Origin of the sequence: Subdoligranulum variabile, from assembly GCF_025152575.1 — a bacterium.
In the GTDB taxonomy this organism is placed as follows: Bacteria; Bacillota; Clostridia; order Oscillospirales; family Ruminococcaceae; genus Gemmiger; species Gemmiger variabilis.
In genome coordinates this window covers 1,534,070-1,649,412 of record NZ_CP102293.1, presented here as the reverse complement: position 1 = coordinate 1,649,412, position 115,343 = coordinate 1,534,070, and the positions used below count along the sequence as shown (strand labels likewise).

Below are 115,343 nucleotides of genomic sequence, written 5' to 3'. Positions count from 1 at the left end.
CTCATCCTCGTCATGATGGTGGTGGCAGCATTCGTGCTCCTCGTCCTCGTCATGATGATGGTGGTGGCAGCACTCGTGCTCCTCGTCCTCGTCATGATGATGGTGGCAGCACTCGTGCTCCTCGTCCTCGTCATGATGATGGTGGCAGCACTCATGCTCCTCGCCGTCCTCATGGTGGTGATGGTGGTGATGCTCCTCCTCGCCGGCATGGGCCTCGTTGGCGGCCCGGGCCTGGTCCAGCAGCTCGGCCACCAGGTCGCGCTTGCCGTCCATGACCGAGACGATCTGGGCGCCGGACAGGGCGGTCCAGTCGGTGGTGACGATGGTGGCGGTGGGGTTCTTCTCGGTGAGCAGGGCCACGGCGTCGGCGATCTTCTTTTCGCTGGCGTTGCCGGTGCGGCTGAGGATGATGCAGGAAGCATGGCTGACCTGGTCATCGTAGAACTCGCCGAAGTTCTTCATATACATCTTGACCTTGTTCACATCGGCCACGGTGACAAAGCTGTTGAGGATGACGGGCAGGGTCTCGGCCACGCCTTCCACGGCGCGGGTCACGTCGGACAGCTTGCCCACGCCGGAGGGCTCGATGAGGATGCGGTCGGGGTGGTAGGTCTCGACGACCTTTTTCAGGGCCTCCCGGAAGTCGCCCACCAGGGAGCAGCAGATGCAGCCGGAGTTCAGTTCGTTGACCTGGATGCCGGCCTCCCGCATGAAGCCGCCGTCAATGCCGATCTCGCCGAATTCGTTTTCGATCAGGACGATGCGCTCCCCGGCGAAGCACTCCTGGATCAGTTTCTTGATGAGCGTGGTCTTGCCTGCGCCCAGAAAGCCGGAAAAAATATCAATTTTGGTCTTATTCTCTGCCATGATGGCACCTCTGTTTCGCTGAATTGGTTGGTTCTGGCAGTCGTAAACACTAACTGCTAATACCATTATACCAAACGCGTCAAGAGGTTTCGGGGCATTTTGGTCCCGGTTTTTTGAACTTTTTGCAAATATTATGGTCTGCTTGACCTTTTTATAAAACGTGGTATGATGAAGGCAAGCATTTTACGAGGGAGTGTTGAACGTTGACGACGAATGAAAAGATCGCCGCGCTGCGTGCCGCCGCGAAGGCTGCGGGCGCAGACGCCGTATTGTTGATGACCAGCGACCCGCACTGCAGCGAGTATCTGCCGGACTATTACAATGCCCTGCCCTGGTTTTCGGGGTTCACGGGGGAGAATTCCACCCTGGTGGTGACCCAGGAGGGTTCGGCCCTGTGGTGTGACGGCCGCTTTTATGTGCAGGCGGACAAGCAGCTGGCGGGCACCGAGATTGCGTGCATGCACGCCGGTTCGGCGGGGGTGCCCACGGTGGCGGAGTATCTGGCGGACCACGTAAAGGCGGGCCAGACGCTGCTGCTGGACGGCAGCTGTGTGCCGGCGAACCTGGCCCACGAGTACACCGAAGTGCTGGCGAAGAACGGTGCGGTTCTGAAGAGCCAGGACGTAGCCAGTGCCATCTGGGATGCCTCCGGCGAGCGTCCGGCGCTGCCGGACACCCCCTGTGAGCTGCTGACTCCGGCCCAGACCGGCGCCACGGCGGGCGAGCGCATCGCCATGGTGCGCGCCGAGCTGGCCAAGGCCGGTGCCACGGCGCTGGCCGTGACGGGTCTGGACTGTGTGGGCTGGCTGCTGAACCTGCGGGCGCGGGATCTGCCCTGCACGCCGCTGGCGGTGGCCTACGCCCTGGTGACCTCCCAGGACTGCACGCTGTTTGTGGCGCCGGGCCGGCTGTCTGACGCCGACGCCGCCACCCTGGCCCAGAGTGGTGTGGCCATCCGGGGTTACGGCGATCTGCTGGACGCGGTGAGCAAGGTGGATGCCGGCGAGGTCTTCCTGGTGGACGAGAAGGCCACCAACTACGACCTGTACACGGCGCTGTCCGCCTACAAGACGGTGGCGGGCGCCGACCCCATCTTTGCGCTGAAGGGCGTGAAGAACGAGGTGGAGCTGAAGAACATCCGGGAATGCCACATCCGGGACGGCGTGGCGGTGGTCCGGTTTGAGATGGACCTGGAGAAAGCCCTGGCCGAGGGCCGGGAGCTCTACGAGACCGACATTGAGAAGATGCTGCAGAAGCGCCGTGCGGAGCAGCCGGGCTATCTGGAGGACAGCTTCTCCACCATTGCAGCCTGGGGTCCCAACGCGGCGATGATGCACTACCATGCCGAGGGCGAGGTCAACAGCAAGATCCAGCGGCGGGGCTTCCTGCTGGTGGACAACGGCGGCCAGTACGACTGCGGCACCACCGACATCACCCGGACCTATCCGGTGGGCCCGCTGACCGAGGACGAGCGCAAGTATTACACCTGGGTGCTGCAGAGCCACATCGACATGGCCCGGGCGGTGTTCCTGGATTACTGCACGGGGTTTGCCCTGGACACCTTTGCCCGGGGTCCGGTCTGGGCGCACAAGGTGAACTACCGCTGCGGCACCGGCCACGGCGTGGGCTTTATTTCCGGTGTGCATGAGGGCCCCCAGAGCCTGCGGCCCAACAATCCGGTGGTCTTCAAGCCGGGCATGACCATCACCGACGAGCCGGGCATCTATGAGACCGACGAGGTGGGCATCCGCATCGAGAATGAGCTGGAGTGCATCGACCTGGGCGACAACCAGTACGGACACTGGTTGGGATTCACGCCGCTGACGGTGGTGCCCATCGACACCACGCCGGTATTGGTGGATGAGCTGTCCCGGGTGCAGATCGACTGGCTGAACGCCTTCCACAAGCATGTCTATGAGACGCTGGCCCCCCGCCTGAACGACGAGGAAAAGACTTGGCTGGCCAACAAGTGCGCGCCCATCGGGCGGTAAGCGCTTTCTGTTCTTTTCTTGCAAGAAAAGAACCAAAAGAACTCTAATCAAAAATCCCCCGCAGGGAAATTCCCTGCGGGGGATTTTTAGTGGGAGTTTCTTCGGTTCCTTCTTTGCAAAGAAGGAACAAAAACACTTATACCCGCTTGTACAGGATGGGCTCGTCGTAGCCGAAGGTGCGTTTGCCGTTGACTTCCATGCTCTCGGAAACTTCCAGCACCTCGGGGCTGAACCGCTCAAACAGGGTGAACTTCAGCACCGGGCTGAACATCGACACGCTGCCGCCCTCCCAGACGCCGTCCTTCTCCTTGTACAGCGCCGGGGTGAACTTCGCCGACGGCTTCAGGTCGGCGTAGGCCACCGGCTTCATATTCTCGTAGGTGAAGCTGTCCTTGTCGTAGCCTGCCGGCAGATCGTAGCTGGTCAGCAGCACGCCGTCCGCCTGCTCGGTGAACAGGAACAGATGGGGCGCCGCGTGGGTGGAGCCATTGGCCGTGAAATAGCTCTCCTCCACCATGAACACCCCCGCAAAATCCGCCGGCAATCCGGTGATCTTGTCGTTGCAGGCGGTGTTCACATGCTCCGCATAGGGGAAGTTCTCCGCCTTCTTGGCCTCGTACTGGTCCTTGTTGTTGAAATGTCCGGTCAGGATCTCCATAAATGCATTCAGCTTGCTCATCGCTTATACCCCTTTCTGAGGTGGGCCCGCCGCAGCGGGCGTGGATTCTTGCTGCTGTCTCGCGGCCTCTCCGCTTGACAATGTCAAGTATAGCCCAATCAGTTGACTAAGTCAAGTACCAAAATTCCAAACTTTCTGTGAACAAAAAAGGCAGGACCGCAAGGTCCTGCCGGGATTCAGTGGCTGGAAAGTTTCAGCGTACCGTTTTCGTATTCTTCCTGGGTACAGGGCATGCAGCGGTCCACCTGCCAGATGCCGTCCCGCCAGATGGCCTGGATGGTCATGTAGTCGGTGCCGGACTCGGTCTGGCCGCTGGTGCGGTTGGTGCCGGTCCACTGGCCGGCGGCGTTCAGGGTGACCTTGTGGTCCCCGTAGGCCAGCCCCGCGGTGGTAAAGGTCATGTCGGACTGGTCCAGATTGTAGGCCACGGCGTCGTAGGCGCCCATGGTGATGGACCCTTCCCAGCTCTGGTCGTTGAGGTCGGTGGAGAAGCGCAGGTCCTCCACCTGGCGGGAGTTGAAGGCCTGCAGCTGGGAGCGGTAGTACACCGACAGCATGGCGTCCAGGTAGGCCTGGTCGGGGTCGTTGTAGCCCTCCTCGTCGCAGACCGAGAGGGTGCCGAAGGAGGCCGAGGGATTGCTGGGTTTGGAGACCAGGGCCAGGGAGGTCTGCCAGCCGTCGCCGCTGGGCAGGATGGCCCGCAGCAGGATGTCGGTCCGGGTGAGGGCGGCACGGTCGATGTAGACCCGGCCGTCGGCGCCCACACCGTACGGGATGGACTTGCCGTCAAGGGTGAGGGTCATATCCTTCACCGCCGTGAGATTTTCCAGATACAGCCGGTCGTCTTCCTCCAGATTCAGCGTTCCCTGGGAGGTCTCCGCCGTGACGGGCAGGTTCTGCACCGGGGCATCGGCGGGCTGGGCGGGGCGGCCGAACATCCCGAAAGCCGCCACCCAGAGCACCGCCGCCAGCACCACCAGCATGAGGACCACCACCACGATGGTCGCGGTACGCTTGCGCCGGACAAAGGATTCCGGCGGCCAGCCGGCAGAGGCCTGGGGCGGCGTGTCAGAGAGGGGCGCACCGCACCTCGAACAGAATTTTTCGCCGGGCCGCAGGCTGACGGCCCCGCACTTGGGACAGCGTTTCATGGCAGATGCTCCTTTCTTTGCCCGGGGCCTCAGCTCTCGGCCACAGCCACCAGGTATTTGTAGATCTGGGGTTTGTATTCCTCATACAGGCCCAGATGTTCGTACAGGTCCTTGTAGTAGTTGAACAGCGCCGCCCGGGTGGTGACGATATTCACCGGGTTCAGCACGGTATGCACGGCGCTGCCGGGAGTGTTGTAGTAGTTGTAGATGGGGGTGGAGAGGGCGTAGAACTTCTCGGCATAGCGGATGTAGCTGAGGTTGAAATAGAGGTCCTCCGACCAGTCCAGCTCCTCGGCGCAGAGGATGTCGTCGTGGGCGCGGACGATGTCCGCCCGGTAGAGTTTGTTCCACATGACGCCGTAGTAGAAGCTGGCCGGCTCCTGCATAAGGCCCGCCGCGAACTGTTCCTTGTTCATGGGACCTTCCAGCAGGAAGCCGAAGGTCTGCACCTTGTCGGGGCGGGGCGGCCGGGGACGGCGGGCTTCCGCCTCCTCGCTGCGGGGGCGGGGCGGCGTGATGCGGTTGTAGTGGGCAATGACCAGGTCGGCGTCGAACCGGGTGGCCCGGTCCACCAGCAGTTCGGTGGCGTTGGGCAGGATGGTGTCGTCGGCGTCCACGAACTGGAGATACGCCCCTTTGGCGAACTGCAGCCCCAGGTTGCGGGTGGCGGCCACCCCGCTGTTGGCCTTGTCGATGAGGACGATGCGTTTGTCCACCCCGGCGTACATCTGGCAGACCTGCAGACTCACGTCCTGGCTGCCGTCGTTGAGCAGCAGGATCTCGAGATTTTCATAGGTCTGGCGGCGGATACTCTCGACACAGCGCGCAATATGGTTCTGGGCGTTGTAGATCGGCACGATGATGCTGACCAGCGGCTGATGCTCCGGCACGGCTGCATTCCCCCTTCACTCTGTCTAGTATCACAATACCATAAATTCACGCCGCTGACAATGGAAAATGCTGCCGCACTGTGGTAAAATAACAGACAGTGATTGAATTTTACAAAACACGAGGTACGACCCATGAAAGAATCCATTGTGCGCCTGCGGGCGCTGGAAAAGCAGCTGTATGCCTACCGGTATGCGCTGAACGCCATTGACTTTGACGCCGAGACGGTGGCCCCGGAGGGGGGCGCCGACGGCCGGGCGGAGGCCTGCGAGGTGCTGAGCCGGGCCAGTTTTGACCTGCTGGTGAACGAGGACACCGCGGCGCTGCTGCGCCAGGCGGCGGCGGACGCGGAGGACGAGCAGCAGGCCGCCGAGGTGCGGGAACTGCAGCGGCAGTACGACGAGATCGCCAAGATCCCCGCCGCGGAGTATGCGGCCTTCACCAAGCTGGTGCAGCAGAGCATCCCGGTGTGGACCAAGGCCAAGCGGACCAACGACTTTGCGCTGTTCGCCCCCTATCTGGAAAAAATCGTGGAAGCCCGCCGGGCCCAGGCGAAGTATTTTGCCCCCGACCGGGACCCCTACGAGGTATGGCTGGACCGGTACGAGCGGGGGCTGACCATCGCCCAGTGCGATGAATTTTTCGCCACGCTGCGGGCCACCATCGTGCCGCTGCTGGCGGCCATCCGGGACCACGGCGCGGCCATCCGCACGGATTTTCTCGACCAGGACTGGCCGCTGGACGCCCAGAAGCTGGTCTCCCAAAAGATCATGGAACTGTGGGGGCTGGAGCCGGAGCACTGCCTGCTGGCGGAGAGCGAGCATCCCTTCACCACGGAATTCTGGCGGGGGGATGTGCGCATCACCACCCATTACATGCCCCGGGACATGTTCTCCAACCTGTACAGCGTGGCCCACGAGGGCGGCCATGCCCTGTATGAGCGGCACATCGCGCCGGAACTGGACTACACGGCCATCACGGGCGGCGCCACCATGGGCCTGCACGAGAGCCAGAGCCGCCTGTTTGAGAACTACGTAGGCCGGAGCCGGGCCTTTGTGCACTGCCTCTACCCCACCCTGCGGGAACTGTTCCCCACCCAGCTGGCGGACGTCACCGAGGAGGAGATCTGGCGGGCGGTGAACCGGGCGGAGCCGGGGCTGATCCGCACCGAGGCGGACGAGCTGACCTACGCGCTGCACATCATGGTGCGGTACGAGCTGGAGAAGGCGATGATCCAGGGCACCCTGGCGGTGCGGGATCTGCCGGCGGCGTGGAATGCCAAGTACAAGGAGTACCTGGGCCTGGACGTGCCGGACGACGGCCACGGCTGCCTGCAGGACATCCACTGGGCCATGGGCGACATGGGCTACTTCCCCAGCTACGCCCTGGGCAGCGCCTACGGGGCCCAGGCCATCGCCGACCTGAGCAAGACCATGGACCTGGACGCCCAGTGGGCCGAAGGCAACCTGCAGCCGCTGAAGGACGCTTTGTGCGACCGGCTGTGGCAGTACGGCAACCTGAAGGAACCGGCCTGGCTGGTGAAGAGCCTGTGCGGCGGCGACTTTGATCCCCACTATTTCACCGACTATCTCAAAGCCAAGTACACCGCGCTGTACCAGCTGTAAAGGAAAAGTTTACACTTTCTTCACAGCCGGGGCCTTGCAATTGGGGCAAGGCATAGTATACTATTATTATAGGAATTTGAAATTTTCGGGAGGTGTCCCATGGAACGTGCAGAGATTGCGATCATCGGCAGCGGGCCGGCGGGGGTATCGGCGGCCATCACGGCGAGCCTGCGGGGCAAGCCGGTGCTGCTCTTCGGCAGCAAGGACCTGAGCGACAAGATCGGCAAGGCCCATACCATCCGGAATTATCCGGGGCTGCCGGACATCAGCGGCGAGGCGCTGCGGGCGGCCTTTCAGCGGCATCTGGATGCCATGGGGGTGACGGTGACCGAAGCCCGGGTGAACGCCGTCTATGCCATGGGGGACTATTTTGCCATCCAGACGGCGAACGAGACCTACGAAGCCACGACGGTGATCCTGGCCACGGGGGTGGTGCAGGGCAAGCCGCTGCCCGGCGAGGAGGAGTTCCTGGGCCGGGGCGTGAGTTACTGTGCCACCTGTGACGCGCCGCTCTACCGGGGCAAGCGGGTGGCGGTGATCGGGTCCAGCCCGGCGGCCGAGCCGGAGGCCGCCTATATGGCGGAGGTCGCGGGGTCGGTGCTCTACCTGCCCCTCTACGACGGGGACCCGGACCTGCCCGCCTCGGTACAGGTGCTCCGGGAGAAGCCCACGGCGGTGACCGGCGAGGCCGTGGTGACGGCACTGCACACCGAAGCCGGGGAGTATCCGGTGGACGGGGTGTTCCTGCTGCGGGACGCCATGGCGCCCACCCAGCTGGTGCCGGGGCTGGAGGGATCCGGCGGGCACGTGGCGGTAAACGCGAAGATGCAGACCAATCTGCCGGGCTGTTTTGCCTGCGGCGACGCGGTGGGACTGCCCTATCAGTATGTGAAGGCGGCGGGAGAAGGCAACGTGGCGGCGCTGTCCGCCGTGGAGTACCTGGCCGCCCAGAAGCGCAACACAAAGGAGTAATGCAACATGGTACACGAAGTACACAAGAATGATCTGACCCAGGCCCAGGCCGCCGATGTGGCGGTGCTGGATTTCAACGCCACCTGGTGCAATCCCTGCCGGATGCTGGCTCCCGTATTGGAGGAAGCCAGCAACGACCTGGAGGGCAAGGCGCTGTTCTACGGCATCGACGTGGATGAGAACCTGGCCCTGGCCCAGCAGTTCGGCATTTCCAGCATTCCGGCGCTGGTGGTGCTGAAGAACGGCCAGCCGGTGGCCCGCCAGGTGGGCTTCATGCCCAAAGCCACCCTCATGCAGTGGCTGAGCACGGTGCTTTGATGCCTGTTTGTTCCTTCTTTGCAAAGAAGGAACCGAAGAAACTCTCACAAAAAATATCCCGCAGGGTGATCCCCTGCGGGATATTTTTATGGGGTTCCGGTCCCCCCTTGCAAACAGGAAACAGACAAACCAAAACAGGATGCGCCGGGGTGCGGTGGGAAATTTCCCGTTCCCGGTCGTGGCCCGCCCGCGAAGGCGGACGGGGTTTCAGAACGCGGAGACCGGATGAGCTTGCACCGCAGCCACGGGCGGGCCGGGTCGGTGAGCTTGCACCGCCGTGATAAATCAAATCGTCTCGGGCGACATCCCCAGACCTCCGGGGTTTCTTAAGGGGCCCGCAGGCCCCTTGAGCCGTGCCCCGCGCCTCGGAATGCGGCGCTTTTTGCCTGCGGGGCTATGCCCCGCAAGCGCGCCCGCAGAAAAAAGCGCGCTGCAAAAACCAACGCAACGCGTTGGTTCCCATATACACGGCCCCGGAACCGGGGCCATTGGGCGGGCTGCGCAACTTGCTGCTATTGCAGGTCGCTCAAAAAGGAACACAGAAAGGAAGCGCAAACCTTCCCGCCCCAACAAAAAAAAGGTCCCCTTGCGGGGACCTCCGTTTTACTTTCCGTAACTGGCCAGGAACTGTCTCGTCCGTTCCTCCTTGGGATGGTCGATGACCTCCTTGGCGGGGCCCTGTTCCACCACCACGCCGCCGTCCATGAAGAGGATGTGGTCCGCCACATCCCGGGCGAACTTCATCTCATGGGTGACGATGATCATGGTGGTCTTATGGGCCGCCAGGTCGCGGAGCACCCGCAGCACCTCGCCGGTGAGTTCCGGGTCGAGGGCCGAGGTCGGCTCGTCGAAGCAGAGAATATCGGGTTTCAGGGCCAGGGCGCGGGCGATGGCCACCCGCTGCTGCTGCCCGCCCGAGAGCTGGTGGGGATAATGCCCCGCCCTGTCGGACAGGCCCATGTCATCCAGCAGCTGCCGGGCGTGGGCCTCGATCTCGGCCAGAATTTCCTTCTTGTGCTGCTTGTAGTCGGGGCGTTCCTTGGCCAGCAACTGGCCCGCCAGCATGACGTTCTGCAGCGCCGTGTACTGGGGGAACAGGTTGAAGTTCTGGAACACCAGCCCGAAATGCAGCCGCTTCTTGCGGATGGCCGCCTCGCTCTGGGTGCGGGCGTCGGCGGCGCTCCACAGCGTCTCGCCCCCCACCGTGATGGACCCGGTGTCCGCCGTTTCCAGGAAATTCAGGCAGCGCAAAAGGGTGGTCTTGCCGGAACCCGACGACCCGATGATGGCGATGGCCTCGCCCTGGTCCAGCGTAAAGGAGATATCCCGCAGCACGGCGGTACTGCCGAAGCTCTTGCCGATGCCGGCCACTTCCAATAATGCCATAGCAGTCCCCTCCTCAGCGGAAATAGGCCAGCCGCTTTTCCAGCCAGCCGAAGAGCAGCGTCAGGGCGCCCACGAAGACCAGGAAGAAGATCGCCGTGGAGAAAAGCGGCCAGATCAGGCCCTTGGCGCTGTACTCCTTGGCCATCATGATGATGTCCTTGTTGGCGATGACGTTGGCCAGGGAGGTATCCTTGACCAGCGTGATGATCTCGTTGCCCATGGGGGGCAGGATGCGCTTGATGACCTGGAGCAGCGTGACCTTGAAGAAGATCTGGCTGCGGGTCATGCCCAGCACCTGCCCGGCCTCGGTCTGGCCCTTGGGGACCGCCTCGATGCCGCCGCGGTAGATCTCGGAAAAATAGCAGGCATAGTTGATGGCAAAGGCCACCACCGCCGCCACCAGACGGCCGCTGGACCCGGAAGGCCAGGGGCTGGTGAAGCCCAGCAGGCCGGGGCCCAGATAGATGACCAGGATCTGCAGCATCAGCGGGGTGCCGCGGATGATCCACACAAAGGTCTTGACCGCCCCGCGCAGGGGGGCGAACCGGTTCATCGAGCCGAAGGCCACCACCAGGCCCAGCGGCACCGCAAAGAGCAGCGTCAGCCCGAAGAGCTGGCAGTTGAGCCAGAACGCTTCGGTGAGGCGCCCCCAGATGACACCCGCCTCGCCCATCACTCGGCCAGGGTCAGGCCGTACTTGTCGGCCAGGGCCTGCATGGTGCCGTCGGCGCGCAGGGCGGCGAAGGCATCGTTCACAGCGGCAGCAGCGTCGCTGCCCTTGCGGAAGGCCACGCCGTACTCCTCGGCGTTGAGCTCATCCACGATCTCCAGGTCGGCGTAGTCGGTGCCCTCACCGATCATGGCGGAAGCCAGGGTCAGGTCCAGCACGGCGGCGTCGGCGGTGCCGGCGGCCACTTCCATCAGGCAGTCGGTCTGGACGCCCTTGCTGACGTAGTCGGCCTGGGAGAGGTTCTCGTCCTCCTGGATGGTGGTCTCACCGGCGGAACCGGCCTCGGCCACCACGGTCTTGCCCACCAGGTCGGCGGTGGAGGTGTAGCCGCTGCCCGTCTTCATGACGACCACCTGGGCGTTCTTGGCGTAGGCTTCGGTGCAGGAAGTGTTGGCCATGATGTCATCGGTGAGGGTCATGCCGTTCCAGATGCAGTCGATGCTCTTGGCGTCCAGCTCCACCACCTTGGTGTCCCAGTTGATCTCCACGAACTCCGGCTCCACGCCCAGCTGTTCGCAGACGGCGGTGGCCAGCTCGGTGTCAAAGCCCACGAACTCGCCGTTGTCGTCGGTGTAGTTCATGGGGGCGTAGACGGTGTAGCCGATGGTCATCTTGCCCTTGTCCTTGATGTACTGCAGGTCGCTCTCGCCGGTGGTTTCGGCCTCGGCGGCTTCCGAAGTGGAAGCGGCCTCGCTGGTGGAATCCGCCGTGGCAGCGGATTCGCTGGTGGCGGCGCTGGAGCCGCAGGCGGCCAGGCTGGCGGCCATACCGGCGGCCAGCAGTAAGCTGATGAGTTTTTTCATGATACTTCTCCTCCCTTGATTGGGTCCCGTTTTTCCGCACAGAATCTTCACTGTCCTAAAGCAGTAAAGTAACGGTATTGTTTAATACTACCGCAAAACCGTCGTTTGTGCAAGGGAAAACCGCAAAAAAAGGCAGAAACGGGCCGCTTTGCCCATTTCTGCCGGAAATTACAGCACTTTGCTGAGGAAATCGATGGTGCGGGGCTGCTGGGGATGGTTGATGACCTCGTCGGGGGTACCTTCCTCCACGATGTAGCCGCCCTCCATGAAGATGACCCGGCTGGCCACTTCCCGGGCGAAGCCGATCTCGTGGGTGACGACCACCATCGTCATGCCCTCGCTGGCCAGCTGCTTCATGACCTGGAGCACCTCGCCCACCATTTCAGGGTCGAGGGCCGAGGTAGGCTCGTCGAAGAGCATGATGTCGGGGTTCATGGCCAGGGCGCGGGCGATGGCCACCCGCTGTTTCTGGCCGCCGGACAGCTGGGCCGGATAGGCTTCGGCCTTGTCGGCCAGGCCCACCCGGGTGAGCAGCCGGAGGGCGTTTTCCTTGGCCTGGGCCTTGGTGGCCTTTTTCAGCTCGGTGGGGGCCAGCATCATGTTGCCCAGCACGTTCAGGTTGTTGAAGAGGTTGAAATGCTGGAACACCATGCCCACATTTTCGCGGACCTTGTTGATGTTGGTCTTTTTGTCGGTGAGGTCGTGCCCGTCCACGATGACCTCACCGCCGGTGATGTCCTCCAGACGGTTGAGGCAGCGCAGGAAGGTGGATTTGCCGGAGCCGGAGGGGCCCAGGATGACCACCACTTCCCCCTCGCAGATGTCGGCGGAGACGTCCTTGAGGACTTCCAGGTTGCCGAAGTTCTTCTTGAGGTGGGAGACATGGATCTTCACATTGTTTTTATTCACGGCCACGGTTGAGCCTCCTTTCCATCTGCTTGGCCAGCACCGACAGGATGGTGATGACGATGAGATACATAACGGCGACGATGGCCCAGACCTGGAAGGACATGAAGGAATTGGCCACCACGTTCTTGGCGGTGTTGACCAGCTCGGGGAAGCCGATGACCGACAGGATGGAGGTATCCTTCAGGGTGATGATGAACTGGTTGATGATGCTGGGGATCATGGTGCGGATGGCCTGGGGCAGCACCACGCGGACCATGGCCCGCCAGTAGGGCAGGCCGAGGCTGCGGGCGGCTTCCATCTGACCCTTGTCCACGCTCTCGATACCGGCGCGGATGATCTCGGCCATGTAGGCGCCGCAGTTCAGTGCCAGACAGACGGTGCCGGCCTGCAGAGCGGTGAGGGTCACCCCGCCGAAGCCCAGAATGGTGTTGAGCAGGTAGGGGATGCCGAAGTAGATGAAGTAGGCCAGCACGATCATGGGCACGCCGCGGATGGCGTCCACGAAGATGATGGAGACAATGTTGCACGCGCGGTTCTTGACCACACTGAGCAGGCCGAAGATCAGGCCCAGAATGCAGGCGAAGAACAGCCCGCAGAGCGCCAGCAGCAGCGTCTGGCCCATGGCGGTGAGCAGAAGACCGCCGTAGGTGGTGATGATCTGGATCAAGGGGCAGATCTCTCCTTTCGGGAAATGTAAAAGGGTGGGAACACAAAAAACGGGGGACGCCCGCAACAGTCAGGCGTCCCCGCGGGCGATTGAATTTGTAAGGGATCTTTTTAAATCCGTCGCCGGGGGCGGACATGTGCCGACACCGGCGACACCTCCTCTAAGTGAGGCTTAGCCCAGGTACTTGGCCAGGATCTCGTCGTACTTGCCGTTGGCCTTGATGTCGGCCAGACCGGCGTTGAACATATCCAGCAGTTCCTGGTTGTCGGCGTTGAAGATGGCGAAGCCGTAGTCGCCGCCCTCATTGGCGGTATCTTCCAGGACCTTCAGGGCCAGGCCGCCGTCCTTGATGGACGCCTGCATGATGGGGGTATCCTCGAAGCAGGCCACGCACTGGCCGCCCAGGACTGCCTGGTACATCGTGGGGGAATCCTCGAAGTAGGTGATGTTGAAGCCGTACTGATCCTTCAGGCTCTCGGCATAGGCAGCGCCCTGGGTGCCGGTCTTGACGGCAACGGTCTTGCCCTGCAGGCCGTCGAAGCCGGTGATGTCGGAGTTGGCAGCCACGGTCATGGTCTGGGTGGCGGTGTAGTAGCCGTCAGAGAACATCCAGCCGGAAGCCTTGCGCTCGTCGGTGATGGAGGCGCCGGCGATCATGCCGTCCGCCTGGCCGGCCTGGCAGGCCGCGATGGCGCTGTCCCAGCCCAGGCTCTTCAGCTCGTACTTAAAGCCCTGATCCTCAGCGATGGCAGCCACGATGTCCACGTCGATGCCCACGAAGTCGCCGTTGGCATCGGTGTATTCAAAGGGCTTGAAAACGGTATCGGTGGCGATGACCCAGGTCTTGTCGGAACCGGCGGTCTCGGCGGTGGAAGCGGCCCCGGAGGAAGCGGCTTCGCTGGAGGCAGCCTCGCTGGAAGCGGCTTCACTGGAAGAAGCAGCGCCGCCGCAGGCAGCCAGAGACAGTGCCATCATGGCAGCCATACCAAAAGCAAGCAATTTTTTCATAATGTTCTCGTCCTCTCTCTATAATATCTGCGGCCCGCGGCCGCATCCGATGCGGCAGGAACAGAAAAAGGGCAACAGCAATCCATACGGATGCTATCGCCCTTGATAGTTCCCATACATCGTACTTTCCTATTATATCATTTTTCTATGGAAAGTCAAGCTGCAGGGCCGTTTTCGGTTTCTTTTTTTAAGTTTCGGCAGGATTTCGCTTTACAGGTTCCGGGCGGCACAGAGCAGAATTTCCAGCGCCTTGTCAAGGCCCAGTTTGCTGGTGCACAGCGTCAGGTCGTAGTTGCGGCTGTCGCCGTAGATCTGGCCGGTGTGCTTGGCGCAGTAGTTCCGCCGGGCGTGGTCGGCGGAATCCATATCCGCCTCCAGCTGGTCGAAGGGGGTATCGGGCATCAGTTCCCGCATATGCATGAGCCGCCAGTTGCGGTCGGCGTGGACGAAGACCCGCAGGCAGTGGTCGAATTCCCGCAGGATGTAGTCGGCGTTGCGGCCCACGATGACACAGCTTTCCTTGTCGGCCAGTTCCCGGATGGCCTTCACCTGGGCGTTCCACAGTTCCTCGCTTAAGGGGCGGTCGTAGAAGTTGAACAGGCTCTGGGTGAAGCCGAATTCGTGGGGGACCCGCTCGTCCCAGCGGCGGACCTGCTCGGGGCTCAGGTGAGCGCTGGCCTTGGCCGTGCGCAGGATGATGTCCCGGTCATAGTAGGCGATGCCCAGTTCCCGCGCCAGGCGCCGGCCCAGTTCGCCGCCGCCGGCACCGAATTCCCGGCCGATGGTGATGATTCGTTTCATGAGGCAACCTCCTTGGGTGCAGGGCGCCGCGGCCCGAAGCCCGGCGCCGGTCTTGTGTTGCCCTTATGATACCATGCCCCCGCCTCCCCCGCAAGTCCTACTTTCTTTGCAAAGAAAGTAGGCAAAGAAATTCCAACATTTTGACCCGTAAAGTTGCGGCTGTGGAAACCGCCCTGCCTCGCCTTTGCAGGGAAAACAAGCAAAGAAATTCCAACCATATAAACCGGGAAACTGCAGTCGTGGAAACTGCCGAGCCTCGCCTTTGCAGGGAAACCAGGCAAAGAAATTCCAAACTTTCAAACCGTAAAACTGCGGCTGTGGAATTTTAAAACCATCGCCCTCGGCGGACATGTGCCGACGAGGGCGATACTTTGAGAGCGTCCGGGCCCGTTCGAGTCGCCGCCCGCGGCATGAGAACGGGTTCGGGCGCGACGGTGGGAATCCAAAGGGGAGGTGCAGGAGACGCGGCGCAGCCGCTGAATCCGAACCTCCTCTTTGAGGCGCCGGGGCGGCGTCATCGCACCTGCCGCCGCACATAAGCCACCCCCGCCGCCGGCATCATCACCGCCAGCCACAGCGGCTGGGCGGCCAGCTGGGCCAGGGGCGACCAGAGGCGCAGCGGCCCGATGTGGTAGAGGTTCTGGCGGAAGAGGTCGTAGAAATCCACCGCCGTGGGCAGCAGCGCCGCCAGCTGCTGCCACCGGTCGGGGAGCAGCCCGGCGAACATGGGCTGGAGCACCAGCAGGCCGAAGACGGCGATCATCGCCGCGAAGTTGGAGGGCAGCAGCCCCGACAGGCCCGCCGTGATGCCGGCGGTGCCCAGGCAGCAGGCCAGCCCGAAGACCAGGGCAAAACCCTCGCAGTCCCCGAAGGTCAGGGGCGCGGTGGCCAGGGGGCGGAGCAGCTGGATGGGGCAGTCCAGCCCCCGGGTGCCGAAGAAGACCAGCTGTCCCGCCACCAGCAGAAGGGCCACCACGACCCACACCCCTGCGGCCACCGTGAGGGCGGCGGCCAGCTTGGCCAGGGTCAGGGGGCGGCGGCCGCGGCGGGCACAGTGGCTGACGGCCAGCACGCCGGTCTGGATCTCGTCGCTGAAGAGGGGCGCCAGGGCGATGCCCAGCAAGAGACAGGTCCCGATGAGGATGTCCCGGAAGGTCTCCAGCACGGTGAACTGGCCGCTGTACCAGTCAAAGACAAAGGGGGTCTTCACGGCGGCCTCCTGAGCCTCAAAAACGGCCCGGTCGTCGGGGTCGTCGAACTGGCTTTCCAGCCAGCGGGTCACGGCGGCGGCCCGGTCGTCGTAGTAGGTCAGCAGCCGGTCCGGCTCCAGTTCGCTGGCCTCGCTGTAGGGGTAGTCGTACACCTCGGCGGCGATGTTGGACAGCGCATCCCCCATGCCGCCCATGGGCCGGATGACCTCCACCCAGGCGTCAAAATCCACATTGCCGTCGGGGGTGCGGAGGGCGGGGTCCTGGTAGAAGTCATAGATGACGCTCTGGGCGGCGGCCAGCTTTTCCCCCGTGAGGGGCCCCCGCCAGGGCTCGGCCCAGGCCAGCTGGTGGGCGATCTCGGCGGGGCCGGAGACCCGGGGCCGGTCATTGGAGATGGTGTAGCCGTTGTTCACAAAGACGTTGACCAGGATGCCCGCCGCCGTCCAGAGGAGAAGCAGCAGCAGGGCCACCCGGGCGGAGCGGCGGCGGAGGAGCTTTTTCAGTTCCCAGCAGTACAGGCGCATGGGGGACCTCCTTTCAGGGATGCGGGCGGCGGACGTACGCCCGCCCGGCCAGGGGCAGCAGCACCACCAGCCAGAGGGGCTGCACGGCCATCTGGTACAAAAGGGCAGGCAGGACCCGGCCGCCGGGCAGGGTGAGCAGGGCGTTGCCGGTGAGGTCGGACAGGCCGGCCAGGAAGGGCACGGCCCGGAGGAGGAAGTCCAGCGGCCCGGCCAGGAAGCCGGAGGCGATGAGTCCCCGCAGGAAGACCAGGATGCCCGCCAGGGCGGCCAGGGCGGGGAATTCCCCGTCGAAGGCGGCGGAGAGGGCAGCAGCCAGAGCGGTGGCCGCCAGGCAGGAGAGCAGCCCCGCCCCCAGCAGGAGGGCTTCGGCCTGGCCCAGGGTCAGGGGGAAGAGGCAGCGGAAGTCGGCAATCTGTAGGGAGGCGGAGAGGGCCCGGCTGCCGAACATGGCCAGCTGGACCGCCACAAAGACCCCCATACACACCGCGAAGGCGCCCCCGGCAAAGAGGAGGGCGGCGGCCAGCTTGGCGGCGGCCAGGGCGCCCCGGCCGCGGCGGGCGCAGTGGCTGACGGTGTACACCCGGGTGCGCACCTCCCCGCAGAAGAGGGGCAGCACCGCGGCGCTGAGGAGCAGCCCCACCAGGAACATGATGTTGCCCAGCATGGCCAGGACGCTCTCGTGGCCGGCGGTCCAGTCGTAGGTAAAGGGCTGGGCCACCCGGTCTTTCAGGGCCCGCAGGGTGTCCTGCCAGGCGGCGGGGGCGGCGGCGATCTGCCGGTCCGCCGCCTGCTGCCACAGGGCGTCGCAGGCGGTGAGGGTGTCGTCGTCCAGGGCGGTCATGCCGGCGGCCCAGTCCTGCCACGGCAGGATCCCGGCGTCCACCATCACCTCCGCCGCGGTGTAGAGGATGTCCCCCTGCACAAAGGCGGTCTGGCCGTCCACCCTTCCCCCGCTTTCCAGCACGGTGCGGCAGTCCTGCCGGGCGGCCCGCAGCACCGCCGGGGTCAGGGGGCCGTGCCAGGCGGCGGCGTCGGCGGTGGCCTGCACCACCCGGGCCCGGGACTCCCAGGTGGGGGACGCCACCTCGGTGCCGAAGCCCAGGTTGGCAAAGCCCAGCGCCAGGGGTTCCGCCGTCACCAGCACCAGACAGAGCCCCAGCAGCACCCGGGTCAGCCGGTGTTTCAGCAGTTTTTTCAGTTCCCAGGCCAGCAGCGTCATGGTTGTTCCTCCTCCGCAAAGTGCCAGAGGTAGACATCCTCCAGGGTGGGTTCGGCGGCCACCGCCCCCGCGGGCGGGTCGGCGGTGATGAGCCGCAGCTCCACCCCCTCCCCCTCGTGGCGGAGGTTGGCCACATTGTAGACCGATTCCAGCCGGGCGGCGGTCTGCCCATCGGTGCGCAGCGTCCAGACCTTGCCCCGGGCGTTCTGCGCCAGTTCCGCCACGGTGCCCTCGTCGGCGATGGCGCCGTTTTTCATCAGGAGGATGCGGTCGGCGATGGCTTCCACGTCGGAGACGATGTGGGTGGAGAGCAGCACCGTGCGCCCCTTGGCGTAGTCGGCGATGAGGTTGCGGAACCGCACCCGTTCCCGGGGGTCCAGGCCCGCGGTGGGTTCGTCCAGGATGAGGATCTCGGGGTCGTTGAGCATGGCCTGGGCAATGCCCAGCCGCTGCCGCATGCCGCCCGAGTAGGCCCGAAGCTTTTTGCGCCCGGCGTCGGCCAGCCCCACCTGCTCCAGCAATTGGGCGGTGCGGCGCCTGGTCTCCGCCCGGGTCAGCCCCTTGAGGGCCGCGATGTACCGCAGGAATTCCGCTCCGGTGAAGTCGGGGTAACAGCCGAAGTCCTGGGGCAGATAGCCCAGCAGGGCCCGGTAGTCCTCCCCCAGACGGGTGATCTCCGCCCCGTCGCAGCGGACGGTGCCCTCGGTGGGGTCCAGGATGCCGCAGAGCATCCGCATCAGGGTGGTTTTGCCGGCGCCGTTGGCGCCCAGCAGTCCGTAGACGCCGCTGCCCAGGGTGAGGGACACATCCCGGACGGCGGCAAAGCTGCCGTAGCGTTTGGTCAGATGTTCGGTCTGCAAGGTGCGCATGGTGGTTTCCTTTCTTTAAAGAGAGAGCAGCGTCCGGCCGCCCTCCCGGGCAAGACGGCGGGTCTGGCGGGCCAGGGCCAGCACCGAGAGCACCAGCACCGCGGCCCAGACCGGGCGGGCGCCGGGGGCATAGAGGCGGCCCTGGAGCCGGGGAGCGGGCAGCACCAGCACAAAGATGACGGCGGCGGTGACGGCCAGGGCGGCGCGGGTGAAGGCGGCGGGGCGCAGGCGGCGCAGCAGGGCCATGCAGAGGGCGCTGACGGCGCAGAAGGGGGTCAGGCAGTAGAGCAGCACCACCCCCAGGTCGGCGCGGCTGAGGGCGGCCCCCACGGCGGCGAAGATGCCCAGCAGCACGGCGTCGCAGACGCCGAAGACCAGCAGCCGGGCCGCCGTGACCCGGGGCAGGCTGTAGCGGGTGGCCAGTTCCAGTTCCAGCATGCCCTGGTGGTAGACCCGGGCCAGGTCCTGGACGTTGGCGATGAGGAGCAGCGGCGCCGCCGCGGCGCAGAGGGCGTACTGCCGCAGGGCGTAGGCGCCGGTGCGGCCGTGGGCCCAGACCAGCAGCAGCACGGCGGCCAGCACGGCGAACTGCAGCGCCCACATCCGTTTGCGGATGAACCCCGCCTGGCACCACACAAAGCCCAGGCCGGTGGGCCGGGGCGGCGGCAGGGTGCGCAGCAGCGCCGCCGTGCGGGTCTTGTCCGCCGGGTCGGGGGCGGGCGGGGAGTCCCGGCGCAGCAGGGCGGCCCAGTCAGGTTCGCGGGTCATGGCAGTTCCTCCTTCAGCAGTTCCTGTAAACGGCGTTTGGCCCGGTGCAGCCGGTAGCGCACGGCGGGCACCGTGGTGTGGGTGATGGCGGCGATCTCGGCGGCGGTGAACCCCTGCTCGTAATACAGCAGCAGGGCGTTGCGCTGCGCAAAGGGCAGCGCGGCCAGGGCGGCCCGCACGGTGAGGGCGGTGTCCTGGTCGGGGGACGGCGCCCCGGGGTCCCGCCGGCTTTCCGGCAGGTCCTCCAGGGCCACCGGCTTTTTCCGCTTGCACCAGTCCTTGCAGAGGTTCCCCGCGATGGTGTACAGGTAGTTCAGCGCCCGGCCGTCGTGGCGGTAGCGGTCCCGGTGCTGCCAGAACCGCAGAAAGGTGGTCTGGGTCAGGTCCCGGGCCAGCTCCTGCTGCCCCACATGCCGCCAGCAATAGGCATAGATCGTATCATACTGCGCCAGCATCAGCGCTTCCAGTTCCGCCTGGTCCATCCTTTCACCACCGTTCACAGGGTATAACGACCGGCGCCCCCAAAAAGGAGCACCTTCCGGATATTTTTTTAGTATACGCCTTTCCGGGCCGGCCGGGAACCCCGCGGGCCTTGTGCGGCCCGTCCCGGTGTGGTATAGTAAAAAAAGTTTACAGGGGAAAGGACGGGAAGATCATGCGCAGAAAGGACCGGGAGGTCACGGAATTCGGGGCCATGGTGAACATCGTGAAGGCCTGCGGGGTCTGCCGGCTGGGGCTGACCGACGGGGAGGGCGCCTACATCGTGCCGCTGAATTTCGGCTATGAGGCCGGGGACGGAGCGCTGGTGCTCTATTTTCACGGGGCGGACGCCGGCAAAAAGCTGGCACTGCTGCGGGCGAACCCTGCCGCCAGCTTTGAGATGGATACCGGCCACCGGCTGGTGCCGGGGGATCAGGCGGAGGAGTACACCTACGCCTACCGCAGCGTCATGGGCCGGGGCACGGTGGAGTTTCTGGAAGGCCGGGAAGCCCGGCTGGCGGGGCTGAACCGGATCATGGCCCACTATTCCGGCCGGGAGGACTGGCCGGTGTCGGAGGCCATGCTGGACCGCACGGCGGTCTACCGGCTGCGGGTCACTGCCTGGACCGCCAAGGAACATAAGGTATGACAACACCCCCGCCCTGCGGCATGGACCGCAGGGCGGGGGTGTCTGGTTTTGCGGGGCAGCGGTCAGGGCTGCGGCCGGGCGAAGATGCGGATGACGACTCCCTTTTCCCGGGAAGTCAGGGTGCCTTCCAGCCGGGCGGATTCCAGCCAGGCCAGCACGGGGCTGTCGGTGAGGATGGCGGGCTGGGTCTTGCGGAATTTGCCGTCGGCGTCGGTGACGGCGTTGTTTTCCACAAAAATACGGCAGGCGGCGCCGCTGCTGTCGGTGCCCTCCAGCATGTACCGGGCGGACAGATGCAGGCATCCCCCGGGGGCCCGGCGCTGGGTGTCCACCCCGCCGGGCAGGATCACGCCGGTGAAGTCCGGCCCCTCGGCCCGGCCGGTGAAGGGCAGCAGCCGGGCCATGCCGGACGCCCCCTGCACCTCATAGGTATCCGCCAGATCCACCCAAATCGTCAATACTTCCTGCACAGAAAGTGCCTCCTTTGTCTGTTGCTGTGGGAAAACGGCGGAATCCCCGCCGCTTTGGTTTTGTACAGTTTCAGTGTACCGCCGCCGGGCCCTCCGCCGCAATTGGCAGAGTGCACAGCTGCTTATGGCAGAATTTGTGCAACCTGCGCAGCGTTCCGGGGATGAGATTCAGGGAAAAAAACCGGCGGAATCCGCGATTTTCCGCCGGAAAAGGGCTTTTTCGGATACCCATTTCCCGCCGGGTATGGTATAATAGGCCCATTCTTCCGGTTGCTGCACAGCCGGGGGTGGGAATGTTGAAGTAAGAGGAGTGTTGTACATGACGACAGCGCAAGCCCTGATCCTGCTGGCCATTGCGGTCTACCTGCTGTTCATGCTGTGGATCGGCTGGATCTGTGCCAAGAAAAACGAGTCGGTGGACGATTTCTATCTGGGGGGCCGCAAGCTGGGGCCTTTCGTCACCGCCATGAGTGCCGAGGCCAGCGATATGTCCTCCTGGCTGCTCATGGGCCTGCCCGGCGTGGCCTACCTCACCGGTCTGGCCGAGGCCAGCTGGACGGCTCTGGGCCTCATCGTGGGCACCTACCTGAACTGGCTCATCGTGGCCAAGCGGATCCGCCGCTACTCCCACCGGCTCAACGCCATCACGGTGCCCCAGTTCTTCTCCAAGCGGTGGGGCGATTCCCGCTGCCTGCTGTCGGCGGTGGCGGCCCTGGTCATCATCGTCTTCTTTATCCCCTACACGGCGTCGGGCTTTTCCGCCTGCGGCAAGCTGTTCTCCACCCTCTTCGGCATGGACTACCTCACGGCCATGCTGATCTCGGCGGCGGTCATCGTGCTGTATACCGTCATGGGCGGTTTCCTGGCGGCCTCCTTCACCGACCTCATCCAGTCCATCATCATGACGGTGGCCCTGGTGGTGGTGCTGGGCTTCGGCGTCACCCAGGCGGGGGGCGTGCAGGCCGTGCTGGACAACGCCCGCTCCATGACCGATTACCTGTCGGTGCTGCGCATCCATGACCCCGCCACCGGCGGCTCTCACCCCTACAGCCTGCTGACCGTCTGCTCCCTGCTGGCCTGGGGCCTGGGCTATTTCGGCATGCCCCACATCCTCGTCCGCTTCATGGCCATCGAGGACGAAAAGAAACTCAAGCTCTCCCGCCGGGTGGCCTCCTCCTGGGTGGTCATCTCCATGGGGGTGGCCATCGTCATCGGCGTGGTGGGCAACGCCATGACCGCCAGCGGCGCCCTGGAACAGCTGGCCGATTCCGAGACCATCATCGTCCGCATCGCCAGCCTCATCAGCCAGTACGGGGCGGTGCCCGCCCTGCTGGCCGGCGTCATCCTGGCGGGCATCCTGGCCGCCACCATGTCCACCGCCGACAGCCAGCTGCTGGCCGCCTCCTCCTCGGTCTCCCAGGACCTGGGCAACGATTTCCTCAAACGGGATTTCAGCGGCAAGCGCGGCATGGTGGTGGCCCGCGGCGTCATGCTGGCCATCGCCCTCATCGCCGCCTTCCTGGCCCGGGACCCCGACAGCTCGGTCTTCCGGGTGGTCTCCTTCGCCTGGGCGGGCTTCGGCGCCGCCTTCGGCCCGGTGATGCTGGCCGCCCTGTTCTGGAAGCGCTCCAACCGATGGGGCGCCCTGGCCGGCATGCTCACCGGCGGCATCATGGTCTTCCTGTGGAAGTTCCTCATCGCCCCGCTGGGCGGCGTCTTCGCCATCTACGAGCTGCTGCCCGCCTTCCTCTGCGCTGCGGCGGCCATCGTGGTGGTGTCGCTGCTCACCCCCGCCCCCGAACAGTCCATCCTGGACACCTTCGAGGCGGTGAAACAGAAGTAATTCCCGGGATTTCCCCGGCCCAGGGACACGGCTCCGGCCGTGTCCCTTTTTGGTTGGGGTAACCGTTTGTGCGTTCGGGCCGGCTGCCCTCAGGATGACGGGGATTCCGCCACAAAGGCCACCATCCGGTCCTCCTCCGCGTTATGGACAAACAGATACTCCGGGTGCTTCTCGGAGCGGTAAATCCTGCCATTCACAAGTTCCGGACAGCCGCAGGATTGCAGATTCTCGGTGGGCAGTTGACTGGAAGGAAGATCCCCGGCCAGGGTAGCCGCATAGGAGAGGTTTTCCCGCTCTACCTCCCCGAACGGCGGCTGGCTGATGTACAGATACAGTTCATCCTCATAGCGTATGGCCGGACGGTAATGGATTTCGGCGGGTTCCGGCGCGCCCCTGTGGGGGTGCGCGGCGGCATTTCCCGCCAGGAGCAGCGCCAGAAGCGCCACGACCGCAAGGGGAATCATAATGGTGCCGGATGATTTCATGGCGTCGCCTCCCTTTGTACCACCGGTTCGGTCCGGATCCTGTTTTCAGTATACATGCCGCGGCCCGCGCCCTGCAAGCCGCCGCCCGGCATTGTCACGCTTTTGGCATTTTCCACACCGCCGCAGCGGTTTTCGTCCCCGATGGTGCACAGACTGCCGCTGCATCCCGGATTTCCGCAGCCCGTAGGGCGGGTTCTTGACCCCGCCGCTCTTTCCTCCACGCCCAACCCCCGCCACGCTCTGCTATCCTTAGGTGCCTCTTCCTCCGAGCGTGCAACCAAAAAAAGGCCCCCACGGCGGGACACGCCGATCTCCACCCCCGCCACATACTGCTCATTTCCGCATTCCTCGGGGACTCTCCCGCGGGCTAACCAACAGTCCACTGGACTGTTGGTTCCGGCGCTGCGGCGCCGTCTTACAGGTTGCGGTGCCCGCATCGGCTGGCGCCCCTTGGAGCGGCCCGCCGCCTCTGCGACCGCGGCCCCTGCTCCGGCTCCCTGTTTCCGCCGCAGGCGGCAGTCGCCTTCGCAGCTGTTCTCGTCCCCGATGGTGCATCAGCTCTACGTTCCGGATTACAGCAATAAAAAACAGCCCTACACACTGTGTAAGGCTGTCCTCCATAACCGTAAAAGCTCCACCCCCAGCACGTCGGGGGCCCTTTCCCATTCCCGGGGACTCTCCCGCGGGCTAACCAACAGTCCACCGGACTGTTGGTTCCGGCGCGGCGGCGCCGTCGCCCTGTTAGAGTCCTCCGAGCGTGCAACCAAAAGCAAAGCCCCCACGGCGGGATACGCCGTAGGGGCTTTCTTTTGGTGCAGCTTGGCAATCCAAATCCGAACTTATTTTTTCCTCTGCCAGAGCGGTCTTGAGGTCATCGAAGGTGATGGTCTTGGTGCCTTCCTTATAGTTGAAGGTGAGCACCACCTTGTCGTCATACAGGAAAATGGCGTTGATGAAGGTATCAATGAGCATTTTCCTGTGGAACTCCTGCCGTACATCCAGTTTGCGGAACCGCTGCAGCCAGAAGGTGATGAACTCGGCGCTGATCCGGGGCTTGGCCAGCTTCTCACAGGCGATCCTGGTCTCCAGATCCTCCTTGTTGGCTTCCAGTTCTTCCAGCCGTGCTTTGGTGGACTTGATGAGGATTCCCTGCTGGATGGCGTTCAGCAGATTCTCGATGGCCCGGTCTACCTCCCGCAGCTGCTGTTCGTACAGGGGAAGATTCACATTCTCCCGGTCCTGCAGATCCATGAGCATGGACACGATGGCTTCAATGACCTGATCGTCCGTGACCATCTTCATGGTCTCGCTGACCACCAGGTCTTCGATCCAGTCCTTCCGCACCGATTTCTTGTGGCACTCCGTTCGCTTCTTTTTCACCGATACGCACTTGTAGTACCGATGCACCTTTCCCGTGTGGCTGACACCGCTCTCCCCGCAGAGGTACGCTCCGCAGTAGCCGCAGAACAGCTTGGTGGTCAGCAAATATTCTTCCTCGGCCTTATAACGGGCCGGGGCTTTTCTGTTTTTGGCCATCCTTTCCTGCACCCGGTCAAAGAGTTCCCGTGTCACAAGGGCCGGGATGCCCTCCGGCGCTACGGTTCCCCGGAAGGTGTATTCTCCAATATACCGGCGATTGTTCAAAATCCGCTGGATGCTACCGTAGTTCATCTTCTGGCCCCTGGTGTTTCTTACCCCTTGCTCATTGAGCCAGTCCCGAATCTCGGTCATGGTAGCTCCTTCGGCATACCGCTGGAATACCTCTCGGATAAATGGCGCAGTCAAGGGGTCCGGCTGGAAATGCCGGTCACTGTCAATGACATATCCCATGGTGCGGTTGCCCCCATTGCACTTGGACTTGAGGACATTCTCGGTCATTCCCCGGGAGACCTTTTCTGCCAGATCGGCGGAGTAATACTCCGCATAGCCCTCCAGCAGACTTTCCAGAAGGATTCCTTCGGACCCGTTGGAGATAATCTCGGTGGCAGACACCACCTTCACCCCGTTCTTTTTCAGTGTGGTTTTGTAACGGGCGCTATCGTAGCGGTTGCGGGCAAACCGGTCCAGCTTCCAGACAATGACCATATCAAACAGGCGTTTGCCGCTGTCCTTGATCATGTTCTGAAACTCCGGGCGGTTGTCGGTCTTGGCGGACAAGGCCCGGTCAATGTAGTGTCTCAGAATGGTAATGCCGTTTTTCTCAGCGTAGGCAGTGCATTCCCGGATCTGGCCCTCGATGCTCTCTTCCCGCTGGTTGTCCGAGGAGTACCGGGCATAGATCACAGCATTCATGATTCACCCTCCATCATGCGGAACAGGGTTTCCTTCAGCTTTTCGTTCATGGGAGATTGCGGATCAAAGCACATCTCAATGAACCGCCGCAGCTCCTCCCGCTCCGGGGCTGCCTTGGGCTTGAAGTGATAGGTTTCCCCTTGTGGCTTATCCGTCCGGGCAAAGATATAATCCAGAGACACATCAAAGTAATCTGCATACCGTCGGAACAGTTCCACCGATGGAGAGGACTGTCCGTTTTCATATCGGTTGATGCTGGACTGGGTGGTGCCCAATGCCTGGGCCATCTTCACCTGGGAGAATCCGATGCTCTCCCGCAGGGCTTTCAATCGCCTACCCACTTCTATCATACTCTCGCCTCCTTTTCCGGGTCAATTTCATTATAACCCGGTTTTTGTAAAATTGCAACCCGAAATCAGATTCTCCGAGATTTACGGATGGGCAAAAGAAAAAGCGCAGGGCAGCCACGGGGTACGCTGTCCTGCGCTGGTTCTATGCGGTTTACGAAACAGAGGTGGACGGGATCAACTCGGCGCACACCAGCAGCACGAGGGGGTCCAGGGGGTGTCCCCCTGGCACACTACCTTGCTTGCAAGGTATAGTGTGTTATACCTGCTGGCGCGGCTGACGGGGGAAGCGGGGTGCGGTGCGGTATGCACCCCGCTTCCCTCGGCAGGAAAACGGGCGGGAGTGTTGTGACCGGGAGGGAACAAAAAGCCTGTCCGTTTTCAGAGAGCGGCGGCAGGTATATAAGCCCCCGTCCCTCGTCTTTCGTCCCCCGCAGGGCTGGGACAAAGTGTCCCAAAGGAGGCGGCTCCCGTTCTCCCAAAATCCAAAAGGGCGGGCAAGCACCCTTGGGGCTTGCCCGCCTTGATAACCGCAGAGCAAGGCCGGGCGGGGCGGTCAATGGCGGCGCACTTGTGCGCCGTTCATCTTGACCATTGACGGCCCCGGCTGGGGTTGCTACCCCGCCGTCAATCCTCGCCGCCCTCTAAAATCGCTCTCGCTTTGGCATACTTCTCCCGCCGCCTCGCAAGCTGTTCCGCCGATCTGTCCCCGCACCCGGCAAACCGGGTTTCATCGGAATTGTGGGCGAGATCGGCCAGCTTGACTTTCACCGCCACGGGGTTTTTCTTGATGGCCCGCACATAGTCAAAATAGTCCGTCCCCTTTTCGTGGGTCAGCAGACGCAAAGCGTCCGTGACCTCCGGCGGGAACTCCCGTTCCAAATCCGCAAAGGTCAGATCGGTGTCCTCCACCACATCGTGAAGCAGGGCCACGCAGATGCTCACCTCGTCCGTCATCTGCTCCGCCAGATGATAGGGGTGGAAGATATACGGCTGGCCGCTCTTGTCCGTCTGCCCGTGGTGGGCGGCGTAGGCCAGCCGCAGGGCTTTGTTGGTCAGGGTTGTGTAAATCACGCCTTGTCCTCCCACTCGCTCTTGTGGGCCTCCCACCAAGCGGGGAACTCCGGGTCTTTCGGGGAGAGGGTGGGGGTGACGATGGGTTCAGTCATGGCTCGATTACTCTGTTTTACAAACGGGGCCATACAATCTGCAGTTTTCGCTAAGTGATAAAGCTGCATGATAGTGACCGTTTCGGTTGTCCACTTTTTCCCGTCATATCTGTATATAGACTCTTTGGCCGTAATCGCACGACTTCCTTGATGGACAGAATTTAACTGTCCCATCAGATACAGGACATTCTTCTTGTTTTGTTCGACAGTAGATTTTCGAAAGGCCATGGGCTTGCTGTCCTCGTCATATCCCATGACTTTTTCGAACAGAATAGTCAACTGCACATCGGCGTTGGGCGTGTCTTTCGTCGCCAAACACCGATTGAAGATAGCCTGGACATTGCCCTCGTTGAGTTCCAGAGGAGTAAACGACTTCAAAATTTCTTCTTTTGCCGCCTTTGCCTTATTCAGATTAAAGCCCATGACACAATCCCCCTTCCGCACCAAACAGGTGCAGTTCGATTTGTTTTCATTGTAAAGGGATAAAGTGGAAAGTGCAAGTCATAAACAGAAAAACTTCCTTTCTTCGCCTAAAAGGCATTCTGTCCCCCCTATTGCTACGGTGAATTATTCCCCTGCTTTTCAAATTTCTTTGAAAAGCAGGAACAAAAGGTATATACTTGTGCCGTTAATAATTAGAGACACAACCGTCTCTCACGAAAGGAGGTCGAACCTATATGCCCGTTATCTACCAGTTTTCCTATGACAGCCCCGTCCGTTACCTGCCTCTGGCGTATATGCTGTCCTACGATGTGATTTCCCGTTATCCTACCCTGAGTAAACTCCCCCGCAGCATGGGAGCACTGAACGCCACCCCCGGATGGGGCAAGGTCATTTTGAGCCAGCAGTTCTTGAACGAGATCATGGATGCCGTGGCTTCCCTTGCTTTCCCTCATTTTGGCTTTGGCGGCTGGAAGGAACATTACTCCGGCTATTCCCCGGTATGGCGCTTGTCCTATGCCTTGCCCCTATGGGCCAAAGGAGTGGAAAAAGTGCGGGGCTGGGGCGTGCAGGCACTCTTTGCCTTGCCCCCTGACTATGAGATTCCCTTCTGCGACCCGGAAGATGTGCGCCAGGTCATGAAACAAGTGGTGGAACAGACCATCGAGGAACAGGGCTGGGGTCCCATGTTGGAAGTAATACGGGACATGCCCTGCGAGGAAGATTTTGAGCGGTGGGACACCTATGTCCGAAAAGACTTCCTCCGCAAGTGGTATCACACCCGCTCCAAACGGGTGCAGACCGTTTCCCTGGAAGAATGCATGGAAGATGAGGACAGCAGGATCCATTCTCTCCCCGACCCGAAGGGTGACTTCACGGAACAGGTGGAGAGCGAGGACTTCTGCCGGCGGTTTAAGGCCACCCTACAAAGAGCTTCTGATCCGCAACTACTAACGCAATTCGTTATACTCTATCAAAAACGGGACACGCCCCAGCTGGCTCTATTAAAATGGTCGGCGGGGCGATCAGATGATCAAAAATCATCTGTCTCGTTTGCTTGGGGAAAAGCGTTGGTCGCAAGCACGCCTTGCGCGTGAAACAGGTATTCGGCCGTCTACGATCTGCGCTTACTATAACGAATTCGCGGATAGGATCAGTCTGGAACACCTGGATCGAATCTGTGAGGCGCTGGACTGCCAAGTTGAGGATGTGCTGGAGTACATCCCGAACAAGCAGAAGCGGACCGGGAATTGCTTGATTCTCGAAGAACACGGAAACCCAAGAGACAATGAGACAGGAAAAGGGCGTTTAAGGAGGCTTTAAAAACCTCTTAAACGCCCTTTTCTTTTTTCATTTTATCAGCAAAATGTTCTCATTTTTTTTGCAAAGCGACACTGGTCCAGCCGAAGAGGTTCAGATTTTTGGTGTTTTTCAGGGGCAGCAGACCGTCGTTTTTCAAAAGTACAGTGCCTTCCTCTGCAATCTGGTTGGCCACGGCAATGGCCTCCTGGGTGGTTTCGTCACTGACGGTTCCCTCCCCGGAGGAAAGGTCCAGCAACGCGGACATGGGACCCAGGCAGATCAGATTGGCCACTACCGCCAGGGACAGCACCATACTCAGGGCCGCGTAGCCGCGGGCCATCTTCCGTTTCGGTGCCTGCAAAGTATGTACAGCTACCATGACGATGACAGCAGCAGCCCACAGAATCCCCAACGCGATCAGATACGGGGCACAGGTCTGTAAAACACCGATCACATCTTCCCATTGAATGGCAATCACGTTTTTTCCTCCTTTTTTGCAGAACCTTTCGCATACCATACACGCCGGCGATTTGTTGACATGCACAAAAGTTCTTGACATATTGTCTATAATTAATATAAGATGGTAGTAAGAAAATTTCAATCTACAGTTTCGCGGAATATCGTCGTTTCTTGACAGATTTTTCTTTTTGTCAAGGAGTTTGGAAAGGAGGCCCCATTATGGATGAGCAGAACAAACCGATTCGCAAAACAGATCGCCGTACCCTGTATACCCGTCAGGTAATCAAGGACGCGTTACTGGAAGCTATGCACAAAAAGCCCTTTGAACGCATCACGGTGACCGAGATCTGCCGCCTGGCAGAGATCACCCGTGCCACCTACTATCTTCACTATCAGTCCCTGACCGATGTACTGGATGATGCGCTGGATGACGCACTGCACATTGCAGAAAGCGAAACCGCGGCCGGGGCAGAAAATCTTCTGGCCTTGAGCCACCGTCTGGCCAGCATTCCGGCCGATCATCTGCAGGAAAGTGACAGCCTGATGCCTGTGTGCCAGCGGGCCGCTTCCCTGCCCAAATACAAGGTACTGTTTCTGGATGAAACGATTTCCGGGTATGTGGTCAATCGTATTTACCAATCTCAAAAGCAGCGCTTTATCCACAGCTTTTCCCAGCAGTTTCACCTCAGCGAGAAGGAATCCCAACTGCTGGCCTTATTCATCATCAACGGCAGCTTCAGCGTGAACAAGGCTCTGCACTGGCAGAAGGATGACACCTGGTACCAGATTCAGGCTTTACTGCTTCGTTTTATTTCTTCCGGCTATGACGGCATTCTGCCTGCCGATGCCACTGCTCCATAATCCTGCCGGTGTTGGCTCAATGACCGTGTTCCATCAAGTCCTCCACAACAGGGTCCTGACAATGTACACCTTTGGCCTTGAGTTGCTGAATCTTGCCATGGAACTGGGGCAGGTATTTTTCATGGGCCACCAGAAGTTCATCCAACACCCGCTGGGTTTCCGCATTATTCTCCACCAGAGGATTCAGCACAAAGGCTTCCAGCGCCAGACCGTAGTCGCCGGTCAGGGCCGCCTGGATGGTGCATTCCTCCATTGCCTTCATCATCTGCAGCCAGCCCTTTTCGGCAGAAGGCATAGGGCCCCAGGCCAGCGGCTGTGCTCCCGTGGCAGAAATGAGGCTGGACACCTCCACGATGGAGTCGTCGTCCAAGCAGGAGATGGCACCGTTATTCCGTGTACTCACCACCATATGCGTCCTGCTGTTGCTGTAAATAGCCCGGATACACTCACAGGCCGCGTCGCTGTAATAGGCGCCACCCCGTTTGCTGAGCTGGACCGGTTTTTCGTGCAGCTGGGGATTCTTGTACAGCTCGAACAGTTCCTTTTCGGTCTGCTTCACCTGCTCAGCCCGTGTGCCGCCTTGCCGGAACTCTTCCAGAGCATGGTCCAACATGGCCTGCTTCTGGTAGTAGTAGCGATGATAGCCGCAGGGCAACAGATTCATGCTGTGCAACAGTTCCAGCGGGAAAGGCGCCTGATAGATGTTGACCGGCGTACCGCCTCCCGCCTCGTTAATGTGGTCGATGAGCTCGGGCGTCAGATCCTTGCCATCCCGGTCATACACCTTGTGCCAGTGGAAATGGTTGAGGCCGGCAAACCGATAGGTCAGCTCCGAAAGATCTTTTCCCAGCAGCCTGGGTTCCGCCATCATGGAGATGGTAGGTACGTTGCACAGGCCGATGCACCTTTCCCACCCGAAATGCTTGATGGCAGCCTCGGTCACCATACCGCTTGGGTTGGTGAAGTTGATGAGCCAGGCGTTGGGGCAGAGCTCTTTCATATCCTCGATAATCTGACCAATGACAGGGATGGTGCGGAACGCCTTGAAGATGCCCCCCGCGCCGTTGGTCTCCTGCCCCAGCATACCGTGAAGCAGCGGAATGCGCTCGTCCTTTATGCGGGCATCCAGCAGTCCTACCCGGAACTGGGTGGTAACAAAGTCCGCATCTTTCAATGCCTCGCGCCGGTCCAGAGTCAGGTGAACTTTCACATCGTAGGGAGACGCATCCCACATCCGCTGGGCCAATGCTCCCACGATCTCCAACTTTTCCTTCCCATCCTCGATGTCAACCAGCCAGATTTCCCGGATGGGGAGGTCCTGGTAGCGCTTGATAAATCCTTCCATCAACTCCGGTGTATAGCTGCTGCCACCGCCGATGGTCACGATTTTGACAGGTCCTTTCATAACGATGCCTCCTGTTGGGGTCTGTTTCTCACAAAATTCAGAAAATGCTGCCTCATCACATCCCGGGCTGTGATGTCTGCGCTTTCATTGGTTTCAGTATAGAGCCATGCATTTTTGCCAGCAATCACGATCCGCAAACCAGAGAGTTTTTTCCAAAAAAAGTGCCAGAGGCGGCATTGCCTCTGGCACTTTTTGAAACTTTTCAGGGTTCCGGCTCCCGATCATCCATAAAATCAATGGACTGCGTCAGGTAATCAATATTTTGTTGCCGTTCTATGTTGTAGATGCACCCGAACAGCACATCCATCATGTACTGCATAGCAATATGGGAAGAAAACTGAGAGATGCGATCCCGCAGATTTTCCTGGCCGCTGATACTCAGCGCGTGGGTAACATATTCCGGGAATCGGTTGCTGCCCGCTTTGCCGATGAGAATGACCGGGATCTTTTTTCGATGCAGCACCGGCAGAATTGGCCGGATAAAGCTGGCCCGCCCGGAATAGGAAAGAATCAGCGCCACCCGGTCCGGCGCGGCAGCCAGTACAGTGGCCCGCTGGTTATATTCCCCCTTGGGGCAGTTCACCAACCGACCGATAGCCAGCATTTTATCCTGAAAATTTTCCGCCACATTCATGTTGTGAGCATGGGTGTAAATATCAATTCCACGGGCACGGTTCATCAACCGCGCCGCCTGCTGAACCTGCACGAAATCCATGCACTTGTAGGTATCCCGAATGGCGGTTTCATACAGTTTGGCCAACTTCTGGGCCACCGGCTGGGGTCCATCATTTTCCTCGAAAGGATAATTCACATCGATCCATTCACTGTTGGCACGGGGTTCAGCCAGCTCTTTGGCTGCCGCCACTTTTACTTCGTTGAAACCGCCAAAGCCCAGCTTTTTGCAGAAACGATGAATGGCGGATTTGGAAATGTGGGTCCGCTCGGACAATTCCAGAATGGACAGTTCCGGGATCGTATCCAGATGGCGTATGAGATAGCTTCCCAGTTCACTTTCCGTCGGCGTAAGATGCTCAGTCATCCGAATGGTATTCTCCAGCGTCATCGTTTGCCCCCTTCCCCGCATTGGCGCTTTCATGGGCTCCGCTCATGGCCCCATTCAAATTGTGTTCCCATTCAAAAAAATCACCTGCAGCGTGATTCCGGTACTCTGTGGGAAGCATCTGCGCCACATCCTTGAAGGCTTTCGAGAATTTTCCCTGGGTCCTGTATCCCACACGCTCCGCAATTTCCTGGATGGACATGCGGGTTTCTCTCAACAGTTTCATGGCGTACTCCACACGGTACCCTTTCATATACGACCCAATAGGCTGGCCATAGACCGCCTTGAACACCTCCTTCAGGGTAGAGGTGTTGATCAGATACTTCCGGGCAAGATCCTCAATGGTAAGGCGCTGTTCCAAATGCGTGGTCAGCTCCCGATGGATTTCTTTGATCATTTCTGTCTGTTGGGATTCATATGGCGGGAGCATCTCCTTCTGGGGCCGCACACGGGAAAGATAGAGCAGCAGTTCCTGCATTTTCAGGTACAGATAAGCCTTTCGCTGAACAGAAGGTGCCGAATATATCGGTGAAAAGATCTCTTCCAGCCTCTGGCTGGCCGGAATGGCAACGGGCTTTTCCGCGCAGAAAGTCTGATGCAGGGCCTGAACATCCACCCCGGAATCCCGCAAAATAGGCGGGAAAGTTTCCTGCAGGACTGCCAGATCCATCGAAACGGACAGGCCCTCTGCATATCCCAAGGGAAACATCATGCAGGAATCCGCACAACAGCAGGCGCTGTGAACACTCAGGTCTCCCGCGCCCAAATATACCGATATGCCACCCCGCATATTCCAGCCTACCCGGCCACGGCGGCAATAAAACAGCTCCAGAATGGTGTCGGAAGCCTCATGGCATACCGTTACCTCTGTGCCGATCAGCCTGCTGTACGACGCCTCCACCCCAGGCAGAGGTTGATATACATCCAATTTCCCCTTTCCCTTTGTTCTGGCTGAAAACTGGCCGGTCAGAAGGACTTCTTCCTGACCGGGAAGAGTATGCCGAATTGTCGTCATGCTGCCATAGGGAACATCTTGAAGTTGCTGTTCCAAGTTTTCCCGTTCTTCTTGCCTCATGTTCCGCCCTCCTCACGTTTTTTCTTGGGAGGGGCAGGCGATTTTTACCAGTTCCTCAATCATCTGATGAAGCAGTCTGACCTGTTCCGTGTCCGCAGCCGTATAATATACCTCTTTGCCCTCCCTGCGATTGACAATCAGACCGGCTGACCGCAGCTGCTTCAGATGATGGGATACAGCCGGGCTGCTCATCCCAACCATAGACGACAGATTGACCACACACTCCTCACAATGGCACAGCACCCAAAAGATTCGCAGTCGGCTGCCATCGCCCAGCTGCTTGAAAATCTCCGCAATCGTTTGGAAATTTTCCACGCTGGGCATATTCTGCAACTTCCGCTCCATCATCTGCCCATGATCGTGAGGCAAATCCATCTTTCCCATCGAATCACCTTCCTGTTGGGCTTATCATATCACAAACAGGAACGGATGGGAACTCACTTCTGTTCCGGGCCTGCATCGTGCGTATAATCCAAAATTTGAACCTTGTCGCCGACTGCATTCTGTACAAGATCTTTCATCCGTTTGGCAAAAGGACAAGGATAGCCAATGGGGGTTCCTTTTTGGATGCACGAAGCAAACGCGATTGTATCTGCTCCCTGACTAACCAGAGAGTTTGCCCGCAGTACGACTTTCTTTCCAGGACATCCGCCACAGTTGATAAATCCTACCAACTCAATGTCATCCACTCCTGCAAAGGCTCCTTTTCTCTCCCGGATGGTTTTAAAGTCCCTGCTTCCGGGGCAGTAATCCTCTGTTTGCATACAACGAATAATTCCCAACTTCATATGTTTTTCTCCTTTGTCGTATAGCTTGTTTTTGTTTCTTAATTCTGGCTTGCCACGTCTGTCCTCCAACGCTATCGTTGGAATATCCTGTTCAACCTGTTTTCATTTTCAGCATAGATCTTGCTGTTCTATCCTTTCGCACGCTGATCGGAGAGCAGGCAGCAGCTCATCCAGCCGTCCATCCAATCCAAAGGACTTCTCTTTGATATTGTCCGCAATATAGATCTCACCCAGATTGATGGTCACATAATTCGCGTTTGGCTCGCGAGCCACCAGGCGCATCATTGGGGCCTTAATGAGCTGATTGCGCCAACCAATCCCCAGCTCCAAAACCACCAGCTTTTTCCCGTGATAGGTTTTCAGAAAGTTTTGAAATTGTGCCTGGGCAGCGGTATCCGGAATCATTCTCTGACCTGCCCCCATGTGGATGTCCATGGGACCGCCGCACTTGGGACACCGCGGCACCAACTCTGTAGGGACACGGCCCCCCTGCTCGGCAGCTGATATTTTTTGGGCCACTTCCAGACTTGGATAACGGGTATCGTGGCAAGGGCGGGCACATTGCATCGTGAGCCAGTTTCCCTCAATCTCATAGATTTTCGACGGATCGAAGCCACACAGTTCAAAGTGGCCTTCTCCGTTTGATGTGATGACAAAGTAGTCTTTCTCCCCCACAATGGCCTTCAAATCCTTCATCACCGGCGTAGGCTGGTACTGCCCGCAGTAATGATGGATCAACCGGGCCCAGAAGGCCCACTTTTCCTCTTCCGATGGCCAATGGGCTGCCATCCCCTGCAGCAGACACCCCAGGCCGTATTTCCGTTTGAAGTCCCCAAACAATTTATCAAATGCCGCATTGTCCGCAAACAAGTGCAGTCCTTCGGTGATGGACAGCCCGTTGCTGGCACCGATCAGAATGGCATCTGCTTCACGGATTTTTTCCGCGATGGGTTTGAGATCATGCATTGCTGTATTCTCCTTTCTGTATCTGTCGAAGGGCTGCCAGCGTTTCCGCCAGATCCCCCTGAATATACAGCCCCCGATCTTTCAGATGTTCTGGCACATCAGACTCTTTTTGGTTCATGCAGGCGTAAAAAACCATTTCATTTCTGGCCGTCAGTTGCCAGAAGGGCAGCTTGATGATGCTGGGCGTCATCTCCCCTACCCCCACTTCCAAAAGAAGGAGCCGTTTCCCCGGCTGCTCCAACAGCCAGTGCCGCAAAAAATCATGGTAGCGGGTCAGATTCTGCCGCCACACGCTGCCTTCCAGAAAGGTATCATCCCGCACCCAAGGCACAAGGACCCGGCCGCAATCCGGGCACCGGGGTACCGCATTTTCCGGCAACCGTACGCCCTGCAGGCGACAGGTCAGTCTTTCCACCAGATCCCGGTTTTCCCACAGCTTGTCCTGACAGGGCTGACTGCACTGACAATACCCAAAATCGCCCTGAAAGGCACATATCTTCTCTTGGGGAAACACCCGGAAAAACTGACCATCCGCATTGGTAGTCAAAACAAAAACCGGCTTGTTGCCTATGATTTCTTTCAGGTCAAGATAGGGCCGCCCCGTGGGAGCCTCCCACATGGCGCGAATGTACTGGCTGTAATAGCCCCATTGCTCTCCGTAACTGGAAAAGCAATGATAAAAGCCGGCAAAGGGAGAAGTGAATCCGTAATACTTCCGGAACTTTTCCAATGGGCCGGACAGTGCCGGGGACCAGTGGTAGTGGTCGTATCCGGCTGCGCTCGATAAGCCTGAACCGCCGCCAATGACGACGGCATCCGCCCGGGCGATTTGCTGGGCCAACCATTCCAATTTACTTTTCCGCTGTAGATCCATTCTTTCCTTCTTCCTTTTCCACGACCGTCACGGCATCTCGCAGCACCGCAGCGATGTCCTCTTGGATAGCCCATCCTTTCTGAGATAATTCTTGGGGCAGCAGGGCGTCTTTGGGATTGATGGTAATGTAATACGCCTGTGGGAGGGAATAAGTCAGATTCCAGAAGGGCTCTTGAATAAACATGGGCGTCATACGCCCCACCCCCAGTTCCAGGAAAAGGATTTTCCGTTCCTGATTGGCTGTCAGAAATTCCTGAATTTTTCGGTATTCGTCCCGATACTTTTCCCCTTCCAGGAACGTATACCCCCGTACCCAGGGTTCCATTTCTGCTCCGCATCGGGGACAACGGGGAATCAGTTCCGCCGGGATACACAGGTTTTCATCAATCGCCCGGTTCATTTCATACACCATTTCTTTATTCCAGTAAATTGCGTCATGGCATCGGCGGCTGCATTGATAATACCGGGAATCGCCCTGAATTGCGCTCAACTTTTCTTCCGGAACCACCCGGGTAAACTGGAAATCCTGATTCGTTGTCATGATATGAAAATTTTTCCCACTGAGCAGACGCATCAGATCATAATAAGGCTTTCCCGTGGGGCACTCGTATTCCATATAGCCCATACGGGCCAGAAATGCCCAGTGGGCTTCCGGAGATGGATAGTTGTAATAAAATCCGTTGAATGCACCCACAAATCCATATTTTCGGTGAAAATCTCCCAGATAACGCTCAAACATGGCGTCGTTGTGATAAAAGAAGTCAAATCCGCAGGACGCAGACATACCGGCCGCAGCTCCCACCAAAATAGCCTCTGCTCCATTGATTTTGTCCAGCAGGACCTCCACATTTTGACGATGGACGGAAGTATCCATAGGGCTTTTCCGATTCAGCAGCATAGTTGACAAAGCCTCCACGAGTTGTTATTATAAAAATTACATGTTGCAATTCTATCATGTTATTTTATAAATTACAAGTAGGCGGCCGAGTTTTTTGAGGTGATACCATGAAATATTCCACAAAACTGAGTGACGCACTCCACATTCTAGCTTTTCTGAGCATGGGTGCCAGCCAGCGGATCACAAGTGCAAAAATTGCCGAAAGCGTGAAAACCAACCCAGCCTACATCCGGCAGCTGATGTCCGCCCTAAAAAAAGCCGGACTCCTTACCAACACCCAAGGGCAAGCCAACGCTGAGCTGACCCGAAATCCCTGCGAGATCACCGTGCTCGATGTATACCGGGCCATCGAGGGCACCAAGCCGCTTCTTCATTGGGATATTGATACGAACCCGGATTGCGGCGTAGGCATCTATGTACAGCTGAGCATTGCCGATATGTACCAGGAAATTCAGCAGGCGGCCGAGCAGAAGATGCAGGTCATCACCTTGCAGGACATCCTGGACCTGTACCATAAAAAGCTGGAAGCCCTGCCCCCGGAACAATAAACGGACGTTATTTCTTAAGGAGATGTTGTATACGAAACCTCATAAAAGAATCGGACTTGTTGTGGAAGGCGGCGGCATGAAATGCGCCTACAACGCCGGTATTCTGGACGCTTTTCTGGATGAAAAGATCCAATTTGGCTATTGTATTGGCGTATCCGGCGGTTCCGGCAATCTGGCATCCTATCTGGCCGGGCAAAGGGGCCGAAATCTGCGTTTCTTCACTGACCATATCCATTCTCCCGATTATTTCGGACTGAAAAGCCTGTTAAAAACCGGCGATCTGTTTGGGCTGAAATATATCTATGGAGACCTGACCCGTGCCGAAGGGAAAGACCCGTTGGATTTCCCTGCCCTCAGAAACAATCCGGCCCAATACGAGATCGTTGTCACAAATGCTCTTACAGGTGAACCGGAATACCATGGCATGGAAATGATGAAACAGGATGATTATCGGTTGATCATGGCTTCCAGTGCTATACCGGTAGCCTGTCACCCGGTAGAACTGAATGGAGTTCCCTATTTTGACGGAGGCCTGACCGATGCCATTCCCGTTCGCCGCGCACTGGCTCAGGGATGCGAAAAGCTGGTCGTCATCCTCTCTAAAAATCGGGACTTTGTGCTGAAACCTCAAGGAATGCGCGGGCTGTACCGACAGGTATGCCGCCGCTATCCTCACATTGTGGATGCCATTGATCGACGGCACACGGTGTACAACCAAACCATGCGCCAGGTGTTTTCTCTTGAGCAGAGGGGGGTGGCGTTTGTCTTTGCCCCCAGCGAGCCGCTCCATGTGGGTACTTACTCTATGAAGGAAAAGGCCGAGCGGGAACTGTATGACCTTGGCCTGCGAGATTTCGCTGCGCAGAAAGAAGCGCTGGAAGCTTTTCTCTCCCATTGATGCGACTGAATCGGCCGCCGATGACAAAAAGCACCGGAGTGGTTACCAATGCGGCAACCACTCCGGTGTTTTACAGCTTCGTCCTGAAACGCTCGCTTGCCGGGACTCAGGGAATATACTTCATCCCCCACTGGGAGATGGCGTAGAAAACAGGCAGCAGATCCCGGCCTTTTTCCGTCAAAGAGTACTCCACTCTGGGCGGAATCTCATTGTACTGTTCCCGATGTACCAATCCGTCCCCTTCCAGCTCTTTGAGCGCATTGGTCAGCATGGTATTGGTAATGGGGGTCAGCATCTTTTTCAGTTCCCCAAATCGCATGGGAGACTGAATACACAGTTCATAAATAATTTGAAGTTTCCATTTTCCCTGGAGCATCTGGATCACCGGTGTGACGGGGCAGTTCCCATTTTCCGTTAAAATGACACTGCTCACCCGGCGCTGAAAATCCTCATAAGTCATGGTCTGATTCATAAAATCGCCTTTCCTCTATTGGTATGTTTTTTCGTACCAGGTACAAATTTTCTGCGTACTTGAACCTTATTTTATTCTTAGTATAATAATTATATCGGCTTCGCGCGGGCCTGTCAATTTGATATACTTTTGGAAGCGAGGTTCTATATTATGAAAGAATTGAACATCATGGAAGCCACCGTTCTTACCTCTCCCAATCCGCTCACCTTGATTTGCTCCCTGAACGAGGACGGCACGACCAATCTTGCCCCCATCTGCTTTGTATCTTATCTGTCTTTTAACCCGCCTATGGTCGGTTTCGCCGCTGGAAAGCAATCTCACACCGGCAAACGGGTACGTGAAACCGGCAAAGTGATTGTGACCGTTCCGGGCAAGGACCTGTCCCAAGCGATAATGGCCTGTGGCAGTTCCACGGGCGCCTCCTGCCACAAAGTGGAGGAAAATCATATTGAAATGACATCCGTTGAAGGCAGCGATATCCAGATTCCTACGGACACCCGTCTGGCCATGGTTGCGACCTTGCAGCAGTCTGTGGAAGTGGGCGACCATATCCTTCACATCTGCCAAGTGGATAAATTCCTCGGGGATGACAGCAAAGAAGGGCTCTATGCCTGGAACGGCTTTGGAAAAGTTGCTCCGGCCAAAGAGGACTGATAGTAAAAATTGTGGTGGTGGAAATTCCCATGTCTGTGTGTATCAAGTCCCAAATTCAGAACATGAATCTGGTCATCGGCTGTACCATCGGATGCAGCTACTGTTATGCCAGAAACAATGTGCGACGGTTCCATATGATCGAAGATTTTGAGAAACCGGAGTTTTTTCCCGGTAAGCTGCGGCTCATGGACAGACCCCGCCCGCAAATTTTTCTGCTCACCGGCATGAGCGATTTTTCCGGTTGGAAGCCGGAATGGCGGGCTCAGGTATTTGCCAAAATGGCGCAGAACCCACAGCACCAGTATCTGTTCCTGACCAAACGGCCAGAGGAGATCTGTTTTTCCACCCCGCTGGACAATGCCTGGTTCGGGGTAACTGTCACTTCCCGGAAAGAGAAACACCGGATCGACGATCTGCGGCAGAATATCCGCGGCGGACATTACCATGTCACCTTCGAGCCCATGTTTGACGACATCGGAACGGTGGACCTTTCGGGCATTGAGTGGATCGTCATCGGAACAGAAACCGGACATCGCAAGGGAAAATCCGTATCCAGGCCCGAATGGGTACGAAGCCTGACCGAACAGGCCCACACCCTGGGCATTCCGGTTTTTATGAAAGAAGATTTGCTCCCCATTATGGGGGAAGCACAGATGATCCAGGAATTGCCCCCGGCGTTCCGCAAGGTTCTGGAGGAACAGGAAAAATGGCAGAAATGACCCAAAACGGCATCCTGATCCGGGATGTCCAGACGAAAAATATCATGACCAAGTCCAGCCTGCCGGTGGGTGGATACTCGGTGAATCCCTATGTTGGCTGCACCCATGGCTGCAAGTACTGCTATGCCTCCTTCATGAAGCGCTTTACCGGCCACACCGAACCATGGGGCACTTTTCTGGATGTGAAACACTGGCCGGAGATCAAAAATTCCCGGAAATACCGGGGACAACGGGTGGTCATCGGCTCGGTGACCGACGGCTATCTGCCGCAGGAGGAGCAGTTCCAAAACACCCGCAAATTGCTGGAACAGCTGCGGGGCAGCGAGGCGGAGATCCTCATCTGCACCAAATCCGATCTGGTGGTGCGAGATCTCGACCTGCTGAAACAGCTGGGCAAGGTCACAGTGTCCTGGTCCATCAACACCCTGGACGAGGCCTTCCACCAGGATATGGACAAGGCCGTCAGCATCGAGCGGCGTCTGGCTGCCATGAAAACCGTCTACGAGGCGGGCATCCGCACCGTCTGCTTTATCTCTCCCGTGTTCCCCGGCATTACGGATTTTACGGCGATTTTTCACCGGGTTAAAAATCAGTGCGACCTGGTGTGGCTGGAAAACCTCAACCTGCGGGGCGGGTTCAAACAGGATATTCTGGACTATATTCAGGAAAAGCACCCCGATCTGGTTCCCCTGTATCGGGCCATTTATCAAAAAGGAGACCGGAGCTATTTTCAGCAGCTGGAAAAACAGGCCTCTCAGCTGGCAGCTGAAAATGAATGTCCCTTTGTGGACAACGAATTGCCTTACGGCCGGGCTGTCCCGGGCCATCCTGTGATCGTGGACTACTTTTATCACGAGGAGGTCCGGGGTTCAGAAAATACCGGAACACGAAAGAAAGCCTGAGCAAAAGGTCATTTCTCCTGCACCTCTCCCATCCTCCTATCTTCCAAAGTCTTGTGCGGACACCTTCCGCACAAGACTTTTTTCTGTAAGCGGTGCTTGTTTGCCCAAAAAGAAAAATCCTTAATCCAAACGGAAGGAACTTTCCTTTCTCCCTTGACTGCAGGATGCTGCGGGGGTATGATGAGTTCACAGTTAAACAGTTGCTTAACTGTTCATAAATAAAAACCACAAGAAGGAGTTTTCAAGATGAAAAAGAGCTATAAGATCGAAGTGGACTGCGCCAACTGTGCTAATCTAATGGAAGAGGCTGCTCGCAAAACCGCCGGTGTGCAGGCGGCCACCGTCAACTTCATGACCCAGAAGATGATCGTGGAATTCGAGGAAGGGCAGGCGCCCGCCGGGGTCATGCAGAATGTGGTCAAAGCCTGCAAAAAGGTAGAACCCGACTGCGAGATTTACCTGTAAGGGCATCGCACAGAGAACCGACAAAACATAGAGGAAAGGAAGAGGAACCATGCAGGAACTGATTGTGAATATTCTGCTGGTGGTTGTGGCATTGCTGGCAGCGGTGCTGCAGGGGATCGGCAGCAAGCCGGACAGCGGTATGACCAAAAAGCAGAAGGTCATGCTCTGGCGGATTCTGGGTGCCACGGTATTGCTGTTGGCACTCCAGTCGTTGGGAGCTCCCGCCTTTGAGGCACTGGGCGCCGCAGGCCGTTGGGTGCGGCTGGCGTTTTATCTGGTGGACTACTGGATCATCGGCCACGACATTCTGCGCAAAGCCTACAAGGGCATCCGCAACGGTCAGGTCTTTGACGAAAACTTTCTGATGGCCGTGGCAACGCTGGGCGCGCTGGCTCTGGCCATTTATGAAAACGGCGATTATCTGGAATCCATCGCCGTCATGCTGTTCTATCAGGTGGGCGAATGGTTTCAGAGCTACGCCGTGGGCAAGAGCCGCCGCAACATCAGCGACCTGATGGACATCCGCCCCGACTACGCCAATATCGAACGGGACGGCAAACTGGAGAAGGTGGACCCGGATGAGGTGCCCATCGGCTCTGTCATTGTGGTCCAGCCCGGCGAAAAGGTGCCCATCGACGGCGACGTGGTGGAGGGCAGCTCCACTCTGAATACGGCAGCTCTCACCGGTGAGTCCCTGCCCCGGGAGGTGGGTACCGGCGATGCCATCATCAGCGGCTGCATCAATATGACCGGCGTGCTGAAGATCCGGACCACCAAGGAGTTCGGCGAATCCACCGTTTCCAAGATTCTCGACCTGGTGGAAAACGCCTCCTCCCGCAAGTCCAAGTCGGAGGATTTCATCTCCCGTTTTGCCCGAATCTATACCCCGGCTGTCTGCTATGCGGCCCTGGCGCTGGCCATTCTGCCGCCGCTGGTGCTCTGGTTCGGTCTGGGCCAGACCCCTGCCTGGGAGATCTGGGGCTACCGGGCCCTGACCTTCCTGGTGGCCAGCTGCCCCTGCGCGCTGGTCATCAGCATCCCCCTGAGCTTCTTTGCCGGCATCGGCGGTGCCAGCAAGGCCGGTGTGTTGGTCAAGGGTTCCAACTATCTGGAAACCCTGTCCCAGACCCGCATTGTGGTATTTGACAAGACCGGCACCCTGACCCAGGGCGTCTTTGAGGTCAACGGCATCCACCACAGCGCCATAGAGAATGCCAAGCTGGTGGAGTACGCAGCGCTGGCCGAATCGGCTTCCAGCCATCCCATCAGCAAGAGTCTGCAGAAAGCCTACGGCAAGGAGATCGACCGCAGCCGGGTGTCCGATATTCAGGAGATCAGCGGCAACGGCGTGGTGGCCAAGGTGGACGGCCACACGGTGGCGGCCGGCAACGACAAGCTGATGAAGCGGCTGGGCGTTGACTACATCAACTGCCACAGCGTGGGCACCATCATCCACATGGCCATTGACGGCCAGTACGCCGGGCACATTGTCATCTCCGATGTGGTAAAGCCCACCTCCAAAGCGGCCATTCAGGCTTTGAAGAACGCCGGTGTGCGCAAGACGGTCATGCTCACCGGCGACGCCAAGCGAGTGGCCGATCAGGTAGCGTCCGAACTGGGCGTGGACCAGGTGTACAGTCAGCTGCTCCCCGCCGACAAGGTGGAGCAGGTGGAAAAACTGCTGGCCGGCAAACACGGCAAAGAAAAGTTGGCCTTTGTGGGCGACGGCATCAACGATGCGCCGGTGCTGGGCCGGGCGGACATCGGCATTGCCATGGGCGCCATGGGCTCGGATGCCGCCATCGAGGCCGCCGATGTGGTGCTGATGGACGACGATCCCCTGAAAATTTCCAAAGCCATCAAGATTTCCCGCAAATGTCTGGGCATCGTCTACCAGAACATTGTGGTGGCCATCGGCGTCAAGCTGCTCTGCCTGGTGCTGATCGCGCTGGGTTTTGCCAACATGTGGCTGGCCGTCTTTGCCGATGTGGGCGTGATGATTCTGGCTGTTCTGAATGCCATCCGGGCCTTGTTCGTCAAGAATCTGTGAGCGAGCTGCTCCTCCGATCAACCAGGCGTCGGTTACGGAAACATGGGTAAAGAAGCTTTAGGCACCGGATGTGATTCCTGTTCCATTTTGACGTATCTCCCAGTGAAGGTGACTACCGGTAGCCCTTCCCATATGCCCCACATAAGCAATCACCTGACCGGCATCTACCTGCTGCCCTGCAGTGACACAGATGCTGGAACAATGAGCATAGAGGGTGGTGAGTCCGCCGCTGTGGTCGATTTTGACATAGTACCCGTAGCTACCTCCCCAACTATCTGTGGCGTTGGCAATGGTCACGGTACCAGCTGCAGCAGCCAGAATTGGTGTACCCTCCGGGACAGCGATGTCGGTACCGCTATGGTAGCTGATCTCACCAGTAATGGGGTCTGTGCGGTAGCCTTGCGGCGAGGTGATCGTTCCCGCCACCGGCAGTGGCCATTGGAGGGCTCCGTCCGCGAAAACAGTATCCATACCGGGAGTCATGAGTTCCCCACTTCCCTGCACAAAACCGCCCAACAGTTCTCCCCAAAGGGGTGCGGTATCCTCACTGGAAAGCAGCGTCAGGTATTCGTTCTGCCGGTCTGTAAAGTGATAGGTCTCCCGCATTTCTTCCGGTGTATGGTGGGTCAGTTCAATGATCAGAACGGTTTCGGTGATGGTTGTGTTTTCTGCCTCGCCTTCCTCATTTGTTTGTTCCATCACCTGGGTTTGGCTTTCGGTGCGCCAGTCCAGTTCGTTCATATCCCAAAGGACGGTGCGCAGCCGATCCACGTTACGATACAGGCCCCACCACCCAACATGACCAGAGGCATCGCATGAAGGTCGAAGCCCGCTTCCATGACTGCGGAGAACAAACGCTCGGTATACAGCCGGCCCTGTTTGTTCACGATGCTGCGTACCTCATCCGCCAGGCTGCAGGGCTGGCCCGCCAGCATCTGTTCGATCTGGGCATCGGTGAGCGAAAGTCCGGTTTCCTGACGGACCCGCTCCCGGATTTCATCGATGCAGCGGATCATCCCCAGTTCCAGGCTATGAGCCGTTTCCGCTACCGGCAGGGCATTGTCGATCCGCATCAGATCCACCGTCCAACCGCCGATGTCCATGAGCAGCAGCGACGGTTCATCAGTCAGCAGATCCGGCTCAGCCATCAGGGCCGCAAAGCCCTGGGGAAACAGTTGCACATCCGCGATGGTGATGCTATATTCCACGCCTTCGTAGCAGAACTGGACCGGCTGGGAAGGCCGAAGCAGATAGCTGCGAAACTTCGGCTTGTCCCGGCCATAGCTGGTCAGCGGCAGCCCCGCCGCGATTCGAACCGTGCACTCGGTGGGCGCGCCCCGGCTGCGGATTTCTTGCGCCAATGCAGCCATCGTCAGCAGGTAGTAGTTGTCGTTGATGGTTTTGTCCCGCTGGATCGGCTGCCGTCCGGTTCCGCAAACAAAAAAACACCCGCCGAACTCAAGGAGTCCTTGGCGGGTGTAAGGTTCGTGTCTGCCGTAGGCTGTAAGACCGGCTGGGAAAGAACAATGCCGCGTCTTGATGGCATAATAGCCGTGATCGATGCCAATGTTCATGGGTTTTGCCTCACTTTCGTTTTTCGTTGAGATTTGCGGATCTATGTAAACGGCTGGTAGATAACTTTTCTTCCCAGCCGGTAAATTTATACTAGGGGGAGAGGTGTGGAGAGGGGGAAAAGCAAAAAGCCGCTCAGTTCCGGCACTACCAGAAACTGAGCGGCTAAAAATGGGCGCACTTGTCCCGTGAAATTTACCCTATTATCTTTTCAAAAAATTATTGATCTTCACTTTGCGTGTCTATTTTCTCTGGATCTTCCTCATACTTCTCAGTAATCGCAATATCTGTCTTAAATAGCAGCCACATCGTTACGCTTATCAATGGCTTTTGCATTAGCATTTTCCTTTCATCGGGTGTATTTTTTTCCTTCAAGCATTCTTGTAACGCTGCCAAAATTCCCTGGCGAAATATTTCTCCATAATTGGTAACATCATCCTTAAGGTCAAGCGTATCTAAAAAATCAAACCATGATGTCATACACTTTTCTCGGTATTCATCATCTTGAATTTCATCAAATCTGTCTGCAATGAACCCCAAATTTTGCCCTGATAGAATGTATTGAAACTTATATTTTGCCATTAGACACATTGCTGTCAAAATTCGATGCAATGGCAAATCGATTTGACACAAAAAATCAACAAGCCCGATGCATTGAAAGCCTAATATATCTTCTCTTGACATAACAATAATCGTTGGCTCAAACGCTACCAGAGTTACATCTTGATGATGTGCGATTGATATCGCATCGTAATCGCAAATTCCTAGAACTTCCTGCAGTTGAATTTCGCTCGCACCAGGAGCGTCAAAAGATTGCTTATTCTGAATGGGTTCCAATTTTTTACATTCATTTTTACGCTTTAGGGCTTCTTGAATGAGATACCTCCTAACTGAGCCATCTTCTTCACATAGGACCGGTTGTTCTCCCTCAAATCCCAACGACGCTACAATACTTCGTGATTTATCTTGTAACGTCTTGGTATATTCGTCCTCCAATGTCTGAATTGCCGATTGCGGTATATATACAGTTTGATTAACAAAATCATCTGCTCCAATTCCCGCTAGAACTAAAAACATCTCTGCCGAAAAGCTCAAAATATATTGAGTATTGTTAGTTTCCTTCATTGGAAAGCATGCAAACGACCTCACAATCACATCAGATGCTCGCATAATCGTACAAACAAAATCCCCGTAAGTTATATTTTTTGACTGATCAAGCACAAACAATGGGACCGGCTTTTGTTTCAGCTGCCTATATTCGTCAAGTAATTTGTCTTCCTTCGGTATATATTTTTTTACTTCACCAAAAAAAGCGTCTAAGTCCAACTTCCCATTTTCTGATTCTGGCAGCGATATTTTATAAATGACACTTTGCTTTTCACCATTTGCCAGTGCCTGCGAAAACAGGAAAGAATCTACAGGTTTTACACTTTTAACCGTATAGTTTTTCCCTTTGAATGTTACCTCTTCACCAATTTCTTGAAAGCACAATCCATTTTCTGCTGCCTCTTCGACAGTCATATGAAACGCATTCGCCCAACGATATGGCTTTACAGCCTGTAACTGATGTGGGACAACATCATCTGAATATATGCAAAATTCATACTCGTTATCTGTTCCCTCCTCTCGCAAGACTACGCAAGAATCCGCTTCTATTCGCTTTTGACACTGGAGTACCTTTTCGCCGCAAAACTGTGAATGCATCTTAAAATATGTAAAATAGGCATTACCCTCTGTGTCTTTTGCGCGCAGCAATGCTTTTGTAGCCGCCTGCATTGTTTGAGTTTTTTGGTTTTTTTCTGCATAATACTCCGCCAATAAACACCACAATCGCGATGTGTCAATTTTTTTCGCAAATTCTATAATTTGCGCATCAATTGGCCTTTTGTTTAGAAGGGAAAGGTAAAGGATATTTCCAATGACAAATTCAGATGACTGATATCCTGTCGCAATTTCTTTAAATTGCTCAAGTGCTTCTATCTGTTTGCCGCGTACAAGCATTATTCTAGCACACAACATTTTACACGAATCATCATCAACATCTTTTCCCCATTTATTATAAAGTTGCTCTGTCTCAGAAAGGTAACCCTGGTTTAAAAGGTAATGCCCAAATTTTATGACTGCATAAAAAGTGCCCTCTATTTTACCCGCATCCAGTTGATCCCATAAATTCTTAAAGTCAATTTCGCCACCGAGATGATAGTATAAGTTCCAGTAATCAATCAATTTTCCAAAAATTGTTGCATGCTCTTCGAGCAAAGTTCTTAATCCTTCAACTTGTTGCATTCTCATCCGTGCCAAAATATATTCCTCAAAGAGGAAATAGTTATCTGCGAAGAATCTCCCATTTTGCTCATAAAACGCTATTACAAATTCATCATCCTTTTTCGAGCAGTAAAATACTAATTCGGAAGGGTCTGCATGACTAATACAAAATCCCAATAACTCATGTTCATTTACTGTTCCGTCAAGAATCTGGGCAAAAAAACGGGACCTTTGTATATCCGCATTCATTTGAATTTGGCTTGGAACAACAGACCAATAGTTAAGGATCGTATCTTTATCTAAAGTCGCTCTACAAATTTGGAATAAGACTTTCCAATATAATTCTTTTAGCTGTGTCCCTAAAAATTTGACATCTTCCTGATGAGATAGCAATAGGCTCTTCTCGTACTCCAAGTCGTCAATTTTCTGTTGCAGCATGTGTAATCGAACTTTTTCCTGCCCCAATAAAAGTAGATCGTAAATAGTAATTGGCTCTTCCAGATCTTTTTCACTAACGTTTACCGGTGATCTGTCCTTTACTTCATTTAAATACCAAAAGAGAGATCTCCCGCCTAACCACTTCTCATTCGGATGACTTTTAGCAACTAACAAAGATAATTTTTTACTTTGCCCTTTTTCATCAGTATGTTCTAAAAGAATCTTTTCCCATCTTTTGTTGTATAAATCGTTGGAAATCTCTTTAAGTTCCAAATTATCAGTTTGTTCAGAAATTTTAACTACACTTTCTAACCATAAGAAACCATAAGCGATTATAAATCTAATAGTTTTCTCACGGATATCTTTATTTTGAATTAGCATAACATGTTCCGCCACATTGTCTGCATGAACATTATCCTTTGACACTAGATCAATCAATTCCGCCAATGCAACCTTAACTGAATCGCTTTTTCCTTCAAGTAATGGTAGCAATTCTCGAATTTCAAGAAATTTTCCTTTACAAAAAAATTCGTATAGAATGTCGAAAATTTTCTTTTCTTGGGCATCAGACAGTGAATATTGTCCTTGCAAAATATTATAGATGTCAGCAAGCCTACCGGATGCTTGTCCCACGCTATCACCAACATCTTTAAGCTGCGCTTGTATCGCTCGTTCACCGAAAGTACTACCATTTCTAATCTTTTTATATACTGTCTCTATCACAATCTCAAAGAACTTCTTAATCAAGTCCTTTTCCGGCGTAGGAATACTTTTTCCTTTTTCTCCAATTCTTACAGCACATTCTGATGGTAGTTTCTCTGCTAATTCGTGAACGCCACAAGGTTCAGATTCAGGTATACAAAACGCAGAGAAAATTTTCTCGATTGGTTTATCATATCTGAGATATTCACTAAACGCTTGAGATGTAAGTATCGTTCCATCGTTTTCGTTGATTAAAGTAGCAACCTTATTGTCGACTTCTTCTTTTAAATCCTTTAGCAACTTTTGTTTGCCAATTGCATTTAATCCTTCTTGTAATTGGTTTTCAATAATACTTAGGATAATATCACTAATTCCCGCTGCACACGCCTCGATCATAAGTACCCCTCCGCTGTGATCTGATAGAAATCGAATATATTTTTCTCATTATATCATATATTCTGACCAAAAGCGTTACTATTGCAGAACCTCTTCTCCAATTTAGTAATTCAATAATCAAAGCTCTCTGTTGTAATTATGTAAATTCCATATAATTAAAGCGTAGATATTTCTATGCTAATAGAGTATGATAGTTAATACATATATTTTCTCTACCTCATCTTCATTCAATAAAATTAAAGGAAAGAAAAGATGGATAAATTACTAGAACTTCTCGGTCGATATAAATGTCATTTAAGAAGAGATGATCAAAGTACCGCGGACTTGCTCGAAGAGAACTTTCAGCAGTATGTAAACGACTTAAGCACTTCGATAAATCCTTCAGATAACCCTCTTGTTGGTTCTAATATGTGTGAAATGATTTATGATAAGTTACCTGAGATTGAACAAAACGCAAAAGATTTAGTTCAAGTGCTAAGGTTTTACTGCAATGGAAATATCCGCGATGCGTCTAATTTGGCCTTTCTTGTTTTCTCTAAAATGAAGCCTCAATTAATGCAACGTTATTCTGGTGCGCCTATCACAGAGACCTACTTTCGAATTCGTAAGATTGGTGATATACCTTTTCCTCTTATACGAAAAGAGCTTTTTCATATACCAAAAAGTAAAAACCACCTAATCGGAGCAGAACGTTACAGTACCGCCGGGTACCCGTGCTTATACTTGGCTTCTCAACCAGAGCTTGCATGGTATGAATGTAATTGTCCTAAAAAATTTGCAATCGCAAAGTTTTTTATTCCGCAGGAACCAAACTACTTTCTGAAATTCATCGACTTTTCAGAGAAACTCGTTACTTTGTCGCATAGCTTTCATACGTGGTTTATCAACGAAACAGAAAAACTTGAAGTTCAGAAATATTTGTTAAAGCACATTTACTCGTATCCTTTAAGAGCTGCTTGCTCAGTTTCAACCAAGTATCCAAATGCACAGTTTCATGAGGAATATATTGTTCCTCAGCTTCTTTTAAATTGGGTACGCAATAATGCCGAATTTGACGGCATAAGATACGAGTCTAGCTCTAATAACGAAAATGTACGCTATGCTGGTGCGCACAACCTTGTGCTGGTAACAAAAACTTTCGACTCGGACGGATACGATGAGAAATTACGTGGATGCATAAAATTGACTTTGCCTAAGGCATATGATATTTCCAATTTCAGTGGAAATGATCCCTATTTATGGCCTCTATGCCCCGAGGAGAATGATTATAATTACATCTAATTACGATTTAAAAGCAAGATGCACTAATTAATGATCAGTTGCTTTCGCGGATGGGCCTATGTCATGGTTATTTTCCATTCGAAGTAATCCTCTTGAGTTATTGCTCCAGCCTCAAAGAGTGACTTTTCGGTGCTCCAGGCTGTAAGGAAATTTTGGACTGCTTCATCGTGTATTACAATGGCTACGCAGCCTTTTTGTGTCTGTTTGTAAGGTCTTGGACAGTTTTCTTTGTTTCGAAAAGACAATTCAATAAGGGTGGTATCGTCCTGATCTAACCAAAGCAGATTGTGGATCAATGCCTGCAACGTTTCCTCCGCTTCCAAGGAAAGCATTTCCTCCGGTACGTTCAAAGCATGAGCTATTTTATTGAGTTGGTCACGTTTGGGTGTTCGATACCCCATTTCATATTGGGCTATACGATTTGCCCCGTTCTTTCCCAATCCAATCTTCTCTCCTAACTCACGTTGCGTCATGTGCCGGTGTTGACGAATTTGGCGAATCTTTACCCCGATTTTCATGACGTGATGATCCCCCTTTCGTCGGTTAATGCGACTTGCAATATTCTCTCCGTCTGCTATTATAATATTAGTCTCAGTTCGTTGGCTGGTTTGCTTTCTCGAACCTACCATTTTGCTGTTTTCTCAGCAGTTTTATCCGCATAATTTTCTCATTTTTTACCGTTGTCTCCCATTTTTCGTCGCTTTAAAGATATTTTTTGTGTGGCATTAGCCTTTCACCCCGGCACACATGGTAGAGCACCTGACTGTTAATCAGGGTGTCGTCCGTTCAAGTCGGACTGGGGCAGCCAACAAGCGATAGAGGTTTTCCTCTATCGCTTTTTTGTTTTCTATCACGAAACAAGGTTTGATTTTAAACGCAGTATCAAACACCTGCCGAAGAGAATAGCATTTAACCAAAAAGAGGCCGCACGGTTCCTTAACGGTTCCGTGTGGCCTCTTGCTTTGTCGGTTTTAAATATTGTTTATTCTTTTCGTCGCAGAAGGGCAATGCCCAGCATCGCCGCAGCCGAAAGCACCATCAGCAGTGCCAGTACAGCCACCGGCAGCGTGTCACCGGTCTGGGGGATCGCACCAACGGTCCCGGTGGCAGCTGCTGCGGGTTCCGATGCCGCGGCGGCGGCCGGTTTGGATGTGCTGCTGACCGTAACCGTTTGCTGGTTTTGCACCGGGGTCGACGAGTTGTCTTCCTGGGGGGTATCGGGGGTGGGTTCCACCGCCTGGTCACCCAGTTTTCCCAGATAGAGATCGTCCACTGCGCCCCAGCCCCCGGGCTGGATGTCCAGCAGGATGCCCGGCGTAACGACGGTTTCTTCCGTCAGCGTAAAGGTCAGCGAGGGCTGCTGCCAGTCGCCCCACTGGGTACCAGCAAAATCCGCGGAGGCCAGCTCACTGCCATCCGCATCGGTCACGGAGATCCGGCCGGAAGCCCCCCTCCCCCTGCATGTAGAGGGTAAACGTGTACTGTCCGGGCTGCAGCGTCACCGGGTCATGCTGCACAGTGACAGTGCGTGCAGCCGCAGAATAGAAATGAAGATACCGTCTGCCGCTGTGCAGGTTACCGGGTTCCTTTTCCGTAACCCCGTTGCCCGGCCAGTTTTCTGAAAAGGTATATCCGGCACTCCCATTCTCAAAACCGGGATTTTCCAGCAGGTTGGGGTAAATGACAGTCAGCGTGCAATGAACTTCCACCGTCACAGGGGTATCGGCGGGTGTTACCGTTACAGTACCCTGCACAGTATAGCTGCCCGTCGGCAGAGTGTTCAGATCCAGCCCGGCAGTTTCCCATACCACGGAGGCTGTCTCGCTGGTACCGTCGCTGTAATACACAGTAGTGGCGTCCGGCAGGGTGACAGCAGCGGTGCCGTCGCTACCTGCCTCCACCGTAAGAACCGGGTTGTCGGCACTTTCCACCTTTTTAGGTGCCACCGAGCCGGTTTGCATCAACTTCCAGACATACAACGACGCCAACGGTTTTCCATCGAAGTCAAACATTGCCTGATTGTCCACCGCCGAGCCGCCGTACCATTTTCCGGCGTCGTCGGGGTCATATTCTCCCGCATAGGAGGATGCCCAGCCGGAGCCGTATTGTTCCCAGGCAAGGCGGTTGGCAGCCACCTGCGCATCGTAGGCTTCCCCTTCCAGGCCGGAAACATTGTGCACCGGCTGCCATGCCGGTTCCCAGTAGAACAGGCCGATGCCGTTCTCCCCTACCGCAGTGACGGCGCTGGCCACGTCGGCCACCTCCGATGCCTGGCCCTGGACCGAGAATGCCCAGTTTTTACCGCTCATATTGCTGTTATCGTTGGAACCGACCCGCACGGTGTTGTCATGGCCGTCGCCGTCCTACAGCGTAGTTGCCCAGGAAGTCTCGGCCACCATGACCTTCTTGCCGTAGGTATCGGCCACCTGCTGCAACACTGCGGTCAGGTTGTCCAACGAGCCATGCCAGTAGGGGTAGTAGGAGGAAGCAAACACGTCGTAGTTCACGTTATGGTCCGCCAGCTGCTTGGCGTATCCCGCATAGCGGCCTGCTGTTTCAGGATTGGTGAAATGGACAGCCGCCAGAATGGTGGTATTGTATTCAGCCGCCACCGCATGGGCAGCATCCACACCGGCCGCAAACAGCTTGGCGGCAGCGTCCCAGCCGTCGGTTCCATACATCACACCGGCAATGCCGTTATTGGTTTCGTTTCCGATCTGCACCATGCCCACGTTGACCCCTGCATCCAGCAGCGTGCGCAGACTTTCGGTGGTAAAAGTCGAAACCGCAGCAGCCTTTTCGTCCACCGTCATATCCTTCCACGCCTTGGGCGCCTGCTGTTTGCCCGGGTCGGCCCAGAAATCCGAATAGTGGAAATCAATAAGTACCTGCAGTCCTGCTTCGGTAGCCCACTGGCCCATCTGCCTGGCGGCGTTCAGATCGTTGTCGCCGCCGCCGTAGCCGTGCCCCAGAGCATCATAAGGTTCATTCCAGACCCGCAGGCGCACCCAGTTCACCCCCGCGTCGGCCAGCTGGGTCATAAAGGCCTTTCCCTGGGCTTCCACGGAGTCTCCCAGCGGGTTACCGTCCGCATCCCGGAACACTACCCCGCTGTTGAGCAGTGAGAGCAGTGAGGAAACGTCCACGCCGCGGATAAAATCACCGTCGGAACCGGCTACATAGGGCACGGTAATCTCGGCCTCCACCGGATCCGGGGCAGGCTCCTGGGGTTCCTCCACGGCCGCAGCTTCCACCGCCGCAAAAGCGATGGCCAGACGGTCCGTCTCGGTTTTCAGCTCCGCCGCCAGGTAATAGGTTCCCTCACCGGGCAGCGTGGCGTCGGCAGTTAGGCTGTGCCCGCTGTTTTCATCGTAATTGCTGAATACGGCATCCACCGGGGCGCCTTCATGCCCGGCCTGCCACTGGTCGGCCCAGAACCACAGGTACAGTCCCTCTGCCGCCAGGTCTGTGACCGGTTCCCCGTCCTTGCAGACCACCGCGCTCAGGTGGACGGTATCTCCTGCGGTCACACTGTTGGTATCCGCCGTCAGTGCCACGGTATACACCGGCGTCTCGGGCGCGGGCGGGGTCACTTCCTCCTGCCGGACCAGTTCCAGATCATCCAGGCACCCCCAACCATCCGGCGCACACGGCAGCGTCACACCCACGGTGTACTCCCCCGTCGTTTCCACAGCGAAAGTTTTTTCCAGCGTGTCCCAGCTGCCGTAGCCGGTCAACGAGGTCCGGGCGCCGGTCTGCGAACCGCAGAAAAGCAGCGCCTCACACTTTTCGCCCTGTACGGAGGCGCGCATCATATAGTTGCCTGCCTCCAGCGTAACGGTCTGACTGACCGTCACCGTCGCCTCATTGGGGCTCCACCAGTGAAGCATGGCGGCATCGCTGCCGTCAGGGTCCTTGCGATCGATGACGGTCTGGGATTCCGCTTCGCCACCCCAGTCAGAGGCCGTGCATGTCCAGGGGCTGTCCCCGCCCCAGATATCCTGGTCGAAGCTGCCATCCTGCAGCAGGTTAACGGCATTTTCCTGAGCCGCCGCAGCAGGGGCAAGGACCAGCAGCATGGCCAGGGCCAGCAGGGCGCTGAAAATACGCCGGACGCCATAACATTTTTTCACAGATTTCACCTCTTTATAAAAATGAGGGGACCGCTGCACGACAAAGAGTTCGCAGCGGTCCCCTTCCGGATTCATTCTGCGCAAAGCGCGGGGCTCCGGCCAACAATCAGCCCTTGTCCGCGCCGGAAGTAATGCCTTCCACGTAGAATTTCTGCATAATGACGAACAGGACCGAAATGGGAATGGATACCAGCACACCACCGGCACAGAACAGTGCAAAATAATTGTTGACCAGTGTGCGGGAAAGCATGTTGTACAAGCCGATAGCCACCGTCCAGTCCGAGCTGACACCCGAATTGAGGATCATCTTGGCCATAACGAAGTCGGTCCAGGGCATCATGAAGGAATTGATGATGGTATAGACCAGGATCGGACGGGACATGGGAATGACCACCTGCAAAAAGATGCGCGCTTCCGACGCACCATCCAGCTTGGCGGCCTCCCGCAGGGAAGCAGGTACCGTATCGAAGAATCCCTTGCAGATCAGGTAGCCCAGGCCAGAGGACCCGGCATACACCATGATCAGACCGGCGTAGGAGTTGGTCAGGTTCAGATACCGCAGCACGAAGTAGACGGCAATCATGGCCAGTACGCCGGGGAACAGGTTGACGGTGACCGAGAGATTCTGCAGCAGGCGGCGGCTCTTGAATCGGCAGCAGCTGAATGCGTAGGCAACCATCAGCACAAAGCAGGTAGAGATCACGCAATTGAAGCAAGCCACAACAAAGGTATTGGCAAACCACTGCGGGAACTGTGCCACACTGTCAGGATGGAACAACACGTCGATGTAATTGTCCAGGGTATAACTTTCCGGAAAAAAAGTGGTGATGTTGATACCGCGATAGCTGGAGAAGGAAGTGACCAGCAGCCAGACGATGGGCACCAGCCAGACCGCCGCCAGAATAGCCAGCACCAGATGGCGAAGGACGCTGCCCACACCGCGCCGGATTTTGCCCTGGCGCAGCTGCTTTTGGGTGGAAGCTGTCATAACCTGCGTCAAGAGAACGTCGCCTCCTTCTTATTGATAAAGCGGAAACATACCACCGTAAATACGGCGCAGATGATAAAGACCATAATGCCGATGACGGCGGCCATCTTGTAGTTGTACTGCTCCTGTGTCAGGCGGAACAGCCAAGTCACCAGCAGGTCCACTTCCTTGGCGCTGGAGGCAGCCATGGCCTGGTCGGTGGTTACATAGACATCCTGGGTGAGCAGATAGATGACGTTGAAATTGTTGATGTTCTTTACAAAGTCGGTGACCAGCGCCGGGCCCTGTACGCTGAGCAGGTACGGCAGCTTGATGGAGAAGAACATCTGCACGGGGTTGGCACCGTCAATGCGGGCGGCTTCCAGCATATCGCCGGGAATGTTCATCAGCACACCGGTGGCAATGAGCATCTGGTAGGGCACGCCTACCCAGATGTTGATAAGAATAATCATCACCTGTGCCCAGCCCGCATTGGTCAGGAAAGGAATGTACTCCATGTTGGCGCCGATCAGGCCGGCATTGCGCAGCAGTTCGGTGACACCGAGGTTGGCCATCATGGTGTTGAAGATGCCGTTGTCGCTGAAGAAGTTGCGCACCAGCAGCAGGGTGACGAACTGGGGCACCGCAATGGTGATGATAAAAAGCGTACGCCACAGCTTGGGCAGCTTGGTTTTTCGGTCATTGATGAACATGGCCAGAAAAACACCGCCGAAGAAGTTGGTGAAGGTGGCAAAGAACGCCCATACCAGCGTCCAGACCAGGATCTTGCCGAAGGCATACCCAAAGGTAAGGGAGAGCGCCTGCCCGCCGCCGAACAGGGTGAGGAAGTTGGTCATACCCACCCAGGTAAACAGCGAGTTGGGCGGCATATGCTGCTGGTCATAGTTGGTGAAGGCCACCGCAATGAGGATGAAAAGCGGTATGATGGTGAAGATCACCACGCCCAGTACCGGCAGCGTCAACAAGGTGACGTAGAACTTCTCGTTCAGGTAGACGCGGATATCCTGGCCGAAGCTGTTGGTCTTTTTGCCGGCCTGACGGATTCTTTGCAGTTGATAGTTGGAAGTTACCACCGCCATAGCCGATGCCAGCAGCGCCACGATAACCACCAGGGCAATAACGCTGAGCAGCAGAATGGCAAAGGAGTTATCATAATTGTTGACTTCGTTTTTCATGGTCGCCGGGTTGAAGACCATTTCCATCTGGACGGTGCCCAGCGTACCGAATTTCATCAGGTTGGGAATGCCTGCCACGCCCAGGTAGTAAAGGCCGAGCCCCTGCACCAGCGTGACCAGCACCGCCTTGATCAGCTGACCGTGGCCGATGTAGCCAAGCCCCCAGATGAGGAAGGACAGTTTGGTGAAGATGTCACCGTGAACCAACGCATGGCCGAATTTTTGCAGGAAGTTGGGTTCTTTGCCGTCTGTACGCAGCGGCGCTTCAAAAGCCATTTCTGCCACCGTGCCCACTCCTTTCAGTCAAATATTTTCTCACATGAAAGCCGGCACTGCCACAGGTAAGTGCCGGCCGGATGGTTTGCTGCCGCACAAGCGGCGAAGATTACTGAGCCACCGGAGCGGTAATGCCGGCTACGGCATCATCCACCAGCTGCTGAGTGGTCTTGCCCTGCGTGTCGCCGGAGACCAGGATCTGGCCCAGGCTGGCAGCGGGATCCCAATAGTTGGTGCCCACGCGCTGCAGATCCGCGTAATCACTCTGAGCGGCCAGGGCGGCGATGGCGGGAGCGGCCTGGACTGCCTCGGAAGCGTTTACATTGATGTTGGAGGGGCCCAGGTTGCGCACTTCAAAGCGCTTCTGCTGGTTGGCCTCATTGGTGATGTAGTCCGCCAGCATCATGGCTACGCCTACGTTGGCGCTGTGGGGGTTGACACCCACCAGCTTGTAGCCGGCGAAAGAACTCATCTGGACCTGCTCGCCGTTGAGGGTGTAGGTGGGCAGCTTGGCGGCGGCGTAGTTCTCGCCCCACTTTTCCTGGGCCACGTTGGCGTTCCAGGTACCGCTGACGGCAGCGCAGACAGTGCCGTTTTCAATGCCGGAAACGATGTCGGCATCGGAGGCACAGACAAAAGCGCTGTTGGACGCAATGTCCATGATGGCCTGGGCCACATCGGCGCCAGGTTCCTCGTTCCAGTTGCAGACGGTGTTAACGCCATCTTCGGCCAGGGTCGCCTGCAGGCCAGCACCGGCAAAGAAGCTGTAAATGTACCAGCCGTCGTTGATCGTCATATCAAAGGTACGACCGGCGGCGGCTGCGGCGGCCAGGATGCCGTCCACCGTCTGGGCATCCTCCGGGCTGATAACGCTGCTGTCGTAGTACAAGAAGTAGCCGTTGTCGGCGGTCATGGGGTAGGCATAGAGCTTGCCGTTGAGGGAGGCTGCCTCCACAGAGCCTTCCAGATTGCGGCTCTTCACATCGTCGGCGTTGAGGGAAACTTCCTGCAGGGCGCCGGCGGCCACCAGCTCGTTGAGCTGGTCATCGGCGAAGGCAAAAACATCCGCAGCGGCGGTGGGGTCGGTCAGAATATTGTCCTTGGTATCGGACTCAGAGCAAGCACCGATATTGATGGTGATGTTGCCCTTGTCTTTATTTTCTTCAATAAAAGCATCGGCCATCTCGCGCAGCATGGTCTGATCTTCCTCTGCGCCCCACATGGTCAGTGTTACATCACCCCAGCTGGCAGCCGCCTCAGTGGTGGCATCGCTGGTGGAGGCAGTTTCAGCGGCCGATCCGCTCTGGCTTGCGCCGCAAGCGGCCAGCGACAGCGCCATGGCAGCAGCCATGGCCAGGCTCAATTGCTTTTTCATGATATCTTCTCCTTTGGTAGCAAGCACGGCGCACCGCGCTTTGATTTGTTGTTGCGCCAATATAGCGCAATTCATTGCACTATCTATTATACAGAGGGCCGGATCTTTCTGCAATACATTATTTTTACAGTGTTTTTTTATGGTTTTTGTGCAACCTGCGTGAACATTGCGCGTTTTTTCGATGTAAGCGCGCAATGTTGCGCTTTGTGTTTTTTCTTTCCTTCCCCGGGGCAAAGAATTTTGCCTGTGTACGAAAAAAGCCGCCCGCCGTGGTGCGGCGGGCGGCTTGCAAAACTGCCTGGATGAATTTTAGTGAGTGGAATCCCGCAAAATGACCTGATACCCTTCCACCTGGCGAGTATTGATCTGTTTGCCGGCCAAGATGTCCAGCAGCATACGGCAGGCTGATGCCCCCAGTCGCTCGGCATCAAACTGCACCGCCGACACATTGGGAACCGTGTTCAGCAGGAGTTCACTGTCATACAGGCTGGCCACCTGCAGATCCTGCGGCACCCGGATATGCCGGGCGTGCAGCGCCTGCATCACATCAAAAGCCAGCCGGTCATCGCCGCACAACAGGCAGTCGGGATGCTGATCCAGCACCGCCTCCAGTGCGTCGGAACGCTGGGCTATGCTTTCCACACCGTCCTGTATCAGGCGGCGATCTTCCGGGACGCCGAACTCCGGCAGTGCCCGTAAATATCCCCGCATACGGTCGATGTTGACCGTATAGGTGTTGGTTCCCACGATCAGTGCAATGCGCCGGGCCCCCAGCCTCAACAGCAGCCGGGTCATCTCGTAGGATGCCCCCACCTGATCGTTGTCTACCTGAGGAATAGACGTATCCTCACACCGGCCAATGACCACATAGGGTACGCGGTATTGCTGCAGCAGGTCCAGGCAGGGATCGTCCTCCATGGCACGGGAAAGAATCACGCCATCGGTTTTACGATTGGAGAGCTGCCGTTCCAGCTGGCTGGTGTCGGAAGCGCTGGCATAGCACAGCAGCAGATCGTAGCCCCGCTGGGCTGCCATCATGCTGATACCGCCCATACATTTGCGAAGAAACGGCAGGTCCAAATGAACAAAATGCGGCGGGATGATCATAGTCAGGTTATGGGTAGCGGTTTTCTCGCTCCAGCGGGCGCGCACGGTAGGCGCCGCACCGGTACTGGCCACATAAGCCCGCACCCGGCTGCGGGTGGCTTCACTGATGCGGCCCTTGCCGGACAACGCACGGGATACAGTTGTTTTGGATACCCCCAATGCTTTGGCAATTTCCTCAATGGAGATAGAATCTCCCTGCATTTCTGCCACAGTGATGCCTCCCCTGTCAATTTGGCGCAACTCGTTGCGCTTATCTCAGGATACCAGCTTTTTTCCCGCTCTGTCAAGTTTCCAGCCCAAAATCCGTCATAACTGCCAGCTTTGTACAGTAAAAATCAGCATTTTGACAAAAACCGCGCCCCCACGGGGACGCGGCAGGATATTGGAAATCATAGCATTCGCCGGAGTTCCCCGGCATTGGTCTGCCAGACCGCCGTACCGTAAGCGGGCAGCTCCACTCCCAGCGCTTGCACCGGCGCAGGATTACAGTTCTGCACAAACAGCAGACCCTCCCGCCGGGTGGCCAGCACACCGTCGGGTAACGGCACCGGAGCCGCCGCTTCCAGCCCGGCTTCCTCGGTCAGGGCGTTATAGAATGCCTGGTAAAAATCCGGCGTGAAGCGGCTGGCCAGGTAGTAGGCCCGGCCCTGGCCGTAGGGGTGCACGGCAGCGGCGGGCGCGTCGGCAAAGTAGTCCTCCCCGTAGAGCAGCAGCGGTGTGGCGGGCGATGCTTCATCCAGCACCGCAACTTCACACAGTACGCTGGCCTGGGTGGCAGGCAGCGGCAGCGGTGCGTTTTCCACAGGCTGGCAACGACGGGTCTCCCCATCGTACAGGCCGTCGATCTCGGCACGGCGAAGCCCCAGCAGTTCGGTCAGACCGTACGGAGTGTCCCCCAGGCGGCAGAGATCGCTTTCGTCCACCACGCCGGTCCACTGGCTGACCACCACCGTACCGCCGGCACGGGCAAAGTCACAGAGCTTTGCGGCAAAATCCTCCCGCAGCAGATAGAGCATCGGCACCACCACCAGGCCGTAGCCGGTCAGGTCGGCATCCTGGCCGATCAGGTCCACCGTGATGCCGGCGCGAGCCAAAGCGTTGTAATGACAGGCCAGTTCCTTCCAATAACCCATGCCACAGTTGCGGGGGCCGCTGGACCCCTCCATGGCCCAGAGGTTGGGCCAGTCATGGACCAGGGCCGCCTGACGGGGCCGCTGGCGGCCCGCTGCACAGGCCAGTTCCTCCAGTGCGGCGCCTACCTGGCTGGTTTCGCGGAAGATCCGGGTATCGGAACGGCCATCATGCCCCACCACCGAACCGTGGAATTTTTCCTCTGCACCACGGCTGGCACGCCACTGGAAGTAACAGACGCTGTCCGACCCATGGGCCACTGCCTGCAGGGCACTGAGCATCGCCATGCCGGGCTTCTTCTGTTTGGTCACCGGCTGCCAGTTGGTAAAGCTGGGGCTGGACTCCATCATCAGGAAAGGCTTGCCTTTCAAGGAGTAGAACAGGTCATGCATCATGGCCGTATCCAGCGCGGTCTGTTCCACCGTCTCGGTGGCCTTGTGCCAGGTGGGATAGTTGTCCCAGCTGACTACATCCAGCTCTCTGGCCAGGTCATGGTAGTCGATATCGTGGAAGCGGTACATCAGGTTGGCGGTAAACCGAGCCTTGGGGGCCAGGGCTCGCACACAATCCCGCTCAAATTTGAAAAAGTCGATATGGCGGCTGCTGACAAACCGTTTCCAGTCCAGCAGCAACCCCTGCACCGCATCCTCCCCCTGGGGCGCAGGGCTTTCGATCTGTTCCCAGTCGGTGTAGTCATGGCTCCAGAAACGTGCGTTCCATGCCTTGTTCAGCGCTCCCAGGCTGCCGTACCGGCGCTGCAGCCAACGGCGGAACTCCGCCTGGCAGAGCGGGCAGTGACAGTCGCCGCCCATCTCATTGGAGATGTGCCACAAAATCACAGCCGGGTCTTCACCAAAACGGCGGGCCAGTTGTTCGTCGATGGCTCGCACCTTTTCCCGGTAGAGGGGTGAGGTATAGCAGTAATTCTGCCGACGGCGGAACAGTTCCCGCGTGCGGTCGCTGCGCACTCTGCGAACTTCGGGGTATTTTTGTGCCATCCAGGCAGGTCGCGCCGCACTGGGGGTGGCCAGAATGGTGAAGATACCGTTGGAATACAGATTGTGGATGATATCCGCCAGCCAGTCCAGATGGTATTCCCCTTCCCGAGGTTCCAGCAGCGACCAGGAAAACACCCCCAGGGTGACCACATTCACATGTGCCTGTTTCATCATGACAACATCCTGTGCCAGAATATCCGGCCGATCCAACCACTGTTCGGGATTATAATCTCCACCATGAAGAAGCTTTTCTCTCTGCATACCTTTGCCTCCGCAAGATTGCGCAATGTTGCGCATATTCACAAATGTATTTTAGCATCAGTATAGCAGGTTCAGCGCAGATACGCAATGGGATAGCGCAAGTTTTTCGGGACATTTTGCGCATTTCATGCGTCACACGTTGCGCTCATTAATAATGAACTCGTGAAATTTTACAGCAAGACGAATATCCAAGATAAATGGCTCTTTCCCTTGCCACTGCTCTACCTCTTTCTCTGCTTCAGGACGAAATACCAGTTGCTTTCCTTGTTCCACATCACATACGGTAAATCATCTAACTGTTCATCAGAATTCCACATCTTTTAGAGGTCACGTCTCCTCCTGCTAATCCCTAGAAGTACATTATACTAATGACATCCCGCTGAGGCGCCGCATTTATGTTATAATATTCTTAATTTATGTACACGCCCCGCCATAGCCGAGGGTTGTCTTACCGCTAAAGCAAACAAAACAGCCGCAATATTGATTGCGGCTGTTTCTGGTGCACCATCGGGGACTCGAACCCAGGACCCACTGATTAAGAGTCAGTTGCTCTACCAGCTGAGCTAATGGTGCATATAAAGCAAACTCCGGACCGGGCCCAAGGCTCGGCCCGGAGGCTGCTTTGTAGAGAAGCCGGCATCTACCTATTTTCACAGGCCGTCTCCAGCCAACTATCTTCGGCACAAGTGAGCTTAACTTCTGTGTTCGGAATGGGAACAGGTGGAACCTCACCGTCATCGACACCGGCCATGCATATGACCTTGTCATCTGCTTCTCTTTTGTTGAGGATGTACCCTCAAAACTGAATATCGAACCGCTTTGCAAACAGAGTATCTGATCAAGATGGGGTCAAGCCCTCGACCTATTAGTACACGCTTGCTGAATGGCTCACGCCACTTACACATTGTGCCTATCAACCTTGTAGTCTTCAAGGGGTCTTACCTGATTGACTCAGTGGGATATCTTATCTTAAGGCCGGCTTCACGCTTAGATGCTTTCAGCGTTTATCCGATCCGAACATAGCTGCCCAGCTGTGCCACTGGCGTGACAACTGGTGCACCAGAGGTTCGTCCATCCCGGTCCTCTCGTACTAGGGACAGCGCCTTTCAAATATCCTGCGCCCACGACAGATAGGGACCGAACTGTCTCACGACGTTCTGAACCCAGCTCGCGTACCGCTTTAATTGGCGAACAGCCAAACCCTTGGGACCGAATTCAGCCCCAGGATGCGATGAGCCGACATCGAGGTGCCAAACCTCCCCGTCGATGTGGACTCTTGGGGGAGATCAGCCTGTTATCCCCAGGGTAACTTTTATCCGTTGAGCGATGGCATTTCCACTCACATACCACCGGATCACTAACTCCGACTTTCGTCTCTGCTCGACCCGTCAGTCTCGCAGTCAGGCTCGTTTATGCGTTTGCACTCTTTCATCTGGTTTCCGTCCAGATCGAACGAACCTTTGAACGCCTCCGCTACATTTTAGGAGGCGACCGCCCCAGTCAAACTGCCCACCTGACAATGTCCCCCGCCCTGATTCAAGGGCGCAGGTTAGAATTCCAATGTCGCAAGGATGGTATCCCAACGTCCGCTCCACAAAGGCCAAAGCCTCTGCTTCCTAGCGTCCCATCTATCCTGTGCATGCAACACCGAAACCCAATATCAGGCTACAGTAAAGCTCCATGGGGTCTTTCCGTCTTGTCGCGGGAAACCGGCATCTTCACCGGTACTACAATTTCGCCGGGCGGGCTGTTGAGACAGTGCCCAGATCATTACGCCTTTCATGCGGGTCAGAACTTACCTGACAAGGAATTTCGCTACCTTAGGACCGTTATAGTTACGGCCGCCGTTCACTGGGGCTTCAATTCAATGCTTGCACATCTCCTTTTAACCTTCCAGCACCGGGCAGGCGTCAGCTCGTATACGTCATCTTTCGATTTAGCACAAACCTGTGTTTTTGGTAAACAGTTGCCTGGGCCTATTCTCTGCGGCTCACTCTCGTGAGCACCCCTTATTCCGAAGTTACGGGGTCAACTTGCCGAGTTCCTTAACAACCCTTCTCCCGTTGGCCTTAGAATCTTCTTCCTACCTACCTGTGTCGGTTTGCGGTACGGGCACCTTAGATATACACGCAGCTTTTCTCGCCTCTCATTCAGCCAGACTTCGGTACTAAATTTCCCTCGATCACTACCGGAACCAACACCCGGCTCTGACCTTCAAAAAGTGTCCCTGCGCTTAAATCTTTCGGTGGGGACGGAATCTCTACCGTCTGTGCATCGGCTACGCCTTTCGGCCTCACCTTAGCTCCCGCCTAACTTGGAGCGGACGAACCTTCCTCCAAAAACCTGAGGTTTCCGGCCATGCAGATTCTCACTGCATTCGCGCTACTCATTCCGGCATTCTCACTTCTGTAAACTCCACAGCCGCTTACGCTACTGTTTCTCCGCTTACACAACGCTCCCCTACCCCGCATCTTACGATGCAGCCTAAGCTTCGGTTTGTATCTTAGCCCCGTTAAATTTTCCGCGCAAAGACGCTCGACCAGTGAGCTATTACGCACTCTTTAAATGAGTGGCTGCTTCTGAGCCAACATCCTGGTTGTCTGTGTATTTTCACATCGTTTTCCACTTAGATACAATTTGGGACCTTAGCTGTAGATCTGGGCTGTTTCCCTTTTGACAATGAGATTTATCTCACACTGTCTGACTCCCATGCATCGATACTCCGGCATTCTTAGTTTGATAGGCTTCGCTACCCTCTCGGGCGCTAGGCCATTCAGTGCTTTACCTCCGGGTATCTAACATGAGGCTAGCCCTAAAGCTATTTCGGGGAGAACCAGCTATCTCCGAGTTCGATTGGAATTTCTCCGCTACCCACAATTCATCCGCCGCCTTTTCAACGGAGGTCGGTTCGGCCCTCCATGAAATTTTACTTTCACTTCAGCCTGATCATGGGTAGGTCACCCGGTTTCGGGCCCATTGCACGTTACTGAACGCCCTATTCAGACTCGCTCTCGCTACGCCTCCGCACCTGAAGTGCTTAAGCTCGCAACGTACAATCGCTCGCCGGACCGTTCTACAAAAAGTACCATATCACACGTTGATGTGCTCTATGTGCTTGTAGGCACAAGGTTTCAGGTTCTTTTTCACTCCCCTCCCGGGGTCCTTTTCACCTTTCCTTCACAGTACTATACGCTATCGGTCACTGGGTAGTATTTAGGGTTGGAGGGTGGTCCCCCCATCTTCCGACCAGGTTTCACGTGTCTGGCCGTACTCTGGAACTCGCGCAGCCCTCGCCGTTTTCGCCTACGTGTCTCTCACACTCTCCGGATGGCTTTCCCACACCATTCGGCTAACAGCTTGGGTCCTAAAAGCGGTCCGTACCCCGGAAGGATTTCTCCTTCCGGTTTGCCCTCTTCCGCGTTCGCTCGCCACTACTAACGGAATCTCGGTTGATGTCTCTTCCTCGCCCTACTTAGATGTTTCAGTTCAGGCGGTTCCCCTCCTGCACCTATGGATTCAGTGCAGGATACTGAAGTATGAGCTTCAGTGAGTTTCCTCATTCAGAAATCCCTGGATCAAAGGATGTTTGCTCCTCCCCAAGGCTTATCGCAGCTTACCACGTCTTTCATCGGCTCCCAGTGCCAAGGCATTCTCCTTGCGCCCTTTGTAGCTTGACCGTTGTTTATCTCTCGATAAACATATCTCTTTTCAGATTCTCCATTTGCCAACGAGATTTTACCGCTTGGTGAAATTATAGATTTTATTAAAAAATCAGGAATTTTACTAGCTTAAAATCTCATTTCGCAGTTCTATATTCAGTTTTCAAGGTACTTCCTTGCATAAGGATTTGGGTTACCCAGCACACTGGATAACCAGTGGTGGGCTGAAATGGACTCGAACCATCGACCTCTCGGTTATCAGCCGAGTGCTCTAACCAGCTGAGCTATCAGCCCAAATGGTGGAGATAAAGGGATTCGAACCCTTGACCCCCTGCTTGCAAAGCAGGTGCTCTCCCAACTGAGCTATACCCCCGCGCCTTTACAGCGTTTCGGGTTTCGCTGTCCCTTATGCTTTGAGGTTCGCTTTGCAGCGGCCCTCAAAATTGAACAATACTGAAACTTGTTTCCCTGTCCATTCACTCAAAGACCAGCTTTGACTGAATGTCTGACTCCCTAGAAAGGAGGTGATCCAGCCGCACCTTCCGATACGGCTACCTTGTTACGACTTCACCCCAATCACCAGTTTTACCTTCGGCGGCGTCCTCCTTGCGGTTAGACTACCGACTTCGGGTCCCCCCGGCTCTCATGGTGTGACGGGCGGTGTGTACAAGGCCCGGGAACGTATTCACCGCGGCATGCTGATCCGCGATTACTAGCAATTCCGACTTCATGCAGGCGAGTTGCAGCCTGCAATCTGAACTGAGACGTTGTTTTTGAGTTTTGCTCCACCTCGCGGTCTTGCTTCTCTTTGTTAAACGCCATTGTAGTACGTGTGTAGCCCAGGTCATAAAGGGCATGATGATTTGACGTCATCCCCACCTTCCTCCGTTTTGTCAACGGCAGTCTCGCCAGAGTCCTCTTGCGTAGTAACTGGCAATAAGGGTTGCGCTCGTTGCGGGACTTAACCCAACATCTCACGACACGAGCTGACGACAACCATGCACCACCTGTCTCGATGTCCCGAAGGACTTCATGCATCTCTGCACTATGCATCGGATGTCAAGACCTGGTAAGGTTCTTCGCGTTGCTTCGAATTAAACCACATACTCCACTGCTTGTGCGGGCCCCCGTCAATTCCTTTGAGTTTCAACCTTGCGGTCGTACTCCCCAGGTGGATTACTTATTGTGTTAACTGCGGCACTGAAGGGGTCAATCCTCCAACACCTAGTAATCATCGTTTACGGCATGGACTACCAGGGTATCTAATCCTGTTTGCTACCCATGCTTTCGAGCCTCAGCGTCAGTTGGTGCCCAGTAGGTCGCCTTCGCCACTGGTGTTCCTCCCGATATCTACGCATTCCACCGCTACACCGGGAATTCCACCTACCTCTGCACTACTCAAGGCCAGCAGTTTTGAAAGCAATTTATGGGTTGAGCCCATAGATTTCACTTCCAACTTGCCGGTCCGCCTGCGCTCCCTTTACACCCAGTAATTCCGGACAACGCTTGCACCCTACGTTTTACCGCGGCTGCTGGCACGTAGTTAGCCGGTGCTTTCTTGTTAGGTACCGTCAAGATTCGTCCCTAACGACAGGAGTTTACAATCCGAAAACCTTCTTCCTCCACGCGGCGTCGCTGCATCAGGGTTTCCCCCATTGTGCAATATCCCCCACTGCTGCCTCCCGTAGGAGTCTGGGCCGTGTCTCAGTCCCAATGTGGCCGTTCAACCTCTCAGTCCGGCTACCAATCGTCGCCTTGGTGGGCCGTTACCTCACCAACTAGCTAATTGGACGCGAGTCCATCCTGAAGCGAATAAATCCTTTTCCCTCAGCCCGATGCCGGGCCGTGGGCTTATGCGGTATTAGCAGTCGTTTCCAACTGTTGTCCCCCACTCCAGGGCAGGTTACTCACGCGTTACTCACCCGTTCGCCACTAAGTTAAACCAGTATCCATCCGAAAACTTCAACCGAAATAACTCCGTTCGACTTGCATGTGTTAGGCGCGCCGCCAGCGTTCGTCCTGAGCCAGGATCAAACTCTTTATAAAATGGTATTAAATCACTTTATAAGTGTTTAATCTTGTAAATCACTCAGACACAATCGCTTGCGTCCTGTTTGAATTACTTGTAATTTGGAATTGATTTACGTGGGTTTGGAAACCCACGATAAGGTTCCACAAGTTTCAGTTTTGTTCAATTTTCAAGGTCCTGCTCGCTGTTCGCATCTCGCGTGACAGCCTATTTATTATATCTCGCGAAGTTCCGTTTGTCAAGAACTTTTTTGAGATTTTTTTGAAGTTTTTTCAGGAACCGAAGCTTCCGAAAAGCCCTCAAAGGCTGTTGTTATGCGGTTTTTCAGCGGCTGTCGCGTTCGCTCTCGCGCCGGACAGCCTGACTATAATACCACCCAGAACCCACTTTGTCAACACCTTTTTTCAGTTTTTTTGACAAATTTCGAGGTCGTTTTTTGGTTATTCGGTACAGCGTCCTTTTTGGGGTTTTGCCCTCCCTCTTGCAATTTGCTTCCTATTATAATAGTATTAAAGCATCCTAGAGAAAAGAGGCACCGCCATGATCCTGGCTTTGAATATCGGAAACTCCAACATCACCTTCGGTTCCTATACAAGGGACGGCAAGCTGGTGTTTTCCTCCCGGCTGTTCGCCGACACGGCCCTGAGCAGCGACGAACTGTTATATAAAATGGTAAACATGCTGGCGCTGTACGGTGCCGAGCCCCGGGAAGTCACCGACGTGATCTTTTCCAGCGTGGTGCCGGCGCTGACCCCCCGGATGCGGGAAGCCCTGCACAAGATGTGCGAGGCCCCCGTGATGGAGGTAGGTCCCGGGCTGAAGAGCGGGGTGCGCATCCGGATGGACAACCCCGCCCAGCTGGGGGGCGAGCTGCTCTGCGCCGTGGTGGGGGCGTTGCAGCGGCACACCCCGCCCCTGGTGGTGGCGAACTTTGACACCGCCATCTCGATGCTGGCGGTGGACGCCGAGGGGGCGCTGATCGGCGGGGCGATTTTGCCGGGGCCCCAGATGTCGCTGGCGGCGCTGGTGAAGAACACCGCCCAGCTGCCCCAGGTAGAGCTGGACGCAAAACCCAAGCGGATGGTGGGGGCCAACACGGCGGACTGCCTGCACAGCGGCATGGTGCACGGCACGGCGGCCATGGTGGACGGCATGGTGGAGAACTTCCGCACCGCGCTGCACGCCCCCGGGGCGCCGCTGGTGGCCACGGGGACGCTGCCCCGCAGTGTGCGCAGCGCCTGCCGCACGGACATCGACTACCGGGACACCCTGGTGCTGGACGGGCTGTACACCATCTGGCAGCGCAACGCGCGGCGGTAAGAGGGACTCCTCCTGGAGATCCGGCAGGCTCCCCTTTGCTGCGGCCCCGAAAAGCAGGGGCTGTAGGTCTTCACCTGTTACCACAAGCCACAGTACAAGGCACTGCGGATCCAGGACCTCTACCTGCGCTATGCCCGCTACCTGCTCTACGCCAAGGCCCCCGAGGTGAAGCGGCTGTCGACACTGCTGGACGCTCTGAGGGAAATTAACTACTTATAATTTCCAACCGTCTTTGTCTCCATGTCCCTTTTGCAGCCTTGATTGCTGCCCTTTTCTCTGTTTACTCAACAAAAAAGCAGGAGCCCGGCAGGCTCCTGCTTTTTTTCGTTTCAACCTCCGTACATCAGGAGATTGTTTGGCTTTCTTTTTCTACATACAGTAACGCTGATTTCCCACAGTAAAGCTGCGTAACGGTATAGCCCTGTTCCTCCATTACCTGGCAGAAAGTCGTATAACTGCTTTGGTATCTGTCATACGGTCCCACAAAGTAAAGTGACGGCAGATCAAACACTCCCATCTGCTGAAAGCGTTCTTCCATCTCTTCCGCCGGGGCTTCTCTAACCCAGGAATCCAGGGCCAGAATCTTCTCTTGATAAGCCGGATCATATTTGTCATCGTGCATCAGGTAGAACTGGAAATTGGCATTGGACCAATCATGAACGAGGGTCGTTGTTTCATAACCCTTGTTTTCATACCAAAGTTGGGAAATAGAACGGACATCATCCTTCGTCCATCCGATTTCCAAATTAACAACACCCAGGCAGGAAAACACCAACAATCCCCCGCACAGAATCCCTGTCGCAGCCTTTTGAAGTACCGCCTTTTTCGTCAACGCCTGCTGCAGCGTGTACAATCCATACACAATAAAAACCGTTATCAGAGGGATGAGAAAAACACTGTACCGTTTTCCAAGATTCGCAGTACCCCTAAAGTCGTCCCAGTAATTATATCCATAAAACGAAAACAATACCGCAGCAAAATATACCGTGTACGAAAGGACAGAAACCGTTGCCAGATACTTTCCCATTCCATTTTTCCTGCCCAGTACATAGCCAAAGAAAGCAAGCACAATAGCAAGGCAGATCAAATATACCGGGACTTTACTCAAAACTGGTGCATCTGCGCTGGAAAAATACCAGAAATGGATGACCTTATAGAAAAACCCCTTCACATAGTCCACCAGCAGATTGCTTTCAAAAACCGGCATATGCGAAACTGTTGCAGACCCTTGATTTTTCATCTGTGGTGCAATAAACAGCACCATCAAAGGGATTGCCGCCACCACGGCCACAATAAGCGTTGCCAGCAGCATCTTTTTAAGGCTGGTTTTTCGGTTATGCAGCAGCAGTGCCAAGTAGAGAGGCAGTACAACAAACACCGCGCCATACTGGCTGTATACAGACAAAACCGCAAAGACAAAAAAGCCAACCAACATTTTGGTGGATGAGGCCCGAAGCTCTTTTACAAAAAAGTACAGCATCCAGTTTATGCAGCACAGCATAAGGACATACTCGCCGCATTCCAGTGTATAGTACATAACCTTATCGGTCAGCGCATAAAGCACAAGCCCCAGCATAGCCCAAACCGGCTCTGTCAGCTCTTTGAGGCATTTATAGAGGCCCAAACAGCCTAACAGCATGATTACAATGCCGGACAAGCGAAATGAAAAATCTCCAAAATCAAAAAGGAGGAGCCACACATACATCAAAATATTGTACAAGGGTGGCTGATAAGTAGAACATATACGTTGATACATCGTGGTGGTGCCGCCGCCTGCCGGCACTGCTCCCACCATTACCTTGGAATAAAAATATTCAATACCCTCGTCATACCAAAGAGGCGACCGTGTGGCGTTGGCAAGGAAAAGCAAAGCCAAACATGCCAGAATTCCCCCTAAAAGGACCTTTTCCTTTTTGGCAAAAACGTTTTTCCACTCTTTCAAGGCTTTTTCCTCTCAACTTTGACAGATTCATCCTTCAGCCAATCCGCTCTGAATGATTACATGCTGCGCTTAAACTTGTGAAAATCCCCCAGCGCATGCCAACCAATCTTGCAGATTTTCATAAGATCAATGGAATTGGTTCCTCCCTGCCGAGGCTTAAATGTAATTGTCAAGAATTCAATTTTTTGTTGATAATAGGCAAAAAAAGTTGTCAGCATAATATTCGGCAAATTGTATTCCGGCGAGAAACGCGGCATATACTTGGCAAGGACATCTACCCTCATCAAGCGATAGGGGGCGTTGGCATCAGGCACGTTGACGCCAAAATAGAGTTTGAGCAGGAAACAGACGACTTTTTCCACAAAAGCCCGTGCCTGACCATCTCCGCGCACTTTCCGCACACCCAGCACCGCGTCGCAGGTACTGCGTTTATCCCAGAACTGTTGAAACTCAGACGCAGTCGTCTGACCGTCAGAGTCCGTTTGAAATACCCAGTCCGCTTTCTGCCGGATTGCATAGTTATACATCGCAATCAGTTTGGGCCCATGAAATTTTCCGGTATCGCTCAAAATCTCCAGTCGAGGATGTGTTTCCTTGTATTTAAGCAAAATCGAATGAGTCTGATCAGTGCTCCCGCTGTCGGCAATAACTAGCTTCGACTCTCCGCCGATTTTATCTACCACTTGGTACCATTCTTCGGCTACGGATGCAATCGTGTCCTGTTCGTTATAAGCCGGCATAACAATATACAAACTGTCCATTGATTATCTCTCCTTATTTGTAGTTTTTTGTCCTCTTTTATCGAGTACAGACATTGTCTCCAGCACAATACAGACGTCTTCACTGCAGTAGATACCGAGCAAAACCATCGGGCTCCCAATCCACATACTGATATCGGATAAAATCGGCGCTATCAAAGTATTCTTCGATTCCGTCATATTTTATCAAATAATTTCTTTCACCCCAATTCGTCTGATCAAAACTTTTGTCAATTTCTTTCAATGGTCCTACCGAAGTAAATAGCAGGCACAGAACCAACCCCACCGTCAAATAGATTTTTTTCTCTCGCAGACTCCACAAAAGTTCTTTTGCTACTAAAATACAGAGGATTTCCAGCGCAGGAACACTTGCTCGCATGCAAAAGTCCCCCCACTTACCCATTGCCATAAATGGTATGAGAAACAGTGAGATCATACTGGCGTACAGCAGCCTATTTTTCCGTTCTCTCAGCCACAGAATATATACCCATATCAACCAGGCCAAGTGGAACAGGATAAACAGATCTGGATATTGCCTGTAGTCCACTATTTTGAAACCGAGATTTGCACTTTCCGGTTTGCTTTGCAGATAATTGCAAGCAATATAAGCCAAAAGAAGCAATGCTACAAAAAGTGCCGCAATATTTTCAAGGGAAAATAAAGATTTAAAGAACGTCAGTCTCTCTTTTTTTGCCTGTGCAAGCAAATCAAAAAGAAAGAGTAACAGCATCAGAAACGCCATTCCAACGAATGTAAAAGTGGAGTAGATTGCCAGTGGTGCCAGAATCAACCCCCAAATAGCCGGTTTTTTCCTATATTGAACCAGCAAGGCAACACAAAGGGCCGTTGGCACAAACTGTGGCGTAACCCAACGCATTAACATCAAATTAGATGTATACTGTATACGCAGTTCCGATGTAAACCAATGTATGCCGTCTCCCATCGCTTCCGGTTCCAGCACTTTGTAAATTCCTGACATCGGTGTAATGAAAGTTCCAAAGAGCATCAAAACCACAAAAACAACAAATATCGTATACCAATGCTTTTTTTCTTCTTCCAGTACATTACACAGAATGTGGCACACCAAAAAAATGCCACATGCAAACCAGAACATCATCGTGGTCTGCCCGACATCATAATTGGTAAATTTCCCTACCAAGGCCGGCACAAGGTAGCTGCCAATTTAATATGCCAGTACACCTTTGGATTCTCCAATTTCATAGCGGACCGGCCAGTTTAACTCAACCAAATTTTCAAACAGAAGGTTGTGCTTTATCCAGTCACCGGATTGCGATACAAAACCACCTACTCCTGCAGCACAGCACCAACCCAGGCAGAGCAAAAATAATACAATATACCCAATATTTTTTATCTTGAACGGGTTTTGGATTGATATGGAACAATCCGTTCGTACCATCTTCACAGCCGTCACCAACAAAAGAATCACCACCGGGATGGACCAGTACAAATGAATCCATGTCAGTAAAAACAGAACAACTGGGGCGTATAAATATAAGAAAGGCAGCGCTGATAGCGAGAAGGGGGTTTTCTTTTCCATAGTAGGCTCCTTACCTGTCAATTTTTCTGTGCTGAAGTTCCGTATTTCACAGAACGCAACACATTTTAGAGTATACTACGTTTTGTTTTACAGTTCAATTGATACTACAAAAAATGGCATCACACTACTGCGCTTTTATTGAAGGCAAACGTGTAACATCTCGCAGAAAATCCGCATACTTTCCAGCAGCACAGTAAGCGTAACTTCTTTACACGGCTTCCGCCGACAGTCGCCCGTGCGTTGGTGGTTGGTGTTTTCTCACAGGAAGACGTTCACTGCAGCAGGAAGGCGGAATGCCTCTTGCCACCGCTCCTTCCCGGACAAATGGTTAAAATTTCTTTGGTTACTTTCTTTATAAAGAAAGTAACACACTAGTCCCCGCTGCGCTCCTCGAAGCCGTACTCGTGTTCTTCCAGGGGGAGGTTTTTCACCGTCATGCCCTCGATGCGTCCCCAGCGGCAGGTGCGCTCGATGATGGGCACCAGCTTTTCCAGCTGGGCCGGTTCGCCCTGGGCCTCCAGGGTGACGCTGCCGTCCCAGTTGTTGGCCACCCAGCCCGTGAGACCCAGCTTCTGGGCCGCGCAGGTGGCAAAATACCGGAACCCTACCCCCTGCACCCGGCCCTCGAACCGCCAGCGGCGGCGTACCGCGCTCATCCGTCGATGCCCACCACGGTGTAGTCCTTGGCCTCCACCGCGGCTTTCAGGGCAGCGTCGTCCACTGCATGGGTCAGCGTCACCACCGCCGTGCCCGCCTCGTGGCTGACGGCGGCAGAGGCCACCCCGTCCAGGGCTTCCAGGGCCTTCTTCACGGTGGCTTCACAGTGGGCACACATCATGCCCTCAATATGGATGGTCTTTGTCATGGTTTTTACCTCCTGTACCGGGCAGGCCGCCGGACAGGCCGGGGCGGGAGCCGGGGCCTGACGGGGCGGTGCCTTGTGTTTGGGCGGGGCGTCGCGGTCGGCGCTGCGGGGATCCAGGGTATTGAGCCGCAGGGCGTTGCCCACCACGCAGATGCTGGAAAGGCTCATGGCTGCCGAGGCGATCATGGGGTTGAGGGTGATGCCCAGCCCCGTGAAGACCCCCGCCGCCAGGGGAATGCAGATGGCGTTATAGAAGAACGCCCAGAAAAGGTTCTCGTGGATGTTGCGTACCACCGCCCGGGACAACCGCACGGCCGCCGGCACATCCACCAGGTCGCTGCGCACCAGCACCACGTCGGCGGCGTCCAGGGCTACGTCGGCCCCGGCGCCGATGGCAATGCCGGTCTCGGCCCGGGTCAGGGCGGGGGCGTCGTTGATGCCGTCCCCCACCATGGCCACCCGGCCCTTCTTCTGCCAGCGGCGGACCTCCTGCTCCTTGCCCGCGGGGAGAACCCCCGCCACCACATGGCGGGCATCCAGCCCCACCATGGAGCCGATGTGCCGGGCGGTGGCTTCGTTGTCGCCGGTGAGGAGCACCACGTTGAGGCCCAGGGCCTTCATCTGGGCGATGGCCCCTGCCGAGGTCTTTTTCACCACGTCGGAGACGCCGATGACCCCCGCCGGGCTGCCCGCCAGGGAGAAATAGAGCGGCGTGATGCCGTTTTTGCTCATCTGCTGCCCGGCTTCCTCCAGATCGGGGGGCAGCACGCAGGTGGTGCGGATGAAGTCGGCGTTGCCGCCGGCGATGACCTTGCCGGCCACCTTGCCCCGCAGGCCCTGACCGGGGACGGCCTCAAAGGCGGCCACCGCCGTATACTTGATCTTGTCCTGTTCGGCCCGCTGGAGAATGGCCCGGGCCAGGGGATGTTCGCTGCGCAGTTCCAGCCCCGCCGCCATGCTGAGAAGGAACTTTTCCGGCACGCGGCGGGTGCCCACGATCTGCACCACGCTGGGCTCGCCGGTGGTGATGGTGCCGGTCTTGTCCAGCAGTACCGTGTCGGTGTAGCCGGTGGTCTCCAGGCTGGCGGCGGTTTTAAACAAGATGCCGTGCTTGGCGCCCACGCCGCTGCCCACCATGATGGCCACGGGGGTGGCAAGCCCCAGGGCGCAGGGGCAGCTGATGACCAGCACCGAGATGCCCCGGGCCAGCGCGTAAGCGAAGGTCTGGCCCAGCAGCAGCCAGACGAGGAAGGTCACCGCCGCGATGGCCATGACGGCGGGCACAAAGATGCCCGACACCTTGTCGGCGGTCTTGGCCAGGGGGGCCTTGGTGGCGGCGGCGTCCCGCACCAGGCGGATGACCTGGGAGAGGGTCGTATCCTGCCCGACGCGCTCAGCGCGGCAGGTCAGGGCGCCGTTCTGGTTGATGGTGGCGGCGCTCACCGGGGAGCCGGGGAACTTGTCCACCGGCATGCTCTCGCCGGTGAGGGCGGCCTCGTTGACGCTGGACACGCCCTCCGCCACCGTGCCGTCCACCGGGATGGCCTCGCCGGGTTTCACCAGGAAGATGTCCCCCACCGCCACCTCACTCACCGGCACCGTGACGGGCTGACCCTCCCGCAGCACCGTGGCGGTCTGGGGGGCCAGCTGCATAAGACTTTTCAGGGCGTCGGTGGTGCGGCCCTTGCTGTAGGCTTCCAGCGTCTTGCCCACCGTGATGAGGGTCAGGATCATGGCCGCCGACTCAAAATAGAGGTCGTGGCGGTACTGGAGCACCAGGGCCTCGTCGCCGGAGGCCAGCCCGGCGCCCATCATGGCCAGGGCAAAGACCCCGTAGACCAGGGCCGCCCCGGCGCCGAGCGATACCAGGGTATCCATGCCGGGGGCTTTGGTGCGCAGACCGTTCCAGCCGCTGACAAAGAACGCCCGGTTGATCCAGCAGACCGGCAAAGTCAGCGCCAGCTGCAAAAGACCGTAGACCAGCGCGCCGGGGCCGCCCCCTTCCAAAAAGGGCGGCAGGGGCAGGCCGATCATATGCCCCATGGAAAGGTACATCAGCGGCACCAGGAAACAGAGGCTCTGCACCAGCCGTTTTTTCAGGCGGGGGGTCTCGGTGTCGTCCAGAGCGCCGTCCATCGAATCGTCGGCGGGCGCGGCGCCGTAGCCGGCGGCCTCCACCGCCCGGCAGATGCGTTTCTGTAAGGTGATTTCGTCGGCATCGGGGACGGTTTCGACCTGCATCGAGTGGGTCAGCAGACTGACCGACACCGACTGCACGCCGGGCACCGCCGCCACGGCTTTTTCCACATGACTGGCGCAAGCCGCGCAGCTCATACCGGTGATTTCATAGCGTTGCATGGTGGAGAACTCCTTTGTTTTTGCGAAGAGGGTGCTTTCTCAGCCCTTTCCCCCATTAAAACAGGTTTTCCGGCAAAAGGATGTCGTGTTTTGGCAGACGTTCCCAGGTAAACCCGGCCACCAGATCCGCCGGGGCGGCGGGGCGGGGTGTGTCCTGCAAACCGCAGGCGTAGGCCAGCTTGCCCACCACTTCCTCGGGGGCATACCTGGCCCGCAGATGTTCGAGGCTCTGGTCCCCGTCCCGCTTGGAGAGCCGCCGTCCGTCGGCGGCCAGCAGCAGGGGCAGATGGTAAAAGCGAGGGGCCGTGAGCCCCAGTTCCCGGTAGAGCCAGAGCTGCCGGGGCGTGCTGGAGAGCAGGTCACTCCCCCGCACCACCTCGGTGACCCCCATGAGGGCGTCGTCCACGACGACGGCCAGCTGGTAGGCAAACACCCCGTCCGCCCGGCGCAGGTAGAAGTCGCCGCAGTCCCGGGCGAGATTTTCGGCATAGTAGCCCATGTGGCCGTCGGTGAAGCCGATGACCTCGTCGGGCACCTGCACCCGCCAGGCGGGGGCGCGGGTTTTTGCCTTTTCCGCCACCTGTTCCGGCGTCAAATTCCGGCAGGTACCGGCGTAGACCACCTGGCCGTCGCTGCGGTGGGGGGCGCTGGCGGCGTGGAGCTGGCTGCGGCTGCAAAAGCAGGGATAGACCAGCCCCCGGTCGGCCAGCTTGTTATAATAGTACTGATAAATCTCCGACCGCTCGCTCTGGTAGACCGGCGGTTCGGGGCCGTCGGCGGCCAGGCCCAGCCACTGCAGATCGTCCATGATGGCGTCGGCGTAGACCCGGGGACACCGCTGGGTGTCCAGGTCCTCGATGCGCAGCAGCACCTGCCCGCCTTTGCTTTTGGCGCTGAGCCAGGCCAGCAGACAGCAGAGCAGATTCCCCAGGTGCATCCGTCCGCTGGGACTGGGGGCGTACCGTCCGGTGGTCATTCCAGGGTATAGACGCCGTCGCCCAGCGCCCGCAGATGCACCCGGTAGAAGGCCGCCACCGCCCTGACCATGGCCTCGGCGTCGGACACCGCGGCGGTCTCCACGGCGGAGTGCATGGCCAGCTGGGGCAGGCCGATGTCCGCCATGGGGATGGGCAAGCTGTGGCTCTGGAGATTGCCCAGGGTGCTGCCGCCCGCCTCGTCGGCGCGGTTGGTGAAGGTCTGCACCTTCACCCCGGCCTTCTCGCAGATGGCCCGGAAGATGCCGCCGCTCAAAGCGTTGGTGGTGTATTTCTGGCTGGCGTTGTATTTCAGCAGCACGCCGCCGCCCAGCCGCACGGGGGCTGCCGGGTCGCTCTTGGCGGGGAAATTGGGATGGGTGGCGTGGCCGTTGTCGGCGCTGAGCAGGAAACTGTTGGCCAGCGCCCGGTGTTCCATCTGGGCGCTGTGGGGGATGGATTCCAGGATCCGGTCCAGCACGTCCCGCAAAAAGCTGCTCTGGGCGCCCTGGCGGCTGGAGGAACCCACCTCCTCGTTGTCCAGCATGGCCCAGACGGGGGCGCAGGCGCTGTCCGTCTCGGCGGCCGCGTCGATGAAGCCCAGCAGGGTGGTGGCGGCGCATTCCAGGTCGTCGATGCGGGGGGCCAGGAAATACTCCCCGTCGGGGCCGATCTGGGTGGGGGCCTGGCGGGTCACCAGCTGGAGATCCCGGTCGAGGATGTCCTCGGCGGCCACGCCCAGCGCCTCGCAGAGCAGGTCGGTGAGGCTGCGGCTCCCCTCGGGGCCCCACAGGGGCTGCATGTCGATCTGGGGGTTGTACTCGTGGCCCTTGTTCACGTTCCGCTGCATGTGGATGGCCAGGGAGGGGATCACCAGCAGGTCCCGGTCAAAGTGGACCAGGCGGGTCTCCACCCCATCTTCGGTGCGCACCAGCACCCGGCCTGCCACCGTCAGGGGACGGTCCAGCCAGGAGGCCATGTTCATGCCGCCGTAGCCCTCCACACTCAGGCGGCGGCAGCCGTCGTTCGTCACGGCGTCGGACTTGATCTTCCAGCCCGGGGCGTCGCTGTGGCTGGCGGTGATCCGCCACCCGCCGATGGCATGGTCGGGGATGCGCCAGGCCACCACGGCGGAACCGTTGCGCAGGATGTAGTACCCCTTGCCCGGTTCCAGGTTCCAGTAATCGGCCTCCTCCAGCCGGGTGAAGCCCGCGGCCTCCAGCCAGGCGGCCGCCGTGGCCGCCGCGTGGTAGGGGGTCACACCCTCCTGCAAAAATTCAAACAAATCGTCGATCATACGTCATTTTCTCCCTCTATTCACGGAAATGCGCCCGGGGGCGCGGTGTTCTGTATTCATTCTACCGCAAATGCCCGCGGGGGGCAAGTTGCAAAGTGAGAATTTTCGGGGTATATTGGTGGAGGGGCGGCGGCCCCCGTCATAGTATGGGAACACGGGAGGGGATTTGTATGATGCGCAAAATCTGGGGCCTGCTGGCGGGGTGTCTTTTGCTGGCGGGATGTGCCGGGGCACCGGCGGCTTCCACGGCGGAGACGGCGGCGGCCACCACCGAGACGGCGGCCACAGCCACGCCGGAGCAGGTGGCGGCGGTGAAGACCCAGCGGCTGACGGTGGTGCTCAACGGCTGCATCGCCTACGAGGTGGATTCCGCCGGGGGCAGCCTGAAGACGGCCATTGCGGCGGCGGATCTGGTGGTGTTCCTGGCAGGGGATTCGGTGCCGGAGGACCTGGCCGGGGAGACCCAGGTCTGGCAGGACGCCCTGAGCAGCGACGACCAGGCCACCATGGATGCCAACTGGCCGGGGGTGTACACCTGCGCCCAGGGCATCTGCGAGGACCCGTCGGCCCAGCAGGGGCTGCTGGACGACGCCGGGGTGACGGCGGATTTTGCCGCCATGGACCTGACGGAAGTGCCCGACCAGCTGGACGCCATGAACGAGGTGCTCACCGACTGAGCGCTACCTTTATATAGTAACAAGCAACAGGGGCAGCCCGTTTGGGCTGCCCCTGTCACTGTATGTTCTATGGGAGAAACCTTTATTCCACGTCCTGCAGGGCGGCGTAATCCTGCTCGCCGGTGCGGACCTTGACGACCTTCGCCACGTTGTAGACGAAGATCTTGCCGTCGCCGATGTGGCCGGTGTACAGTGCCTTGGTGGCCGCATCGATGATGGTATCCACGGGGATCTTGCTGATGACCACTTCCACCTTGACCTTGGGGAGCAGGGTGGCATCCACTTCGGCGCCGCGGTATTTCTCACCGCTGCCCTTCTGGAGGCCGCAGCCCATGACCTGGGTGACCGTCATACCGGTGACGCCGACGCGGTTGAGTGCTTGCTTCAGGGCGTCGAACTTGGCCAGCTGGACGATGATGGAAACCTTGTGCATGCCGGAATCCAGATCCGCCGGCAGAGGCGCTTCTTTCTGGACCTTGACGGCCGCCGCCACCTGGGCGGGGCTGGCCTTGGCGAGATCGTCCTCGCCCAGGTCGGTGTTTTCGTTCACATCCAGTTCAGCGTAGGTAGCATCGCTGATGGCAAAACCGGCGTAGGCGCTGGTGAGGCCATGCTCGTGCATATCCAGGCCGTCGATCTCTTCCTGCTGGGTGACGCGCAGGCCGACGGTCTTCTTGATGAGGGTGAAGATGATGAACATGGAGACCAGGACCCAGACCAGCACGCTGACCAGGCCCAGCACCTGGATGCCGAAGAAGGAGAAGCCGTGGCCGTAGAAGACGCCCTGGCTGGTGGAGAACAGGCCGGTGGCGAGAGTGCCCCAGGCGCCGTTGACGCAGTGGACGGAGACCGCACCCACGGGGTCATCGATCTTGGCCACGTTGTCGAAGAACTCCACGGAGAAGACGCAGAGGACGCCGGCGACGATGCCGATGATGGCGGCACCGAAGGGATCCACCATGTCACAGCCGGCGGTGATGGCGACGAGGCCGGCCAGCGCGCCGTTGAAGGTCAGGGAGACATCGGGTTTGCCGTAGCGCACCCAGGTGGTGATGAGGGCCGCGCAGGTAGCGAGGGCGGCGGCCAGGTTGGTGTTGAAGCAGATGAGGCCGGCGGAGACCATGGTGTCGTCACCGGTCATGGAGACGGTGGAGCCGCCGTTGAAGCCGAACCAGCAGAACCAGAGGATGAAGACGCCCAAAGCCATGGCGGTCAGGTTGTGGCCGGGGATGGCGCGGGCCTTGCCGTCCTTGCCGTACTTGCCGATACGGGGGCCGAGCATCCAGGCGCCCAGGCAGGCGGTGACACCGCCGACGAAGTGGACGGCCGTGGAACCGGCGAAGTCATGGAAGCCCAGCTGGCTGAGCCAGCCGCCGCCCCAGATCCAGTGACCGGAGATGGGATAGACGATGAGGCTGATGGCGGCGGAGTAGAGGCAGTAGGCGCTGAACTTGGTGCGCTCTGCCATGGAGCCGGAGACGATGGTGGCGGCGGTGGCGCAGAACACAGTCTGGAAGACCACGTAGACCCACAGGGGCAGGCCGCCGAAATCGTAGCTGCCCTGGATGAACGGGTCAAACCCGCCGATGAAGGCGCCGGTGCCCGCAAACATCACACCGAAGCCGACCAGCCAGTAGCAGGGCGTTCCGATACAAAAGTCCATCATATTCTTCATCAGAATATTGCCGGTGTTTTTGGCACGGGTCAGGCCCGCTTCGCAGAGGGCGAAGCCTGCCTGCATGAAAAAGACCATGAACGCCGCAACCAGTGTCCATGTAACGTCTGCCGAGTTGTACATACACATAACCCCTTTCATTACCCCACAAACCGAAAAAAGCGCCGGACAGAATTTCTTCTGTCCGGCGCCTTTGCCGTTTGTTTCGTTGCGCTTATGCTACCACACCCTATGCGCCGGGTCAAGTCAAAATTGCCGTTTTTGCCTTTTTTTGGAGCCTTGCCTGTCCGGCGGCGGCGGTTTTCCACCGTTTTTGGGCAGGATGCCGAAGAAAAACTTCATTTTCTTTTGTGCTTACCCCGCTTTCTTCGTCCGCAGATGGCGTACAGTTTATTTTCTTAAGTCTCGGCGGCTGCCTTGCCAACGGTGTCCCGGTTCGATATAATAGAATATTATAGAAACAAAGGGGGCCTTGTTTTGGCCGGGACATTGTATCTGGTGGCGACGCCCATCGGCAATCTGGACGACATGCCGCCGCGGGTGGCGGCCACGTTCGGGGCGGTGGATTTTGTGGCCGCCGAGGATACCCGCGTGACGCTGCGGCTGCTGAACCATCTGGGGCTGAAAAAGCCGCTGGTGAGTTACTATGAGCACGCCCTGCACCACGGCGAGGCGATCCTGCAGCGCATCGAGGCGGGGGAAGACTGCGCCCTGTGCAGTGACGCGGGGATGCCCTGCATCAGCGATCCCGGCGAGCAGATCGTAGCCGAAGCCCATGCCCGGGGGATCCGGGTGGTGCCGGTGCCGGGGGCATCGGCCTGCATCACGGCGCTGGCGGCCAGCGGGCAGCCCACGGCGCGGTTCGTCTTTGAGGGATTTCTGCCGGTGCCCAAGCGGGAGCGGCGGGAGCGGCTGGCTGCTTTGCAGGGGGAGACCCGGACCATACTGTTCTATGAAGCGCCCCACAAGCTGCGGGGCACGCTGGAGGACCTGACGGCGGCGTTCGGGGCCGACCGGCCGGTGAGTCTGTGCCGGGAGCTGACCAAGCTCCACGAGGAGATCGTCAAGACCACCCTGGGGGAAGCGGCAGCCTACTATAAAGACCACGACCCGCGGGGAGAGTACGTGCTGGTGGTGGCGGGGGCGGACCCTGCCGCGGCGGCCACGGAGGCCGAGCCCACCAAGGAGGACGTGGTAGCGGCGGCGAAAGCGCTGCTGGCGGGGGGCATGCCGCCCTCGGCAGCGACGAAGCAGGCGGCCGCGGGCACGCCCTTCTCCAAGGGAGAGATTTACAAGGAACTCATCGCCAAAGCGTGAGAGTTTCTTTGCTTCTTTCTTTGCAAAGAAAGAAGAGAAACAACACAGAACATCCGCGCTGCCTTTAGATGCCGCTTTTTGAGCGCGCAAAAAGCGGCGGAAAAACGCGCCGCTACTTCCGAGGCGCGGGGCACGGCTCTGGGGCTGCACGCCCCCGAGACCCCCAAAGAAGAAGTCGAATCGAAAAAACCGGGAAAAACGCCTGGAGAGACTGTTTTTCCATCGGTTTTTCCGATTCTCCACTGCAAATTCGGGGGTGCCCGAACCCCCGCGGTGCGAATTTTTTACTTTTATCCAGAAAGGTTCATTCTCCATGTCCGATACAACGAAAATTCTTGTCATCAGCGACGTGCACGGGCGGCTGCGGGACCTGCGTTGGGTGCTGCAGAACGAGACCGCCGACGCGCTGTTTTTTCTGGGCGACGGGTTGTATGATCTGAACGCGGCGCTGCAGCTGCGGAAAACGCCGGTCCCCTATCCCATCTACCGGGTGGCGGGCAACTGCGACACGGGGTACGAGGATCCCATCGAGGGGCTGGTGCCTTTTGGGGGGCTGTTGTTTTTCTACACCCACGGGCACCGGTACGGTGTGAAGATGGGGTATGAGCAGCTGGCGGAGAGTGCCGCGGCCCGGGGCGCCGACGTAGCGCTGTTCGGGCACACCCATATGCGGGCACTGGAGCGGGGCCAGGGCGTGACGGCCACGGTGTTCAATCCGGGGAGTCTGCGGGACGGCGGCAGCTACGGCGTGCTGGAGATCCAGGACGGACAATGTTCTTTCGGATGGAAGAGGGTGCCTGCATTTTGAACGAGAGTGTTCTGTATCTGCCCGAAGCGGACAGCACCAATACCTGGGCGAAGGCCCATCTGGACCGGTTCGGGCCCATCGGGGCGGTGTACACCACCAGCCAGACGGCAGGCCGGGGACGGCTGGGCCGCCAGTGGGTGGACGCCCCGGGCAAGGCGCTGTATTACACGGTGGTGCTCAAAACGCCGCTGGCGCAGCCCTCTACCCTGCCGCTCTTTTCCAGTCTGGCGGTGGCGGATGCCCTGGAGCAGCGCTACGGCGTGCAGTGCCAGATCAAGTGGCCCAACGACCTTTTGCTGAACGGCAAAAAAGTGGTGGGCATCCTCTGTGAGGGCGCCCCCGACGGGCACAGTGTGTTGTCGGGCATCGGCATCAATCTGGCCCAGGACCAGGCCTATTTTGACGCGGCGGGACTGCCCCACGGCACCAGCCTTGCCCTGCAGGGCGTGGCGGTGGACCTGGACGTGGACCCCGAATGGCTGGCCCAGTACATGACGGATTTCGGGTTTGACCGGGCGCTGTACACCTATGAGGTGGAGGGGTTTGCCCCCTACCGGGAACGGTACAAGGCCCGGTGCATCAACCTGGGACGCCGGGTGACCTACGACGGCGGCGCCGGGACCGCGGTGGACGTGGACGAGGAGGGACGCCTGGTGGTGGAAGGCGAAAACGGCGAAGTGCATGTCTTTACCGGCGAAGTGTCGGTACAGGGCATCTACGGCGCGGTGTGAGCTTCGTTCTTTTCTTGCAAGAAAAGAACCAAAAGAACTCTAACTAAAAATGCCTGGGAGGGTGTTACCCTCCCAGGCATTTTTGATTGGAATTTCTTCGGTTCCTTCTTTGCAAAGAAGGAACAAAGGCGCACAATCAGGCCTTGGCCTTCTCCTCGTCCAGGCGGTCGAGGAGATCCCAGACGCCCAGCATATACTGGATGCCCAGGGCACGGTCATACTTGCCGTAGCCGGGGCGGCAGTTACCGGGGCCTTCCTCCCAGAGCTGACGGCCATGGTCGGGGCGGATGACGCCGTCGAAGCCGCAGTCATGGTAGGCGCGGAGAATTTCGATGATGCCGGTCTCGCCGCAGCAATCGCGGTGGGCGGCCTCGCTGAAATCGCCGTTGGGGAAATGATGGATGTTCCGGATATGGGCGAACGGGATGCGGTCGCAGTGCTTGCGCACGATGGCCGCCACGTTGTTGTTGGGGTTGGCGTTCAGGCTGCCGGAGCAGAGCGTCAGGCAGTTGTAGGGATCGTCCACCATGGTCAGGAAGCGGTCGATGGCCTCGGCGTCGGTGAGCAGACGGGGCAGGCCGAAGATGTCCCACGGGGGATCATCCATGTGGATGGCCATCTTGACATCGCACTCGTGGCAGGTGGGCATGATGGCTTCCAGGAAATACTTCAGGTTCTCCCACAGCTTCTCCTTGGTGACGGGGGCGTAGGCCTTGAACAGCTCGTCCAGCTTGGCCATGCGTTCCGGCTCCCAGCCCGGGAAGGTCATGTGATACTTCTCGGTGAAGTTCAGGATGTAGTCGGCCATGGCCTTGTAGTCATCCTGGATCATGTCCTTCTGGTAGAACAGGGCGGTGGAACCGTCGCCGACGGGATGGAACAGGTCGGTGCGGGTCCAGTCAAAGATGGGCATGAAGTTGTAGCAGATGGTCTTCACACCGTACTTGGACAGGTTGCGGATGCACTGCTTGTAGTTCTCGATCAGCTGGTCGCGGCTGGGCAGACCGATCTTGATGTCGTCGTGGACGTTGACGGATTCCACCACTTCGGCGCTGAATCCGTAGGACTGGATGTGCTCCACGGCTTCCTTGATCTCGTCCTCTTCCCAGATCTCGCCGGGCATCTTGCTGTGCAGCGCCCAGACGATGCTCTCGACACCGGGGATCTGCTTGATGTCGCCGAGGGTGATGGGATCGTTGCCCTCACCGTACCAGCGCCAACCCATTTTCATGGACATAAAAGACCTCCTTGTAGTTTACTTGCAAAAGAGATTCGTTTGTAACCGGCATTGCCGGGATTTTCTTGTTCCGTCGCGGTCGGCGGACATGCGCCGACGGCCGCGACACCGACAGGGAAATTGTGCCCAAAATTGTGTGCGAGGCCCGCAGGCCGAGTGCGCGGTTTTGGGTACAATTTTGTCGAGGGGGAATCCAAAGGGGGGAATAGGCCCGTCAGGCAATTGCCGTGCGGGACTGTTCCCCTCTTTGAGGGCCGCAGGCCTTAGTTCAGGGCGTCGTGGAGAGTTTTGCGAACAGCGCCGGGGCCGGCCAGCTCGGCCACAAAATACTGCTCGATCTTGTCGGCCAGGACGGTCTTGGTCAGATCGGTGCCGAAGATGGAGGCGTTGGCCAGGATGGCCTTCAGCTGACCCTGGTAGGTCTCGGGCTTGCCCACCTCGATGCCGGCCAGCTTGGCCTGCAGATCGTCCTTCAGGGGATCGGCGGAGACTTCAAAGGCGTTGCCGTTGTCATCCACGGCCAGCAGGTAGCGCAGCCAGCCCGCGATGGCCAGAGGAATGGACACCAGGGTGTTCAGGTCGCGGCCCTCGGCGATGTAGCTCTTGATGGTCTCGCCGAAGCGGATGCCCACCTTCTGGGAGGTATCGGTGGCGATACGCTGGGGGGCGTCGGGCATGAAGGGGTTGGGCAGGCGCTGCTCCACGACCTCGTCGATGAAGGCCTTGGGCTCCAGGATGCCGGGGTTGACCACCACGGGCAGACCTTCCACATAGCCCAGGCGCTTGATGAGGGCGACGATGTCGGCGTCCTTCATCTCATCGCAGATGAGGGTGTAGCCCAGCATGCAGCCGTAAACGCTCATGGCGGTGTGCAGGGGGTTCAGGCAGGTGGTGACCTTCATCCGCTCGGTCTTGTTGACGGTCTCGCGGTCGGTCATGTAGACGCCGGCCTTCTCCAGAGCCGGACGGCCGTTGGGGAACTTGTCCTCCACCACCAGGTACTGCGGGCGCTCGGCGTTGACGAAGGCCGCAATGAAGGTGTTCTTGCTGGTGACGATGGGGGCCATATCCTCGATGCCGTCCTTGGCCAGGGACTCCTCCACGATCTTGTGGGGGCGCGGGGTGATCTTGTCGATCATGGACCAGGGGAAGGTGATCTTGCTCTCGTCGGTGAGGTAGTCGATGAAGTCCTGACCCACGAAGCCCTTCTCGGCCCAGGCCTTGGCCACGGTCATGACGCTGGACTGCAGCTTCTCACCATTGTGGGAGCAGTTGTCCATGGACACGACAGCCAGAGGATACTTGCCGGCGTTGAAACGCTCGAAGAGCAGGGCGGCCACCATGCTCATGGCATGGCGGGCATGGGCGGGGCCCTCGTCCATATCGGCCTGGACCACGGGCATCAGGCTGCCGTCCGGACGGTAGAGGGCGTAGCCCTTCTCGGTGATGGTGAAGGAGATCATCTGCAGGCCGGGATCGGTGAAGATCTCCTTGAAGCGGGCCATCATGGCGGCGTCGGAGGAGTCGGCGCGCAGGCCCTCGGCCACGGAACCGATGATCTCACGGCTGGTGGAGCCGTCGGGGTTCAGGGTGACCATCATGGTCAGGTTGTCGTAGGGGGTGTAGATCTTGTCGATGATGTCGTAGTCGAAGGTATCGGCTGCGATGATGCCGCGGTCAGCTTCCCCGGCGTTGAGCAGCTTCTGCTGCAAAGCGGCGATGAAACCGCGGAAGATGTTGCCGGCGCCAAAATGCACCCAGATGGGGTGTTCCTTGGTGGCGGCGGTCATGGCGGCGTGGTCGAACTGGGGCAGTTTGACGCCCAGCTTTTCCCACTCGGCTTTCTGGTTGACGATGGAAGAGGCATTCATCTGCATAGTGATTGACTCCTTTTTTTGGGTGCGTGGAGGATGGATTCATTCCCATCCGCGTTGATTTCAGTATACATCGCAATTTTTATTAGGAAAATGGCCGAGATTGCTTGAAAGATTGTAAAAGTTGCGGTAAAGTATACTATAGATACAAAAGACCGCCCAAAAGGGGGAAAAACCGCATGGCAGGGTCCCATTACAACCCCTATACCCGGCGTCAGACGATGATCGCTTCGGACTACGAGATCTACCGCTACCGCTCCACCTACATGAACGAGGTGGAGCTGCACCACCACGATTTCTACGAGGTCTATCTTTTGCTGCGCGGCCGGGTGGAATACATCGTGGAAAACCACATCTACCGCATGCGTCCGGGGGACTGGATGCTCACCAGTCCCCTGGAGCTGCACCAGGCGCGGATCGTCACCGACGTGGACGCCTACGAGCGGTTCGTTCTGTGGATTGCCCGGCCGTATCTGGAGCATCTGTCCACGCCGCGCACCAGCCTGACCCGCTGCTTTGACACCAGCGTGGCCAACCACACCAACCTCCTGCGGCTGCCGGGGGCGGCGGGGGCCCAGATGCGGGCGTCCATCGACCGGCTGTGCACGCTGCGCACCTCCAAGGAGTACGGCAGCGACCTTTTGGCCCAGGGGGCGCTGGTGGATCTGATGATCGGGCTGAACCGGGCCGCCGCCGAGCGGGGGGACGCCCGGCCCATGGGCAGCAGCGACCAGGTGGTGGACGCGGTGCTGCACTACATCAACGAGCACTACAGCGAGACACTGACGCTGGACCAGCTGGCGGAGAAATTCTTCATCAGCAAATACCACCTGCTGCGCAAGTTTGACGCCCAGGTGGGCACCACGGTGCACCGCTATATTCTGCAGAAACGGCTGCTCAACGCCAAGCAGCTGCTGGCAGGAGGCGTGCCGCCGAATGAAGTCTGCCAGTATTGCGGCTTCGGGGACTACGCCAATTTTTACCGGGCCTTCAAGGCGGAATACAACCAGACGCCCCGGCAGTACATCCAGACGGTGCGGGGCGGCTGACGGACGGTTGCACTTTGGGTCCGATGCGTGTACAATAGGGGGAAATTCCTGCCGAAGGGAGGCCGCCGCCATGGCCCCAACCAAAACCGAGATCCGCCACGCGGCGGGCATCGACTATACCCTGACCCGGCGGCGGGTGCGCAACATCAACCTGCGGGTGCGGGCGGACGGGTCGGTGGCGGCCAGTGCGTCGCCCCGGGTGCCCGCCGGGATGGTGGACGCCTTTGTGGCCTCCCGGGCCGCCTGGGTGGCGGCCGCCCGGGCCAAGGCGGCCCGCCGGGCCCGGTGGGATGCGGCGGCGGACGCGGCCCTGCCCCCCAAGGCGGAGGCCCTTAAGCAGATGACCGCCCTTTGCCGGGCATACTATCCCCGGTTCGCGGCCAGCTGTCCGGGGGGTGCCTTTCCCCGCATCGCCGTGCGGGACATGCACACCCGGTGGGGCTCCTGCAGCCTGAAGACCGGCACGCTGGCGTTCAGCCGGCGGCTGTGTGTGACGCCCCCGGCCGCCCAGGAATATGTTGTGGTACACGAATTCTGCCACTTTGCCCACCCCGACCACAGCCCGGCCTTCTGGGCGGCGGTGGAGGCGGTGCTGCCGGACTATCGCCGGCGCCAACAACTGCTGCGGTGATCCGCCGCACCACATGGAGGTCCTGCTCTTGGCTTCTTCCCAGAAAAAATACACGACCCTGGTAAACAACACGCTGCTGTTTGCCCTGTCCAACTTCAGCTCCAAACTGCTGAGCTTTTTCATCCGGCCCTACCTGAGCTACGCCCTGGACTCCCCCGACGTGATGGGTGTGTCCAGCCTGCTGCAGCAGGCCACCAACCTGCTGATCCCGGTGGTGAGCCTGGGGGTTTCCTACGCGGTGATCCGCTTCGGGCTGGATAAGGCCGTGCGCAAGGACAGCGTCTTTGTGAACGGCGGGCTGACCATCTTCACCGGCTTTGCCATTTTGCTGGTGGCCATGCCGCTGGTGCGGCTCATCCCCAACGCCGCCGAATACCTGCCCTGGCTGTATCTCTGCGTGCTGGCCAGCTGTCTGCGGACGCTGTGCACCCAGTTCATCCGGGCGCGGATGCTCAACCGGCTGGTGGCCATCGACGGCGTCATGACCACCGGCACATTGCTGGCCTACTATCTCATCTTCTTAAGCTGGTTCAGGATGGGGGCCACCGGCTTCCTGCTGGCCAACGCCTGCGCTGACCTGACCTCCATGGTCTTCGTCTTCTTCGCGGGGGGCTGCAGGAAATACTGCAAACCCAAGGCCTTTGACAAGTCCCTCTGGGGCGAGATGCTGCGGTACTGTCTGCCCATGATCCCGGCGGCCATCAGTTTCTGGATCATCAACGCCAGCGACATGTTCTTCGTCCAGGCCATGTGCGAGGACTACCAGGGCCGCAGCGGCAACTACTGGGTGGGCCTGCTCTCCGCCGGGTACTTCCTGCCCCAGGTCATCACCATCATGGGCAGCATCTTCTACGAGGCATGGCAGCTCTCCGCCGTCACCGAGGAGCAGGACCGGGAAGCCTTCTTCTCGAAAATTTTCCGGGTCTACGCCTGCGCCATGTTCTGCTGCGTGGCGGGGGTCGTCATGCTCTGCCGCCCCATGATGCACCTTTTTAAAGCGGAATACTACGACGGCTGGACCTTCGTGCCCTTCCTGACCCTCTGCTCCATGTGCACCTGCCTGAACCAGTTCCTGAACAGCGTGTATGTGGTCTACAAGCGGTCCACCGGTTCCCTCTTCACCATGCTGGCGGGGGCGGTGCTCAACGTGATTCTCAACGGCATCTTCATTTTGCTGTGGGGCCCCTGGGGCGTCACCCCGGCCAGCTTCCTGAGCCTCTTGCTGGTATTCCTGCTGCGGGCCTACTCCACCCGGGGTCTTTTGCGCATCGACTTCCACCCCGCCTGGCTGCTGGTGAACCTGGTATTGGTGCTGGCCGAGATCTGGTGCCTGATGAATCTTTCCGCCTGGGTCATCCCGGTGGTGGTGCTCACCGCCGTGGTGTGTGCCATCAACGTGCGGGAAGTCTACAGTCTGGTGCAGAAGCTGCTGGGCAAATTCCTGCACCGCAAAGGAGCGTAAAACAATGGATAATGAAATTCTCTGGGCGCTGCACGCCCGCAAAAGTGTGCGGGTCTTCACCGACGAGCCGGTGACCGCCGAAGAGCGGGCCGCCATTCTGGAGGCAGCCTTCCAGGCGCCCACGGCAGGCAACCAGCAGCTCTACACGATCCTGGACATCACCGACCCCGCCCAGAAGGAGCGGCTGGCCGACCTCTGCGACCACCAGCCCTTCATCGCCAAGTCGAAACTCTGTCTGGTATTTCTGGCGGACTGCCGCCGGTGGCCGCGGGCCTACCGGGCCGCCGGGGTGGAGGCGCCCCGGAAAGCCGGGCCGGGGGATCTGCTGCTGGCGGTGGCGGATGCCTGCATCGCGGCCCAGAACGCCGTGACGGCGGCGGAGAGTCTCGGCATCGGCAGCTGCTACATCGGGGACGTGCTGGAAAACGCCGAGGCCATGCGGGAAACGCTGGCCCTGCCGCCCCAGGTGGTGCCGGCCTGCATGCTGGTCTTCGGCCGCCCGACGGAGCAACAGAAAACGCGGCAAAAGCCGGTGCGGTTCCGGGAGGAAGCGGTGGTGTGCGAGAACACCTACCGCGACCGCACCGAGGAGGAACTGCGGGAGGATTTCAACCTCCGGGGCGCCGGGGTGCCGGAATTCCAGTTTGACCGGTATCTGCAAGCCTTCTGCAAGCGCAAGTACGACAGCGACTTCTCCCGGGAAATGAGCCGCAGCGCGGCGGTGTATCTGCAGGACTTCTGCGAATAAGACTTCCCGCTTTCTTGCAAGAAAGCGGGGCAAAGAACTCTATAGAAAAAGGCACGGTCCTGTGACCATGCCTTTTTATCGTTATGGAAAGGAGAAAGAGAGATGTAGGGCGGGGATTTTTCCCCGCCGCGGGATTTTGCGGGCACCGCGGTTTTTCGGTTGGATGCAGGGGCGACCTACAGGCCGCCCGGGAACATTGCCGTGACCGCCAGATTCTCCGGCGGGGTCAAGACCCCGCCCTACAACCCAACCATTCTTTTCTTTTTATATAAAAAAGGCATGGTCAATGACCGTGCCTTTTTGATGAGAGTTTCTTCGGTTCCTTCTTTGCAAAGAAGGAACTTACTGGGCATCAAACAGGGACTGATCCCGTTTGGCATGGGCGCCCACGTTGTTGTACTCGAGGTTCAGATACCCGTGGACCCACTGATCCAGCATGGTATCGGCGCCGAACTCGGCGGTGTGGCCGTCGGGGGTCATGTAATCGTTGGCGCCGGTGACCACCGGGGTGACCTCCTTCATCTCCAGCAGATACTGGTAGAAGGTGCTCAACGGCAGGCCCGCCTGCTGGGCGATGGTGGGTGCCAGCATGACCATGTCCATCCGGTTCAGCGGATCGGTGGCGCTCACCGCGGCGTCGGTGTTTTCCAGGGGATAGTTGGCCCAGATGAAGAAAGGCGTGCTGCGCTCCAGGATCTGCAGCTCGTTCTGGGGGGCGATGGACTTGTCCGCCACATGGTCCACGAAGCTGGGGGCATGGTCGCCGGCCAGGGCCACCACCACCTTGCGGCCGGTGGTGTTGTACAGGTTGGTGAAGTAATCCATCAGCTCCGCCACGGCGGCGTCGCTCATCTTCATGCAGCTTAAGTATTCGTCCATGAGTTCGTCGTACTCGCCGTAGTCGGTGGCCGCATGGACGATGTCCAGGGAGGCGTCGTTCATATCGTAGTCGCCGTGGCTCTGGATGGACACCAGGAAGGCGAACCGGGGCTGATCCTCCGGCATGGCCTCGTAGAGGGCCTCAAAGTCCTTGTAGGAGGCGGAGTCGGTCTGGTAGGGACGGTCGCCGTAATACTCCTTCGTGGGGAAAGCGTCCTGGAAGTAGGTCTCGTCGAAGCCCAGGGCCCGCCAGGCGGAATCCCGGCGATAGTTGGAGTTGGTGTAGGGATGGGCGGCCATGGTGGTGTAGCCCAGGCTCTTGGTGTAGCTCACCAGACTGTTGGCGCCGTAGAGGTTCAGCCAGTTGAACGGCGTGATGGAAGGCATGAGCATCAGCGAGTTGCTGGACAGCATCTCGTACTCGCTGGAGTTGGTGCCGCCGCCCACATGGGGGCTGACCGTGTGGCCGTAGACGGCGTTTTCCAGGTTTTTCGTCACCGGCATGATGTCGGTGTCGGCCTGCAGGTCGGTGACCAGGTCGAAGTCGTAGAAGCTCTCCGAGAGGATCAGCACGATGTCGGGGTATTCCTGGGCGGTCTCGGCGGTGGCATACTTGCCGGTGACCAGGTTTGCCGTGTCCTGGGCCGCCTGGTCGGAGTAATCCTCCGGCTCCACGATGGGGTCTGCCATGAGGGCGCTGGCCTCCACGGTGCCCGCTAAGTACCCGTACTTATAATAAGTCTCCTGCCAGGCCCAGCCGTAGGTGGCCTTGGGCTTGATGGGGTTGGGGCCGAAGTAGCCGAAGAACATCACGCAGAAGATGCAGAGGGCGCACACCACCACCCGCACGCCGCGGGCCTTCCAGCTGGCGCGCCGGGGGCCGCCTTTGGCGAGGAACCACTGCACAGCGCTGATGACCAGCACCGGCAGCACCAGCAGGCCGATGGTGACCACGGTCTGGGAGATCTTCAAGGTGTAGCTGCCCATGACCTCGGCGGCGGTGCCCAGGTTGAGGATGTCCTGGGGCATGAGAGCGGAGCCGTGGAGGTCGCGGGTGTAGTAGTTGACGAGGGCCACCACGGTGAAGAGCACCCCCGAGATGCCGGTGGCCAGCCACCAGCGGCCGCAGAGGGCGAAGAGGATGAGGGTCAGGCAGAAGGCGGTCATGGCGTTGAGGGGCGCATAGACGGGCCACTGTCCGGCCAGGTAGTTGGGGGTGACGCCGTCCGACAGTTCCAGCTGATACCGTGCGATGAACGCGGCGGCCACAGCCAGCAGACAGGGCAGCACAGCCCGGAGGAGTATTTGTTTCCAGTTTACGGTTTTTAACGTCTGCATGGGGAAAAATCCTACCCTTTCTATACCAAGCGGGGAAAACATACGTCGTTCAGTATACCACAAACGGCCGAAAAAAGAAAGAGGCCGCCCCCTGGCGAATGCTGGAAAGGGGCACAACCGTCACCCCGCCCAACAATGTACAGACTTTGTTAATTTTTTTGTAAAAAAATCTACCAAAAAAATGCACATTGTGCTATAATACAATCAAATGTCGCTTGTGCAAAATATGCGATTGGTATAACGCCAAAAGGAGGAAACTCACTATGCCCAACCTTGCACTGCTGGCGCTGGAGCCCAGCGACGGCATCGTCGTGCTGACCAGTATCGTGCTGGTCTTCGCGATGCTGATTGCCCTTTGCCTGATCATCACGGTGGAAGGCAAGATCTTTGACAGCATGAACCAGAAGGCCGACAAGCCCAAGCCCCCGAAGCCGGAGAAATCCGCGCCGAAGGCTCAGGCGAAACCGGCCGCCAAGCCCGCCGCCCCGGCTGCGAAGGCGGACAACGGCGCCATTCCCGGCGAGATCATCGCCGCGATCTCGGCCGCCGTTGCCAGCGTGATGGGCGAAGGCGCCGTGATCCGGGGCATCCGCCGGGTCGCGTCCGGCAAGAGCTCCCGCCGCGGTGCGTGGGGCGAAGCAGGCGTGCGGGAACACACCACGCCGTTTATGTAAGGAGGGCTGAAAATGGGTGCAATTTTTACCAATATTGCCGAGATTTTCGGCAACTCCGGCTGGGCGCAGATCTTTTTTGCGGAGGGCGGCTGGAAGTACGCCGTCATGCTGGCGGTGGCCTGCGTGCTTTTGTACCTGGCCATCGTGAAGCAGTTTGAGCCGCTGCTGCTGCTGCCCATCGGCTTCGGCATGCTGATGACCAACCTGCCGCTGGACGGCATCTTCCACATCGAGATCTTCCTCAACGAGACCAACCACATCAACTGGGAGATGCTGGGCAATTCCGGCGGCATGGTGGACTACATCTACTTAGGCGTCAAGCTGGGCATCTATCCCCCCTTGATCTTCCTGGGCATCGGCACCATGACGGACTTCACCCCGCTGATCGCCCGTCCGTCCAGCCTGCTGCTGGGCGCTGCGGCCCAGCTGGGCATCTTCTTCACCTTCATCGGTGCGAAGATCCTGGGCTTCACCAACCAGGAAGCCTCCTCCATCGGCATCATCGGCGGTGCCGACGGCCCCACGGCCATCTTCGTCACCACCCGTCTGGCGCCTCATCTGCTGGGTTCCATTGCGGTGGCGGCCTACTGTTACATGGCGCTGGTCCCGGTCATCCAGCCGCCCATCATGCGCGCCCTGACCACCGAGAAGGAACGTCAGGTCATCATGACGGCGCCGCGCCAGGTCTCCAAGACCGAAAAGATCCTCTTCCCCATCATCGTTACCATCATTGTGTCCCTGACGCTGCCTGACGCCGCCATCCTGGTGGGCTGCCTGATGATGGGCAACCTGATGAAGGAATCCGGCGTGGTGGAACGTATCACCAAGACCGCCGGCAACGAACTCATGAACATCATCACGATCTTCCTGGGCTTCTCCGTCGGCTGCACCACCAACGCCTCCACCTTCCTGAATCTCCAGACCGTGGAAATCATCGTCCTGGGCGTGGTGGCCTTCGGTGTGGGCACCGCGGGCGGCGTGCTGCTGGGCAAGGTCATGTGCGCTGTGACCGGCGGCAAGATCAACCCCCTCATCGGTTCTGCCGGTGTTTCCGCCGTGCCTATGGCCGCCCGTGTCAGCCAGAAGGTCGGTCAGGAGTACAATCCCCGCAACTACCTGCTCATGCATGCCATGGGCCCCAACGTGGCGGGTGTTATCGGTTCCGCTGTGGCGGCCGGTATCCTGATCAATATGTTCGGCTGATCCCTCTGTTGCCTTGAAAATGTCCCGGCTGCTGCGGCGGCCGGGATTTTTTTGATACATCTGTCCGATTTTACAAAATGTTCATATCGGCATCATAGTTTCTTAGCAGTTATCCTGTATCTTTATAGGCACAGGGTAACGGAGCCGCAACCGGAACCCTGGAACATGATTCCTCCTCACACCAAACCGATACCCCAAGCCCCCGCCCGGAGCCGCAACCGGACGGGGGCGATGCTTTTGTGGCGGGGCTTTTGTTCCTTCTTTGCAAAGAAGGAACCGAAGAAATTCCAATCAAAAATGCCTGGGAGGGTGTTACCCTCCCAGGCATTTTTAGTTAGAGTTCTTTTGGTTCTTTTCTTGCAAGAAAAGAACAAGAGTCCCCTCACCGCAAAGCAGCGCTCAGGAAATCGGCGGTGGCGGTGCGGAGGTCTTCGTCCAGCTGTGCGTTGACTGTTTCGTCCTCGTTCTGGTAATTATGGTTGCCCTGGGCAAAGGGTTCGGTGAGGACGGTACTGCCCGGCAGGCTGGCCACGGCGGCTTCGGTTTCCGCGATGGTATTGGCGCTCAGGACGGTATCCTGGCCGCTGTAGGTGAGCAGTACCGGCAATCCCGCTTCCCGCAGGGCGGCGTTGGGATCGCTTTGTTCCATCTCCTCCACAAAGGCGGCGCTGATCTCCACGCCCCATCTGGTACCCACCTGGCCGTTGGCCTTGGCCTCGGCGGCCAGGGCCTCCACCTGGCTGAAATCCTCGATGTTCAAAAATTCCAGGCCCTGCAATCCCGTGCCGTTGGCGGGGCTCCAGAGCACCAGCGCCGACACGGGAGCGTAGCCCTGCCGGGCGCTGATCTGAGGATAGAGGCTGGCCAGCCGCCCGCCCATGCTGTGGCCTACCAGGGCCACCGGGCCGTGGGCGCCGTATTCCTGCTGCATCCAGGTGATGGCGGCGTTCACATCGGCGGCCATGTTGGCCAGGGTGTAGGCGGTGTAGGGTTCGGTACTGTCACCGCAGCCCGCAACGTCCAGCCGCACGGTGGCAATGCCCCGCTGGGCCAGGTCGTCGGCCAGAGGAGCGAAATGACCGTCGCCCTCCCGGTTGCCGGTGAAGCCGTGGCAGAGCACCACCACCGGCACCTCCCCTGCCCGGGAAAGCCCCGACGGCATCTGCACGGTGGCGGGAATGTCGCCCCGGTCTCCGGGGATTTGGACAGTCTTGGCGGCGGGCACCGGCAGCAGCAGCGCCAGCGCCGCCGCCGCACAGAGCGCCAGCACCGCGATGCAGAGCCAGAGGATGCGCATGGCATGGCGCTGTTTTTTTCGGTTCATGGTCCCCTCCTTTGGTCGCAGGTTCGTCGTACCTCCATTAAAACGGATTCCCCCGCCTTTGTCAAGCGGAGGTGTGTCTATGTTCTTTTCTTGCAAGAAAAGAACCAAAAGAACTCTAACTAAAAATGCCCCGGGGGGTAAGACCCCCCGGGGCATTTTTGATTGGAATTTCTTCGGTTCCTTCTTTGCAAAGAAGGAACACAAACACGCCTTCAGTCGTGACGGATGGCTTCCAGGGCGCTGATTTTGACGGCGTTGTTGGCGGGCAGGATACCGGAGACCAGGCCCACCAGGGTGGCGAATACGAGAGCCGCCAGCATGAGCCAGGGCGGGATGACCGAGATGGTGCTGGACATACCGCCCATATACATGCCGCCGCCCAGCAATCCCGACAGGTCGATGCTCTGGCCGAACACCGACAGGATCAGCGACAGATGGTTGAGGATGAAACTCACCAGCAGGCTGATGGCCACCCCGATGACGCCGCCCAGAAAGCCGATGCAGGAGCTTTCCATGAGGAACATGGTGCGGATGTTGCCCAGCTCGCAGCCCAGCACCTTCATGACGCCGATCTCGCGGGTGCGCTCATAGATGGCCATGGTCATGGTGTTGATGATGTTGATGGCCGCCACCAGCAGAGAGACCGCGGCCACACCGCCGAAGATCATCTGGCTGCGCACCACCTGTTTCTGCATCTCTTCCCGCTGCTGGTTCATGGAATAGGTGTTTTCAAAGCCCAGGTCATGGATGGCCTTTTCCACATCGGCCACGTTTTTCAGGTCGTCCACCTTCACGTAGACCTGGTCATAGGAGGTATTGTTGTTGGTGATCTTGGCCATCTTGTAGTAGGCGTCCTCGATCATCTTCAGGTCCTGGGTGCGCAGGATGATGTTGCTCTGGGTCCACCAGCCCTTGCTGGCGTCCTGCTGGATGTGTCCCACCACTTCCAGTTCCCAGGTCTGGGTCTTTTCGGTGGAGCCCTCCCCCGTCTTGATGGTCAGGGTCATCTTGTCCTTGTCCACATTGACAAAGGGTTCCACCTGATTGCCCTGGGAGTCGGTCATGCCCTGCCAGCGGTAGCGGTTGGGGCTGGACTCGCTCTTGCGGGAATCGTAGAAATTGTAGCCGGTGTAATCGCCCACCAGCACCTGCAGTTTGGTGGCCCGCTTGTTGGCGGGGCCGGTATCGGGCCAGCGGCCCGAATCCAGCTTGAATCCCATGGGCTCCAGCGCCGTGGGATCCACACCGGTGAGGTTGCTCAGGTCCATCACATAGCGGTCGTTGGTGCCCGCCGTGACGCTGCCCTGAAGGGAATACGCCGACACATAGGCCGTGGAGGCCACCACATGGTCCAGTTTTTTGAAACTTTCAATTGCCTTGTCGTCCAGTTTGAGCACCTTGCCGTCGGCCCCCATGGATCTGCCGCCGCCGTAGACCTGGATCTGGGTCAGGTCGCCCCAGCTCTGCAGCATCTCGTCGTTGGCCTGGCTCTGGGCGATGCCCAGGGAGATCATCAGCACCACCATGCAGGTGCCGATGACCACGCCGATGAGGGTCAGGGCCGTGCGGCCCTTGCGGCGGGTAAGGTTGCGGGCGCTCAGGACGATCTCATCAGAGATCTTCATCGCTGTCCTCGGCTTCCAGCGCGGCCAGAGCCAACGCCTTCTTCTTCTTGCGGCGCTTGATCACCACCACGATGACCACCACGACCACCACGCCGCAGACCACGATCACCGCCCAGCCCCAGACCGGCATACCGGTGGGCTGCTGGGGTTCTTCCATGGAGGGGTCCATCATGGAGGGGTCGAAGCTCGCCTGTTCGGCGGTGGTGGAGAATTCCTTGGTGATGGTGCGGGTCTCGCCGCTGGCATCCTCATAGCTGAGGGTGATGGTGCCGGAGACCGCACCGGCGGAATCGGGGGAAAGGTCAAAGTCCACGCTGCCCTCGGTACCGGCGTTGAGGTTGCCCAGGTACTGGTAGCCGCCGGCGCCCAGGTTGGTGCCGGAGAGGCGGGCCTCCAGGTTGGAGACGGCGTTCTTGCCCTTGTTGACGTAGCTCAGGGAGACACTGGCGGTCTCGCCCAGGACGATGGAGGAGGGAGCTTTCATCTCGCCCACCTCGAAGCGGTCGGGCTGGCTGATGGGCACCGAGATGGCGGTGGTGCCGGTGACGGCCTTGCCGGAGATGGACCCGGTGCCGGTGAGGTTCACCGTGATGTTGGCCACCGTGCCGGTGAATCCGGAGGCGGGCAGGATGGGGAAGGTGACGGTACGGGTGGTACCGGCGGGCAGGGTGCCCATGTAGTTGGAGAGGCTGCCGCTGGACAGCGACACGTTCTCGGGCAGGGTCAGGGAGACGATGACGTCTTTGAGGTCCTCGCCGGCGTCGGTGGCGTAGATGCCCAGGGAGAGGACGAACTCCTCACCGGCGGTGACGGTGCCCTCGCCGTAGCTGGAGGACCGCACCAGCAGGTTGGGGGAGGTGGTCTGGTCCTTGTCCACGCACTGGCCGATCTGGACGCTGAACTGCTGCATGGGCTTGCTGGTATCCAGGTAGGTCAGGTTGATGGGCAGGGTGTTGCCGCCGCCATTGTAGACCACATCCCGGAAGAGCAGCACATAGCTGTAATAATTATAGTAGGCGTTGTCGGCCTTTTCCTGGTCGGTGGCCTGACCGTTGCGCACCTTGTTCAGGCGGTCGGTGTTGGGGTCGTCGTTGTTCTGGAACAGCTGGCCGATCTCACCGATGCCGGTATACTGGAACACCGAGGAGTTGATCCGGGCGGAGATCTCCTCCGCCTTGACGGCATACCGGGCCGAGGAATGGTCCACCACCTGGAGCACGATGTTCACGTGGTCGCCCACATCCACGGTGGTGATCTCCCCGCCGGCAATGTCGGTGACGGTGTAGCCCACCACATAGACGCCGTCCGAGGCGGCGGGGGTGGTATTGTTGTTGGTGTTGTTGTTGGTATCAGGTGTCTGGGTGGTGCCGGTGCTGCTGCTGTCCGAGGCAGCGTCCTCCGCCAGGACCGGCATGCCCAGCGAAGCCACCAGGGCCAGCAGGGCGATCAGGGACAGGATCCGTTTCAATGTAAGACCTCCAGTTGTTGTTGTCAGGATTGGGCCGCCGCGGGGGTTTCCTTGCTGGCGGCGCCGCCGATGTCCAGGTTGCCGTCCATATCGGCAAAGAGCTCATCGCGGTATTTCTGTTTGGTTTCGTCGTCCTGCACGACGCTGGACTGCACCTTGCCGTCCAGGATGGTCACGATGCGGTCGGCACACTGGGCCAGTTCCGGCTCGTGGGTGACCATGACGAAGGTGACCTTCTGGTGTTTGGACATCTCCAGCATGCGGTAAAGCACCTGTTTGCTGGTCATGGAGTCCAGGTTGCCGGTGGGCTCGTCGGCAAAGATGACCTTGGGACTGCTCACAAAGGCCCGGGCAATGCCCACGCGCTGCTGCTGCCCGCCGCTCATCTCGGTGGGCAGGTGGTTGGCCCGCCCCAGCAGGCCCATGTTCTTCAGTTCCTTGCGGGCCAGCCGCATGCGGGTGGCTTTGTCCACCCCCTTGAAGAGCAGCGGCAGGGCCACGTTCTCCGCCGCCGTCATGGTGGGCAGCAGATTGTAACTCTGGAAGATGAACCCCAGATGGGCCTGCCGGAACCGGGCCAGCTCGGTCTCGGTCATGGCGCTGATCTCGTGCTTGCCGATGAACACCTTGCCCCGGGTGGGCTTTTCCAGCCCGGCCAGCATGTTGAGCAGCGTACTCTTGCCGGAACCCGACTGGCCCACGATACAGCAGAACTCCCCTTTTTCGATGGCCAGGTCCACGTCGTTGAGCGCCACGACGCGCTCCTTGCCCACGGCGTAGACTTTGCGCAGTTTTTCGGTGCGGATGATGGGTGCCAAACACCTGCCCCCTTTCCAAGCGGATATTGGCCTTATTCTACCATACTTCGACGGGAAAGAAAAGGCCGCTTCATGTAAATTTTCCGGGTTCTCCCCCGCCGCGGCGGGGGCTCTATTATAAGTACGAACCACCACCCCCGCCTTTTGCAGATTTTTTCAAAAAAGTTATTTTGCAACAAATTTCCGGAATGGGAGGGAGCGGCCGGAAGAGATTTTCCCGGCACGTGGCAACGGAATGTATTCTTGTATACAAAAACATGCATGGTCAGGGACCATGCATGTTTGTTTGGAGTTTCTTTGCCTTGCTTCCCCTGCATGGGCAGGCCGCGGAATGTTCCGCACCTGCGGTTTCACGGGGCAAATGTTTGGAGTTTCTTTGCCTACTTTCTTTGCAAAGAAAGTAGGTCTTTGCAAAGAAGGAACACAATCCTACTCTATGCCTGTGACCTGCCAGACGCCGTCGGTGAGGGACAGGGCGATGACACCGGTAAACTGCTGGGGGTCCTCCCCTTCCGGGCCGGCGGTGACGGTGTAGGCGTACCGGCGGTTGGTGTCGCCGGTGCCGTCCTGCTCGTCCAGGTCGATGTCCTGGGCCGCCACCTCGGTGGAGGGCCAGGCGTTGAACACCCGGGACAGGACCCGGTTGTCCAGCACGGCGTTCATGCCCTCGTCGCTGAGCTTGTCCCCCACCCTGCCGATGAGATAATCGTCCAGGGCGCTCTCGCCGGTGGCACTGCGGGCCAGGGCCTCCTCAAAATCCGCCGAATCCTGGGCCCCCGCGCTGTACAGCTCGGTCAGGACCTCCCGGGCGGTGGTCTCCGCATTGGCATGGGTGCCCGCCGCCGTGGTCTGGGTGGACTGCCCGCTGCATCCCGTGAGCAGGACCGCCCCCAGCAGCAGTGCCGCCCATCCCGTTCCTTTCATCTGTGGTCCGCCCCTTTCTGGTTTCCTTATAAAAATAGCATACCCCCTTTTCTTTGCCCCGGTCAAGAAAAAAGGTTGACAAATCTGGCCGTTCTGTTATGGTTAACTTATACAAAAAGGGGGATTTCATCCATGTCTGACGCCTACACCATCCACCCCATCGCCCGGATCCGCACCGACTTTTCCGACAAATTCGGCATCCCGCGGCAGAGCGGCCTGGTGCCGGAACTCACCGCCCGCATCGTTTTTGAGCCGGACTACCGGGACCCCAACGCCCTGGCGGGGCTGGAGGGTTACAGCCACCTGTGGCTGATCTGGCAGTTTTCCACCGTGGCGGAGGAATACGCCGCGGGCAAGAAATGGCGGCCCACCGTGCGGCCGCCACGGCTGGGCGGCAACGTACGGCGGGGGGTGTTTGCCACCCGCAGCCCCTACCGGCCCAACGCCCTGGGCCTTTCCTGCGTGGAGCTGGCGGGCATCGAGGGCTGCGACCTGCTGGTGAAGGGGGCGGACCTGCTGGACGGCACCCCCATCTATGACATCAAACCCTACCTGCCCTACGTGGACGCCCACCCCGACGCCCGGGGCGGTTTCACCGAACAGACCGCCGGCTACGCCCTGGCCGTGCAGTGCGACGAGGCCCTTTTGGACAAACTGCCCAAAGAAAAGCGGGCGGCGCTGCTGGGCGTGCTGAAAAACGACCCCCGGCCGGCCTACCAGCACGACCCGGAGCGGGTGTACACGCTGGATTTCGGGGGGCACAAGGTGCGGTTCACGGTGGCGGGACAAACCCTGACGGTACGGGAGATTCTGTGATTTTTGCGGTGCGTGAAATTCTTCACAAAGTGACATTATCCGGACTGCCATATTTCATGATTTGAAACGTTTGTGGAAAAATAGTCAAAATGCACACATCCGCCCGGAAAATCTGTGCAACATTCTAAACAAAAACCCTTTACGAATCAGGTTGTTTTTTGGTACAATAAAGCTATGCAAAAGCGTCTATTCAGCCGTATGTCCGGGGCAAAACACAGGCATGGGGCGGGACAGGCGTGGGCCTGTGCGGGGGCAAAAGCCCGTGCAGAATGCAAAACTACTCTTGAAAATGGAGGAAGAAAAATGCCCAGAGCAAAACAGTCTATGGACGGCAATACCGCTGCGGCGCACGTAGCCTATGCGTTCACCGATGTGGCTGCCATCTACCCCATCACTCCGTCCAGCCCCATGGCTGATACGGTGGACCAGTGGAGCGCTGCCGGCCTGAAGAACATCTTCGGCAACCAGGTCAAGGTTGTGGAGATGGAGTCTGAGGCCGGTGCTGCCGGTGCTGTGCACGGTTCTCTTGGTACCGGTGCCATCACCACCACCTTCACCGCATCCCAGGGCCTGCTGCTGATGATCCCCAACATGTACAAGATCGCAGCCGAGCAGCTCCCCTGCGTCTTCGACGTCAGTGCCCGTACCGTTGCTACCCAGTCCCTGAACATCTTCGGTGACCACAGCGACGTTTACGCCACCCGTCAGACCGGCTTCGCCATGCTGGCCGAGTCCAACCCGCAGGAAGTCATGGACCTGTCCCCCGTGGCGCACCTGTCTGCCATCGAGGGCCGTGTTCCCTTCGTGAACTTCTTCGACGGTTTCCGTACTTCTCATGAGATCCAGAAGATCGAGAAGTGGGACTACGAAGATCTGAAGGAAATGTGCAACATGGATGCCGTTGCCAAGTTCCGCGCCGAGGCGCTGAACCCCGAGCATCCCAAGACCCGCGGCTCCCATGAGAACGGCGACGTCTTCTTCCAGCATCGTGAGGCCTGCAACCCCGCTTACGAGGCCCTGCCCGCGGTGGTCAAGAAGTACATGGACAAGATCAACGAGAAGATCGGCACCAACTACGACCTGTTCAACTACTACGGCGCCGAGGACGCTGACCGCGTCATCATCGCCATGGGTTCCATCTGCGACGTGGCCGAGGAAGTCATCGACTACCTGACCGCCAAGGGTGAGAAGGTCGGCCTGGTGCTCGTGCGCCTGTACCGTCCCTGGGTCTCCGAGGCCCTGCTCAAGGTCCTGCCCAAGACCGTCAAGAAGATCGCGGTCCTCGACCGCACCAAGGAGCCCGGCTCTCTGGGCGAGCCCCTCTACCTGGATGTCGCCGCCACTCTGCGTGAGGCCGGCCTGAACGACATCGTGCTGACCGGCGGCCGTTACGGCCTGGGCAGCAAGGACACCCCGCCGTCCAGCGTCTTCGCTGTGTACACCGAGCTGGCCAAGGATGCCCCCAAGAGCCGCTTCACCATCGGCATCGTGGACGATGTGACCAACCTCAGCCTGCCTGAGGTCAAGCCCGCGCCCATCACCTCCGCCCCCGGCACCAAGGAGTGCAAGTTCTGGGGTCTGGGCGGTGACGGCACCGTCGGCGCCAACAAGAACTCCACCAAGATCATCGGCGACCACACCGACAAGTACATCCAGGCGTACTTCCAGTACGACTCCAAGAAGACCGGCGGTGTGACCATCAGCCATCTGCGTTTCGGCGACAAGCCCATCCGCAGCCCCTACTACATCAACCAGGCCGACTTCGTGGCCTGCCACAACCCCGCCTACATCCACATGGGCATGAAGATGGTGCAGGACGTCAAGCCCGGCGGTGTCTTCATGATCAACTGCCAGTGGACGGACGAGGAGCTGGATCAGCACCTGAACGCTGCCGACAAGAAGTACATTGCCGACAACAACATCCAGCTGTACACCATCAACGCCATCGACAAGGCCATCGAGATCGGCATGGGCAAGCGCACCAACACGATCCTGCAGTCCGCCTTCTTCAAGCTGGCTGACGTCATGCCCATCGACGAGGCCGTCGAGTACATGAAGGCCGCCGCCAAGAAGAGCTACGGCAAGAAGGGCGACGCCGTTGTCGAGATGAACTGGAAGGCCATCGACGCCGGTGTGGACGCTGTCCACAAGGTCGAGGTGCCCGAGAGCTGGCACAACCCCGCTCCCGATGCTGCTCCCGCCGAGCTGAAGGGACCCGCTCCGCTGGTCAAGATGATCCGCGAGGTCATGGAGCCCATCAGCCGTATGGACGGCGACAGCCTGCCGGTTTCCGCCTTTGCCCATAACCCCAACGGCGAATGGGAACTGGGCGCTTCCGCTTACGAGAAGCGCGGCACCGCCGTCATGGTGCCCGAATGGGATCCCTCCAAGTGCATTCAGTGCAACAACTGTGCCTTCGTCTGCTCTCATGCCACCATCCGTCCGTTCTGCCTGACCGCCGACGAGCTGGCCAAGGCCCCCGAGAGCCTGAAGAGCGCCGACACCAAGCCCAAGGCCAGCGAGTACAAGTTCACCATCGCTGTGTCTCCTCTGGACTGCATGGGCTGCGGCGAGTGCGTCACGGTCTGCCCGACCAAGGCCATCGAGATGAAGCCCCAGGAGAGCCAGTCCGCTCAGCAGGCTGCTTTCGACTACTGCGTCGAGAACATCCGCAAGAAGGACAACGTCCCCGGTGTGGTTTCCGAGATCTCCGTCAAGGGTTCTCAGTTCAACCAGCCGCTGCTTGAGTTCTCCGGCTCCTGCGCTGGCTGTGCCGAGACTTCCTACGCCCGCCTGATCACCCAGCTGTTCGGCGAGAAGATGTTCATCTCCAACGCCACCGGCTGCTCCTCCATCTGGGGCGGTACCGCTTCCATCAGCCCGTACACCACCAACAAGGAGTCCGGCTATGGTCCCGCCTGGATCAACTCCCTGTTCGAGGACAACGCCGAGCATGGCCTCGGTATGCAGATCGGCTACGAGACCATCCGCGAGAACCTGATCAAGAAGGTTGTCGCCATGAAGGGCAAGAGCGCCGAGCTGGATGCTGTCATCGACAAGTTCATCGAGACCAAGGCCAACACCAAGGCCAACGATGCGCCCGCCAAGGCTCTGGTCGCCGCTCTCGAGGCGGACGGCTCCGCTGAGGCTCAGGAGATCCTGAAGGACAAGCAGTACCTGGCCAAGAAGAGCTTCTGGATCTTCGGCGGCGACGGCTGGGCATACGACATCGGTTACGGCGGCCTGGATCACGTCCTGGCTTCCGGCCACGATGTCAACGTCATGGTCTTCGACACCGAGATGTACTCCAACACCGGCGGACAGGCTTCCAAGGCCTCCAACATCGGTGAGGTCTGCCAGTTCGCTGCTGCCGGCAAGGAGATCAGCAAGAAGAGCCTGGCCGAGATCTGCATGACCTACGGCTACATCTACGTTGCTCAGATCGCTCTGGGCGCCAACATGGCCCAGGCTGTCAAGGCCATTGCCGAGGCCGAGGCGTATCCCGGCCCGTCCATCATCATCGGCTACGCTCCCTGCGAGCTGCACGGTGTCAAGGGCGGCATGACCAACTGCCAGAACGAGATGAAGAAGGCCGTCGAGGCTGGTTACTGGAACCTGTTCACCTTCAATCCCGCCAACAAGGCCGAGGGCAAGAACCCCTTCACCCTGACCTCCAAGGCCGGCGATATGAGCAAGTATCAGGACTTCCTGAACAACGAGACCCGTTACAGCCGTCTGGCCCGCGCCTTCCCCGAGCGTGCGAAGGAACTGTTCGCCAAGAACCAGGAAGCTGCCGATGCCCGTTACGAGCACCTGACCCGCCTGGTCGAGCTGTACAAGTAATCTTGTGCGCATGAGATTCTCTGTACTTTTCTTATAAGAAAAGTACCAAAAGAATTTCCTATAAAAATCCCCGTCCGGGTTCCCCCGGGCGGGGATTTTTGTTGGGATCCTTCCGGAACTTCCTCCTGAAAAGCACAGAGCATCCCATGCATCCGGCAAAGACTTATGGGGGCATGGCAGGGCCGCACACGGTCACCCCTTTTTCCGTTTTCCTGCCGGGCTGCGGTGCGGGAAGGCCCGGCTGTTTGCCTGCCCTGGGTTTGCCCCTTTTCTGCAAGACGGTGCCGGGGAATCCAATTAAAAATCCCGCTATGGAGATTCCATAGCGGGATTTTTGTTTGGAATTTCTTCGGTTCCTTCTTTGCAAAGAAGGAACATCAAGCAGCCAGGGCGGTCTGAGCGATCCAGATGCCCAGGACGACGATGCCCAGGGCGATGCGGTACCAGCCGAAGGCGGTGAAGGTATGTTTCTTGACGTAGTTCATGAGGAAGCGGATGGCGGCCATGGACACCAGGAAGGCCACCACACAGCCCACGATGAGGGCCAGGACCTCGGGCATGGTGAAGCTGCTGCCGCCCAGCACATACTTGACGACCTTGAGGCCGGAAGCGCCGGCCATGACGGGGATGGCCAGGAAGAAGGTGAACTGGGACGCGCAGGGGCGGCTCATACCGCAGAGCAGACCGCCCACGATGGTGGCGCCGCTGCGGGAGGTGCCGGGGATCATGGCCAGCACCTGCCAGGCGCCCACCAGAATGGCCTGCTTGTAGGTGATGCGGCTGAGCTTGGTGGTGGAAGGCACCCGGGGACGGCGCTCGATGAGGATGAACGCCACGCCGTAGACGATGAGCATGATGGCCACCACCACGCTGTTGTAGAGATGGGCGTCCAGCCAGTCATCCAGCAAAAAGCCCAGTACGGCGGCGGGCAGACAGGCCACGATGATTTTGAGCCAGAGACGGACCACCGGCCAGCGCAGATGTTTGGCCAGACCGGAATCCCGGCCGTTGTCGGCGCAGAAAGGCCACAGCTTCTTGAAATAGAGGACCACCACCGCCAGGATAGCGCCCAGCTGGATGACGACGCGGAACATGGACATGAATTCCTCGTCAAAGCTGAACTTCAGTACCTGTTCAGCCAGGATCATATGACCGGTGCTGGAGATGGGCAGCCATTCGGTGATGCCCTCGATGACGCCGTAGACGACGGACCGGAGCAGATCAAACAAAATTTCCATGGGGACAAGGCCTCCTTATAGATTCGCGCTTCTATCATACCATAAATCCGGCGGGGGAGGGTACTGTTTTTTCGCAGATTTTACAACTATTTTCTGTGCGGATTGGCAAAAGCGCCAAAATCGTCTTGCTGTTTTTGTCGCATGCCACTATAATAAAGGTATCTGTAACGATAAAGAGGGGAAAGGGAAAAATGTATACTACCGTATTGTTTGATCTGGACGGCACCCTGCTGAACACCATCGATGACCTGGCGGATTCCGCCAACCGGGTCTGCGCGGCCCACGGCTGGCCCACCTACGAAGTATCGCAGTATCGTTATTTTGTGGGCAACGGCATCCCCAAACTGGTGGAGCGGTTCAGCCCGGAATCGGCGCGCAGCCCCGAACAGCTGGCCGCCACGCTGAAAGAATTCGACGCCCAGTACGGCGCGCACATGTTCGACAAGACGGCGCCCTACCCGGGCATGCCGGAGCTGCTGGCCCGGCTGCACGAGCAGGGCATCCGGATGGCGGTGTACTCCAACAAGGCCGACGAGTTTGCCGGGGACGTGGTGGCGCGGTACTTTGACCGCAGCCTGTTCGAGGTCATCCGGGGGGCGCGGCCGGGGGTTCCCACCAAGCCCGCGCCGGAAGGCACCCGGGCGCTGATGGAGCACCTGGGGGTGGACCCGGCCTCCGGCAAGGTGCTCTATGTGGGGGACAGCAACGTGGACGTGGCCACGGCCCACAACGCGGGGCTGCCCTGCTGCGGCGTGCTGTGGGGCTTCCGCACCCGGGAGGAGCTGCAGGAAGCGGGGGCAGAATACCTGGCCGCCACCGCCGCCGACCTGGAAAAGGTCATTCTGGGGTAATCGGGAGTAAGAAATTTCCGGGGCAAATGGTTGGAGTTTCTTTGTCTACTTTCTTTGCAAAGAAAGTAGGGAATTCAACAAAATCTGTAAAGGAGACATGGTACTATGATTGCGCAGCACTACAAAGATATGCTGGGAGCGAAGTCGGTGATTCGGGAAATTTCCGAATGGAGCACAGCCCGGGGCAAAGAGATCGGGTACGAGAATGTGTTTGACTATTCGCTGGGCAATCCATCGGTACCGTGTCCGCCGCAGTTCACCGAAGCGTGCCTGGACCTGCTGGAACACACCGACCCGGTGGCGCTGCACGGCTACACCCCCACGCTGACGCTGCCGGAGGTGCGCGCCCAGGTAGCGGAAAGCCTGAACCGCCGTTTCGGGATGGACTACACGGCGGGGCACATCTTCATGACGTCGGGGGCGGCGGGGGCGCTGGCCCATGCCATCCGGTGCGTGGGGGTATCGGGACAGAACATCGTGACCTTTGCGCCGTTCTTCCCGGAATACAAGCCCTACGTGGAGGGCGCCGGCCTGACGCTGCGGGTGGCGCCGCCCCGGGTGGAGGATTTCCAGATCAACTTTGACGCCCTGGACGGTCTGGTGGACGAGAACACCGCCGCGGTGCTCATCAACTCGCCCAACAATCCCAGCGGCGTGGCCTACAGCGCCGAGACGCTGACCCGGCTGGCCGACTACCTGACCGCCACCGGCAAAAAATACGGTCACCACATCTTCCTGATCTCGGACGAACCCTACCGGGAGATCGCTTTCGGCGGGGTGGAGGTGCCGTATCCCGCCAAGTTCTACGCCGACACCCTGACCTGCTACTCCTTCTCCAAGAGTCTGAGCGTACCGGGGGAGCGCATCGGGTATGTGGCGGTGAACCCCCACGCCGAGGACGCCGACTATATCGTGCCCATGTGCGGGCAGATCTCCCGGGGGACGGGGCACAACTGTCCGTCGGGGCTGTTCCAGTGGGCGGTGGGCCGCTGCATCGACCTGACCAGCGACCTGCAGGTCTACGAGACCAACATGAACCTGATCTACGACGAGCTGAAGAAACTGGGCTTCACGGTGAGCAAACCGGACGGCACCTTCTACATCTTCCCGAAAGCGCTGGAGGAGGACGCCAACGCCTTCTGCCGCAAGGCGATGGCCTACGACCTGGCGCTGGTACCGGGGGATACCTTCGGGTGCCCGGGGTATTTCCGGATGGCCTACTGCATCGGGACCGAGAAGGTGCGCCGCAGCTTTGCCGCGCTGGAGAAGTTCGTGCACGAGGTGTACGGGGTAGAGGTGTAACCCAAACCGGGTATTTCTGCACCGGGCGGCCGACGCCTTCCGGGTGCCGCCCGCTCACGGGTTATTTTGTTAGAGTTTCTTCGGTTCCTTCTTTGCAAAGAAGGAACAAAAAGAAAAGGATGGACACTATGACGATACTACGCCGAATTTTGCCGTTGATACTGGCCGTGACGATGTTGGCGGGCTGTTCCCGCAAGGCGAAGGAACCGGAACCCACGGCCACGCCGGCGGCAACGGCGACGCCGACGCCGGCGCCCACCGAAACGCCGGAGAGTGCGCTGGTGATGGCAACGGCCTCCACCAACGCCACCAAGGACGCGCCCAAGGTCACCGATCCCACCACCTGGGACGAGGCGGGCAGGACGCTGATGGAATCCCTGGCGGCGCAGTTTGCCGACGACGGCATGACGCTGGACGCCCAGGAGGGGTTCCCCTATCTGCTGGCGGTGAACCGTGCGGCCAGCACGGTGACGGTGTACACGGCGGATGAGGAGAACCGGTACACGGTGCCGTTCATGGCGATGGTGTGCAGCGGCGGGGAGGACACGCCCACGGGGTACTGGACCACGCCGGTGAACTACGACTGGCGGCTGCTGATGGGTCCCAGCTACGGGCAGTACGCCACCCGGATCTACGGGGGGTATCTGTTCCACAGCGTGCCCTATTACAGCCAGCACAAGGACGACGTGGAGTACGACGAGTTCAACGAGCTGGGCACGCTGGCCAGCCTGGGCTGCATCCGGCTGGCGGTGGTGGACGTGAAGTGGATCTATGACAACTGTCCCATCGGCACGCCGGTGGTGATCTACGACGACGCCGAGAACCCGGGGCCCATGGGCAAGCCGGGGACGATCTACACCGACCCCAAGGACGAGAGCAAACGGGGCTGGGATCCCACCGACCCGGACCCGGCCAATCCCTGGGACGACAGCTACCTGACGGGCACGGCCATCCGCAGCCAGGAGGCCTGGGATCAGTGGGACGCTGAACACGAGAACTGGATGTCCAGCCTGACCCCCACCGACCTCCAGGGCTGGAGCACCGATTCCAGCATTGTAGGCACCAGAGGATAACCGTCCTTTCTTTATAAAGAAAGGACCAAAGAAATTTTAACCAAAAAGGCATGGTCATACGACCATGCCTTTTTTGTATAAAAACAAACCTGTATTTTGGTTGTAGGGCGGGGATTCATCCCCGCCGTGGGAATGGGCGATTGCCGTTGCTTTTCCGGCGGGGTCAAGACCCCGCCCTACCGTTATTTCAGATACAAGAATATCACGGGCTAAATAGTTGGAGTTTCTTTGCCTGCTTTCTCTGTGCCGCGGCGTAAGGGCGAGCCGCCCTTTTGCCGCAGCGCGTGATCCACGGGCAAATATTTGGAGTTTCTTTGCCTACTTTCTTTGCAAAGAAAGTAGGGGCAAAGAAAGTAGGGGCAAAGAAAGTAGGTTTCTCATTCCGCCAGGGTAATATAATACACCGGGCAGCGGGCCACGTCGGTGAGGAGGGTGGCCGACCGGATGTCCAGCACGCTTTCCGCCAGATCCAGCAGCTCACCGGCGTCGTAGATGTACCCGTAGAGCACAAACCCGCCCGAAAGATCCCGGCTCGCCACCGCATCGGCCAGGCTTTCCGCCTCGTCGCCGCAGTGGGCCTGGTAGACGGCCTCCCGCTGGGCGAACTCCGGCAGGAACAGGTCGGGGGCCACATCGTAGCCCGCCTTGTTCAGCACCACGGCGGGCAGGGAAGCGGTGTCCGCCAGGGCGGGGGCGCGGCCGGCGTACTGGGTGTAGAGGTAATCGTTGCCCACCGTCAGATGGGCTGCCAGCACCGGCACCAGCACCACCAGGGCCATCAGCGGCTCCCACCTGGGATAGAGCCGCGCCAGCCGGGCCAGCACCAGGGCGGCGGCCAGGATCAGCGGCCCGTAGAGCAGCACATAGTAGCGGTCGGCCTCAAAGGGGGCGGCCTTGTCGATGGCGATGATGTAGAACAGCCCCGCCGCCGCCAGCATACAGGCGAAAAGCCCCATGCCCCGGGGACGGCAGCCCGCTTTCCAGAGGAGCGCCGCCGCCAGCAGCACCAGCAGCGCCCAGAGTACGGCGCCGCCGAACTGGGCGCCCAGCAGGTTGAGCACCCGGCCCACGCTGGCAGCCCAGTCCGAGAGGGTGCTCAGGTCAAAGAAGCTGCCCAGGGCCTGCTGGCCGCGGGAGCCCGAGAAGATGTGCTGTTTCATGGTGGGGAATGCGAGATAGGCCAGCCCCAGGCCGCCGAATTCAGCCACCACATAGCAGGCGGCGGTCTTCCAGCGGCGGGTGCAGAGCAGCCACAGGCCAAACAGCCCGCAGAAGAAGAAGCAGAACACCAGGAAGAAATACTGGGTCAGCGCCCCGGCGAAGGTGGCGGCGGCCAGTCCCAGGAAGACCCAGCGGGGGGTCTGCCGGGCCAGCAGTTGGCGGTAGAGGGTCAGATGGGCCAGCACCAGCAGCACCGTTTCCAGCATGAGGAGGGCGTACATCCGGGTAAAGACCGCCATGCCCTGGGTTCCCACGTTGAGCAGAAAGACCGCTGCCGCCACCCAGGACACCCAGAACCGGCCGGTCATGCGGCGGGCGGCCCAGTAGAGGGCGAAGGTCGCCCCCAGGATGCAGAGGAAGTTGGGCAGAAGGCCCGCCCAGGGCAGCGGCAGGCCGGGGAAGAGACACTCGAAGGTGTAGACCACACAGTAGTAGAGCGGCGGATGGACGTCGATCTTCTGGTTGTTCCAGGGGATGGCGTAGTCAAAGGCGTGGTCCGGGTGGAGGGCGCTTGCAAAGAGGCTGCCCTCCTGCCAGGTATCCAGGTAGCCGTCCTGAAGGGCGTAGAATCCCCCGGGATAGTTGGTCAGCTCGTAGGTATACAGCTCGTCCACATGGTAGCCCTGCTTGCGGGAAGCGTAGACCAGCATCAGGGCCAGTCCCGCGGCCAGCAGCAGCACCAGCGCCAGCAGATACCGTTTTTTCCGTTGTGCCATACCCTTATCCTTCCTGTACACAGCAAAAAGGCCCGCCCTGTAGGGGGCGGGCCGCTTTGTTTTTACATCTCGGCGTTTTCAGCCAGGTCAACGGCAAAGCGCCACAGTTCGCCGACCGTCATATCCACGTTCAGCTCGCTCTCGTCGATCTCGACGCCCAGCGCCTCGCCCAGTCCCCAGGCCAGTTCCACCATGTCCTCATGGTCGGCGCCCAGGTCGCTGAGCGCTACGCCGCGCTTCAGTTCCGCTGTGTCACAGCTGAACTGTTCGGCCAAAAGCTCCTGCAGTTCCTCGAACGTCACTCTGTGTTCCCCCTCTCACTGGGAAGTTTTCTTTTATGATACAGGGCGGCACCCCATTCGTCAAGGGGTTGCAAGGGTATAAAAGCACAAAATTACTGGCTTTCTTTTGTGGAATCTGTCGGATTGGGGGCCGGTAATTGCGGCTGAGCGTTCAAAATCCGCATGAATTCCTCGCCGGAGATGGTTTCTTTTTCATACAAATATTGAGCGATTTCATCCAGTTTGCGCTTGTTGTCGGCCAGCAGATCCAGGGCCTTGCGGTGGGCTTCCTTGACCAGCTCCACCACCTTGGCGTCCACCGCCGCGGCGGTCTGCTGGCTGCAGGCCAGGCTGGCGTCGCCGCCCAGGTAGGCGTTGTTCACCGTCTCCAGGGCCACCATGTCGAAGTCGTCGGTCATGCCGTAGCGGGTGACCGCCGCCCGGGCCAGCTTGGTGGCCTGCTCGATGTCGTTGGAGGCGCCGGTGGTGATGGAGTGGAAGATCAGCTCCTCCGCCGCCCGGCCGCCGGTGAGGGTGGCGATCTTGTTGAGGATCTCCTCGCGGGTCATGAGGGTATGGTCGCCCTCATCCACCTGCATGGTGAAGCCCAGGGCGCCCGAGGTACGGGGCACGATGGTGATCTTCTGCACGGGGGCGCTGTGGGTCTGGAGGGCCGCCACCAGGGCGTGGCCCACCTCGTGATAGGCGACGATGCACTTTTCCTTGTCGTTCAAAATCTTGTTTTTCTTCTGGGCGCCCGCCAGGATGGTGTCCACGGCCTCCTGGAGGTCGAACTGGGTCACAGCCTTGCGGCGGTGGCGCACGGCGCAGAGGGCCGCCTCGTTGATGATGTTGGCCAGCTCGGCGCCGGAGGCACCGGGGGTCATCCGGGCCACGATGGCAAAGTCGCAGTCGGGGCCCAGTTTGACCTTCTTGGCGTGGAGGCGCAGGATGCTCTCCCGGCCTTTCAGGTCGGGGAGCTCCACCGGCACGCGGCGGTCAAACCGGCCGGGACGGGTCAGGGCCGGGTCCAGGGACTCGGGACGGTTGGTGGCGGCCAGGATCACCACGCCCTTGGTGGCGTCGAAGCCGTCCATCTCGGTGAGCAGCTGGTTCAGCGTCTGTTCCCGCTCGTCGTTGCCGCCGATGGAACCGGCGCCGTCCCGCTTCTTGCCGATGGTATCGATCTCGTCGATGAAGACGATGCAGGGGGCCTTCTCGGCGGCCTGCTTGAAGAGGTCACGCACCTTGGAGGCACCCATGCCCACGAACATCTCCACGAACTCGCTGCCCGCGATGGAGAAGAAGGGCACGCCCGCCTCACCGGCCACGGCCCGGGCCAGCAGCGTCTTGCCGGTACCCGGAGGGCCTACCAGCAGCACGCCCTTGGGCATCTTGGCGCCGATGTCCTCGTATTTCTTGGGGTTGTGCAGGAAATCCACGATCTCCTGCAGACTTTCCTTGGCTTCGTCCTCGCCGGCCACGTCCTGGAACTTGATGCCGGTCTTGTCGTCCACCACATACTGCTTGGCCCCCGACTTGCCGCCGAAGAACATGGAGTTGGCGCCGCCCATGTTCTGCATCCGCTTGGTGAGCATCCGGTTGGCCAGCCAGAACAGCACGATAAAGGGCAGGCAGCTGAGCACCAGATTCAGCAGGGAATCCCAGATGGTGGGGTTCTGGTAGACGGTGCCGAACTCCACGCCCGCATCCTCCAGACGGTTCACCAGGTCGCCGTCCTGGGCGATGGCGTTGGTCTTGTAGGACTGGTCGTTCTTGTCCACAAAGTAGATCTGCTGGTCTTCCAGCTGGACGGTGGTCAGCTCCTTGTCCTCCAGCATCTGGAGGAAGTCGCTGTAGTTGACGCTTTTGACCCCGGCCTGCATCATGGCCGGGAAGAGGAAGATGTTGCTGAGCAGCAGCAGCACCAGTACAATGGCATACCCGATCCAAAGTTTTTTCTTGGGATCTTTGGGGGGTGTCGTTTCTTTCATAGGTCATTCACTCCTTACAAGGTATAGCATGCGCCGAAATCATGAACCGCATGTGAATGGACTTTGAACGAATGGAAAAATCCGCGCAGGAATCGGGTTTTTCTGGATTTCCCCGGGGTTTTCCACACTTTCCACAGAGTTATCCACGGTGGAATGGTGGAAAACTCGGTTGAAACTGTGGAAAACCGGGTGGAAAACTGGGGAATCTTTCCGAAATCGACGGAGGTCCGCCAAAATCGGGGTGAAAAGTTTCCACCGTTCTTCACAGCCTGCAAAAAAACCGCCCGGGGAAAACCCTCCCGGGCGGTGGAAAACCAAATCTTTTTCGCAAAAATCAGACATTATTTTTAATTTTGTGTAAACATTGGCAATATTTGTAACAAGTCGGCAACATCTGTCGTTATAGTATATAGACAGAGAAAGAATATCAGAAGGAGGGCTGTCCCGTGTCCAACGCCATTGCCTTGCAGGAGACCTTTGTTACGGAATCAAAACCCAGAACCTATCCGCTGCTGCGGCGGGCAAGCCGCAAGCTGACGGAGTTCCGGTTCAAGGACCTGTTCATTGATCTGCGGGCCCACCGGGTGTTCCGGCAGGAGGAGGAGGTAGCCCTGACCCCCCGGGAGTATGCCCTGCTGGAAACGCTGGTACGCAACCGCAACATTGCCCTGACCCGCAGCCAGCTGCTCACCGACGCCTGGGGCTACGATTACATCGGGGAGAGCCGCAC

Annotated in this window: 99 protein-coding genes, 3 tRNA genes, 3 rRNA genes and 1 pseudogene (2 of these 106 running past the window's edge); 35 read left to right on the top strand and 71 right to left on the bottom strand. The window is 58.2% G+C overall.

Annotated features, from left to right (window positions below; translation table 11 throughout):
* Positions 1 to 867, bottom strand: partial view of a CobW family GTP-binding protein gene (locus NQ490_RS07885; RefSeq protein WP_040918406.1) — the 5' portion only. Its footprint begins 453 nt before the window's first position; 867 of the gene's 1,320 nt are visible here — the first part of the coding sequence; it begins with the start codon at positions 865 to 867; its stop codon lies beyond the left edge, outside the window.
* A gap of 203 nt (positions 868 to 1,070) precedes the next feature.
* Between NQ490_RS07885 and NQ490_RS07880 the strand changes: the two genes are divergently transcribed.
* Positions 1,071 to 2,858, top strand: a complete 1,788-nt coding sequence (locus NQ490_RS07880) for an aminopeptidase P family protein (RefSeq protein WP_007047988.1) — start codon at positions 1,071 to 1,073, stop codon at positions 2,856 to 2,858.
* 136 nt (positions 2,859 to 2,994) lie between these two features.
* Here NQ490_RS07880 and NQ490_RS07875 read toward each other — a convergent pair whose 3' ends face one another.
* The 3 genes from NQ490_RS07875 to NQ490_RS07865 all read right to left on the bottom strand — a co-directional run bounded on the left by NQ490_RS07875 (position 2,995) and on the right by NQ490_RS07865 (position 5,578).
* A complete protein-coding gene (locus tag NQ490_RS07875) occupies positions 2,995 to 3,537 on the bottom strand; it encodes a hypothetical protein (RefSeq protein WP_007047989.1) in 543 nt (180 codons plus the stop codon).
* Between the two features lie 176 nt (positions 3,538 to 3,713).
* Positions 3,714 to 4,688, bottom strand: a complete 975-nt coding sequence (locus NQ490_RS07870; RefSeq protein ID WP_007047990.1) for a zinc ribbon domain-containing protein — start codon at positions 4,686 to 4,688, stop codon at positions 3,714 to 3,716.
* A 29-nt stretch (positions 4,689 to 4,717) separates the two neighbouring features.
* Entirely contained in the window at positions 4,718 to 5,578 is an 861-nt protein-coding gene (locus NQ490_RS07865) for a glycosyltransferase (RefSeq protein ID WP_007047991.1), read from the bottom strand.
* Positions 5,579 to 5,710: 132 nt separating this feature from the next.
* On the opposite strand from NQ490_RS07865, the gene NQ490_RS07860 reads away from it, so the two are divergent.
* The 3 genes from NQ490_RS07860 to trxA all read left to right on the top strand — a co-directional run bounded on the left by NQ490_RS07860 (position 5,711) and on the right by trxA (position 8,491).
* Positions 5,711 to 7,201, top strand: coding sequence for a carboxypeptidase M32 (locus tag NQ490_RS07860; protein WP_007047992.1), 1,491 nt, complete (start codon positions 5,711 to 5,713; stop codon positions 7,199 to 7,201).
* A gap of 99 nt (positions 7,202 to 7,300) precedes the next feature.
* A complete protein-coding gene (locus NQ490_RS07855) occupies positions 7,301 to 8,173 on the top strand; it encodes an NAD(P)/FAD-dependent oxidoreductase (RefSeq protein WP_007047993.1) in 873 nt (290 codons plus the stop codon).
* A 6-nt stretch (positions 8,174 to 8,179) separates the two neighbouring features.
* Positions 8,180 to 8,491: a thioredoxin gene (trxA, locus tag NQ490_RS07850; protein ID WP_007047994.1), complete on the top strand. Its 312-nt coding sequence runs from the start codon at positions 8,180 to 8,182 to the stop codon at positions 8,489 to 8,491.
* 603 nt (positions 8,492 to 9,094) lie between these two features.
* Here trxA and NQ490_RS07845 read toward each other — a convergent pair.
* From NQ490_RS07845 to NQ490_RS07790, 12 genes are all read right to left on the bottom strand, one after another.
* Positions 9,095 to 9,877 (bottom strand): amino acid ABC transporter ATP-binding protein, encoded by a 783-nt coding sequence (locus NQ490_RS07845; protein WP_007047996.1) that lies wholly within the window; start codon positions 9,875 to 9,877, stop codon positions 9,095 to 9,097.
* 13 nt (positions 9,878 to 9,890) lie between these two features.
* Positions 9,891 to 10,550 (bottom strand): amino acid ABC transporter permease, encoded by a 660-nt coding sequence (locus NQ490_RS07840; protein ID WP_007047997.1) that lies wholly within the window; start codon positions 10,548 to 10,550, stop codon positions 9,891 to 9,893.
* Complete coding sequence (locus tag NQ490_RS07835; RefSeq protein ID WP_007047998.1) at positions 10,550 to 11,410, bottom strand: transporter substrate-binding domain-containing protein; 861 nt, start codon at positions 11,408 to 11,410, stop codon at positions 10,550 to 10,552. The genes NQ490_RS07840 and NQ490_RS07835 overlap by 1 nt, the downstream gene beginning before the upstream one ends.
* 168 nt (positions 11,411 to 11,578) lie before the next feature.
* Positions 11,579 to 12,325 (bottom strand): amino acid ABC transporter ATP-binding protein, encoded by a 747-nt coding sequence (locus NQ490_RS07830; RefSeq protein ID WP_007047999.1) that lies wholly within the window; start codon positions 12,323 to 12,325, stop codon positions 11,579 to 11,581.
* The gene (locus NQ490_RS07825) at positions 12,312 to 12,986 is read right to left on the bottom strand and encodes an amino acid ABC transporter permease (RefSeq protein ID WP_007048000.1); all 675 of its coding nucleotides are present in this window, start codon (positions 12,984 to 12,986) and stop codon (positions 12,312 to 12,314) included. The genes NQ490_RS07830 and NQ490_RS07825 overlap by 14 nt, the downstream gene beginning before the upstream one ends.
* A gap of 171 nt (positions 12,987 to 13,157) precedes the next feature.
* The gene (locus NQ490_RS07820; RefSeq protein ID WP_007048001.1) at positions 13,158 to 13,994 is read right to left on the bottom strand and encodes a transporter substrate-binding domain-containing protein; all 837 of its coding nucleotides are present in this window, start codon (positions 13,992 to 13,994) and stop codon (positions 13,158 to 13,160) included.
* A gap of 210 nt (positions 13,995 to 14,204) precedes the next feature.
* Positions 14,205 to 14,795 carry a cytidylate kinase-like family protein gene (locus NQ490_RS07815; protein WP_007048003.1) on the bottom strand — a complete coding sequence of 197 codons (591 nt, stop codon included), beginning with the start codon at positions 14,793 to 14,795 and terminating at the stop codon, positions 14,205 to 14,207.
* Between the two features lie 514 nt (positions 14,796 to 15,309).
* Positions 15,310 to 16,530, bottom strand: a complete 1,221-nt coding sequence (locus tag NQ490_RS07810) for a hypothetical protein (RefSeq protein ID WP_007048005.1) — start codon at positions 16,528 to 16,530, stop codon at positions 15,310 to 15,312.
* A 13-nt stretch (positions 16,531 to 16,543) separates the two neighbouring features.
* Positions 16,544 to 17,749, bottom strand: coding sequence for a hypothetical protein (locus NQ490_RS07805; protein WP_259951027.1), 1,206 nt, complete (start codon positions 17,747 to 17,749; stop codon positions 16,544 to 16,546).
* Positions 17,746 to 18,618 carry an ABC transporter ATP-binding protein gene (locus NQ490_RS07800; protein ID WP_007048022.1) on the bottom strand — a complete coding sequence of 291 codons (873 nt, stop codon included), beginning with the start codon at positions 18,616 to 18,618 and terminating at the stop codon, positions 17,746 to 17,748. The genes NQ490_RS07805 and NQ490_RS07800 overlap by 4 nt, the downstream gene beginning before the upstream one ends.
* Before the next feature lie 15 nt (positions 18,619 to 18,633).
* Complete coding sequence (locus NQ490_RS07795) at positions 18,634 to 19,386, bottom strand: hypothetical protein (RefSeq protein ID WP_259951025.1); 753 nt, start codon at positions 19,384 to 19,386, stop codon at positions 18,634 to 18,636.
* On the bottom strand, positions 19,383 to 19,868 hold the full coding sequence (locus tag NQ490_RS07790; RefSeq protein WP_007048023.1) for an RNA polymerase sigma factor: 486 nt from the start codon (positions 19,866 to 19,868) through the stop codon (positions 19,383 to 19,385). Before NQ490_RS07790 ends, NQ490_RS07795 begins: the two co-directional genes overlap by 4 nt.
* 173 nt (positions 19,869 to 20,041) lie before the next feature.
* On the opposite strand from NQ490_RS07790, the gene NQ490_RS07785 reads away from it, so the two are divergent.
* Positions 20,042 to 20,515, top strand: coding sequence for a pyridoxamine 5'-phosphate oxidase family protein (locus NQ490_RS07785; RefSeq protein ID WP_007048024.1), 474 nt, complete (start codon positions 20,042 to 20,044; stop codon positions 20,513 to 20,515).
* A 62-nt stretch (positions 20,516 to 20,577) separates the two neighbouring features.
* On the opposite strand, the gene NQ490_RS07780 is transcribed toward NQ490_RS07785, so the two are convergent.
* Positions 20,578 to 20,985, bottom strand: a complete 408-nt coding sequence (locus NQ490_RS07780; RefSeq protein WP_040918413.1) for a DUF3237 family protein — start codon at positions 20,983 to 20,985, stop codon at positions 20,578 to 20,580.
* A gap of 319 nt (positions 20,986 to 21,304) precedes the next feature.
* Between NQ490_RS07780 and putP the strand changes: the two genes are divergently transcribed.
* Positions 21,305 to 22,828 carry a sodium/proline symporter PutP gene (gene putP, locus NQ490_RS07775; RefSeq protein ID WP_007048027.1) on the top strand — a complete coding sequence of 508 codons (1,524 nt, stop codon included), beginning with the start codon at positions 21,305 to 21,307 and terminating at the stop codon, positions 22,826 to 22,828.
* Positions 22,829 to 22,917: 89 nt separating this feature from the next.
* Here the strand turns inward: putP and NQ490_RS07770 are convergent, their stop codons facing one another.
* The 5 genes from NQ490_RS07770 to NQ490_RS07750 all read right to left on the bottom strand — a co-directional run bounded on the left by NQ490_RS07770 (position 22,918) and on the right by NQ490_RS07750 (position 27,544).
* Positions 22,918 to 23,313: a hypothetical protein gene (locus tag NQ490_RS07770; RefSeq protein ID WP_007048028.1), complete on the bottom strand. Its 396-nt coding sequence runs from the start codon at positions 23,311 to 23,313 to the stop codon at positions 22,918 to 22,920.
* A gap of 741 nt (positions 23,314 to 24,054) precedes the next feature.
* Positions 24,055 to 25,605 carry a recombinase family protein gene (locus tag NQ490_RS07765; protein WP_259951021.1) on the bottom strand — a complete coding sequence of 517 codons (1,551 nt, stop codon included), beginning with the start codon at positions 25,603 to 25,605 and terminating at the stop codon, positions 24,055 to 24,057.
* Positions 25,602 to 25,955, bottom strand: a complete 354-nt coding sequence (locus NQ490_RS07760) for a helix-turn-helix domain-containing protein (protein ID WP_007048033.1) — start codon at positions 25,953 to 25,955, stop codon at positions 25,602 to 25,604. Before NQ490_RS07760 ends, NQ490_RS07765 begins: the two co-directional genes overlap by 4 nt.
* Before the next feature lie 624 nt (positions 25,956 to 26,579).
* Positions 26,580 to 27,026 (bottom strand): HD domain-containing protein, encoded by a 447-nt coding sequence (locus tag NQ490_RS07755; RefSeq protein ID WP_007048035.1) that lies wholly within the window; start codon positions 27,024 to 27,026, stop codon positions 26,580 to 26,582.
* A complete protein-coding gene (locus tag NQ490_RS07750; protein WP_007048036.1) occupies positions 27,023 to 27,544 on the bottom strand; it encodes a hypothetical protein in 522 nt (173 codons plus the stop codon). Before NQ490_RS07750 ends, NQ490_RS07755 begins: the two co-directional genes overlap by 4 nt.
* Positions 27,545 to 27,798: 254 nt before the next feature.
* Here NQ490_RS07750 and NQ490_RS07745 point away from each other — a divergent pair, with 254 nt between their 5' ends.
* Complete coding sequence (locus NQ490_RS07745) at positions 27,799 to 28,659, top strand: hypothetical protein (RefSeq protein WP_007048037.1); 861 nt, start codon at positions 27,799 to 27,801, stop codon at positions 28,657 to 28,659.
* A complete protein-coding gene (locus tag NQ490_RS07740) occupies positions 28,592 to 28,885 on the top strand; it encodes a helix-turn-helix domain-containing protein (RefSeq protein ID WP_007048038.1) in 294 nt (97 codons plus the stop codon). The genes NQ490_RS07745 and NQ490_RS07740 overlap by 68 nt, the downstream gene beginning before the upstream one ends.
* A 49-nt stretch (positions 28,886 to 28,934) precedes the next feature.
* On the opposite strand, the gene NQ490_RS07735 is transcribed toward NQ490_RS07740, so the two are convergent.
* A complete protein-coding gene (locus NQ490_RS07735; RefSeq protein WP_040918417.1) occupies positions 28,935 to 29,342 on the bottom strand; it encodes a hypothetical protein in 408 nt (135 codons plus the stop codon).
* 200 nt (positions 29,343 to 29,542) lie between these two features.
* On the opposite strand from NQ490_RS07735, the gene NQ490_RS07730 reads away from it, so the two are divergent.
* Positions 29,543 to 30,184, top strand: a complete 642-nt coding sequence (locus tag NQ490_RS07730; protein ID WP_007048040.1) for a TetR/AcrR family transcriptional regulator — start codon at positions 29,543 to 29,545, stop codon at positions 30,182 to 30,184.
* Between the two features lie 16 nt (positions 30,185 to 30,200).
* On the opposite strand, the gene NQ490_RS07725 is transcribed toward NQ490_RS07730, so the two are convergent.
* From NQ490_RS07725 to NQ490_RS07690, 8 genes are all read right to left on the bottom strand, one after another.
* Complete coding sequence (locus NQ490_RS07725; protein WP_007048041.1) at positions 30,201 to 31,589, bottom strand: 6-phospho-beta-glucosidase; 1,389 nt, start codon at positions 31,587 to 31,589, stop codon at positions 30,201 to 30,203.
* 202 nt (positions 31,590 to 31,791) lie between these two features.
* The gene (locus tag NQ490_RS07720; RefSeq protein ID WP_040918418.1) at positions 31,792 to 32,652 is read right to left on the bottom strand and encodes a MurR/RpiR family transcriptional regulator; all 861 of its coding nucleotides are present in this window, start codon (positions 32,650 to 32,652) and stop codon (positions 31,792 to 31,794) included.
* Entirely contained in the window at positions 32,621 to 33,724 is a 1,104-nt protein-coding gene (locus NQ490_RS07715) for a helix-turn-helix domain-containing protein (RefSeq protein ID WP_007048044.1), read from the bottom strand. The genes NQ490_RS07720 and NQ490_RS07715 overlap by 32 nt, the downstream gene beginning before the upstream one ends.
* A 12-nt stretch (positions 33,725 to 33,736) precedes the next feature.
* A complete protein-coding gene (locus NQ490_RS07710; RefSeq protein WP_007048045.1) occupies positions 33,737 to 34,108 on the bottom strand; it encodes an ArsR/SmtB family transcription factor in 372 nt (123 codons plus the stop codon).
* Between the two features lie 53 nt (positions 34,109 to 34,161).
* Positions 34,162 to 34,512: a CGGC domain-containing protein gene (locus NQ490_RS07705; RefSeq protein WP_007048046.1), complete on the bottom strand. Its 351-nt coding sequence runs from the start codon at positions 34,510 to 34,512 to the stop codon at positions 34,162 to 34,164.
* A 108-nt stretch (positions 34,513 to 34,620) separates the two neighbouring features.
* Positions 34,621 to 35,478 carry an SIR2 family NAD-dependent protein deacylase gene (locus NQ490_RS07700; protein WP_007048047.1) on the bottom strand — a complete coding sequence of 286 codons (858 nt, stop codon included), beginning with the start codon at positions 35,476 to 35,478 and terminating at the stop codon, positions 34,621 to 34,623.
* Positions 35,471 to 36,352, bottom strand: coding sequence for an SIR2 family NAD-dependent protein deacylase (locus NQ490_RS07695; protein ID WP_007048048.1), 882 nt, complete (start codon positions 36,350 to 36,352; stop codon positions 35,471 to 35,473). The genes NQ490_RS07700 and NQ490_RS07695 overlap by 8 nt, the downstream gene beginning before the upstream one ends.
* Positions 36,330 to 37,250, bottom strand: a complete 921-nt coding sequence (locus NQ490_RS07690; protein ID WP_007048049.1) for an SIR2 family NAD-dependent protein deacylase — start codon at positions 37,248 to 37,250, stop codon at positions 36,330 to 36,332. Before NQ490_RS07690 ends, NQ490_RS07695 begins: the two co-directional genes overlap by 23 nt.
* A gap of 107 nt (positions 37,251 to 37,357) precedes the next feature.
* Here NQ490_RS07690 and NQ490_RS07685 point away from each other — a divergent pair, with 107 nt between their 5' ends.
* Both NQ490_RS07685 and NQ490_RS07680 read left to right on the top strand, forming a co-directional pair.
* Positions 37,358 to 37,798, top strand: coding sequence for an Rrf2 family transcriptional regulator (locus NQ490_RS07685; RefSeq protein WP_007048050.1), 441 nt, complete (start codon positions 37,358 to 37,360; stop codon positions 37,796 to 37,798).
* Positions 37,799 to 37,874: 76 nt separating this feature from the next.
* Positions 37,875 to 38,696: a patatin-like phospholipase family protein gene (locus NQ490_RS07680; RefSeq protein WP_242655013.1), complete on the top strand. Its 822-nt coding sequence runs from the start codon at positions 37,875 to 37,877 to the stop codon at positions 38,694 to 38,696.
* Between the two features lie 106 nt (positions 38,697 to 38,802).
* Here the strand turns inward: NQ490_RS07680 and NQ490_RS07675 are convergent, their stop codons facing one another.
* A complete protein-coding gene (locus tag NQ490_RS07675; RefSeq protein ID WP_007048052.1) occupies positions 38,803 to 39,168 on the bottom strand; it encodes a winged helix-turn-helix transcriptional regulator in 366 nt (121 codons plus the stop codon).
* Between the two features lie 150 nt (positions 39,169 to 39,318).
* Here NQ490_RS07675 and NQ490_RS07670 point away from each other — a divergent pair, with 150 nt between their 5' ends.
* From NQ490_RS07670 to NQ490_RS07650, 5 genes are all read left to right on the top strand, one after another.
* A complete protein-coding gene (locus tag NQ490_RS07670; RefSeq protein WP_007048053.1) occupies positions 39,319 to 39,822 on the top strand; it encodes a flavin reductase family protein in 504 nt (167 codons plus the stop codon).
* A gap of 29 nt (positions 39,823 to 39,851) precedes the next feature.
* Positions 39,852 to 40,541 carry a radical SAM mobile pair protein A gene (locus tag NQ490_RS07665; RefSeq protein WP_007048054.1) on the top strand — a complete coding sequence of 230 codons (690 nt, stop codon included), beginning with the start codon at positions 39,852 to 39,854 and terminating at the stop codon, positions 40,539 to 40,541.
* Positions 40,529 to 41,443 carry a radical SAM mobile pair protein B gene (locus tag NQ490_RS07660; RefSeq protein ID WP_007048055.1) on the top strand — a complete coding sequence of 305 codons (915 nt, stop codon included), beginning with the start codon at positions 40,529 to 40,531 and terminating at the stop codon, positions 41,441 to 41,443. The genes NQ490_RS07665 and NQ490_RS07660 overlap by 13 nt, the downstream gene beginning before the upstream one ends.
* 246 nt (positions 41,444 to 41,689) lie before the next feature.
* Complete coding sequence (locus NQ490_RS07655; protein ID WP_007048056.1) at positions 41,690 to 41,908, top strand: cation transporter; 219 nt, start codon at positions 41,690 to 41,692, stop codon at positions 41,906 to 41,908.
* 49 nt (positions 41,909 to 41,957) lie between these two features.
* Entirely contained in the window at positions 41,958 to 43,958 is a 2,001-nt protein-coding gene (locus tag NQ490_RS07650; protein ID WP_007048057.1) for a heavy metal translocating P-type ATPase, read from the top strand.
* A gap of 57 nt (positions 43,959 to 44,015) precedes the next feature.
* Here the strand turns inward: NQ490_RS07650 and NQ490_RS07645 are convergent, their stop codons facing one another.
* From NQ490_RS07645 to NQ490_RS07635, 3 genes are all read right to left on the bottom strand, one after another.
* Positions 44,016 to 44,699 (bottom strand): M23 family metallopeptidase, encoded by a 684-nt coding sequence (locus NQ490_RS07645; protein ID WP_007048058.1) that lies wholly within the window; start codon positions 44,697 to 44,699, stop codon positions 44,016 to 44,018.
* Positions 44,696 to 45,532 (bottom strand): ParM/StbA family protein, encoded by an 837-nt coding sequence (locus NQ490_RS07640; RefSeq protein ID WP_007048059.1) that lies wholly within the window; start codon positions 45,530 to 45,532, stop codon positions 44,696 to 44,698. The genes NQ490_RS07645 and NQ490_RS07640 overlap by 4 nt, the downstream gene beginning before the upstream one ends.
* Before the next feature lie 217 nt (positions 45,533 to 45,749).
* Positions 45,750 to 49,331 (bottom strand): hypothetical protein, encoded by a 3,582-nt coding sequence (locus tag NQ490_RS07635; RefSeq protein ID WP_007048060.1) that lies wholly within the window; start codon positions 49,329 to 49,331, stop codon positions 45,750 to 45,752.
* Positions 49,332 to 49,583: 252 nt separating this feature from the next.
* Between NQ490_RS07635 and NQ490_RS07630 the strand changes: the two genes are divergently transcribed.
* Positions 49,584 to 50,612 carry an RES domain-containing protein gene (locus NQ490_RS07630; protein ID WP_084759167.1) on the top strand — a complete coding sequence of 343 codons (1,029 nt, stop codon included), beginning with the start codon at positions 49,584 to 49,586 and terminating at the stop codon, positions 50,610 to 50,612.
* 56 nt (positions 50,613 to 50,668) lie between these two features.
* On the opposite strand, the gene NQ490_RS07625 is transcribed toward NQ490_RS07630, so the two are convergent.
* The 15 genes and pseudogenes from NQ490_RS07625 to NQ490_RS07555 form a co-directional block, all read right to left on the bottom strand.
* The gene (locus NQ490_RS07625) at positions 50,669 to 51,130 is read right to left on the bottom strand and encodes a helix-turn-helix domain-containing protein (RefSeq protein WP_007048062.1); all 462 of its coding nucleotides are present in this window, start codon (positions 51,128 to 51,130) and stop codon (positions 50,669 to 50,671) included.
* A gap of 464 nt (positions 51,131 to 51,594) precedes the next feature.
* Positions 51,595 to 52,041: a hypothetical protein gene (locus tag NQ490_RS07620; RefSeq protein ID WP_007048063.1), complete on the bottom strand. Its 447-nt coding sequence runs from the start codon at positions 52,039 to 52,041 to the stop codon at positions 51,595 to 51,597.
* Positions 52,019 to 52,573 (bottom strand): Ig-like domain-containing protein, encoded by a 555-nt coding sequence (locus tag NQ490_RS07615; protein WP_242655016.1) that lies wholly within the window; start codon positions 52,571 to 52,573, stop codon positions 52,019 to 52,021. Before NQ490_RS07615 ends, NQ490_RS07620 begins: the two co-directional genes overlap by 23 nt.
* Positions 52,574 to 52,642: 69 nt before the next feature.
* Positions 52,643 to 54,424 (bottom strand): annotated as a pseudogene (locus NQ490_RS07610) (glycosyl hydrolase 53 family protein); the annotation flags it as partial.
* Between the two features lie 427 nt (positions 54,425 to 54,851).
* Complete coding sequence (locus NQ490_RS07605) at positions 54,852 to 55,745, bottom strand: sugar ABC transporter permease (protein ID WP_242655014.1); 894 nt, start codon at positions 55,743 to 55,745, stop codon at positions 54,852 to 54,854.
* Entirely contained in the window at positions 55,742 to 57,184 is a 1,443-nt protein-coding gene (locus NQ490_RS07600) for a carbohydrate ABC transporter permease (RefSeq protein WP_007048067.1), read from the bottom strand. The genes NQ490_RS07605 and NQ490_RS07600 overlap by 4 nt, the downstream gene beginning before the upstream one ends.
* A 109-nt stretch (positions 57,185 to 57,293) precedes the next feature.
* Entirely contained in the window at positions 57,294 to 58,559 is a 1,266-nt protein-coding gene (locus NQ490_RS07595; protein WP_320415304.1) for an extracellular solute-binding protein, read from the bottom strand.
* Positions 58,560 to 58,868: 309 nt separating this feature from the next.
* Positions 58,869 to 59,867 carry a LacI family DNA-binding transcriptional regulator gene (locus tag NQ490_RS07590; RefSeq protein WP_007048070.1) on the bottom strand — a complete coding sequence of 333 codons (999 nt, stop codon included), beginning with the start codon at positions 59,865 to 59,867 and terminating at the stop codon, positions 58,869 to 58,871.
* A 188-nt stretch (positions 59,868 to 60,055) separates the two neighbouring features.
* Positions 60,056 to 62,056, bottom strand: a complete 2,001-nt coding sequence (locus NQ490_RS07585; protein ID WP_007048072.1) for a beta-galactosidase — start codon at positions 62,054 to 62,056, stop codon at positions 60,056 to 60,058.
* 497 nt (positions 62,057 to 62,553) lie between these two features.
* Positions 62,554 to 62,629 (bottom strand) — tRNA-Lys (locus tag NQ490_RS07580).
* 58 nt (positions 62,630 to 62,687) lie between these two features.
* A 5S ribosomal RNA gene (gene rrf, locus NQ490_RS07575) occupies positions 62,688 to 62,804 on the bottom strand.
* Positions 62,805 to 62,901: 97 nt separating this feature from the next.
* A 23S ribosomal RNA gene (locus NQ490_RS07570) occupies positions 62,902 to 65,733 on the bottom strand.
* A 199-nt stretch (positions 65,734 to 65,932) separates the two neighbouring features.
* Positions 65,933 to 66,009, bottom strand: a tRNA-Ile gene (locus NQ490_RS07565).
* A gap of 3 nt (positions 66,010 to 66,012) precedes the next feature.
* Positions 66,013 to 66,088, bottom strand: a tRNA-Ala gene (locus NQ490_RS07560).
* Positions 66,089 to 66,232: 144 nt separating this feature from the next.
* Positions 66,233 to 67,761, bottom strand: a 16S ribosomal RNA gene (locus tag NQ490_RS07555).
* The 16S, 23S and 5S rRNA genes sit together here with 3 tRNA genes alongside, the layout of an rRNA operon.
* A gap of 523 nt (positions 67,762 to 68,284) precedes the next feature.
* Here NQ490_RS07555 and NQ490_RS07550 point away from each other — a divergent pair.
* Positions 68,285 to 69,064: a type III pantothenate kinase gene (locus NQ490_RS07550; protein WP_007048019.1), complete on the top strand. Its 780-nt coding sequence runs from the start codon at positions 68,285 to 68,287 to the stop codon at positions 69,062 to 69,064.
* 343 nt (positions 69,065 to 69,407) lie between these two features.
* Here NQ490_RS07550 and NQ490_RS07545 read toward each other — a convergent pair whose 3' ends face one another.
* From NQ490_RS07545 to NQ490_RS07510, 8 genes are all read right to left on the bottom strand, one after another.
* A complete protein-coding gene (locus NQ490_RS07545) occupies positions 69,408 to 71,006 on the bottom strand; it encodes a glycosyltransferase family 39 protein (protein WP_007048018.1) in 1,599 nt (532 codons plus the stop codon).
* 56 nt (positions 71,007 to 71,062) lie between these two features.
* Positions 71,063 to 71,767 (bottom strand): glycosyltransferase family 2 protein, encoded by a 705-nt coding sequence (locus NQ490_RS07540; RefSeq protein WP_007048017.1) that lies wholly within the window; start codon positions 71,765 to 71,767, stop codon positions 71,063 to 71,065.
* 79 nt (positions 71,768 to 71,846) lie between these two features.
* Complete coding sequence (locus NQ490_RS07535) at positions 71,847 to 72,932, bottom strand: hypothetical protein (RefSeq protein ID WP_007048016.1); 1,086 nt, start codon at positions 72,930 to 72,932, stop codon at positions 71,847 to 71,849.
* A gap of 15 nt (positions 72,933 to 72,947) precedes the next feature.
* Positions 72,948 to 73,322 carry a hypothetical protein gene (locus NQ490_RS07530; RefSeq protein WP_007048015.1) on the bottom strand — a complete coding sequence of 125 codons (375 nt, stop codon included), beginning with the start codon at positions 73,320 to 73,322 and terminating at the stop codon, positions 72,948 to 72,950.
* 371 nt (positions 73,323 to 73,693) lie between these two features.
* Positions 73,694 to 73,978 carry an acylphosphatase gene (locus tag NQ490_RS07525; protein ID WP_007048014.1) on the bottom strand — a complete coding sequence of 95 codons (285 nt, stop codon included), beginning with the start codon at positions 73,976 to 73,978 and terminating at the stop codon, positions 73,694 to 73,696.
* On the bottom strand, positions 73,975 to 76,545 hold the full coding sequence (locus NQ490_RS07520; RefSeq protein WP_007048013.1) for a heavy metal translocating P-type ATPase: 2,571 nt from the start codon (positions 76,543 to 76,545) through the stop codon (positions 73,975 to 73,977). Before NQ490_RS07520 ends, NQ490_RS07525 begins: the two co-directional genes overlap by 4 nt.
* Positions 76,546 to 76,600: 55 nt before the next feature.
* Positions 76,601 to 77,521 (bottom strand): tRNA glutamyl-Q(34) synthetase GluQRS, encoded by a 921-nt coding sequence (gluQRS, locus tag NQ490_RS07515; RefSeq protein ID WP_040918412.1) that lies wholly within the window; start codon positions 77,519 to 77,521, stop codon positions 76,601 to 76,603.
* A complete protein-coding gene (locus NQ490_RS07510; protein ID WP_007048011.1) occupies positions 77,518 to 78,816 on the bottom strand; it encodes a M18 family aminopeptidase in 1,299 nt (432 codons plus the stop codon). The genes gluQRS and NQ490_RS07510 overlap by 4 nt, the downstream gene beginning before the upstream one ends.
* A 170-nt stretch (positions 78,817 to 78,986) precedes the next feature.
* On the opposite strand from NQ490_RS07510, the gene NQ490_RS07505 reads away from it, so the two are divergent.
* Entirely contained in the window at positions 78,987 to 79,493 is a 507-nt protein-coding gene (locus tag NQ490_RS07505; RefSeq protein WP_007048010.1) for a hypothetical protein, read from the top strand.
* Between the two features lie 82 nt (positions 79,494 to 79,575).
* Here NQ490_RS07505 and NQ490_RS07500 read toward each other — a convergent pair whose 3' ends face one another.
* A complete protein-coding gene (locus NQ490_RS07500) occupies positions 79,576 to 81,291 on the bottom strand; it encodes an ammonium transporter (protein ID WP_040918409.1) in 1,716 nt (571 codons plus the stop codon).
* Positions 81,292 to 81,645: 354 nt separating this feature from the next.
* Here NQ490_RS07500 and rsmI point away from each other — a divergent pair, with 354 nt between their 5' ends.
* From rsmI to NQ490_RS07485, 3 genes are all read left to right on the top strand, one after another.
* The gene (gene rsmI, locus NQ490_RS07495; protein ID WP_259951734.1) at positions 81,646 to 82,485 is read left to right on the top strand and encodes a 16S rRNA (cytidine(1402)-2'-O)-methyltransferase; all 840 of its coding nucleotides are present in this window, start codon (positions 81,646 to 81,648) and stop codon (positions 82,483 to 82,485) included.
* 313 nt (positions 82,486 to 82,798) lie between these two features.
* Entirely contained in the window at positions 82,799 to 83,293 is a 495-nt protein-coding gene (locus tag NQ490_RS07490; RefSeq protein ID WP_007047873.1) for a metallophosphoesterase family protein, read from the top strand.
* Positions 83,290 to 84,024, top strand: a complete 735-nt coding sequence (locus tag NQ490_RS07485; RefSeq protein ID WP_242655010.1) for a biotin--[acetyl-CoA-carboxylase] ligase — start codon at positions 83,290 to 83,292, stop codon at positions 84,022 to 84,024. Before NQ490_RS07490 ends, NQ490_RS07485 begins: the two co-directional genes overlap by 4 nt.
* Positions 84,025 to 84,160: 136 nt before the next feature.
* Here the strand turns inward: NQ490_RS07485 and NQ490_RS07480 are convergent, their stop codons facing one another.
* Together NQ490_RS07480 and NQ490_RS07475 are read right to left on the bottom strand one after the other, a co-directional pair.
* Positions 84,161 to 85,261 carry a mannonate dehydratase gene (locus tag NQ490_RS07480; protein WP_007048775.1) on the bottom strand — a complete coding sequence of 367 codons (1,101 nt, stop codon included), beginning with the start codon at positions 85,259 to 85,261 and terminating at the stop codon, positions 84,161 to 84,163.
* Between the two features lie 263 nt (positions 85,262 to 85,524).
* The gene (locus NQ490_RS07475) at positions 85,525 to 87,138 is read right to left on the bottom strand and encodes a mannitol dehydrogenase family protein (protein ID WP_007048776.1); all 1,614 of its coding nucleotides are present in this window, start codon (positions 87,136 to 87,138) and stop codon (positions 85,525 to 85,527) included.
* A gap of 176 nt (positions 87,139 to 87,314) precedes the next feature.
* On the opposite strand from NQ490_RS07475, the gene NQ490_RS07470 reads away from it, so the two are divergent.
* The 4 genes from NQ490_RS07470 (at position 87,315) to NQ490_RS07455 (ending at position 91,025) form a co-directional block, all read left to right on the top strand.
* Positions 87,315 to 88,184: an AraC family transcriptional regulator gene (locus tag NQ490_RS07470; RefSeq protein WP_040918992.1), complete on the top strand. Its 870-nt coding sequence runs from the start codon at positions 87,315 to 87,317 to the stop codon at positions 88,182 to 88,184.
* A gap of 70 nt (positions 88,185 to 88,254) precedes the next feature.
* Positions 88,255 to 88,815, top strand: a complete 561-nt coding sequence (locus NQ490_RS07465; RefSeq protein WP_259951733.1) for a M48 metallopeptidase family protein — start codon at positions 88,255 to 88,257, stop codon at positions 88,813 to 88,815.
* Between the two features lie 28 nt (positions 88,816 to 88,843).
* Positions 88,844 to 90,277 (top strand): lipopolysaccharide biosynthesis protein, encoded by a 1,434-nt coding sequence (locus NQ490_RS07460; RefSeq protein WP_050764764.1) that lies wholly within the window; start codon positions 88,844 to 88,846, stop codon positions 90,275 to 90,277.
* 4 nt (positions 90,278 to 90,281) lie between these two features.
* Complete coding sequence (locus tag NQ490_RS07455) at positions 90,282 to 91,025, top strand: nitroreductase family protein (RefSeq protein WP_007048768.1); 744 nt, start codon at positions 90,282 to 90,284, stop codon at positions 91,023 to 91,025.
* A 342-nt stretch (positions 91,026 to 91,367) separates the two neighbouring features.
* Here the strand turns inward: NQ490_RS07455 and NQ490_RS07450 are convergent, their stop codons facing one another.
* The gene (locus tag NQ490_RS07450; RefSeq protein WP_040918989.1) at positions 91,368 to 93,242 is read right to left on the bottom strand and encodes an LTA synthase family protein; all 1,875 of its coding nucleotides are present in this window, start codon (positions 93,240 to 93,242) and stop codon (positions 91,368 to 91,370) included.
* 263 nt (positions 93,243 to 93,505) lie between these two features.
* Between NQ490_RS07450 and NQ490_RS07445 the strand changes: the two genes are divergently transcribed.
* Both NQ490_RS07445 and NQ490_RS07440 read left to right on the top strand, forming a co-directional pair.
* Positions 93,506 to 93,916: an OadG family transporter subunit gene (locus tag NQ490_RS07445; protein ID WP_259951732.1), complete on the top strand. Its 411-nt coding sequence runs from the start codon at positions 93,506 to 93,508 to the stop codon at positions 93,914 to 93,916.
* 12 nt (positions 93,917 to 93,928) lie between these two features.
* Positions 93,929 to 95,119 carry a sodium ion-translocating decarboxylase subunit beta gene (locus NQ490_RS07440; RefSeq protein ID WP_007048773.1) on the top strand — a complete coding sequence of 397 codons (1,191 nt, stop codon included), beginning with the start codon at positions 93,929 to 93,931 and terminating at the stop codon, positions 95,117 to 95,119.
* A gap of 382 nt (positions 95,120 to 95,501) precedes the next feature.
* On the opposite strand, the gene NQ490_RS07435 is transcribed toward NQ490_RS07440, so the two are convergent.
* The 5 genes from NQ490_RS07435 to NQ490_RS07415 all read right to left on the bottom strand — a co-directional run bounded on the left by NQ490_RS07435 (position 95,502) and on the right by NQ490_RS07415 (position 101,278).
* The gene (locus tag NQ490_RS07435) at positions 95,502 to 96,443 is read right to left on the bottom strand and encodes an alpha/beta hydrolase (RefSeq protein ID WP_050764747.1); all 942 of its coding nucleotides are present in this window, start codon (positions 96,441 to 96,443) and stop codon (positions 95,502 to 95,504) included.
* A 212-nt stretch (positions 96,444 to 96,655) separates the two neighbouring features.
* Positions 96,656 to 98,068 (bottom strand): ABC transporter permease, encoded by a 1,413-nt coding sequence (locus NQ490_RS07430; RefSeq protein ID WP_007048293.1) that lies wholly within the window; start codon positions 98,066 to 98,068, stop codon positions 96,656 to 96,658.
* Complete coding sequence (locus tag NQ490_RS07425; RefSeq protein WP_007048294.1) at positions 98,055 to 99,536, bottom strand: COG1361 family protein; 1,482 nt, start codon at positions 99,534 to 99,536, stop codon at positions 98,055 to 98,057. Before NQ490_RS07425 ends, NQ490_RS07430 begins: the two co-directional genes overlap by 14 nt.
* Positions 99,537 to 99,559: 23 nt before the next feature.
* Entirely contained in the window at positions 99,560 to 100,354 is a 795-nt protein-coding gene (locus tag NQ490_RS07420) for an ABC transporter ATP-binding protein (RefSeq protein WP_007048295.1), read from the bottom strand.
* Between the two features lie 429 nt (positions 100,355 to 100,783).
* Positions 100,784 to 101,278, bottom strand: a complete 495-nt coding sequence (locus tag NQ490_RS07415) for a hypothetical protein (protein WP_007048298.1) — start codon at positions 101,276 to 101,278, stop codon at positions 100,784 to 100,786.
* Between the two features lie 132 nt (positions 101,279 to 101,410).
* On the opposite strand from NQ490_RS07415, the gene tsaA reads away from it, so the two are divergent.
* Complete coding sequence (gene tsaA / locus NQ490_RS07410) at positions 101,411 to 102,094, top strand: tRNA (N6-threonylcarbamoyladenosine(37)-N6)-methyltransferase TrmO (RefSeq protein ID WP_007048299.1); 684 nt, start codon at positions 101,411 to 101,413, stop codon at positions 102,092 to 102,094.
* Positions 102,095 to 102,397: 303 nt separating this feature from the next.
* The gene (nifJ, locus tag NQ490_RS07405) at positions 102,398 to 105,937 is read left to right on the top strand and encodes a pyruvate:ferredoxin (flavodoxin) oxidoreductase (RefSeq protein ID WP_259951729.1); all 3,540 of its coding nucleotides are present in this window, start codon (positions 102,398 to 102,400) and stop codon (positions 105,935 to 105,937) included.
* Positions 105,938 to 106,314: 377 nt separating this feature from the next.
* On the opposite strand, the gene NQ490_RS07400 is transcribed toward nifJ, so the two are convergent.
* Positions 106,315 to 107,175, bottom strand: a complete 861-nt coding sequence (locus NQ490_RS07400) for an undecaprenyl-diphosphate phosphatase (protein ID WP_007048401.1) — start codon at positions 107,173 to 107,175, stop codon at positions 106,315 to 106,317.
* 191 nt (positions 107,176 to 107,366) lie between these two features.
* On the opposite strand from NQ490_RS07400, the gene NQ490_RS07395 reads away from it, so the two are divergent.
* The 3 genes from NQ490_RS07395 (at position 107,367) to NQ490_RS07385 (ending at position 110,401) form a co-directional block, all read left to right on the top strand.
* Positions 107,367 to 108,026 carry an HAD family hydrolase gene (locus NQ490_RS07395; RefSeq protein ID WP_040918702.1) on the top strand — a complete coding sequence of 220 codons (660 nt, stop codon included), beginning with the start codon at positions 107,367 to 107,369 and terminating at the stop codon, positions 108,024 to 108,026.
* A 105-nt stretch (positions 108,027 to 108,131) separates the two neighbouring features.
* Positions 108,132 to 109,328: a pyridoxal phosphate-dependent aminotransferase gene (locus NQ490_RS07390; protein ID WP_007048403.1), complete on the top strand. Its 1,197-nt coding sequence runs from the start codon at positions 108,132 to 108,134 to the stop codon at positions 109,326 to 109,328.
* Between the two features lie 128 nt (positions 109,329 to 109,456).
* Complete coding sequence (locus tag NQ490_RS07385; protein ID WP_187118486.1) at positions 109,457 to 110,401, top strand: L,D-transpeptidase; 945 nt, start codon at positions 109,457 to 109,459, stop codon at positions 110,399 to 110,401.
* A gap of 377 nt (positions 110,402 to 110,778) precedes the next feature.
* On the opposite strand, the gene NQ490_RS07380 is transcribed toward NQ490_RS07385, so the two are convergent.
* The 3 genes from NQ490_RS07380 to ftsH form a co-directional block, all read right to left on the bottom strand.
* On the bottom strand, positions 110,779 to 112,338 hold the full coding sequence (locus NQ490_RS07380; RefSeq protein ID WP_040918704.1) for a hypothetical protein: 1,560 nt from the start codon (positions 112,336 to 112,338) through the stop codon (positions 110,779 to 110,781).
* 62 nt (positions 112,339 to 112,400) lie between these two features.
* Positions 112,401 to 112,640: a phosphopantetheine-binding protein gene (locus NQ490_RS07375; RefSeq protein WP_007048407.1), complete on the bottom strand. Its 240-nt coding sequence runs from the start codon at positions 112,638 to 112,640 to the stop codon at positions 112,401 to 112,403.
* A gap of 92 nt (positions 112,641 to 112,732) precedes the next feature.
* Positions 112,733 to 114,613, bottom strand: a complete 1,881-nt coding sequence (gene ftsH / locus NQ490_RS07370) for an ATP-dependent zinc metalloprotease FtsH (protein ID WP_007048408.1) — start codon at positions 114,611 to 114,613, stop codon at positions 112,733 to 112,735.
* A gap of 63 nt (positions 114,614 to 114,676) precedes the next feature.
* Here ftsH and NQ490_RS07365 point away from each other — a divergent pair, with 63 nt between their 5' ends.
* Complete coding sequence (locus NQ490_RS07365) at positions 114,677 to 114,964, top strand: hypothetical protein (protein WP_147644585.1); 288 nt, start codon at positions 114,677 to 114,679, stop codon at positions 114,962 to 114,964.
* Between the two features lie 95 nt (positions 114,965 to 115,059).
* Positions 115,060 to 115,343, top strand: the 5' portion of a protein-coding gene (locus tag NQ490_RS07360; protein ID WP_007048410.1) for a winged helix-turn-helix domain-containing protein. 106 nt of this gene lie beyond the right edge of the window; 284 of the gene's 390 nt are visible here — the first part of the coding sequence; the start codon lies at positions 115,060 to 115,062; its stop codon lies beyond the right edge, outside the window.

Bases quoted from the DNA above. Each gene is read 5' to 3' on its own strand.
- NQ490_RS07695 (WP_007048048.1), bottom strand. From the start codon at position 36,352: ATGGATCTACAGCGGAAAAGTAAATTGGAATGGTTGGCCCAGCAAATC.
- NQ490_RS07530 (WP_007048015.1), bottom strand. From the start codon at position 73,322: ATGGAAAAGAAAACCCCCTTCTCGCTATCAGCGCTGCCTTTCTTATAT.
- NQ490_RS07390 (WP_007048403.1), top strand. From the start codon at position 108,132: ATGATTGCGCAGCACTACAAAGATATGCTGGGAGCGAAGTCGGTGATT.
- NQ490_RS07615 (WP_242655016.1), bottom strand. From the start codon at position 52,573: ATGCAAACCGGCTCGGTGGCACCTAAAAAGGTGGAAAGTGCCGACAAC.
- NQ490_RS07470 (WP_040918992.1), top strand. From the start codon at position 87,315: ATGGCAGGGTCCCATTACAACCCCTATACCCGGCGTCAGACGATGATC.
- NQ490_RS07745 (WP_007048037.1), top strand. From the start codon at position 27,799: ATGCCCGTTATCTACCAGTTTTCCTATGACAGCCCCGTCCGTTACCTG.
- gluQRS (WP_040918412.1), bottom strand. From the start codon at position 77,521: ATGACCACCGGACGGTACGCCCCCAGTCCCAGCGGACGGATGCACCTG.
- NQ490_RS07660 (WP_007048055.1), top strand. From the start codon at position 40,529: ATGGCAGAAATGACCCAAAACGGCATCCTGATCCGGGATGTCCAGACG.
- nifJ (WP_259951729.1), top strand. From the start codon at position 102,398: ATGCCCAGAGCAAAACAGTCTATGGACGGCAATACCGCTGCGGCGCAC.
- NQ490_RS07525 (WP_007048014.1), bottom strand. From the start codon at position 73,978: ATGAGCGCGGTACGCCGCCGCTGGCGGTTCGAGGGCCGGGTGCAGGGG.
- NQ490_RS07785 (WP_007048024.1), top strand. From the start codon at position 20,042: ATGCGCAGAAAGGACCGGGAGGTCACGGAATTCGGGGCCATGGTGAAC.
- NQ490_RS07670 (WP_007048053.1), top strand. From the start codon at position 39,319: ATGAAAGAATTGAACATCATGGAAGCCACCGTTCTTACCTCTCCCAAT.
- NQ490_RS07720 (WP_040918418.1), bottom strand. From the start codon at position 32,652: ATGACGCTGGAGAATACCATTCGGATGACTGAGCATCTTACGCCGACG.
- NQ490_RS07395 (WP_040918702.1), top strand. From the start codon at position 107,367: ATGTATACTACCGTATTGTTTGATCTGGACGGCACCCTGCTGAACACC.
- NQ490_RS07645 (WP_007048058.1), bottom strand. From the start codon at position 44,699: ATGAACGAACTGGACTGGCGCACCGAAAGCCAAACCCAGGTGATGGAA.
- NQ490_RS07480 (WP_007048775.1), bottom strand. From the start codon at position 85,261: ATGTCCATGAAAATGGGTTGGCGCTGGTACGGTGAGGGCAACGATCCC.
- ftsH (WP_007048408.1), bottom strand. From the start codon at position 114,613: ATGAAAGAAACGACACCCCCCAAAGATCCCAAGAAAAAACTTTGGATC.
- NQ490_RS07380 (WP_040918704.1), bottom strand. From the start codon at position 112,338: ATGGCACAACGGAAAAAACGGTATCTGCTGGCGCTGGTGCTGCTGCTG.
- NQ490_RS07715 (WP_007048044.1), bottom strand. From the start codon at position 33,724: ATGAGGCAAGAAGAACGGGAAAACTTGGAACAGCAACTTCAAGATGTT.
- NQ490_RS07840 (WP_007047997.1), bottom strand. From the start codon at position 10,550: ATGGGCGAGGCGGGTGTCATCTGGGGGCGCCTCACCGAAGCGTTCTGG.
- NQ490_RS07650 (WP_007048057.1), top strand. From the start codon at position 41,958: ATGCAGGAACTGATTGTGAATATTCTGCTGGTGGTTGTGGCATTGCTG.
- NQ490_RS07730 (WP_007048040.1), top strand. From the start codon at position 29,543: ATGGATGAGCAGAACAAACCGATTCGCAAAACAGATCGCCGTACCCTG.
- NQ490_RS07400 (WP_007048401.1), bottom strand. From the start codon at position 107,175: ATGGAAATTTTGTTTGATCTGCTCCGGTCCGTCGTCTACGGCGTCATC.
- NQ490_RS07835 (WP_007047998.1), bottom strand. From the start codon at position 11,410: ATGAAAAAACTCATCAGCTTACTGCTGGCCGCCGGTATGGCCGCCAGC.
- NQ490_RS07475 (WP_007048776.1), bottom strand. From the start codon at position 87,138: ATGCAGATGAATGCCTCTTCCATCGTCAACCAGAAAGCCGAGTGGGAA.
- NQ490_RS07550 (WP_007048019.1), top strand. From the start codon at position 68,285: ATGATCCTGGCTTTGAATATCGGAAACTCCAACATCACCTTCGGTTCC.
- NQ490_RS07740 (WP_007048038.1), top strand. From the start codon at position 28,592: ATGATCAAAAATCATCTGTCTCGTTTGCTTGGGGAAAAGCGTTGGTCG.
- NQ490_RS07725 (WP_007048041.1), bottom strand. From the start codon at position 31,589: ATGAAAGGACCTGTCAAAATCGTGACCATCGGCGGTGGCAGCAGCTAT.
- NQ490_RS07795 (WP_259951025.1), bottom strand. From the start codon at position 19,386: ATGACCCGCGAACCTGACTGGGCCGCCCTGCTGCGCCGGGACTCCCCG.
- NQ490_RS07585 (WP_007048072.1), bottom strand. From the start codon at position 62,056: ATGCAGAGAGAAAAGCTTCTTCATGGTGGAGATTATAATCCCGAACAG.
- NQ490_RS07760 (WP_007048033.1), bottom strand. From the start codon at position 25,955: ATGATAGAAGTGGGTAGGCGATTGAAAGCCCTGCGGGAGAGCATCGGA.
- NQ490_RS07870 (WP_007047990.1), bottom strand. From the start codon at position 4,688: ATGAAACGCTGTCCCAAGTGCGGGGCCGTCAGCCTGCGGCCCGGCGAA.
- NQ490_RS07595 (WP_320415304.1), bottom strand. From the start codon at position 58,559: ATGAAAAAGCAATTGAGCCTGGCCATGGCTGCTGCCATGGCGCTGTCG.
- NQ490_RS07845 (WP_007047996.1), bottom strand. From the start codon at position 9,877: ATGGCATTATTGGAAGTGGCCGGCATCGGCAAGAGCTTCGGCAGTACC.
- NQ490_RS07805 (WP_259951027.1), bottom strand. From the start codon at position 17,749: ATGACGCTGCTGGCCTGGGAACTGAAAAAACTGCTGAAACACCGGCTG.
- NQ490_RS07520 (WP_007048013.1), bottom strand. From the start codon at position 76,545: ATGCAACGCTATGAAATCACCGGTATGAGCTGCGCGGCTTGCGCCAGT.
- NQ490_RS07665 (WP_007048054.1), top strand. From the start codon at position 39,852: ATGTCTGTGTGTATCAAGTCCCAAATTCAGAACATGAATCTGGTCATC.
- NQ490_RS07500 (WP_040918409.1), bottom strand. From the start codon at position 81,291: ATGTACAACTCGGCAGACGTTACATGGACACTGGTTGCGGCGTTCATG.
- NQ490_RS07415 (WP_007048298.1), bottom strand. From the start codon at position 101,278: ATGAAAGGAACGGGATGGGCGGCACTGCTGCTGGGGGCGGTCCTGCTC.
- NQ490_RS07590 (WP_007048070.1), bottom strand. From the start codon at position 59,867: ATGCAGGGAGATTCTATCTCCATTGAGGAAATTGCCAAAGCATTGGGG.
- NQ490_RS07450 (WP_040918989.1), bottom strand. From the start codon at position 93,242: ATGCAGACGTTAAAAACCGTAAACTGGAAACAAATACTCCTCCGGGCT.
- NQ490_RS07710 (WP_007048045.1), bottom strand. From the start codon at position 34,108: ATGGGAAAGATGGATTTGCCTCACGATCATGGGCAGATGATGGAGCGG.
- tsaA (WP_007048299.1), top strand. From the start codon at position 101,411: ATGTCTGACGCCTACACCATCCACCCCATCGCCCGGATCCGCACCGAC.
- putP (WP_007048027.1), top strand. From the start codon at position 21,305: ATGACGACAGCGCAAGCCCTGATCCTGCTGGCCATTGCGGTCTACCTG.
- NQ490_RS07430 (WP_007048293.1), bottom strand. From the start codon at position 98,068: ATGAAGATCTCTGATGAGATCGTCCTGAGCGCCCGCAACCTTACCCGC.
- NQ490_RS07685 (WP_007048050.1), top strand. From the start codon at position 37,358: ATGAAATATTCCACAAAACTGAGTGACGCACTCCACATTCTAGCTTTT.
- NQ490_RS07385 (WP_187118486.1), top strand. From the start codon at position 109,457: ATGACGATACTACGCCGAATTTTGCCGTTGATACTGGCCGTGACGATG.
- NQ490_RS07435 (WP_050764747.1), bottom strand. From the start codon at position 96,443: ATGAACCGAAAAAAACAGCGCCATGCCATGCGCATCCTCTGGCTCTGC.
- NQ490_RS07440 (WP_007048773.1), top strand. From the start codon at position 93,929: ATGGGTGCAATTTTTACCAATATTGCCGAGATTTTCGGCAACTCCGGC.
- NQ490_RS07770 (WP_007048028.1), bottom strand. From the start codon at position 23,313: ATGAAATCATCCGGCACCATTATGATTCCCCTTGCGGTCGTGGCGCTT.
- NQ490_RS07790 (WP_007048023.1), bottom strand. From the start codon at position 19,868: ATGGACCAGGCGGAACTGGAAGCGCTGATGCTGGCGCAGTATGATACG.
- NQ490_RS07600 (WP_007048067.1), bottom strand. From the start codon at position 57,184: ATGGCTTTTGAAGCGCCGCTGCGTACAGACGGCAAAGAACCCAACTTC.
- NQ490_RS07800 (WP_007048022.1), bottom strand. From the start codon at position 18,618: ATGCGCACCTTGCAGACCGAACATCTGACCAAACGCTACGGCAGCTTT.
- NQ490_RS07625 (WP_007048062.1), bottom strand. From the start codon at position 51,130: ATGAAAATCGGGGTAAAGATTCGCCAAATTCGTCAACACCGGCACATG.
- NQ490_RS07875 (WP_007047989.1), bottom strand. From the start codon at position 3,537: ATGAGCAAGCTGAATGCATTTATGGAGATCCTGACCGGACATTTCAAC.
- NQ490_RS07510 (WP_007048011.1), bottom strand. From the start codon at position 78,816: ATGATCGACGATTTGTTTGAATTTTTGCAGGAGGGTGTGACCCCCTAC.
- NQ490_RS07675 (WP_007048052.1), bottom strand. From the start codon at position 39,168: ATGAATCAGACCATGACTTATGAGGATTTTCAGCGCCGGGTGAGCAGT.
- NQ490_RS07445 (WP_259951732.1), top strand. From the start codon at position 93,506: ATGCCCAACCTTGCACTGCTGGCGCTGGAGCCCAGCGACGGCATCGTC.
- NQ490_RS07505 (WP_007048010.1), top strand. From the start codon at position 78,987: ATGATGCGCAAAATCTGGGGCCTGCTGGCGGGGTGTCTTTTGCTGGCG.
- NQ490_RS07655 (WP_007048056.1), top strand. From the start codon at position 41,690: ATGAAAAAGAGCTATAAGATCGAAGTGGACTGCGCCAACTGTGCTAAT.
- NQ490_RS07540 (WP_007048017.1), bottom strand. From the start codon at position 71,767: ATGGACAGTTTGTATATTGTTATGCCGGCTTATAACGAACAGGACACG.
- NQ490_RS07490 (WP_007047873.1), top strand. From the start codon at position 82,799: ATGTCCGATACAACGAAAATTCTTGTCATCAGCGACGTGCACGGGCGG.
- NQ490_RS07700 (WP_007048047.1), bottom strand. From the start codon at position 35,478: ATGCATGATCTCAAACCCATCGCGGAAAAAATCCGTGAAGCAGATGCC.
- NQ490_RS07690 (WP_007048049.1), bottom strand. From the start codon at position 37,250: ATGCTGCTGAATCGGAAAAGCCCTATGGATACTTCCGTCCATCGTCAA.
- NQ490_RS07680 (WP_242655013.1), top strand. From the start codon at position 37,875: ATGAAATGCGCCTACAACGCCGGTATTCTGGACGCTTTTCTGGATGAA.
- NQ490_RS07820 (WP_007048001.1), bottom strand. From the start codon at position 13,994: ATGAAAAAATTGCTTGCTTTTGGTATGGCTGCCATGATGGCACTGTCT.
- NQ490_RS07765 (WP_259951021.1), bottom strand. From the start codon at position 25,605: ATGAATGCTGTGATCTATGCCCGGTACTCCTCGGACAACCAGCGGGAA.
- trxA (WP_007047994.1), top strand. From the start codon at position 8,180: ATGGTACACGAAGTACACAAGAATGATCTGACCCAGGCCCAGGCCGCC.
- NQ490_RS07635 (WP_007048060.1), bottom strand. From the start codon at position 49,331: ATGATCGAGGCGTGTGCAGCGGGAATTAGTGATATTATCCTAAGTATT.
- NQ490_RS07810 (WP_007048005.1), bottom strand. From the start codon at position 16,530: ATGCGCCTGTACTGCTGGGAACTGAAAAAGCTCCTCCGCCGCCGCTCC.
- NQ490_RS07855 (WP_007047993.1), top strand. From the start codon at position 7,301: ATGGAACGTGCAGAGATTGCGATCATCGGCAGCGGGCCGGCGGGGGTA.
- NQ490_RS07465 (WP_259951733.1), top strand. From the start codon at position 88,255: ATGGCCCCAACCAAAACCGAGATCCGCCACGCGGCGGGCATCGACTAT.
- NQ490_RS07705 (WP_007048046.1), bottom strand. From the start codon at position 34,512: ATGAAGTTGGGAATTATTCGTTGTATGCAAACAGAGGATTACTGCCCC.
- NQ490_RS07455 (WP_007048768.1), top strand. From the start codon at position 90,282: ATGGATAATGAAATTCTCTGGGCGCTGCACGCCCGCAAAAGTGTGCGG.
- NQ490_RS07640 (WP_007048059.1), bottom strand. From the start codon at position 45,532: ATGAACATTGGCATCGATCACGGCTATTATGCCATCAAGACGCGGCAT.
- NQ490_RS07860 (WP_007047992.1), top strand. From the start codon at position 5,711: ATGAAAGAATCCATTGTGCGCCTGCGGGCGCTGGAAAAGCAGCTGTAT.
- NQ490_RS07750 (WP_007048036.1), bottom strand. From the start codon at position 27,544: ATGGGCTTTAATCTGAATAAGGCAAAGGCGGCAAAAGAAGAAATTTTG.
- NQ490_RS07630 (WP_084759167.1), top strand. From the start codon at position 49,584: ATGGATAAATTACTAGAACTTCTCGGTCGATATAAATGTCATTTAAGA.
- NQ490_RS07815 (WP_007048003.1), bottom strand. From the start codon at position 14,795: ATGAAACGAATCATCACCATCGGCCGGGAATTCGGTGCCGGCGGCGGC.